Source organism: Cohnella hashimotonis, assembly GCF_030014955.1.
GTDB lineage: Bacteria > Bacillota > Bacilli > Paenibacillales > Paenibacillaceae > Cohnella > Cohnella hashimotonis.
Window position 1 is genome coordinate 4,784,584 of sequence record NZ_JAGRPV010000001.1, and the last position, 115,343, is coordinate 4,899,926.

A 115,343-nucleotide genomic window follows, 5' to 3' on the forward strand; every position below is an offset into this window, starting at 1 on the left:
GGTCCGAGATTCTGGCTGCTTGGTGCATGTTATGCGTGACCATGACGATCGTATAACTCTTTTTCAGCTCCCGCGTGAGCTCCTCGATCTTCGTCGTCGAGATCGGATCGAGCGCCGATGTCGATTCGTCCATGAGCAGGATGTCGGGCTCGATCGCCAGCGCCCGGGCGATGCACAGACGCTGCTGCTGACCGCCCGACAGTCCCCAGGCAGACTTTTTCAGCACGTCCTTGACTTCCGGCCATAGCGATGCCGAGCGCAAGCTCTTCTCCACGATCGCATCCAGCTCGTACTTCTTGGTGACGCCGTGCAGGCGCGGGCCGTAGGCAACGTTGTCGTAGATCGACTTGGGAAAAGGATTCGGCTGCTGGAACACCATGCCGACCCGCTTCCGGAGAAACTCGACCTCCGTCTGTCCATCGTAAATATTGCGGTCCTGGATGACCACTTCTCCTTCGATGCGCACGCCCGGAATCGTGTCGTTCATCCGATTGAGCGTCCGCAGCAGCGTCGACTTGCCGCAGCCCGAAGGCCCGATGAACGCAGTGATGCTTTTCTCCGGAATGGTCAGGTCTACGCTTTTAAGCGCATGGAACTTTCCGTAGTACAATTGCAGCTGCTTGGTCTCGATGATCACTTGCGCGCCTCCTCCTCATTGGGCCGGGCCCCGCGGTCCGGCACCGCCTCTTGTCGATCGCCCGCGGTCGCTTGCGTCGCTTGGCCTGCGATCAGCCGAAGCGCCCGGAGATGTAGTCGTCCGTCGACTTACGCGTCGGATTGGTAAAGATCTTGTTCGTCTCGTCGTACTCGACCAGATCGCCGAGGAAGAAGAATGCCGTCTTGTCGGACACCCGCGCAGCCTGATGCATGTTGTGCGTGACGATGACGATCGTGTAGTCCTGCTTCAGCTCGGCGATCAGCTCCTCGACCTTGGCGGTCGACACGGGATCGAGGGCCGAAGCCGGTTCGTCCATGAGAAGGATGTCCGGCTTGACCGCAATCGAGCGCGCGATGCACAGACGCTGCTGCTGGCCGCCCGACAAGGCGAGGCCCGATTGATGCAGCCGGTCCTTGACCTCGTCCCACAGCGCCGTTTTGCGCAGGCATTCCTCGACGAGCTGATCGAGCGCCGCCTTGTTCTTCACGCCGTGATAGCGAGGGCCGAAGGCGACATTTTCATAGATCGATTTGTGAAACGGATTCGGGCGCTGCCACACCATCCCGATCTTCTGGCGCAGACGCACGACATCCGTATGCGGATCGCAAATGTTTTGGCCGCCGATCCAGATCTCGCCCTTGATCGAAGCGCCGGGGATCAGGTCGTTCATCCGGTTGAGTGAACGCAGGAACGTCGACTTGCCGCAGCCCGACGGGCCGATCAGCGCGACGACCTGGCGGTCGGGGAATGCCATGCTGACTTGCTTGATCGCCTGCTTTTCGCCATAGAAGACCGACAGGTCTTTCGTATAAAAAGCGGGCGGCGGCGCGGCTTGCGTCCGGGCGGTCCCGCTCGCTTCGGGCTCGGACGGCGCTGTCTTCGGTTTCTCGACAGGCGCGGCCGGCGCGGGAATCGCCGAAGACTCGGCTTGCGCAGGCGGCGCGGAAGGGGCAGGCGGCAAAGCCGTTCCCGCACTTGCGCGATGCGGGATCGGCGCGCCGGCGGCCGGACTGGATGCGCGTTCGGCTTCTGTCTTATCGGTCGCGATCGTACTCACGATGAATTCCTCCTTTAAGGTTCCGGGCGGTCGGACGAAACGAAGCTTAGCGTCCCGCCGTCAGCTTGCGGTACAGCGCGCGTCCAAACCAGCGGGCGCCCAGATTGAAGAGCAGCACGGTGATGACGAGGACGGCAGATGCGCCTGCAGCGATCTGCGCGGCGTCCGGCGCGAGGCCTTCGCTGTTCACCTTCCAGATGTGCACGGCGAGCGTCTCTGCCGGACGGAACGGGTTGAGCGGCGACGTGTGGTGCAGCGGATTCCAGTCCGTGAAGTCGAGGCGCGGCGAGCTCATGCCTGCCGTGAACAGCAGCGCGGCGGCTTCGCCGAATACGCGGCCTGCGGCGAGAATCGTGCCCGTAACGATAGCGGGCAGGGAGATCGGCAGCATGACCGTCGTAATCGTGCGCCAGCGGGACAGTCCGAGCGCGAGGCCTGCTTCCTTCTGCTCGCGCGGCACGGCGCGCAGCGCCTGCTCGGTAATGCGCACCATGAGCGGCAGGTTGAACACCGTCAGCGCGAGCGCGCCGGACATCAGCGACAGCCCGAGGCCGAAGCGGTTGACGATAACCAGAAGTCCGAACAAACCGACGACGATTGACGGGAAGGAAGACAGTACCTCGACGATCAGGCGGATGAACGCGGTCAGCCGGTTTTGTTTGGCGTATTCGCTCATGTAGATGCCGGCGCCGAGGCCGAGCGGCACGGTAATGATCATCGTGAGCACAAGCAGGAACAGCGAGTTGAACAGCTGCGGACCGATGCCGCCGCCCGCGCGGATCGATTCGGGCGCGGAGGTGAGGAAGTGCCAGCTGATATGGCCGACGCCGCGAATGAGGAGATAGCCGAGCAGCGCGGCGAGCAGCGCAATGATCAAAAAGCCGATGCCGACGATGACGCCGGTCATGATGCGGTCTACGGACTTGGCCTTCATGCGTGCTTCACTCTCCTCTCCAGCAGTCGGACGACGAATACGAACAAGAAGGTCATGATCAGCAAAATGAGGGCGAGGCTCCACAATGCGTTGTTGTGCAGCGAGCCGCTCGTCGTGTTGCCCATCGACAGCGTGATGATGCTGGTCAGCGTCGCGGCGGATTGCGTCAGCGAATGCGGAATGTGCGGCGCATTGCCGATAACCATCTGCACGGCGAGCGCTTCGCCGAATGCGCGAGCGATGCCCAGTACGATGCCGGTCATGAGCGACGGCAGCGTCGTCGGAATGACAAGCCGCGAGATCGTCTGCCAGCGGGTGGCGCCAAGCGCATAAGAGCCTTCCTTAAGTCCGGCAGGCAAGCTGCGCAGCGCGTCCGTCGCGACGGTCGTAATCGTAGGCAGAATCATGACGGATAATACGATTCCGCCGGCCAGAATGCCGACACCTTGGCCGGGAAAGACATCCCGCAGAAACGGCACGATGACGCTCAAGCCGACGAAGCCGTAAACGACCGACGGAACGCCGGCAAGCAGCTCGATCGCGGGCTGCAAAATATTTTTGCCGACTTTGGGCATCATTTCGGTCATGAAGATCGCGGCGCAAATGCCGAGCGGCGCGGCAATAATGGCGGCGAGCAGCGAAGTTGCGAATGAGCCGAACAGAAACGGCAGCGCGCCGAAGCGCGGCGTGTCCGCTTCCGGCGACCATTTCAGGCCGCCGATCATCTCGCCGACGCTTACGCCCTGGCTCGCGAACGGCGTCAAGCCTCTCGAAGCGATGAAGTAGACGATCGAAAAAATGATGACGATCAGCAGCAGCACGCAAAACATTACGTAACCTCTGCCGCGGAGCTCCTCAAGCTTGTGCTTCGGAAATTTGCCGCGTCCGTCGTTCGCGATGGCGTCCGCCGCTTGGCGGGTTTGGGTCATGTTCATGCGAGCCTCTCCTTAACGTGGCAAGAGAGGCGCCCGTTTTCAGGTCCGCCTCTGCCGGCTATTCTTGTGCAATCTTTAATTATTTGTTGGTTACGTTGCCTTCCACGTCGCGCGTAACCTTCATGTCGCTAACCGGGATGTAACCCAGGTCCTTCACGTCGGTGCCTTGGATTTCGTCGCTCAGCATGTAGTCGAGGAATGCCTTCAGTGCACCGTCAGGCTCGCCCTTCGTGTACATGTGCTCGTATGCCCATACCGGATACGTGCCGGACGCTACGTTTTCGGCCGTTGCTTCTACGCCTTCGTACTTGAGCGCTTGAATCGTATCGTCGAGGTAGGACAGTGCCAGGTAGCCGATTGCGCCAGGCGTTTCGGAGACGAGCTTGCGAACCGTGCCGGATGCGTCTTCCGTGATCGAATCAGGCAGGTCTTCCGACTTCGCGCCGAGCGCGAAGTTTTCGAACGTAGCGCGGGTACCCGAGCTTGCAGGACGGTTGACGAGGACGATCTTTTGATCCTTGCCGCCGACGTCCTTCCAGTTCGTTACTTTGCCGGTGAAGATGTCGACCAGCTGCGCCTTCGTCAGGTTGTCCACGCCTACGTCCTTGTTGGAGACAGCGGCGATCGATACGACTGCGACTTGGTGATCGACGAGTTCCTTGGCCTTGTCTGCGTCGGCGTCCTTCAGCTTCTCTTCGGCGAATACGTCGGAGTTGCCGATTTGCACGGTGCCTTCCGCGACTTGGGACAGGCCGGCGCCGCTGCCGCCGCCGTTGACGGTGATCGTGACATCCTTGTTCAGGTCCATGAATTTCTTCGAAGCTTGATCGACCAGCGGCTGGAGCGCGGTCGAGCCCGCTGCGCTGAACGCGCCGCTGATGGCTGCGCTGGCAGGTGCGCTGGAGGAAGCGCCGTTGTTGCTTGCGTTATTGGAATTGTCGTTTTTGCCGCAGGCGGCAAGCGAGATGCCAAGCGCGAGCGTCGTCAGTACGAGCAGAGATTTTTTCAAGGAATAGAGCCCCTTTCAAATTGTGTTTATATGGTTTGTTCTCAAGCACATCTCTGATTCTAGCGACCATTCGTCAATCTTGTATTCGTGCATTGTTAACGCAATGTTAAAAATGTCGAACGTTAATATTTTTCTTCGGGAGATTCGTTCATTTGAACCGCGAGCTTGGCGACTTGCGCCGCGATCTGCTCCGACATGACCGACGCTTCGCGCGAAGCAACCGCGAGATGTTCCGTGCCCTTCGCATTTTCGGAGCTGCGCGTCCACAGCCGGTTAAACGTATTCTCCGCCTTTTGTACCTGCAGCAGTCCGCGATCGGCGCCTTCCTTGCCTTCACGCACATGCGCGGCGGCGGCGGCGGCCGAAGCTGCCATCCCGTTCAGCTGTTCGCGAATCTGACTGGCCTGGGACTTGGTCTGGTCGGCAAGCTGGCGTACTTCCTGCGCGACGACGGAAAATCCGAGGCCGTGCGAACCGGCTCTTGCCGCTTCGATCTGCGCGTTGATCGCGAGCAGGTTGCACTGGTCGGCCAGCTGCGCGATGAGCTTGGCGATGCCGACCGTGTCCGACACGCTGGCAAGCAGCTCGTCCACCGATTTGGCCTGTCGTTCCGCCGTCTCCGTCCACAGGCGGAACAGCCCCAGCATCTCGGTCAGATCTTGCTGGCCATGCTCGGCCAGCTCTGCGACCTCAAGACTCCCGGTGCGTGATACCGACGCCTCGCCGGCGAGGCGATCGACCGCGCCCCGAATGTCGCGAAGCATCCGTTCGGCGCCGCGAACGGTGGACATCTGGCGTCCGGCAAGCTCGCGGCGGAGCAGCCTCGAGAGCTGCAGCATGTCGCTGACCGTAAGGACGCCCGTAAAGGCGCCGCCGCTCGTCATCATGACGGCATCGTAGATGCGCTCCTCGTCGCGCGACATCGCGCGGTCAATCAACTCCTGCGGCGACAGATCGGTCTCGGCGGTCATGGCCTGGCTGTCCATCAGCTTGGTTACGGGCTTGTCCGCGAACAGCGGCATGCCGTACAACGAACCGATCAATTTAAAGAAGCGATGCCGCATGACGATGCCCGCAGGTTCGCCCGTCTTTTTTACGACGGCGACGCACTCGAGCTCTTGGCGCCTGCGGAACAGCTCGGCCATCTCGCCGCAGGTCTGCTCCGGCGACACCTGCGGACAGGTGCGGATCCACTCCGCAAGCGCAACGGACGGATAGTGCTTGGCGAACTCGGCCGGTTCGAATTTTTGTACCGCTTCGGCTTTTTGCGGCGCTTCGGATTCCTGTACAGCCGCAGTCTCCCGGAGCTTTGTGCTTGGTGCCTCCGGTTTCGAGCGAGGCGCCTCTTCGGCAGCCCGGGATTTCGTCTTTTCTAATAGAAGCAAACTCATGCTCCCAGCCCCTTATCCGCTGATCTTGACCCGCTCAGTTTATCAGCAGCTTGTCAACCCGGCGTTAGAGGAAGGATCGAGAAATGTAAATTATCCCTTTTTTAACGAACTTCGCGATGACAGCGAATTCATTTTGAATGACACCGCATACATGGTTTTCCCTGCCTTGACAGCCTTTGGATGGACCTTTAACATGTACGTAAGCTTAGTTTCCGGCACGGCCGGAGAGCGGGGGAACCACCTTTTGGGGCGAATCGAGGCTGGATCGCAGAAGATCCGGTCAGTAGGGTACCATCTTACCCGAGTCCGTCAGCTAACCTCGTCAGCGTTTGAAGATGGGTCCATTTGATTTTCTAAATTTCATTTAGAATCCGCGGCCCTTCAGGTTTGAAGGGTCTTTTTATTTGCTGCCAGCGGCCCATCGCCGGCGTCCCCCCCTCTCGCCGTTGTTCGGATAGGCAGAACAACTTCATGGAGGGATTTATAACCTATGACTATCGCATCGCGCACCAAGGCTGTTATTTTCGATTTTGACGGTACGATCCTCGACACCGAGACCGCATGGTACGAAGCCTTTAAGTCCGCATACCGGGAGTACGAGGTGGATTTGTCCCTCGACATGTACGCGGGCTGCATCGGCACAAGCCTTCACAAATTCAATCCCTACGAATACCTGATCACCGATCTCAAGCTGCCGATCGACCCGGATCTGTTCCGCGAGTCGGTGCACGAGCTGCACGGCAAGCTGATGGAACGCGAAGAGATGCGCCCCGGCGTACTTCATTTTCTCGATAGCGCGAAGGAAGCAGGGCTTCAGATCGGACTCGCCTCCAGCTCCCGCAGGGAATGGGTCGAGACCCATCTGAAAAAGCTGGAAATCCTCGATTACTTCGACTGCATCCGCACCGCGGACGACGTCAGCGAGGTGAAGCCGAATCCCGAACTTTATAGGCAAGCGCTGCGTGCGCTTGGCGTGTCCGCTCTCGAGGCGATCGCGATCGAGGATTCCCCTAACGGCGCCCAAGCCGCCGAGGCCGCGGGCATCCGCTGCATCGTGACGCCTAATCCGCTGACCGAGCGTCTTGAATTCGGGGACTGCCTGCGCCGGGTCGAATCGCTGCTGGAGCTGGATTTCCATCGAATCGTCAACGAGGCGGCCGCTGTCTGATTCGTTTTATTTTCGCAATATTCTTACTATTTATTAAAAATGGATAAAGGGGCGAAGTCATTTGAGTGTTCGTTATGAAATTGTCGCAGCCCGGCATGCCGAACGGGCAGCCGCGAAGGCTTACCCAAGGCCGCGCAATCAAAAGCCGATGGCCTTGCACTTCGGTGCCGGCAACATCGGACGGGGATTCATCGGCCTGCAGCTGTCGAAGTCGGGCTACGAGGTTTGCTTCGTCGCCCGCAACGAGACCCAGATCGCCCGGTTTAAGCAACGGCAGCAGTATACCGTGACATACGCGGACGAATCCGGGGAGACAGAGATCGTTCGCAACGTCACCGCCGTCCACATCGCGAACGGCGACGAGGTCAAGCGCCGTATTCTGAACGCGGACCTTCTGACGACGGCCGTTGGCGCGGCTTCGCTGCCGGCGATCGCCAAGACGATCGCGGCCGGGCTGGAGCGCAGACTGGCGACCCACAGCCACCCGCTGTATATTATTGCATGCGAAAATGCCGTCAGAGGCAGCTCTCAGCTGAAAAAGTACATTTACGAAAATCTGTCCGCCGAAGGACGCGCCCGTGCCAACCGCAGCGTCACCTTCCCCGATTCCATGATCGACCGCATCGTTCCCGCGCAGCCGGGCGACGACCCGCTTGCCATCCGAGTCGAGCCCTTCTATGAGTGGATCATCGACCGCAAGCCGCTGCGGCCGGACTTCCGCAGCATTCGCGGCGCCGTTTTTGCCGACAGCCTCGAACCGTATATGGCGCGCAAGCTGTACACGGTCAACACGGGACACTGCGTCGCCGCTTATCTCGGACATCTGACAGGCTGCCGTACGCTTCAGGAGGTGCTGAAGAGCGCGCCGCTTCATAGACAAATCCTGCAGACGCTGGAGGAGACCGGCGCGCTGCTTGTCCGCAAGTACGGGCTGGACCCCGACGAGCAGCGCCTCTATATCGACAAAACGCTGGAGCGCTTCGCCAATCCCGCTATTGTAGACGACGTCGCGCGGGTCGCGCGTTCGCCGCTGCGCAAGCTGTCGCGCGGCGAGCGTATCGTCCGTCCGCTGCTGGAAGCGCACGAGCTCGGGATGGCCGTGCCACGTTTGACGGCCGCGGCGGCCGCCGCGCTGCTGTACCGAAATGCCGATGACCCGGAGTCCTTACAGCTGCAGGACGCGCTGCGCGCAAACGGATTGTCCGCCTTCATCGCGCAGCATATGGGCATTCCCGCCCGGCACGCGCTTCATGCCGAGCTTGTCGCCGCCGTCGACGAACTTCGCGCGCACAGCGCGCGCAGCTAGAACGTTAAAAGGAGCTGCCTGACTGTCCGCGCGATGCGGACAGTCAGGCAGCTCCTTGCGTATGTTTCCGCGGCTCTCGGTCCAACCTATCGGTTGTCCACCTTCTCGGGATACAGATCGTGATTCAGCAGCCGATGCTCGGCCATCGCCTCGTATTTGGTGCCGGGCTTACCCCAGTTGCAATAAGGATCGATGGAGATGCCGCCTCTTGGCGTAAATTTGCCCCATACTTCGATATACCGCGGCGCCATCAGTTCAATGAGATCGTTCATGATGATGTTCATGCAGTCTTCGTGAAAATCGCCGTGGTTGCGGAAGCTGAACAAATACAGCTTGAGCGACTTGCTCTCCACCATCTTCGCGTCCGGAATATAAGAGATATAGATCGTCGCAAAATCCGGCTGCCCCGTCATCGGGCACAGGCTGGTAAATTCGGGACAATTGAACTTGACGAAGTAGTCCCGGCCCGGATGCTTGTTGTCGAACGATTCCAAAACCTCAGGCGCGTACGTGCTCGGGTATGCTGTCCCCTGGTTGCCAAGGAGCGATACGCCCGCCAGCTCTTCTTTGCTTTTTCCCGCCATCCTCGCGGCCTCCTTAAACGCCTTTTTTGTTTCCCCAAATCCAGGTGTGCAGCTGGGGCAGAACGTACACGTCGCGCAGGCCGGGGTCGGCGACGGCCCGATCGACCAGCCATTGGTAGCGCTCCAGCAAATGCGGAAGCAGCAGCTTCCGGTCATGCTCGTCCAGCCGATCGTTGCCTGCCTGCAAATAAAACGGGATGCCCGCAAACCGCCGGCGAACGTCAGCCGCATACATCAGGTCGGCTTCGTCAAAGATCACGACCTTCAGGCTAAAATGGCGGCCGCCCTGCGAGAGTCTCGCGACGATCCGCTCGAGCGCAACCCAATCGGTCGTCATGCCGGAGCTCGGCGGCTTGGGCGATATCGTCAACTCGTCGATCTCCAGGAACCAGTCCTGCCATTTGCTGCCCTGCGTCTCCAGGGCGACGACCGCTCCCGCTGCGCGGAGTGCGCCGATCAGCGCACCAAGCTGCGGCAGCAGCGCGGGATTGCCTCCCGACAGCGTCACGTGATCCGGCACCGATCCGTCGAGCGCGGTCAATTCCTGCACGATATCGTCCGGGCTCAACAACCGAATGTCGTCTTTGCCGGTACCGTCCCATGTAAAAGCCGAATCGCACCAGCTGCACCGGTAATCGCAGCCCGCCGTTCGGACGAACCTCGTCTTCCTGCCGATGACCATGCCTTCGCCCTGGACCGTCGGACCGAATATTTCCATCACGGGGATGCGAGCCGCGCGGCGCTCCGCCGAACTTGGGGCTTGATTAAGCACGAGGGTCACCCGCCGGTCGCTTGTAAACTTTCGGCCATGGCCGATAGACACAGTAGCTGGTCGGCGTCTCCCGCAGAAACACCTGCAGGCAAACGGCATGATTCGGCCGCTCGTCCAGATAGCGCTGCACGAGCTCGCAGATCGTTTTCGCCACGACCTCGGTCGTCGGAAAGCGGTTCGGGTCCTGCGCGCTGAAGCTGTCCGTATCGTCATTCAGCAGCGTATGATCGAAACGCGCATGAATAAGCGTCTTGATGTCCGAAAAGTTGACGAGAAACCCCGTTTCGTCCAGCATGTCTCCGGCGACGGTGACGTTGACGAAATACGTGTGACCGTGCACTTGACTGCATTTGCCGGCTGCCTCCGCAGGCACGAAATGGGCTGCGGCAAGTTGTAAATCCTTATTGAGCTCGTAGCGGTAAGGATGCGGGGCGACCGGATAAATTTGCTGCAGCATCAGCGTATGCCCTCCTTGGCGGCTTCGCCGAGATAGGCGGCGAGTCCGTTCGCGCGGAGCTTGCAAGCCGGGCACTCGCCGCAGCCTGCGGCGGGAATGCCGTTGTAACAAGTCAACGTGCGGTCTCTGACGAATTCGAACGCGCCTAGCCGGTCGGACAGCGCCCAGGTCTGTGCTTTGTTCAGCCACATCAGCGGGGTATCGATCACGAACGGATAATCCATCGCCAGATTCAGCGTCACGTTGAGCGATTTAATGAACACATCGCGGCAGTCGGGGTAGCCGCTAAAATCCGTTTCGCATACGCCGGTCACGATATGCTTGGCGCCGACCTGCTTGGCCAGCACAGCCGCAAAGCTAAGGAATAGCAAATTGCGCCCGTCCACGAAAGTCGTAGGCAGCGCCCCCTCCTCCTGCTTGATCTCGATGTCGCTGCGGGTCAGCGCGTTCGGCGTTAATTGCCCGAGCAGCGACATATCCAGCAGATGATGGCGCACGCCAAGCTCTGCCGCGATTGCGGCGGCGATCTCCGTTTCCAGCGTATGCCGCTGGCCGTACTTAAAGGTGACGGTCTCCACCTCGGCGAAGTTCTCCTTCGCCCAGAACAGACAGGTCGTGCTGTCCTGGCCGCCGCTGAATACGACGACCGCTTTTTCCCGTTTCATCGCTGCACGCTCCTAGTCGGGCATCAGGAGAGAGGCTTTTGAATTCCCGCAACCAAAGAAACGGCGCGAAGCGGGCCTATAGCCGCTTCGCGCCGAACGTCAAAAACGACAGCGCCCATGCGGGCCGCCGCTTTTTCATAGTTTTTTATAGAGGGAGTTCGCGAACCTCTCCCGGCGCTGCCGGCCGTCCGATTAGAACGGCCTCGCCCGGATTTATTCTTTAGTTGTACGGTAGGTAATATACCACACTCGGCCAAACTACCGCCAGCAACTTCGAGGCGGTTTTTACATGTAAAATACTGGGATCCAGAGACGAGACTATGCTTTTATTCACTTCATCCCACTATCCCATCCGCTCAGCGATGCACTTCAATCGAGCGCGTCGTCCCACTATCCCATCGGTTCAGGTCGGCCGATCCCTTCAAACTGAACCGATGGGATAATGGTATGGCAAAATAAAAACGACTATGTAGTTTCGCATACGACAGTCCCATTTAAGATTCGGATAGTTGCAGGAGCTCGCTAACCGTTACGAGCCGATAACCTTCTTCCGTCAATTCCTTGGTCAAAATTCGAACGGCTTCGACAGTCTGGGACCGGTCGCCGAATCCGTCGTGAAAGAGCAGGATACTTCCGCATCCCACCTGCTTGCGGGTGGCTTCGAGAATATGATCGACGCCTGGCGTGCCCCAGTCCTTAGCCTCTCCATTGAGCGCGCCGATGACCCGATAATGCAGCCGGTCCGTAATCGCGTGGACGTCCAGGTTATAATCGAGGTAAGGAGGACGCATAACGGTAGGACGGACGCCTGTTATTTTTGCGATCAATCTGTCCGTATCGAACAGCTCCCGCTCGCATTCGTCCAAACCGATTTGCGTCATATAAGGATGGGAATACGAATGGTTCCCGATCTCATGGCGCCTGGCATGAACCTCCATAACGGTCTCGGGATAAAGCGCCATCTGTTTACCCATCATGAAAAACGTAGCGCGCCCGGAAACGGTATCGAAAAGATCCAGCAATTGCGGCGTATGAATCGGATGCGGACCGTCGTCGAACGTAAAAGCAACCGCTTTTTGCAATGTGGGAACGCGGTTTATGATCTCCATCCCTTCATCTCCTCCTCTCCATCATTCCTATGACAGCCGGTCCGGCATGGACAGGCTTCCATCCCTCTGCCCATACCGGAACCGACGTCATAAGCAACTAGCAGGTACAGCCTTAGCTTCTCGCACTTACGGCGCCGACAGTTTCAATTCCCCGAAGGCGGACGTATTCGTCCAGTTCGTGGACTCGCCGGCCCATACCGTTTGGCTCTGCCGGCCGTTGCCGTCATCCTCGTCATTGTTCGCTACGTCGAAGCCGATGATCATCCCCGCGGATGGCGTGATGCCGAGCGAAGTCCACGGAATCGCCAGCTCCACGCTGTATCCGCCCGTTATCGTGGTCCAAGCGTGCTGCACGCCGCTCGTGAAGCTTCGCGCCTCGAACAGGGCGCTGTCGTTCCAGCCTTTGATAAATTGCCGGTCGTAGCTGTCATAGGTCGTACCCTTGTTATGGTCTCCGTCAATGTAAATCTCGACGGAATCGTCGGAGTAGGGCTCCGCCGAATTGTTGTACAGATTGGCGTCGAGGACGGAGATCCCGACGTACAAATAATTATCGTCCCACAATACCCCGAACTTCGTTGTGTTGTTAGAGGTTCCGCTCACGTTTTTGCCCACTTCTTTCGTGATCGCCCATGCCGTTTCACCGAGCGAGCCGTCGATCTGAATGGCTGCATTCGTTTTGGCAACGGAGAGCAGCGTGTAGGACGCATCCATCGTGACGTTGACCGTGTTGCTCGCCGCCGATACGTTGTCTTCCGCATCCTTCGCTTTCACGCTGAAGCTATAGCTGGTTCCCGGCGTCAGCCCGGTGACCGTATAGGTCGTCGAAGCGACAGATGCAACCAAACTGGCGCCGTTATAAACATTGTAGCCGGTCACGCCGACATTGTCCGTCGAAGCCGTCCAGGACAAGGTTGCCGTCCGGTCGGTGTGCGAAGGCGCAGTCAAATTCGCAGGCGCTGTCGGCGGTTGCGTATCTCCGATCGAGACGGAGGACAGCTGCAGGCTCCCGAAGGCGGACGTATTCGCCCAGTTGTCGTTCGTGCCTGCCCACATCAGCTGGCTCTCGCGGGCGGCGCCGGTGTCCGTGTCATTGTTCGCCACGTCGAAGCCGACGGTCAAGCCGGCGGTCGGCGTCAGGCCGAGCGAGCTCCATGGAATCGCAAGCTCCACGCTGTATCCGCCCGGAATCGGCGCCCATGCGTGCAGCACCCCGTTTGGCATCGTTCGCTGCAGCCAGAGCGCGCTGTCGTTCCAGCTCTTTACGTACTGCTGGTCATAGCTGTCATACGTCGTACCCTTATTGTTGTTGCTGTCGATATAAACCTCGACGGAGTCGTCGTAATAGGGCAGCGTAGAGGTATTGTACAGATTGCCGTCGATGACTTTGACGCCCACATACAAATAATTGTTGTCCCACAATGTACTGAATTGGGCCGTATTGTTCGGCGTGCCGACGATCGCTTTCTTGATTTGCTTGAACGCGGACGCCGACCAGCCTGCTTCGTCAAGCGTTCCGTTCACGGTTATGGCGGCGATCGTCTTCTTCGCCTGATACAGATACGGATCGGTCGTGACATTTAGCGCGGCGCTCGCTGCGGACACGTTGCCTGCCGCATCCTTCGCTTTCACGCTGAACGTATAGGCGGTATTCGCCGTAAGGCCGGTCGCGGAATACGCGTTGGACGCGGCGGTTCCGATCAAAGTCGAACCCTGATACACCTCATACTGGGTGACGCCGATATTGTCCGTGGATGCGTCCCAAGCCAGGTCTGCCGTCGTCTCGCTCTTTGACGCCAAGCGCAAATTACCGGGAGCCGTCGGCGGCGCAAAATCGCGGTCGTGAATGACTTTCACGTCATCGAATTCAACGCTTGTTTTGAAGGCGTACAGACCGATTTTACCGGAAATAAGGCTCGTATCCGTAACCGACAATTCCTTGAATCCGTTCACGTATAAATCGAGCGTGCTATTGTTCAATACCGCCGTGAACGAGTATACGACGTTCGTCGTCATGATGTAATTTTTCGCGGTCAGAATCGTGATTATCCCGTTCACCGATTTCCCGATCTGCAGCTTGCCCGCCTTAACCCGGAAGTAATAAAAGTTGCCCGGATCCTGGTAGCGAGCCGTAATGCCGGCGGCCAGGTCGCTGTCGTTCTGCGTAAGTTTAATATTCGTTTCCACGCTGTAATTGGTGTACGCGCTTGCGTCGACCGTGCTGAACGAATCGACCGTCGGCCAGGAGGATTGCCTGTAAACCTTGGATCCCCCCGACGTTACGACGGACCAGATCCCGTTCACGGAGGTCCAGCCGTCCGCAACCCCATCCTGAAAATCGTCGCTGAAGGCGAGCGAGCCCGGGCCTGCCGCGGTCGTCGCAGCAAGCGTATTGCTGGCGGCAGACGTGCTGCCTGCGGCGTCGAATGAACGAACCGTCACCGAATACGAGCGGTCCGGCAGCAAATTGGTGAGCGCATAGGTCGTCCCCGAGGTAGCGGCCACCTGCTTGGAACCGACGTAAAGGTTGTAGCCGACGACGCCGGACAGATTGGACGGCGGACTCCAGCTCAGGCTGAGACTCGTGAGTGTTGCCGATGTCTTCGTCAGATTCGTCGGCGATGCCGGCGGAGACGCCGTCGTCACGCTCAGCGCATTGCTCGCGGCCGAGAGATTGCCCGCGCCGTCTTTGGCGCGCACCGTAAATGAATACGTCGTGTTAGGCGTTAAGCCGCTTACGGTGTAGCCGGTGCTCGAAGGCGTCGTGGTGGCTCCGACGTATGTGCCTCCGTTGTAAATGTTGTATCCCGCCACGCCGGTATTGTCCGTCGAAGCTGTCCAGGACAGGTTGACGGTCGCCGACGTATGCGACGGAGACGTCAGGTTCGCAGGCGTAGTCGGCGGCTCCGTATCGGTCCCTTCGCTCATCAGGGTGTCGCCGTAATAAACCCCGTTGCCGTTCGTTCCGATATAAACGCGTCCCCAGGTTTGGCGGTCGCCTTCCATCGTATTGGCTTCGTCGCCGATCGCGGGGTCGAGTACGTCGATCTTCGCCCAGGTGGCGCCGAAGTCGTCGGAGCGGAATATACCGACGGTATTGTCCACCTTGCCATAGACAAAGACGGTAGGATCCGGAGAGCCGAGCTTGTTTTTGCCGAATGCGAACAGCGTTGCCTGCTGCACGTTCGGCAGCTGCGTCCACGTATCGCCGGCATTGCCGGAGCGCCAGAGACCTCCCCCATCCAGGCTGGCCCACAATTCGCCGGCCTTGCCCGGTGCTGCCTTGATGCTGAAATACGCTGGCGTCTTGCTCAGCGATACCGGTATCGTGGAAGCGAGCGACCAGGAGGCCCCTCCGTTCGTGCTGCGGAACAATTTCCACGTCCCTCGTTCCAATAGATAGAACGTGTTGTTATTGACCCGGTCGGACGCGAGCGGTTGGTACCAGACCCAGAAATCGTGTACGGTTCCGGATGGCGCGCCTGTTCCAGGCGTCCACGATAGCCCCCGATCCGTTGAATATAAGGGACTGCCGAATTGAGGTACCCAGACCATCGTCTCGCTGCCGGCCGATACGGCGATACGGCCCGCGATGCCCGGCGGATTCGGGAACGCCGTCCAGGTCGCCCCGTTGTTGGTGCTGTAGCCGCCGCCTCCCGAGCTGGCATAGCGCGTGGATCCTACCCGGGCGATAAAGTTCGGATTGCTCTCTTGAAAATCGATGGAAGTCGTATCGCCCATCGACGGTCCGCCGAATTTGGTGCTCGGATACGTCGCAAGCGACGTATGGCGCATGCCGTCGACATCCGCATGTCCGCTCAGCAGCGGCGCGCCGATCGGCGTGCTGCGCAGGGCGAACGTCACCACTTCCTCGTGGCCTTCTTCATACGTATACCAGTGGGACGGCGTTGCCGTTATATCGTCCGTACGCCAGGTGCCGTAAAAGTCGGTCAGCCACACCCGCTTCGGGTCATGGGGATCGATGGTCAGGGTAGACGTATTGGCCGCGAACCAGTTATTCGTCCACCAAGGAACGTTTTGATGCTTGACGAAGGTGACCTGCGTCCAGTTCGTGCCGCCGTTCGTCGACCGGTAGATCGGCGCCGGCGTGTTCGAGCCGTCCTCAATGGCTGTCATCACGATGTTCGAGTTGGTAGGGTCTACCGTAATGCCGTTGTATCTCCCTGTCGACGGGGGCGTAATATCGGTCCATACGCCGCCTGCATACTTGGCGACGCCCGACTCGTAAGTTACGTACAGGGTGCCTCCGCCGGCAAGAACAGCCCGACGAGGCGTCAACGGGCTTCCGGCCATCAGCGTCCAGGACGCTCCCCCGTCCGTGCTTCGATAAATGCCGGTGCCTTTGACCCCGACATAGATCGTTTGCGATGGATTGCCCGGAGACCCCGTGCTCTTGTCGAACATGACAAAGTTGAGTCCGGTCGGATCGGCGCCCATGGTCGGGAAGCTCGTTACCTGCTGCCAGGAGCCGCTGCTCGCGCCGGACGTGCTCTTCCAGAGCCCGTCGTACCGGGTTCCCATATAAATAATTTGACCGTCGTTCGGATCCACGGCAAGCCGCTCGCCCAAATCCCGGCCCGACCCGTTGCCATAATGCCTGGGAGTGAAGCCGGTCGGCGTCCAGGTGGCCCCCCGATCCGTCGACTTCAGTATATCGGCCGGCGCGCCGACATAGTTGTACTTGCCCGCCGCGATGTACACCACTTCCGGGTTCGACGGATCAAGCGCAATGCTGTCAACGCCGTAATAGTTGTATTTCTCGCGTGGAACCGCATTCAAAAGCGGGATCCACTTCTGATTGGCCGGGTCCCAGCGCAAGGCGCCGCCGACGTCGGTGCGAATATAGACGAGATCCGGCTCCGTCGGATGAATGGCGATCCCGGTTACGAAGCCGCCTCCGCCGATGCGCACGTTTTGCCAATTGTAAGCTTCCGGTTGAGCGGCATTGAGGGATTTAACATTGAACAGGAGCATACCGATCAGAAAAAGGAGCATCAAAACAACGCGCGATTTCCATCTTTTCGATAATTCCAAGCCGATCATCCCTATTCCCTCCCATAATGGATATCCACATGCCCGACTTACAGTTTTCGTCCCCCCTTTGCTTAATCTACTTTTTAAACTGGGCATCAGCGGATGCGGCAGCCTGCGTCGTCCAAGAGACTTCGGCAGACTGCCGCATTGCGTTATTTATGAACCGTCGCGTACCAGGCGTTGATTTCGTCGTAGCTCGTTTGGCCGCCGGCCTTTTTGTATTTGTCCGTGAAGGCGTCGAATCCAGCCAATTGCTCGGCGCCGACGATCACTTTGACGGCATAATCGTTGACCATCTGTCCCAGCTGCGCGTCCTCCTTGGAGTAATCCGGCAAATAAGGCGCCAATCCGAGCGGATTTTTCTTGAACGCTTCCGGCTTCTGCTGCTTGTTCAGCGCTTCCCAGCCCTTGTAGAGCCGCTCGTCCTTGCGAACGCGGGCCTGCCAATAGATCGGATAGTTTTTCTCGTCGATGCCTGTCAGGTAGTTGCTGGCCGAGCCGCGCTCGTCGTTGAAGATCGGCAGAATCGGGTAATAATTTCCGTCCTTGAACGTATGGTGCGTGCCCTCCAGGCCGATGGCCATGTTTTTGAACGTATCCGGATCCAGCTTGGCGTCGATCCATTTGATCGCGTCTTCCGGATGCTTGGAGGACTTCGGAACAAAGGTGATTCGGTCGAAGCCGGACGATTGAGCAAGACCTGTCTGGCCGTCCTTGCCCGCCAGCGCGGGAATGTACACATACGCGGCATCCGGGAAGTTTTTCTTAAGCGCATCGTCGATCTGCGGGATGTCGGCCCAGTGCAGCACGATCACCCCGGCCTTGCCGTTCGTGAACTTCTCCTTCACCGTCGCGTCCTTGTTGATCGCGAACTCTTGATCGAGCAGGCCTTTCTTATACAGATCGGACATGTAGGACAGATAGTCCTTGAACGAAGGATTCATCGCGCGGGGAATCAGCTTGCCATCCACGTCGTTCCAATCGTTCACCATGCCGAAGGCGCCGACGATGTTGTCGACCATCGGAACGTCGCCCTTGATGGCCATCGGGATGTTTTTGGCTCCGTTGCCGCCGGGATCCTTTTCCTTGAACGCCTGAAGGACGGCCGTCAGCTCGTCGAGCGTCGTCGGCACCTGCAGACCCAGCTTATCCAGCCAATCCTTGCGGATCATCAGGCTCGTGCCGACGGATTCGATGGACCGCGTGGGAATGGCGTAGATTTTACCGTCGACCTTGGCCATTTCCAGCGTCTCTGCGGACAACGCCGCCTTGATGTTTTTGCCGTATTTCTCGATGAGCGGCGTAAGATCGACCAGCGCGCCTTTTTTGGCATAATCGGCATAGATCGCTTTGGAGCTGCTGTCTCCGCCCGTCGAGACGATGTCGTAAGGCTCGGAGGACGCGATCAGCAGATTGAGTTTGTCCTCCGGCTTATCCACCGGAAGCGCTTCGTAATTGACTTTGTAGCCGGTTTTCTCTTCCAGCATGGCGGCGATCGGATCTTTTTCGAAGTTGGGGCCGAGACGCATAAGCGCTTTCAATTCAGGCTTGGCGGCTTCACTGGCAGGCGGGGACTGGGTGGACGGCGCCGAGGCGCTTTTCTCTGCGTTTCCCGTTCCCTCGCCATTCGATCCGCAAGCGGAAAGCAGCATGAGACTGACCGCCGCAGGGAGCGCAATCCATTTCTTCATCGTTTTCATCATCTTTTTCTTAAAACCTCCCATGTATCGTTTACGATTTATCATTAAGCGGCGGTGTTTTCCGCCGGCGTTAATGCAGCATCAACCTTTGACGGAGCCGATCAATACGCCCTTGATAAAATATTTCTGGAGGAACGGATACACGAGAAGAATGGGAACGGTAGAGGCGACTACGGTGGCGGCCCGGATGCTTTCAGGCGACATATTCATCAGGTCATCCGCCGATTTATTGATCGCGTTTGCCGTATCGTTCTCCATGACGACGTCGCGCAGATGCAATTGAAGCGTTTTGAGCGCCGGATCGTTGATGTAGAGCATCGGACTGAAGTAGTCGTTCCAGAAGCCGACGGCATAGAACAAGGCGATCGTCGCGAGAACGGGCATGCTGAGCGGCAAAATGATGCGGAACAGAATCGTATAGGACCTCGCTCCGTCGATCCGCGCCGATTCCTCAAGCGCTTCGGGAAGCCCCTCGTAATAACTCTTGATCACCAGCATGTTAAACACGCTGATCATCGCCGGTAAAATAAGCGACCATAAACTGTTGATCAGATGCAGCTCGCGGATCAGCAGATAATTGGGAATGAGTCCGCCGTTAAACAGCATCGTGAAGACGAACATCACCATGATGAAGGAAATGCCGGGCAAATGCCGCTTGGACAGCGGATAGGCCGTGATCGCCGTCACCAGGATGCTGAGCAGGGTCCCCACCGACGTCACGATGACCGAGATGATAAAAGCCCGGCTGAATGCGTGGGAGGTAATGACGTTCACCAGCGTATCGATCTGGAAGCCGACCGGCAGCAGGTTTACGCGGCCCGATACGAGCGCCCAGTCCGAGCTTACGGATTTGGAAAACACATGAACGATGGGCAGCAGCGTAACGAGTCCCAAGACGATCATGAAGCCGTAGACGAAAATGTCCAGCGCCCAATCGCTAAACGTTCTTTTATGAATGTGCATGTCAGCTCTCCCTTACCAGATTCCGCGCTTCAGCACCCGCTTGCTGAACCAGTTGCCCGAGACGACGAGTATGAACCCGACGACCGAATTGAAGAGCCCGACCGCGGTGCTGAAGCTGTAATCCATCTTTCCGAGGCCCGTCCGATAGACATAGGTGCCGATGACGTCGCCGGATTCGTAGACGGTAGGGTTATACATCGTCAGGATCTGCTCCGTGCCCGCATCCAGCACGATGCCGAGTCTCAGAATGAGCATCAGAATGATCGTCGGCAATAGGCCGGGAAGCGAGATGTGCCACATCTGCCGCAGGCGGCTGGCGCCGTCGATCGAGGCCGCTTCGTACTGCTCCTGCTCGATGCCGGCGAGCGCGGCGATGAAGATGATCGCGTTCCATCCGATCTCCTTCCAGCCCGCCGTGAACACGACGACGCTTCGAAACACGCTGTTGTCCATAAAAAACTTGATCGGTTCGCCGCCGAACCATTGGATGACGGAATTGACGAGACCGTCGGAAGGAGACAGGATGGTCATGAATAGACCGGAGATGATGACCCAGGACAAAAAGTGGGGCATGTAAATGATCGTTTGGACGGTCCGCTTGAACGCCGTGAAGCGAATCTCGTTCAGCAGCAGCGCGATGAGGATCGGGATCGGGAACAACAGCACGATCTTGTAGATGCTGATGAGCAGCGTATTCGCGAACACTTGCATGAATTCCGAAGAATGCATGAGTTTGCGGAACTGCGTAAGCCCCACCCATTCGCTTGCCGAGATCCCGTCGAAAATGTTGTAATCCTGAAAAGCGATTACGACGCCGTACATGGGGATATATTTGAAGAGGAGCAGTAACAGCAGCCCGGGTACCAGCAGCAAATACGTATCGATGTTGCGCCATACCGTTCGCCGTCTGCTTTCGCGCTTTCGCAAAACGGCGGTTCGTTCTGCTTTCTTTTTCAACGGGGTAATCATTTCGTTCATATCATGGTAGCACCTCCTGCACTTATGGCTTCATTGTAGCTGCAGGAGGATGCGTCATGTAGATGGCAATCCGACACTTTCACGTCGTATCCTACTATGTTAGCCGCTCCACCGCCGCCTTCAGACGAATGGTCACGACCGTACCTTCGCCCGGACGGGAACGGACCGCTAGTCCGTATTCATAGCCGGCCATCAGCTTGATCCGCTCGTTCACGTTGTAAAGCCCGTACGAGCTGCCGCCTCCTTCGGAGCGCTCGGAGGGACGCGATTCGGACAATAGACTGGCGGCCAGCCGCTCCTCCATGCCAATGCCGTCATCCGAGACGGCAATCTCGAGCTCGTCGCCGTTCAGCTGCGCGCAAATGCGGATCGTCCCGGTTTTTCCCTTGTTTTTGCGGATGCCGTGCAGGAGCGCATTTTCGACGATCGGCTGCAGCGTCAGCTTCGGGATCAGACATGCGCTTGCCTCGGGCTCCGTTTCAATCGCGAATTCGAACGTGGAAGGAAACCGATTTTGCTGGATTTCCAGATAGACGCTTGCAAGCTCCAGCTCGTCCGCCACGCAGACATGATCCTTTCCTTTGTTCAGGCTGAGACGGAAATAGTCGGACAGACTTTCGATCATATGGCTGATATCATCGGCATCGCGGGAAATGGCAAGCCAGTTGATCGTATCCAGCGTGTTGTAGAGGAAGTGCGGATTGATCTGCGCCTGCAGCGCGCGAAGCTCGGCTTCCCGCTCCAGCATTTTCGATCGATAGGCTTCCTCCATCAGATCCTTGACCCGATGCACGAGGTGATCGACGACCCGCTCCAGCAGATAAAAGTCGCCTCCCGTGACCGTACGCGGCTCTTCCAGCCCTTCGACGCCTTCCGTGCGGATCGTCTTGACGACCGACTTGATGCGCCGGTTCATTCCGTTGATCACGAATGCCAGCAGCACGAACACGAGAATCAGGAACATGACGGTCATGCCGGCGATCGTCGCGATGCCGGACCACTGGCTAAGCGCGGTCGTACGGTGCGTCAGGCCGGTCTTGGGCACCTCCAGCACGAGCCGCCAGTCCGCGGTTCTGATCGGCACGAGCAGCTCGAACAAGTCGACGCCGCCGACGGACCGCTCGAGGATGCCTTCATCGGACGCGCCCGCGAGCGCAGACCTTGTGCCGATCAAGGCGTGCTCCGCGCTGTATATGATCGTTCCGCTGCGATCCATGATATAGACGCGGCTGTGCGCCGGAAAATCCAGCTCGGCAATAATGTCGGCGACCGCCTTCTCGGGCACGTCGAGCATCAGCACGCCAAGCGTCCGATCGAAATTCCGCGGATGTCTCAGCATCCGCACACAGGAAAGAATCCGCGCCGGCCCCGCGTCCAGATAGTTTTCCTCATAAATGCCCGTCCAGACGACGCTGCCTCCCGCGTTCAGGACTTCTTCGCGCCAAGGATTATCTTTTAAATCTTCCAGCGGAAAAAGATTCAATAAATCGAAGCCGTACAGATTTTCCGGATCGGTAAAAATACGCGCCCTGACGATGTCGGGCGCCGTCTGGGCCGATTCGAGCAGATTGCGCAGCTCCTTCGATTGATTGATGCGCTCGATGATCGGATAAGCGGGGTCCAAACTGTCATACAGCTTATGGTTCATGAATAAGGAATTGGATGAATTTTGCACGTAGTCGAGCCGCGAGCTCAGGTTAATGCCGGCCTGCTTCAGCGTCTGCTTCATTGTCTGAGTCACCTCCTCCTGCAAAATGCGGGAGGACTGTTCATAATAGACGAACAGCATGATGCAGGCCGGCAGAAAAATCAGAAGCCCGTAGGCGAGCATCCACCTTCTGGCCGCCACGATGCCTTCCCACAGCTCGAACGCGCGGCTTCTTCTTTTTCGCAGGACGCTTCTCACCGGCTCAACTCCTTTTAGCATGAAACCCTGTCCCTCTCTATTGCTGATCCCGGTAAGCGCTTAGCGTAAGCCCGGTCATTTTTTTGAACAGCTTGCCGAAATAGCTCGGGTCGGAATAGCCGACCTGCTCGCACACTTCGTAGAACTTGATGCGGGGATCGCGCAGCAGCTCCTTCGCTTTCTCGATACGGACCTTCATCAAGTATTCGTAAATCGTCTCCCCGGTTTCCTGCTTGAATAAGAGGCTGACATACGTCTGGCTGAGGTAGACGCTGGCCGCAATATCCGCAATCGATAAATTTTTGGCGTAATTTTCGCTTATAAACTTCTGCGTATGCTCGATGACGTTGCTCGACCGTCCGCTCCGCTTCTCCTGAATCCAGCTGCAAATGCCGAATAGGTAGTCGCTTACGAAGCGCTTCAGCTCGGCCTTCGTCTCCAGCTTCAGCAGCCCATCCAGCGCCCGAGCCTCCTGCTCTTCCATTTCGCGGGTAAGCAGGTTCAGTTCAAGCAGCAGCCTGCCGGCGAGCGCGATCATTTGCAGTCCTGCATGCCGGACGTACTTGAAGCCTTCCTTGCGGGTCGGCGCCAGCGCCTCGAAGATGCTGTCCAGCTCCAGCTCCAGTCGGTGCTTCTCTCCCGACTTCAGGCCGGACAGCAGCCGCTCGCTCTGACGGGAATCGAACCGGATCGGACCTGCCGATCCGATCTCCAGACTGTCCATCGTGATCACCTGATTTTTGCCCATATACCACTTCTGGTCCGCCGCCTCGCGGGCATGCAGGTAGGAAGCCGGCAGCAAGCCGATATGCTCGGCGCGCTCGCCGACGCCGATGGTCACGCTCAACTTCAGCCAGCGCTGCAGATGGTCGCGGATCTCCTTTGCGAGGGAGAGCAGCGTATCCTCCGGATGCTGCAGCCTGTCGTCGAGCACCAGCAGCGCCACATACTCGGCCACTCTGTTCTCGAAAGCATACCCGGGCAAATACCGGTCGATCAGCTCTTGAACAATGTTCAAAAGCGAGTATGACAGCAGCTGCTTGTCCCGCTCCGAACGGCCGCCGTACACTTCCTCGGAATCGTCGATCGTAATGGCAAGCGCAAGGTACGGCGTCTCGAGCGGCAGTGCCAGATTAAGAAACGACGCTCTTTCCTGCAGTTCGTCCGTATTGGCGATGCCATCCTGAATCAAAGACATCAGAAACTTTTCTCGAAGCAGCGGCATGCTCTGACTCAGCTTGACCTGCATGTCCTTGAGCAGCTGCCGCTCCTTGTCTTTGGCACGCAGGTCCTCCACGACCCCTTCGATCACCTTCTGAAGCTCCGTCCGCTTGACCGGCTTGAATATATAGTCGGCAGCATGAATCTGCAAGGCCGAACGCAAATAATTGGCGTCATTGTGACCGCTGATGAAAACGATTTTCGTATTGGGGAACCGCTCCCGAACGTCCCTCGACATCCGGATGCCGTCCATGGTCGGCATCATGACGTCCGTCAGTACGATGTCGGGTCTCACCCGTTCAATCAATGCCAGCCCCGTATCGCCGTCGTCCGCCGTGCCGGCCAATGCGATCCCGTAGTCGCCCCAATTCACGAACTTGCCAAGCCCGCCCCTAACGGCCGGCTCATCGTCGATGATGACCAACTTATACATCAACCCAGCCTCCCTAGCCGAACATGATGGAGCGCATGATGGAGCGATATGAGGAAAAAATGCAAAAACGGGCCTCGCTGCTGCTCCGACGCGTGAACCCGTTTCTGCTTATTACGGACCAATTATAGGATCGAATCACTTGCGGGCGTTTTTCAAAAACACCACATTTTGTTGTTCCAACGCTTCGTGGAGATCATCCGCGCCGACATGCTCCAGCGCGATGCCTTGCTCCGACGCGATCGATGCTGCGACGCCGGCCGCCTGACCGAGCGCATAACAGGTCGCCTGGACCCGCATTGACGACATGGCCACATGCGTGGCCGATATCGAGCGTCCCGCTACGAGCAGGCCTCGGACGCCTTGCGGAAGCAGGCAGCGATACGGAATGTCGTACCCCTTCACCTCCCGCTCGTCTGTGCCTGCCTTGCCGTCCGGATTGTGAATGTCGATCTCGTAGTTGGTTTGCGCCACCACATCGTCGAATCTCCGGCTGGAGAGGATATCCTCCTCCGTCAGCGTGTAATGACCGACAATCTGATTCGTCTCCCTGACGCCGACTTGCCCCGGCACATGGGAAAGCACATAGTTCTCGAACCCGTTGCGCTGCAAAAAGTCGGCGACGGAAAAAGCCTGCCGCAAAGATTCCTTTTCCGCAAAGCTGACATCCTCGACTTTGGCTCCGTTCCCCTTCACCCGGGTCATGTTGACGAGCAGGTTGCCCGGCTCGCTTTGCTCCCAATGGAGCAGTCTGCCTTGCGGCAATTCGGATACGTGCTCATAATGATAACAGCCCTCCGGAAGCTGCCGTACGGCCGGCTGGCCGGTATTTTGCATCATGAACATCAGCGTCATGGGCTGGGTCATCCCGTCGGCTTCGCGTCCCGAGGTGTAATCGGCTCCCGCTTCGATCGCCACACGTCCGTCCCCCGTACAGTCGATGAACACGTCCGCTTCAAACGCCAGCAATCCTTCGCGCGAATTCGCGACAACCGCCTTGACCTGACCTTTATCGGTGACCGTTCCCGCGCAGCTGACGTGGAACAGCACCCGGACGCCTTCCTTTTCCAGCTTCTCGTTCAAGTAGTGCCGGAGACGGAACGGGCTGTACTGCGGCCAGATCGAACCTTTATGATCGTCCGGAACCGCTTGCTGCGGCAGCGCCTCGGAGACGATCTCGCGGTAGATGCCCGTCACGTTGCCGACGCCCATAAACACGCTTACATTTCCCAGGGTGCCCATCCCGCCCAGCTGTCCGGATTGTTCGAGCAGCGTCACTTTTTTTCCGCGCCTGGCCGCCGCGATCGCGGCAGCCACTCCCGCGGGACCCCCTCCTACGACCAGAATATCCGTTTTCTCATAGACAGCCACTTTTTTCTCGAACGTATAATGATTCATTCGGATAACCTCCCTGCGCTCCCGTAATATCCTTTATTATCAGATGTTTTGGTAATAGTCTACAGGGAGTATCCTACTATTTCAGGGCTGATGCTACTGAGATTCGTAAGCGATCAGCGGGAAAAACGGTATCCTTCGATTATGATACTACCATTTATTTGAAACGGATAATATACGCTTATTTGTCGTAACGATCGACGACTGTCCATGATTATCGATTACCATTGATGGCCGTCGATCACCTTCGATCACCTTCGATCAACGTCCATGACCATCGATCACCATCGATCAACGTCTATGACCATTGATGACCGTCGATGACCATCGATGACCATTGATGACCGTCGATGACCATCGATGACCATTGATGACCGTCGATGACCATCGATGACCATCGCAGACGCCTGCGCAGCCTGAACCGAAGGGATAATGGAACGGCCCGCAAAAAAAACAATCCCCCGGCTCCAAAAGAGCCGAGGGATGGTATAGGCCGTCGAGCGGGAAGTCGCCGGAACGATATTATACTTCTTCGATGCCGACCCAGGCGCCGCGCTCGATCGACAGATCGACCGCTTCGAGCACCTCTTGGCAGCGTACGCCGTCGAGGAAGGTCGGCGCGAAAGGCGAACCGGTCGCCATATGCTGCAGGAACTCGTACACGATGTGCACGAAGCCGTGCTCGTAGCCGATGATATGACCGGTCGGCCACCAGTTGCCCGCATATTTGTGCGACGGATCGGTCGCCAGAATCGTGCGGAATCCGGCCAGTTCGGGCTCGTCTTCGCGGAAGTAAACCTCGAGCTCGTTCAGACGCTCCAGATCCCAGCGCAGGGTACCCTTGCTGCCGTGAATTTCGAACGTATTGTGGTTTTTGCGGCCTGCCGCGAAGCGCGTGGCTATAAATACGCCCATCGCGCCGTTTTTGAAGTCGGCCAGAAAGCCGGTGGCGTCGTCTACGGTCACTTCGCCCATCTCGGACGTGCCCTTGCCGGACAAGCCGGACGTGGACGACGGGATCGGGCGCTGCTTCACGAACGTGCGGCTGTGGCCGACGACGCGGTCGAACTCGCCGATCAGGAAGCGGGCGAGGTCGATGCTGTGGGCGTTCAGGTCGCCGTGCGTACCGGAGCCGGCCACTTCCTTCTTGAGGCGCCATGCGAGCGGCGCTTCCGGATCGACCAGCCAGTCCTGCAGGTAGGTCGCGCGGTAGTGGTGGATCTCGCCGAGCTTGCCGCTCTCGATGATCTGCTTGGCCAGCTGTACGGCCGGCAGGAAACGGTAGTTGAAGCAGATGGCATGCTTGACGCCCGCTTTGTCGGCGGCGGCGAGCATTTCGCGCGCGTCGGCCAGGTTCAATGCCAGCGGCTTTTCGCAGAAGACGTGCTTGCCCGCTTCGATCGCGGCGAGCGCAATCTCCTTGTGCGCGTCGCTCGGCGCGTTGATGTCGATGAAGTCGATATCGTCGCGCGCAACCAGCTTGCGCCAGTCGGTCTCATAGCTCTCCCAGCCGAACTTGTCCGCCGCTTCCTTGACGCCCTGCTCGTCCCGTCCGCAGATCGCCTTCATGACGACCGGCGCTTCGAGATCGAAAAACATGCCGACGTCCTTGTATGCATGGCTGTGGGCTTTGCCCATGAACTTGTAGCCGACCATGCCGACGTTCAGCGTCTTTTTGTTTACGCCCACCACATTTCACCCGCGCTTTCCTTGAGAATAAGGCCGTTCAGGAAGCCCGCGGCTTTGGTGAAGCCTTCGTTAACGCTCATAATTCCGTCCTCGTGCTCGATGCTGATGACGCCGTCGTAGCCGACCAGTCGCAGCGTGCTGACGAGATTTTTCCAGAACTCGTCGTCATGCCCGTAGCCGACCGTGCGGAAAACGAACGAACGGTTCAGAATGTCGCCGTAGTGCTTCGTATCGAGCACGCCGTTGAGCGCGGTGTTGCGCGCGTCGATCTTCGTGTCTTTGGCGTGCACGTGGAAGATCGAATCGCTGAGCGCCTTCACGCACTCGATCGGATCCATGCCCTGCCAGAACAGGTGGGACGGATCGAAGTTGACGCCGATATTGTCGCCGGCTTCGCGGCGAAGCCGCAGCGCGGTCTCGGTATTGTACACGAGGAAGCCCGGGTGGGATTCGATCGCGACGCGCACGCCGTGCTTGCGGCAGAACGCGGATTGCTCTTTCCAGTAAGGAATCGCGATTTCGTTCCATTGCCACTCGAGCACGGTCAGGAAGTCCGGCGGCCAAGGGCAGGTAACCCAGGAAGGATATTTGGAATTCTCCGATTCGCCGGGGCAGCCGGAGAACGTGATGACGGTGTCGACGCCCAGTTTTTCCGCCAGTTGGACGGTTGCGACGAAGTCTTCATGATCGGACTTGGCAACGCTTGCATCGGGGTGCAGCGGATTGCCGTGCACGCTCAGCGCGCTGATCGTCATGCCGCGGGAATCGACCGCATTCTTGATGCGCGCGATCGCGGCTTCGTCATTCAACACTTCCCGCGCGTTAACGTGCGCGGTGCCGGGAAAACCGCCGCAGCCGAGTTCGACGGCTTCGAGACCGGCCGCTTTGGCCGTATCCAGCGCGGCTTCGAGGTCCTGCTGGCCGAACAATACGAGAAATACTCCCAATTTCACGAGCGCTTCACCCAACCTTTCATAATTAGAGGTCCATGTTGTCTTTGTTTATCCAGCAAACTTAGTTTACAGGAACGGTCGCCGGAAGTCATCTCCGTTTTGCGAGAAAACGGAGATGATTTCCGGCGACGCGGCAGAACTCGGTACTAAAGCGACAGCGCTTGACGTTAAAATAGCAGAGCTTCTTGTAAAAAAGGAATGCTTAAGCGAAGGAGATCGCTTGTCCCTTGTTCGCGGATTCGTAGATCGCTTCCAGAATCTGCTGCACCACGTAGCCTTGGCGGGCGGTGACGACCGGCGCTTGATCGTTCAGGATCGCATCGATCCAGGCGCGCGCCTCGCGCTCGGCGGAGTCGCTCGGCATCGACGGATCGAACTGGTTGCCGAGCAGAATCTCCTTCGTGTAAAGCTGGCCGTGCTCCTCGCCGTTGACGCGCAGGCCGCCCTTCATGTCCGCGCCGGCCTTGGAGCCGTGCAGCGTCACTTTGGCCTCGTCCACGTCGAGCGTATTGAGCGCCCAGCTCGATTCGACCCACACGGTCGCGCCGTTTTTCATCGTGATCATCGCGAACGCCGAATCCTCGACGGTGAACGCCTCCGGATTCCAGTTGCCCCAGGCGTTGGCCGGGCTGCCTTGCTCGGCCAGCTTGCGGTAGGTCGTCCCGAGCACGGTCCGGGGCTCGTAGTTGTCCATCATCCACAGCGCCAGATCGAGCGCGTGTGTGCCGATGTCGATCAGCGGGCCTCCGCCCTGCTTCTCCAGATCGAGGAATACGCCCCACGTCGGCACCGCGCGGCGACGAATCGCATGCGCCTTGGCGAGATAGACCTCGCCGAGCTCGCCGCCGCGGCAGGCGGCGTACAGCCAGCGGCTGTCGGCACGATACCGGTTCTGATAGGCGATGCTCAGCTTGCGCCCGGTACGCTCGGACACTTCAAGCATGCGCTGGGCGTCGGCGGACGTCTTGGCCATCGGCTTTTCGCAGAGCACGTGCTTGCCCGCTTCCATCGCGGCGATCGAGATCTCGGCATGCGTATCGTTCGGCGTGCACACGTGCACGACGTGGACGTCCGGATCGTGAAGCAGCGCCTGTACGTTGTCGTAGACGCGCGCGTCGGGCGTGCCGAACTTGTTCTTGGCGTCGTGCGCCCGCTCTTGGGATACGTCGAAAAACGCGGTTATTTTAGCTTCGGGAATCTTGGCGAGCGACGGCAGATGCTTGCCGAAGGCGATGCCTCCGCAGCCGATCATGCCCACATGCACTTGACTCAAAAGGTTGTCCTCCTTGAATGTTCGCGCTGATAGAACTACAATTCAAGTATATCATTCATCTACCGGATTCCCATGTGCAATGGTGCGCGGTCGTTATGCGATTTTGGTCAGGGAGGCCACCCGGCATGCAGGCAAGACAGGAGAAAATCGAATACGAGAATCCGTTGCTCTCGATCAAGGTTTGGCAGGCGACGCGTCAGACGGATCTGCTCTACGGCTGGCATCACCACCCGGAATGCGAGCTGCTGCTCGTGCAGAGCGGCCGTCTCGACGTCGAAGTCAACGGCGAGACGCATGTCATGCGGGAAGGGGACGTCGTCGTGCTCGGCAGCTCGCAGCTGCACCGCGACCGGAGCTACGGAGACGCCCAGGTGCAGTATCTCGTGCTGCAGTTCGACCTCCAGGCCTTTTTTGACCAGAGCACGATCTCGTATCTGCAATATTTTAACGAGACCAAGATCCCCTTAAGCGCCATGAACTATCTGTTCAAGGAGAATGCAAGCGCGAGGCGCGAGGCGGCGGCCTGCATCGCGGAGATCTATGAGGAAGCCCGCCGCAAGGAAGCGGGCTACGAGCTCGCGGTCAATCTGCTGATCAAAAAAATACTGCTCGTCATGATCCGCCACGACAAAATGGGTCTGCTCGCGGGCCAGGACCGCGTCGAACGGATCCGGCTGAGGCCCGTGCTCGATTACGTGGAGTCCGGCATTACCGGACGCGTCACCGTCGAGGACGCCTGCCGGCTGGCGAACATGAGCTATTATTATTTCGTGAAGTTTTTTAAAAAGTCGATGGGCATCTCGTTCACCGAATACGTCAACTTCCGCAAGATCAAAACCGCCGAGCAGCTGCTGCTCACCCGCGATCTCAGCGTCAGCGAGGTCGGCGACCGCATCGGTATGCCGAACATGGCCCATTTCTACAAGATGTTCAAGCGGTTCAACCACTGCTCGCCCAAGGAATTCCAGCGCAAGATGCTGGCTTGGGGAAGGTAAAGCAAACAGGCGGGCCTCGTCGGCCCGCCGTTTTTTTAATCCTCTCCCTCGTATACGCGCATGCGCTTCTGCTTCGCGCCGCCCGGCGCGGACTTGCCGCCGCGAGCTCCCGCCTCCTTGGCGAGCCGTTTGCCCGCGCGCTGCTCTTTCTGCGCAAGACGCGCGAGCTCCCGCTCGGTCTTGCGGTAGTTCGCGTAGCGTGCCGGATCGAGCCCGCCGCCGCTCAGCGCATCCTGCACGGCGCAGCCCTGCTCGCCCTCGTGCCTGCAATCGCGGAACCGGCACGAAGCCGCCAGCGCTTCGATATCGGAGAACGTCGCCTGCCAGCCGTCCTCCGACTCCCATAGCTGAAGCTCCCGCATGCCCGGCGTGTCGAGCCATACGACGCCGGACGACAGCACGAAAAGTTCGCGGTGCGTCGTCGTATGACGTCCTCTGGCGTCGTCCTCGCGAATACCCTGCACCGCTTGCCGGCGTTCGCCCGCCAACCAGTTGAGCAGCGTGGACTTGCCTACGCCCGACGAGCCCGTCGCGCCCACCGTCGTGCCCGGCGTCAAATACGGAGCCAGCGCCTCCCGTCCTTGATCCAGCAGCGCGCTGACCGGGAAAATCGGCACCTCCGGCGCGATCGTCTTCGCTGCCCTGACATAAAGTTCCGGCTCCTCGCACAAATCTGCCTTGGTCAGCAGCAGCACCGGCTTCGCCCCCCCATCGCGTACGGCGATCAGATATCGCTCGATGCGGCGCAGATTCCAATCCCCGTTCAGCGAGACGACGATAAATACCGTATCTATATTGGCGCCGATGATCTGCTCGTCCGGTCGGCTGCCTGCCGCCCTGCGTACGATCGCCGTCCGTCTTGGCAGCAGCGCGTGAACGACCGCGCGCGAGTCCCCGACCGGCAGCTCGGCGGCCACCCAATCCCCGACCGCGGGATAATCTCCCGGTGTCGCCGCCGTAAAAGCATATTTGCCGGACACCTCGGCGAGCCGATCTCCCCAAGGCGTCGCGATGCGGTACTGATGGCTGAACTGCGCAACGATACGCGCCGGCGCAAGCTTTTTGCCCGTCGGCGGCAGCGCCGCATATTCCTTGTCCCGCTCCTCGTTCCAGCCGTAAATCTCCATCTCCGGCCAAGCAGTTTTTGTTTGTTCGTTCATTCGTCGGATAACCCCTTAAAAGTTTGTTTTTTCGGATAGGTACTTGTTATCGAATAGATACTTTTCGAATAGATACATCGTGAAAACGCAAAAAAGCCCCAGGTCCCCCTGCGGCCGTACGGAATCCCTCCCTTTAAGCGACAACACGACGACAATCGTCATGGTTATACAGCCATTCAGCCATAGACCGCTCAAGCGGGAAGTTTCCGCGCACGCAAAAAACCGCGGGGACCTGTCGGTCTCCGCGGCGCCGGCTGTTATGGCCGAAAAAGGCTTAGTCTCCCAAGCCGGCTCCGTTCGAGACCGATGCATACGCGACGGACGTCAGCACAATCAGCGCTACGTTGGACATATTACATCAGCCTCCTTTTCATAGATGTTTCATATTATAGCCATTGCGGTTACGAAATGTCAATCGGAAATCAAGCCTGGACGCCCGCCTTGGCCAGGGAAGCCCAGCCCTCGCGGTCTAGCTCCCGTTTGACAACCGTCATCCGCCCCTGACCGTACGCGCGCTCCGCCAGCACGGGATTCGGCGACGCTTCGAGCTCCGGCACGTCGTCGATGAAGCGGCTGTCCTGCCATCCGAGCGTCTCCCGGAAAATCGCCGGCACCTTGCTAAGGTAGACATTGTCGCGGTTGCGCCGGAACAGATCGGAGCTCGTCACCAGGTGGCCGCCGCCCTTGACGAAGGCGATCAACGCCTCCTCCAGCGCGTCGTCGTGCAAAATTTGCAGCGGCAGCAGCAGCGTGCGGTTGCCGGCGAGTGCTTTCGGTTCAAACAGAACGCTTACAGTCGACGTCTTGCTGTAGACGCTGCCGTTTACGGTCCGGTGAACGTATTTAAAGTAGTTATATGCCGATCGTAAAAGTACATGTTCGCTGGCGGAAATACAAAATCGCATCCGCGCCGTGCGCAACGGCCTGGTATGTCCATCTGCGCAGCTCGCCGGGCTTCGGCATCGCGAAGATAAAGTTCCCGCCGGGCGAGCCGCTCTGCTGCTCCATCACCCAGAACGGCCGTCGCTTCAGCCCCCATGTCATATCGTGTTGAACCGCCGGATTGAGCGGATCCGCCTTTTCGTCGAAATGAAGGTTCGGGTAATTGTCCCAGGACGCGCCCTGCGGCAATTGTCGAAGTAGCAACGAATCGTGTCCGTGCAGCCGAACTCGTTGTCGATCTGCCAGGCGACGACGCTTGGGTTTCCGCCGTATCGCTTGGCCATTCGCTCCACAATGCCGGCGCTCATCCGCCGGTATCCGCATGGTTGTAGCAATAATGACGGCGGTTGCCGAAGCCCCTCGCATGACCTTGATCGTCCCTCATATACAAGTCCGGATGCCGGTCCATGAGCCACTTGGGCGGCGTCGCAGTAGGCGTTCCCAGCACCGCTTGAATGCCGTGCGCTACCAGCAAGCCGATAATCTCGTCCAGCCACGACCAATCGTATTCGCCGGGACGCGGCTCCATTTTAGACCAGGCAAATTCCGCGATGCGCACGACATTGACGCCAGCTGCCTGCAGGAGCGCCGCATCGATCGGCCAACGCGCCTTCGGCTAATGCTACGGATAATAACAAACGCCATATAACATCGCGCACCCTCCCTCCGGTTTCTTCTATTATTATCCGCGCGCGGCGCGTCAGTGGACACCGGAGGAATCAGAGGAATTAGCCCGCCAAGTGATGCAGAATATTGCTGGCAAGTTAGAATCCATATTTTTACATGCGCAAAATCATCTATTGTTTTTCCGTCTCATCCCATTATCCCATTGCATCAGCCAGCCCGTTTACAGCGCTTCCTACCATTATCCCATCGAATCAGCTATCGCCATTTTCGCGCATCATGCCATTATCCCATTAACTCAGTTGCAGCATTTTCTCGCTTTATACCACTATCCCAACGAATCAGCAGTAACAAAGCGTCTGTAAATTTTTGTTTTTTTCATTGCGAAACCGGTTGATATAAGAACAAATGTTCTTTATAATAGTAAAAAAGATCCCGGGAGGCGTACATGCCAGTCGAAGCAGATACCTATGAGCAGTTTTGCCAACGGTTCTCGTCGGATGCGGCATGCGCGCATGCGCTGTTTGCGCTTCGCTGGCCCGAAGGATTCCGATGTCCCGCCTGCCAATGCACAAGCTTCTCGCTTATACGAACCCGGCGGCTGCCGCTGTATCAATGCGCTTCGTGCCGTCGTCAGACCTCCATCATTTCCGGCACCATCATGGAAGGTAGCCGTACGCCGCTGCCGCGTTGGTTCCAGGCGATGTTCCTTCTCTCGCAGCCGGGCGGCCTCAGCTCGCTTCGCTTATCCGGCATCCTAAAGGTCACGTATAAGACTGCATGGCATATCGCGCAAAAGATTAGATTCGCACTCCAGTCCGCAGAAGCTTCTGAGTTTATAGATGCCGACTTCAGGCTTGACGTTTTTTATTATGGAGCGCCATGTTATCAGGATGCCCAGCAGCCGGTGTTGGTCGGCGCTTCCTTAAACGAGCAAGCGCAGCCTGAACGCGTCGTGCTTCATCAGCCGGAGCCGATACATGTCAACCCGGTTAATAGGAGAGTCCTGTCATCCGGCTATCATGCCTTTGCTCGCAAACACGCCGAGCCCCACGCCGCTCCATCGAGCGACCGCTATGGCAAGCTGCATGCCGCTTTATTCCCGATTGCTAAAAATGTATGCAATTGGCTAAACGATACCTTCAATGGTATCGGCGCCAAGCATTTGCAAGCTTATTTGGACGAGTTTGCGTTTCGCTTGAACAAGCAGTTGCAAACCGCCCCTATATTACCCACCTTGATGCGTTGGTGTTCGGTTACGCGCGCAATCCAATACGACGAACTTACACGGCCAAAGCCAGTACTTGTCGTGCCTTGGATTTATTTTGGCAGCAGATCGCGATGGAAAGGTCATCATATGAGCAGGTGGGGAGCGTGAGCAATCAGGTTTTGACTTTTAAATGCTACATCCGCCTCGTATCTTCACTCGCACTAAGCTGAACCAATGGGATAATGGGATGAAATAGAAAAAGAGAGTATATGCCCCCCCCCCCTCCCCCTGACGATTTCGCTCATCCGGACCCTCAACATGAGGTTTAGTGTTAGAAAGTCGTACTTTCGACCCGATTTCGCTATCTTGCGAAACCTTTTGCCGTGAGTAGGCGTCTTACCTAAACGTAATAGAATATCATGGATGAGGTGGAGAATTGAAACAGATCGGCTTCTTTGTACTGCTCGCAGCAATTTTCTTCTGTTTTTCGTTCGCCGGACAAGCCAGCGCCCAGACCTCCGGGGCAACCATCATACTGGACGGACAAGCGCTGTCACTCCAGAAAAAAGACAAGGTCGAAATTCTGAAGGGCAGTGTCATGGTCCCCATTCGCGTCATTGCCGAAAATCTGGGACTGCTCGTCACTTGGAACCAAGCCGACAAGCAAGTGAAGATCTGGTCGGGCAGCGGCGACATCAAGCTGACGATCGGCAGCTCCGTTGCCAGCGTCGGCGACGCCAATGTCAAGCTGAATGCCGCACCCGTCAATCGCTCAGGCACGACGCTCGTACCGCTCCGCTTCGTCGGTGAATCTGCCGGAATCGACATCGGCTGGGATAATGTCAAGAAGATCGTGACCTTGGCATCGCTTCAAACTTCAGAGCCTTGGCAGCCGTCTTCGCCCACGCCATCTGCAACGCCGATTCCATCGCCAACTCCGACAGTATCACCTTCTCCGACGCCGACGCCGACGCCGACTGCAACTCCCGGAACGTCGCCGACGACATCGCCTTCTCCTGCAGCGGGCGGTCAGATAAAAGGCATCGGCTGGAGCGACGGCAGGCTGGCTATCTCGTTCAGCGGCAGTCTTATTCCTAAAACGTATGCGATGACCAATCCTTCTCGTATCGTCGTGGAGTTGCGGGATACGTCGTTCGACCCTGCATTTGCGTCTTTGCAGTCATACAATTCGGCAACGCAATCGGGCGCGTTCGAGATTTCTGACGGTTCGAGCGCGACGCATGTCGGATATGCTGTAACCGATACCGTCTCCAAGACGATCACTATCACGCTGGACCTTGCGACGGATAAGCCCTATACCGCATATCAGGAGGCCGACGTTGAGTCCAATGTATACGTTGTCGACCTTAAGCCGACGGCGACGCCGACGCCGCCACCGGTAAATCCGAACAACGGCAAAAAGATCGTTGTCATAGACCCAGGCCACGGCGATGGCGATCCGGGCGGCATCGGCGCCACCAAGAAGCAGGAAAAATCGTTTAATCTGTCGCTGGCGCTTAAGGTGGAAAAGCTGCTGAAGAAGGAGTCCGCCTTCCAGGTCGTGATGACCCGCCATGACGATACGTTTATTCCGCTGTCTGACCGTGCGACGATCGCGAACAAAGCCGGCGCGGATGCATTCGTATCCATCCATGCCAACATCGCGCCCGGCAAACCGACCGTCCGAGGCACCGAAACTTACTATTACACGGGGAACGGCAAAACGCTGGCTAATATCATGCATAAGTACCTGGTTCAAGCGACCGGCTTCACCGACCGAAAGGTTAAGTACGCCAGCTACAAGGTACTCCGCGAGACGGACATGCCCGCAACGCTGCTCGAAGTCGGGTTTCTGTCCAACGCTACGGAAGAATCGATTCTTTTCAGCGTCAGCTTCCAGGACCGCGTCGCCCAGGCAATCGTAGACGGATTAAAGGCGTATTTCGGCGTCAAGTAACTGCCGTTTAATGGTGTCGGCTTGGCTAGCGCTCGCTTTTTATTGCGCAAATAGGCGAATGGACAGTCCGATTTGGCAGCGGCACATATATTAGGGATGTGGAAGTCACCACAATCCAAAGCCTCGGAGGTGTAGCAAATGAGCGGAGTAGCTGGCGCAGGTTACGGCGGCGGAGCAGCATTCGTCCTCGTCCTCTTCATTCTTCTCGTGATCATTCTTCGTGCGGGCATCGGCCTGTACTAAGAGCTCTTGCCTCTGGCAATTCCTCCTACTGTCCCGCTTGCGCCTATCGCGCAGCGGGCTTTTTTTGCGTTTTCAATAGTGTCGGCGCCTCGCCATCAACTGGTCAGTTTGCCCTGTTACGCGAGATTCGCGCGCTTCTAAAAACGAACGGAGCGATCGCGACCGCGGGAAGAAGCAAAGCGAACCCGGTTAATCCGACGACTCCGTAATCCTGCAGCCACGCAGGCGCATTGTCTGCGGCCTTGAAGAGCCAGCCCCCGATGTTCGGTCCGATGAAGCCGGCTATGCCGGTCAATGCCGAGAACACCGCGATGTAGATCGGTCTGTCCGCCTTCGGCGTATCCCCGATCAAAAAATTGAACACGAGCAAATTGTAGCCGCCTAACCCGATGCCGAGGAGTATGTGCGACAGCCCGAGAATCAGCAGAACCGGCAGCGCAGCCATGCCAAACCATACGATACAGGCGAGAGCGATGATCGGGAACGTCCAAGTAAGCAGCTGGCGCGCGGAAAAACGCGCATTCAAATTTCCCCAGAAAATATAGCTGATCATCATCACTATATTTTGAATCATCGTAATCAATGTGACGCTGCTGTAGCTCAGATTCAGTAAATTTAGCATAGCATAGGCAAAAAGCGGTACGACAATGTTTTGAATCAAGATGAATAGCGTGATGAAGGAGGCCGCAGATAAAAAGGGCCGATCGCGGAAGGGCTTGAGGATTAAGGAAGCGGAGAGCCCACCGCCTGCGCTCTCGAAAGGAGGATTGGCATAACGGGACAGCTCGATGCCGTTCCAGACCACGCAAAACGCAGAAACTACGAATAGAATGGTAAAGCCGCGCTCGCCAGGCAGCCAGTCCATGAGTTGTCCGCCGAGCAGCAACGTCAGACTGGCCACCGCCCAATGAATCGTGTTGCGGATACCGAAGTAGCGTCCCCGCACTGGAGGCGGCACGATATCGGCCATAAGCGAAGTCCAAATGACGCCACTGGCTTGCGCCAGCGTAAAAGAACAGAGAAAAACAAGCATGTACATCGGCGCCCAAGCCGCGTGGGGAAATAATAAAGGGATCAACCCCGTACATATCCACAATGTCCGATGGCCGACGCCGAGAATCGTAGTGACCTTTCGGCGGTCTCTCCAGCGCTCCATGGCAAACGCCATGAAGATCTGCGCAAGCAGCGTCAAAGAAGGAATGGCGGCGATCAAGCCGATTTGCTCGGATTGAAACCCCATGTACAACAAAAACGCCGTCTGCAAGGGTCCGCCGAGCAGATTGGCGATTATCGTGGCAGGGATGCCTTCCATTAGGGAGGCTCGCAATCCGCGTCTGGTCTCTGAATCGTTAAATCTGCTTCGCAGCAGTCGCTGAATATCCAGACCCGCGATTCGCATGCGTTTGGTCACCGTCAGTTCCCCCATGTTGTACCGAATCTATCAACCGCCTCGCCCGAGCTGCTGCCGTCAGGCGACATAAAAAAGCCCCGTGACGTAGCCGTCGCGGAGCGCGCTTTCGTTCAATCCGATTCTACTCTTTTTCCCCTACGAATGGTAGATAAATCATAAACTCCGTCCCCTCTCCGAGTCGGCTGTCTACCTGAACCGTGCCGCCATGATTCCGGATGATTCGGTAGCTCACCGACAGACCGAGTCCGGTCCCTTCGAACTTCGTCGTAAAGAAAGGATCGAATAGTCTGCTCAACGTCTCGCGGTCCATCCCTCGCCCATTGTCCGCAATGCTGATAACGGCATATCCGCGTTCTTTGCGCGCAGACAGCCGAATGTTCGGCCTGCGCTTTTCCGCTACGTGTGCAACCGCATCCAAAGCATTTTTCACCATGTTCAAAATCACTTGTTTGATCTGCTTGACGTCGATCGAGATCGTCAGGTACGGATCGAATATCTCGCAGGTCATTTCGACCCCCTGCATGTGCGCCTCGCTCTCGGTCAGCAGGATCGTCTCCTTGAGCAGCAGGCCTACGAGCACGGTCTGGGTCATCGGCGCGGAAGGCTTGGACGAATTAAGAAATTCGTAAATAATGTCGTTCGCTCTGTCGATCTCGGATAAAATGATTCGCGCGTACTCCTGCTTGCCGATCGACTCCAGATATGGCTTCAGCAGCTGAATGAATCCTCGGATGCTCGTCAGCGGATTGCGGATCTCATGGGCGATCGCCGCAGCGATCTTGCCCAGCATGGCCAGCTTGTCGTTCTGAAAAGCGCTCTGCTCAATCTGCTTGTGCTCGGATACGTCCTTGATGCTGACGAGAATATCCCCATCTAGCTCTTCGATCTGGGAGATACTAATCAGCAAATAGCGGCTGCCGTCCTGAAATTCGCCCTGTGCGCGTCGATCGTACTTCAACTGCCTGTACATGCGAATAAAAATAAGCCGCAGCGAACGGCTCAAGCTGGGATGAAACAATAGTTGGCGGAGGCTCTGGCCGATCAATATGCGCCTTGGCGCTTGCAGCAGCCGAGCCATCGGCACGTTCAAAAATCGAAGCGTCCCGCCGGGCTCGAACAGCGCGATCCCGCTATCCAGATGCTGAAGCACCGTCTCGAAGCGACTCGGTCTCTCTTCCTGGAGCGGTATGGCCTTCGCCGCGGCCTGTATCAAATCTTCGGGCAAGTGTTCTTCCTTGGCCGCAGCCGACTCGGAACAGGTGTGACTGCCAAGAATCTCGTGAAGAAACAACAGACTCCGATGCATGAGCGCCAGCCTGTCCTCGCTATCCGCATGCGAGACGAGCAGGCGAACGTTCTCCTCGTGTTGCTCGAAAATGTGCTCAGCGGGAACGCCATTCAGCAGGTCGAGCAGCTCGCTCAGATCGTATCCCTCCCTCGTGTCTTCGTGCAGCACATACTCCACGAGAACCGGGAAATATCTCGTTCTCCATTTCTCCATGCCGTATTCCTCCAGGCTCGCCCTTGCGTCAAGTCCATCATAGTAAAGGAATGGGAAAGCTGTCAATCGGAGAAGATGTCGAATAAAAACGCAAAAAACGCCGCTCTCGGACCGGACTTGAGTAAAAAGTCGCATATCCGGAAGCGGCGTCCTCGCCTGCTGTATGTGTCGGATGTGTCGGATGTGTCGGATGTGTCGGAAACGATTGTGCTACAGCGCCCCGCCCGTCGTCCGCTTGAGGCGGAGCTTGTGCCGGCGCTGGCTCAGCACGCCGAGTCGGCGCTTGAGCTGCCGCTCCCACTCCTCGTCTCCGATCTTCTTGGCGAAGGTGAGAAGGTCCAGCCCCATGTCGATCTGATTCTGCACCATGACGAGCGGATCCTCTTCCTCGTTGTTGACCGAGTTCTCGTGCAGATCCTTTTCCGACTCGTCCACGTAGTCCTGGAAGTCTACCTCCGACGCGCCGTCGCCGTGCGCGTAATCGGCCAAAATCTCATATTCGTTCTCGACCAGGTAATGCACCTCGACCCGGTGGCATACCGGGCAAAACAGAATCGGGACGTTGTGAATTCGCGTGCGATAGTGCTTCAGCGTTCCCTTGGTCCCGATCATGCTGGCTCCGCAACAGAATGACATCGACTTCCCCTCCCTTATGGACGTGTATGGCATTGCCGGATGATTCACTATATTCTCCTCTAAAACGGCAAATTCCTGCCACGATTCCCAAAAGTCAATAAAAGGGCTGCCGTCTAAAGGATGCCAAAGGCGCATGCGGGAGCATGCGCCTTCGGCCGAAACGATATTCGATTAGTTGGCAACCAGGTTCTTGTCGCCCGGCTTCCAGTTGATTGGGCACAGCCCGCCGGATTGCAGGGCTTGGAGTACGCGGAGCGTCTCTTCGACGCTACGGCCCACGTCGTTGTGGTTGACGACTTGGTACTTCAGTACGCCGTCCGGGTCGATGATGAACAGGCCGCGCAGCGCGATGCCTTCTTCTTCGATCAGTACGCCGTAGTCGCGTGCCGCTTGCTTCGTGATGTCGGCAGCCAGCGGGAAGTTCAGCTGACCGAGGCCGTTGTCGTTCTTAGGGGTGTTGATCCAAGCCTTGTGGCTGTGGACGCTGTCCACGCTGACGCCGAGAACTTCAGTATTCAGCGCCTTGAACTGGTCGTAAGCTTCGGACAGCGCGACGATCTCCGTCGGGCATACGAAGGTGAAGTCCAGCGGATAGAAGAAGAATACGAGCCACTTGCCCTTGTAATCCGTAAGGGACGCTCTGCCGAATTCCTTGCCGTCACCGGACACAGTCTCCAGGTTAAAGTGCGGGGCCTCGCGGCCGACCAAACGCTCTGCCATTGACAATTACCTCCTGTAATTCCGACTACAAAGCCGGGCCTTATTTGCTATAAACGATAGTATCATAGAGTGAGAATGAAAATCAAGCTGTAGTGATTACTTGTTTGAAATTATTCTAATCTAATCTCACCGTCGCGATGCAAGCTGGCCCGAATCGGTTGTCCGCCGGCTTTCGACAGTAGCTGACGCGATTTAGCGAACCATCGCAGCTACGATCAGATCGCCCATCGCCGTCGTGCCGATCGCCTGGCTCTTGTCGACCGCGATGTCGCCCGTACGGTGGCCGGCGTCAAGCACTTGCTTGACGGCTCGCTCGATGACTTCAGCCGCTTCGGCATAACCGAAAGTCAGTTGGAACATGAGCGCAACGGACAAGATGGTTGCGATCGGGTTGGAGATGCCTTGACCCGCGATATCCGGCGCGGAGCCGTGAACCGGCTCATACAGGCCGAAGCTGCCTTCGCCCAGCGAAGCGGACGACAGCATGCCGATCGAACCGGTCAGCATGGCGGCTTCGTCGCTCAAGATGTCGCCGAACATGTTCTCCGTCACGATGACGTCGAAGCTGGACGGGCGGCGCAGCAGCTGCATCGCGCAGTTGTCGACGAGGACGTGCTCAAGCTCGACGTCCGGATATTCCGGCGCGATCTTGTTGACGGTCTCACGCCACAGACGGCTCGTCTCGAGGACGTTCGCCTTGTCGACCGATGCGAGCTTCTTGCGGCGCTTTTGCGCGATCTCGAAGCCTTGGCGGACGATACGCTCGATCTCCTGCACGTTGTACACGCAAGTATCGATCGCTTCTTGACCGCCCGCGCCTTCACGGCGGAACTTCTCGCCGAAGTAGATGCCGCCGGTCAGCTCGCGCACGACGATGAGATCGGTGCCTTCGAGCACTTCAGGCTTCAGCGTAGAGGCGTCCTTCAGGCAATCGAATACGACGGCCGGACGGATGTTGGAGAACAGGCCGAGCGCCTTGCGGATGCCGAGCAATCCCGTCTCGGGGCGCAGCTCCTTCGAGTTGTTGTCCCACTTCGGGCCGCCGACGGCGCCGAGCAGCACAGCGTCCGCGCGCTGGCAAATGTCTAGCGTCTCTTGCGGTAGCGGCGTACCCTTCTCGTCGATGGCGATACCGCCGAACAGGCCGTGCTCGAGCTCAAACTTATAACCGAACAGCTCTTCCGTTTTTTTCAATACCTTTATCGCTTCACCGACGACTTCCGGGCCGATGCCGTCGCCGGCGATGACCGCTATTTTCTTCACTTCTGCCATAAGCTTAAAGTTCACTCCCGACTTAGGTTCCATTCCGATTGCTATGTTTAGTTGTAGCACATATCGCGGATCTCGTCCAAAACATAAAAACTATGCCGTTAATAGTTCATGACTATGAGCGGCAGCAAAGTGCGCATTTACAACAAACAGGATACTGCATCACAATGGCATGCGAACCGCGGCGAGTGCCAATGCCGCGATTCGTCCGATCTCGTTCCGGTCCACGACGGGCAGAATCGGATGCGAAAACGGAAAAGAAGCGGAGACGCCGATAACGTTGATCAGCGCGTCAAGCAGTACGACGTCGCGCGTTTCGCGCAGGAGCACCCACTTGGCGTACGGGGATCGTTTGAAGCCCTCGGCCAAGATCAAGTCTGCTGGCGGCAGCCGCTTCGCCAGCTCCTCCAGCGAAGCTTCGCCCGGCGTCCAGACGGCCGATACAGCCGCCGAGGAGGCGCCGGTCCCCACTGCTCCGGCCGCCAGATGAAGCGCAGTATCCTTATCCGGCAGGTCGAGCGTCGCCGTGCCTTCCCTCTCGGTGGCGTCCGGCGGGTGTCCGTGATGCTTGAGCGTAGCGACTGTCATGCCGAGGCTCGTCAGATGACGGACCAGGGCGCAGAGGAGCGTCGTTTTGCCGCTGTCCGCATAACCTACGATCTGAATAACAGTAGGCTGGGCACTCATAGGCGCAGGCGCTCCTTCGCTAGCCGGTAATCCTCCGGCGTATTCATATTCATAAGCGCGTTTGTCGCTCCGTCTTCCGGCACCCAACTGACGATTCGCATGCGTTCCGTCGCCGCCATTACCCGCTTATTTCCGCCATCCAGCGCAGCTTGCCATGTCGCAAGCGTGCGGCTGCGATACAAAGCGCACAACGGATGAAGCTTGCCGCCGACCTCAGGCAAAACAGCGTCGGCCTCCGGGTGCAGCGCCAGCGTGTCTGCGAGCGCTCGCCATACCTGCGGTCCGGCGAGCGGGTAGTCGCAGGCGACGACGAGCTGCAGCGGAAAACTCGAAGCAGCCATGCCCGCGCAAATGCCGGCGACAGGGCCGAAGTCAGCGACCTGATCCGCAATCACTCGAACTTCCCTCGGGAGAAAATCGTATTCGCGTTTAACATCCGTCACAACCGTCAACTGTCGGGCAATGTTCGATAGGCTTCTGCACAACCGGAAAAGCAGCGGCTCTCCGTTGAAATCGAGCAGCTCCTTGCGTGCACCCATCCTTCTCCCCGCGCCGCCGCATAAAACGACAGCATGGCAATCCGTTATCGCATCGTTAGATTGTCCATTCCATACGGATATCATTGCCATGCACGGTCCTGCCAGCCCGGAAGCAGCCGAACGTCAATCGTCGCGCCTGCCCGCGTCTCTTCAGCGGACGGCGGAATCGCAAGCAGCGCATTGGCCTCGCCTATCGAGATGAGCCCCGACGAACTGTTCTCGGCACAGGGACGGGCCATAAGCATCCCTCCTTCGATCCAGACCACACCGCGCAAAAATCGGGGATTGGCATTGCTTTTTACGCTGCCTTCAGCCAAACGCGCCTGGCACCATTTCAACTCGCCGCTGCCCCCGCCGAGCCGCTCGATCGCCGGTCGCGCCAACAGCTCGAAGCCGGCAAAGCAGGCGCCCGGATTGCCGGACAGTCCGATGAGCAGCTTGCCGTCCAATACGATCGCGCTCGACGCGCTTCCGGGCCGAATAGCCAGCTTGGAAAATAAGAGGCCAGGACCGGCTCCCCCGAACAATCTGCCCATAATATCCGTGTCTCCGACGGAAATGCCGCCTGATACGATAACTAAATCGGCATCGGCAAGGCCGCGCAGCAACGTTTGTTGCGCTTGGTCCGGCTCGTCCGGCACATGCGCATCCCATGCCGTTTCCCCGGCCGCCGATTCGATTAGCATCCGCAGCATCGGCAGATTGCCGTTGCGGACTTGCCCGATGCCCGGCTCGGATTCGACGGGCACGACATCGTCACCGGCCGTAACGACGACGATCCGCGGCTTGCGGTAAACGCAAGGCCTTGCAGCGCCGAGCGAGGCCAGCAGCGCCGCTTGTCCGGGCCCGATGCGCGTTCCTGCCGCGATAAGCACGCTGCCCGCCGCTGCCTCCGCGCCTCGCGCGGTAACATGCCTGCCAGCGGTCTCCGACCGCAAGAAAACAGCGCGTCTCGTGCCGTCTTCGTCCTGCTTAATCGATACCGCTTCTTGCATTACGACCGTATCCGCGCCTTCGGGCAGCGGGCCGCCTGTTCCGACGCGCATAGCCTCGCCCGAACGAATGCTATAGTAGAGCGCGCCGCGAGCGTCGCCCTCCACAATCTTGAGCAGGACCGGGCTCTGCGGAGACGCGGTCGCCAGATCCGCAGCCCAAACGGCATAGCCGTCCATGCCCGCGCGCGCAAACGCCGGCATCGGCGATTCCGTCCGTGCCGCCTCAGCCAAACGAAGGCCTTGCGCCTGAAGCAGCGGAACCTCATCCGCACCGATCGGCTTCGCCCAGGCTAAAATGCGCCGCTGCGCTTCTTCAAGAGATATCGCGTCCCGGCGTCCACTCATTTTCTGAACCCAACCCCATTCAAACCCTCTATTTAAAACATTTCCATATATTGGTTTATCAGAAGTGATATATGCAATATTTGCGAGCGCATTCCATTATCCCATCGGCTCAGATCGACCTCATTTAAAGCAGGCGGTCCAATCTGTCACTATTAGAAGCAGCACCTCCAATAGCGTCCGAACGACAGGATTCGCATGGGCTGAACCGCCAATGTTAACTATTGTATCATTTCTCCCCGGGTCGCAATAGTGCAAGCTCCGCGCACCTTCCGGCACAACCGGGATTTCTTTCGGCGATGACCGACCGATTTGCTGACGTTAAACGAAGCTGATTTAAAACGAAAGACCTGGCTGATTCAATGGGATAATGGAATGCGCGCAAATAAATAACGCACCGTCGTCGATTTCTCGACGGACGGTGCGTCCGCATGTTAAATCCCCATCGCGCTACCTGCTACAATTACACCCCGACGCCAACATGCGCCAGCGCCTTGGACAGCCTCGCGATGCCCTGCCGCGAACGCTCCTCGTCCGTGTACGAGAAGTTAAAGCGCGCCTTGTTCAGTTCCGGCTGCTCGGCGTAGAAGGAGACGCCGGGTACGAAGGCGACGCCGTGCTCGACTGCGGTCTTCAGCAGATCGGCCGTATTCACCGAGGACGGGAATTCGATCCAGATGAACATGCCGCCCTTCGGCACTTCCCATTTGACGCCCGGCCATGCTTCCTGCTGCAGCAGACCGACCATGTTCTCCATCCGCTTCTCATACTCCGTGCGGACGAATTCGATGTGACCGTCCAGATCGAAATGCGTCAACAGCTGGTACAGCGTCTGCTGGTCCAGTGTGCTGGACTGCAGGTCGGCCGCCTGCTTGGCGCGCGCCATGTTGCGGATGATATCCGCATCCGCCATCACCCAGCCGGTGCGCAGACCGGGAGCGACCGTCTTGGAGAAGGTGCTCGTATAAACGACGCAAGAGCCTGCGACGGATGGCGCCAGCGAGAAAATCGACGGATACGTCAGCGACGCGTCGCCGAACTTCAGTTCGCCGTACGGATCGTCCTCGAGGATCAGCGTATCCGTACGCTGGCACAGCTCGAGCACGGCTTTGCGGCGTTCGAGATTCCAGGCTTTGCCGGTCGGATTCGAGAACGTCGGAATGACGTACAGCATCTTCGGCTTGTACTTGAGCAGCTTGGCTTCCAGATCCGCAAGGTCCAGGCCGTCGCTGTCCCCTTCCACGGACACGGTCTCCGCCCCGTAGGAGCGGAATACCTGCAGCGCGGACAAATAGGTCGGACGTTCGACGAGAATCGTATCGCCCGGGTCGATATAGATGCGCGTCAGCAAATCGATCGCCTGCTGCGAGCCGGTCGTGAGCAGCAGGTCATCAGGCGTGACGGTACAGCCCTTGCGCGCCATACGCTCGCAAAGCGCCTCGCGCAGCGGCAGGTAGCCTTCGGTAAGGCCGTATTGGAGCGCTTTGTTGCCTTGCGCCATCACGCGCTGGAACGCTTCGGACACCGCGGCGACCGGGAAGTGCTCCTCAGCGGGCAGCCCGCCGGCGAAGGAGATGATCGAATCCCCTTGCGTCAGCTTCAAAATTTCCCGGACTGCCGAGGAGGAGAAGCTCCCGAGTCTGGAGGAGTATCTATAATTCATACGGGGTTCCCCATTTCTCAAATGACGGCGGTCCGTAGCTTCGAAGCGGCGGGCCTCCGCCTTCAATAATCGTTTGCGGTTAAATCAACGTGACGTTGTCGCGGTCCCGCTTGGTGCGAGGCGGCTCCTGCCGCTTCTCGACAAGGCGGTTCAGCGCATCGACATAAGCGCGCGCGCTCGCTTCGAGAATGTCGGTGCTCACGCCGCGGCCTTGCGCGCTGTACTCGCCCTGCTTGAGAACGACGTGGACCTCGCCAAGCGCGTCCGTGCCGTCCGTAACCGACTTGATCGTATAGTCGTCCAGCTCGACGACCTCGCCCGTCTGGGCATTGATCGCGTGATAGATCGCATCAACGGAGCCGTTGCCCTCAGCCGTATGCGACCCGATGCCGGCCGGCGTCTTCAGCTTGACCGTCGCGCTGGGCACGGCATGGCTGTCGAACGATACGACGAGCTGTTCGAGTGCGAATACTTCGGGCGTCTCAATGATCTTCTCCTCGAGCAGCGCCAGAATATCTTCGTTGGAGACATCCTTCTTGCGATCGGCCAAGTCCTTGAACTTGCCGAAGGCGGCGTTGACCTGCTCCTCGGACAAGCCTTCGAAGCCGAGATCGACGAGCTTCTCGCGGAAAGCGTGACGGCCGGAATGCTTGCCGAGGACGAGCTTGCTGTCCTTCATGCCGATCGTCGCCGGAGAAATGATCTCGTACGTCGTCTTCTCCTTCAATACGCCGTCCTGGTGAATGCCGGATTCGTGCGCGAACGCGTTCGCGCCGACGATCGCCTTGTTACCGGGCACAGGCATACCCGTCAGCTTGCTGACGAGGCGGCTCGTCTTGGCGATCTCCTGCAAGTTCAGGCCGGTCGTCGCCTGGAAGAACTCCCCGCGCGTGTAAAGCGCAAGCGCCACTTCTTCAAGCGCCGTGTTGCCGGCGCGCTCGCCGATGCCGTTGATCGTGCCTTCGATCTGATCGGCGCCGTTCTGAATCGCGGCCAGCGCGTTGGCCGTCGCCAAGCCCAGATCGTCATGGCAATGCGCCGACAACTGCACTTTCTCGATGCCGGGCACTTGCTCCTTCATCGTCTTGAAAATATTGCCGTATTCGTAAGGCGATAGGTAGCCGACCGTGTCCGGGAGGTTCACGACGGATACGCCCAGCTTGACGGCAAGCGCTGTCACTTCGACGAGGAAGTCGATCTCCGTGCGGCCGGCGTCCTCCGCCGAGAACTCCACTTGGGAAAAGTGCTTCTTCGCGTACTTGATCATCGCTTCCGCCGCTTCGAGCACCTCGTGCTTTTCCATGCGCAGCTTGTGCTTGCGATGGATCGGCGAGGTGGCGAGGAAGATGTGGATGCGCGGATCCTGGGCGCCCTTCAGCGCTTCGACGACCGCGTCGATGTCCTTCTCGCGGGAACGGGCCAATCCGGTGACGGACGCGTTCTTGACGGCGCGGGCGACCGCACCCACCGCGGCGAGGTCGCCGGGCGAAGCGATCGGGAAGCCGGCTTCGATCCGGTCGATGCCGAGCTTTTCGAGCTGCAGGGCGATCTCGACCTTCTCCTGCGTATTCAGGTTGACGCCCGGGGACTGCTCACCGTCGCGGAGCGTCGTATCGAACATATAAATTTTGCGCATGGCAGAGCCTGTCGGCCCGCACCTCCGATCGTCATGCAGATGAGAGAAAGAGAAGGCCGAAATGCTCCGACCTTCTCCCGATTATAACATAGGGTTAGCTTGTTCTTACTTCTTGATCCAGTGCATCAGGCCGCGCAGCTGCGCGCCGACGACTTCGATCGGGTGCTCCGCTTCGATGCGGCGGGTAGCCGTCATGAACGCGTTGCCGGATTGGTTCTCGAGAATAAAGTCGCGAGCGAACTTGCCCGTTTGGATGTCCGTCAGAACAGCCTTCATCGCCTTCTTCGTTTCGTCGGTGACGACGCGCGGGCCGGTGACGTAGTCGCCGTACTCAGCCGTGTTGGAGATCGAGCTGCGCATCGAAGCGAGGCCGCCTTCGTACATCATGTCGACGATCAGCTTGAGCTCGTGAAGCACTTCGAAGTAAGCCATCTCAGGCGCGTAGCCGCCTTCGACCAGCGTTTCGAAGCCGGCTTTGACGAGCGCCGTAGCGCCGCCGCACAGAACGGCTTGCTCGCCGAACAGGTCGGTCTCGGTCTCTTCGCGGAACGAAGTCTCGATGACGCCCGCGCGGGTACAGCCGATGCCCTTGGCATAAGCCATGCCGATCTCGAACGCCTTGCCGGTGCCGTTCTGGTGGATCGCGATCAGGCCGGGAACGCCGAAGCCTTCGACGTACGTACGGCGAACCATGTGGCCCGGCGACTTCGGCGCGACGAGGAGGACGTCGGCATCCTTCGGAGCGACGATCTGGCCGAAGTGAACGTTGAAGCCGTGGGAGAACATGAGAGCTGCGCCCTTCTTCAGGTTCGGCTCGATCTCTTCGCGGTAAACGCGTGCTTGCGTTTCGTCAGGCATCAGGATCTGCACGACATCTGCCTTGGAGACAGCTTCCGCTACCGGAAATACCTCGAAGCCGTCGTTGCGAGCCGCTTGAGCGGACTTGCCTTCGCGAAGGCCGATGATGACTTGCAGGCCGCTGTCGCGCAGGTTTTGCGCTTGGGCGTGGCCTTGGCTGCCGTAGCCGATGACCGCGATCGTTTTGTTTTGCAGGGCGCCGAGGTCGGCGTCTTTTTCGTGGAACAGTTTGACTGCCATGGGTAAGATCCTCCTTAGTATGTGAAGCTGGGAAATATAGGCGACCCTCATGGAACGGGCGTCCCAAGGGAGAACCGCATTCGCGCGGCGCGAGGCCGACTCATGGTACAAGCCTTGTCCGCGAAAGGGAGTTCTCCCCTCGAACACCCGCTCCTGGGATAGCGGATGAGAATAATAATGCCGGTGGCGGCTTCGCGGCAGCGCTTTGCTTAACGTGCGCTGCCCCGCGCCATCGCCGTAACGCCTGTCCGCGACAGCTCGCGGATGCCGTACGGCTTAAGCAGCTCGATCATGGCGTCGATCTTGTCGGTATCGCCGACGACCTGGACGATCAGGCTGTTCGGGCTGATGTCCACGACGGCCGCACGGAATGTGTCGACGATGCCGAGAATCTCGGGCCTGGCAGCAGGATCGGCGCCGACCTTGATTAGGCCGAGCTCGCGGGCGACCATCGGACTGCTGCCGATATCCACGACTTTAATGACGTCGATAATCTTGTATAGCTGCTTTTCGATCTGCTCGAGCGTATGGTCGTCGCCCTTCGTGACGATGACCATGCGGGACAAGCCCGGCTCCTCGGAGGTTCCGACGGTAATGCTCTCGATATTGAAGCCACGGCGTCCGAACAGGCCTGACACCCGCTGCAGCACGCCGGGCTGGTCGTTCACGAGAATGGCGATCGTATGTCTGGTGCTCATTCGTCATCCCCCATCAGCATTTGATCGATCGTGCTGCCCTGCGTAACCATCGGATAGACGTTCTCGCCCTTGCGGACGACGAACTCGACGACGGCAGGACCGTCATGCGCGAGCGCCGCTTCCCAGGCCGAGCGGGCCTCGTCTTTGTTGGTTGCGCGGAAGGCTTTGACGCCGTAAGCCTCTGCCAGCTTGACGAAATCCGGACTGCCGGCCAGGTCGATGTGGCTGTAACGATTGTCGTAGATGAGCTCCTGCCACTGACGGACCATGCCGAGCACCTGATTGTTCAGGATGGCGACCTTGACCGGAATGTTGTTGATCGCGCAGATCGCGAGCTCCTGCGAGCACATCTGCATGCCGCCGTCGCCGTTGATCGATACGACCGTGCGGTCCGGGTTGCCCATCTGAGCGCCGATCGCCGACGGGAAACCGAAGCCCATCGTGCCGAGGCCGCCGGAGGTGACCCAGGAACGCGGCTTGTTGAACGGATAGTACTGCGCCGCCCACATCTGGTGCTGGCCGACGTCGGTCGTGACGATCGCGTCGCCGTGCGTCGTCTCGTGAATCATCGATACGACCCACTGCGGCTTAAGCTCCTCGTCCGAATCCTTGTACGCAAACGGCTTAGCCGCCTTGCGCTCGGCGATCAGCGCGCGCCAGGCATCGGCCTTGGACGCGTACTTGGCACCGGCGATCGCCTGCTGCAGCACGGCCTTGACGTCGCCGACGATCGGGATGTCGGTCGGTACGTTCTTGCCGATCTCCGCAGGATCGATGTCGACGTGCACGATCTTCGCGTTCGGCGCGAAGCCATTGAGCTTGCCCGTCACGCGGTCGTCGAACCGCGCGCCGATGTTGACGAGCAGATCCGACTCCTGGATCGCCATGTTGGCCGTCCAGGTACCGTGCATGCCCGGGAAGCCCATATGAAGCTCGTGTCCGCTAGGGAACGCGCCGAGGCCGAGCAGCGTCGTCGTAACCGGGATGCCGGTTTTCTCGGCAAAAGCCAGTACTTCCTCGTGAGCGCCGGAGTATACTGCGCCGCCGCCGATCAGCAGCACCGGACGCTCCGCCTGCTCGATCGCGCGCAGCATCTTGTCGACCTGCTGCTTGTTCGGCTGGACGGTCGGGTTGTAGCCGCGAAGCTTCACTTCGGTGTGCGGCTTGAACAGCGCCTTTTCATTGGAGACGTCCTTCGGAATGTCGATCAGGACGGGGCCCTTGCGGCCCGAGTTGGCGATATGGAACGCCTCGTGAATGATGCGCGGCAGATCCTCGGCCTTGCGCACCAGATAGCTGTGCTTCGTGATCGGCATCGTAATGCCCACGATGTCCGCCTCCTGGAAGGCGTCCGTGCCGATCAGCGTCGTCGCGACGTTGCCGGTGATGACGACCAGCGGCACGGAATCCATGTACGCCGTCGCGATGCCGGTGACGAGGTTGGTCGCGCCCGGGCCGGACGTTGCGATGCAGACGCCGACCTTGCCGGTGCTGCGCGCATAGCCGTCCGCCGCGTGAATCGCACCCTGTTCGTGACGGGTGAGCAGGTGATTGAAGTCTTCGAAGCCGTACATTGCATCGTAAATATACAGAACGGCGCCGCCCGGATAGCCGAATACGCAGTCGACACCTTCGAGCAGCAGGCTGCGCAGCAGCATCTCGGATCCCGAGATGACCTCTTGCTTGCCCCATTTCTCGATCAATTGTTCCTTGGACTTCAGCGTGGCACTGTTCGCGACCATCCTTCATCCTCCTTAATGAATCTTCTATTGAATCAGTATGCTGCAAATCAAAAATAAAAAAGCCTTTCGTCCGAACGTCTGCTAGACGTTCAGGGACGAAAGGCTGTTCCTTCCGCGGTACCACCCGGATTCGCGCGCGATCTCGCAATCGGCGCCTCATCAAGTATGCCGCCGTTCCGAGCGCTCGGAGGACGTCCATACTTCAGGCGCGATAACGTGCGCCATTCCGAGACTCCTTAATAAGCTGCATGCAGCCGTTCTGGAGACCAGCTCCGAGGAGACCTTGCGTACAGGGTTATCGGCATCGGTCTCAGCAATCCCGACGCTCTCTGAGCGATAGTGCCCACCCGCATCTTCCTCTTCAACGCTGTTCAAGATGAATCAATGTAGTACTCATTATATGCTCCGGTGAAGCGTTAGTCAAGACAAGGATTAAAGTCTCGGACAAATCCACTTTTGACCAGTCAAGCCAACCGATGTTACCGCTTATATCCATAATCCCGTCAGCCGGCGCCAGTAGGATCGAGCCCGCAGCGCTCCCTTTAAAACGGCACAATCGTCCATATGCGGAGAGCCAGAGACGCCATCCCTTCATATGTTATTCAAAGATACGCCATTCGTATACGGACCGCTTTGGAGGCGATGCCCATGTTGCGCTGGCTGAAGCGCGGCGACCTGCCCGCGATCGTCCGGATTGTCACCCGCGAGCTGATCCCCATCTCTCCCCATCCCCAGCCCGGCGGCCGGAAGCTCCGCAAAGATATGAAGGCGCGCCTCGCGCAGGGCTCGACGCTTATCGCATCCGAAGGCAGTAAAGTCCGCGCCTTCCTGCACCTTATCATACAGCACGATACGCTCTTCGTCGATCTGCTCGCCGTGGACCGTTCTTGCCAGGGAAAAGGGTACGGGTCCCGGTTGATGAACGGCGCGGAACGCCACGCCCGGAATCTCGGCTGCCTGCGCGCCAGGCTATACGTAGACGAAGGAAACGAGGCAGGCACGCGATTTTACCGGCGGCTCGGCTACTCGGTCGTGGCGCGCCATGAAGCGATGAAATGTTATGAAATGTATAAGTGGCTCTGATTGAATTATTCCCTGCGCTCCAGCCTGAGCGGCGCCGCCTGCAGCGGCATGCCCACCTTGCCGACGCGGGCGGTCTCCACTTGGAACGCGCCTTTATAGGCAAAAATCCGGCCCAGCAACGGATTGCGGACCGATACCGAGATGCGGTAGCAGGCATCGTCATCGTCGTACCATTCGCATACGTCCGCGCAGCCGGTGAGCGTTGCCGGAAAACGGAAGCCGAGCGGTCCTTCGTAGAAGCGCTGCTCGCCCGAACGAATCTGAATGCCGCCGTTCGGCGCCGCCCATGCGTCCAGGTCGACCGCGAGATGCTGTTTATTTCCCAGGTAATCTACGATGCGTTCGCGTTCCTCGCTGTACACCATCGTCGCGTCGAACCTGCGCAGCGACCGCTCGAAGCGGAACGTGCGGTTGATGGTCAGCGTTTCTCTGCCGAGCGCGTCGCGGTAAGCGTAATTTTCGATCGAAAACGGGATCTGACGGCCGCCTTCGGGAAACATGATGTGACGCGACGCGCCGACCGCAAGCGGCAGTGCCGCCCATTTCGCATACCGGACCTCCTCCATCACGCCTCGCCCGATCGAGGCAATTCCCTCTTCGCTGTGGAATCCGAAGCGCTCGCGGATTTTTGGATGCAGCTTCGCGAACTCCTTCTCCCCGAGCGCCTTTTCGAATATCGACTTCATACAAGTTCCCCCTTTGTGGCCGTCTTATCGCTATGGCTACCTGGCCGCCTTCGGCATCGCTTCGCGGACGGGAGCCCCTTGCGCGTCCAGCGTGCGGCAAACGTTGCAGCCAGCATGAGCATCGCCAGGACAAATGGATTGAACGGCGCGTACAGCAGCGCGGGCGTGCCTGTCAACGCTGCGGCCGTCAGCGCGCAGACCGCGACCGCCTGCAACGTGAGCAGCCTCGGCGATCGCGTGAACGCCACGGTGCCCGCAACCAGCAGCTCGCAAACGCCAAGCGCTGAAGTCATCGCCGCTTCGATGCCGGGAAACCAGCCGAGCGCGCGCAGCAGGTCCAGCTCGCCCGAAGCGGCGGGATACAGCAACTTCGGCACGAGGCCGGAATAAGCCCAGCACAGCGACAAGACGGCGATGCTGAGCGCATGCAGCTTGGCGCGCAGCAGGCTCTCCTCCGGCGGCACGCCCCGGTCGAGCCACAGCCGCAGCGCGTCGAAGCTCCATGCGGTGGCCCAGCCGAACAACGGCCTGAATAACAGCCGGTCGAGCCACCGCCCCGCGCGGCCGAACCGCGTGCGGTAATCGAAGCGCGTGACGAACCGCACGCCGCCGTCCGGCAGCGGCGTATATCGCCAGTAGCCGCCGCCGCGCCCGATGAGCGAGAGCGGATGATCCGCGCCGAAGGCGAGAACCGAGGTGCGCACGCCGTCCGCCGAGACGTTCGGCGCACGCGACTTGCCGGTGCCGCGGATCGAGAGCCCGAAGCCGATTCGGGTGAGATAGAGGAAATTTTGATCGTCCCCGGACGAAGCCTTGGGCAGGTAATCGATCTCGGAAAAGCGCAGATCCCAACGCTCATGAAGCTTGGGCTGCTGCGTATGCCGCCAAAGCGCCTCCATATCCGAAGCGACATCGATCTCGACGTAGATCGGACGCCCCGCCCCCGCCGGCCCTCGACGATCGCGCAGCCCGCTCATCGGGCCCCGCCTTTCAGCTCCGCGGCATTCGTCGCCCGGGCTGCTTCAGCATGCCCGGTCAGCTCCGCGGCATTCGTCGCCGGGGCTGCTTCAGCATGCCGGAAAGGCTTTGCGGCATTCGTCGCCGGGGCTGCTTCAGCGAGCCCGGACGAATGCGCGGCGTCCGCGTCCATGGCGCCGGCAGCGTCGATGTCGTCCTCTCCCGTCCAGCCGCCGCCTTCGAGCAATCTCCGCCGCAATCGCTCGTCAGGCCTCGCCGGACAGCGCTCGCCCATTCTTCGCGCCAGCCGATGCCTTCGCGCGGCGACGGCGTCGTAGACGGCGTCCCGCAGCCGGGCCGGCACGAGCCGGAGCGCAGCGGCAGCCGCCGGCCACGGCGCGTCCAGCGCCGCGAGCGTGCGGATCGCCGCCGCCGAGCGCGTCCACGACGCCGTGCCGCGGACGAGCGCGAAGCTGCCGCCGGACGGCAGTTCGAGCCCCAGCCGCGTCATCAGCTCCCGCCCGGCTGCGGAATCCTGCGCAGCGAAGCGCAGCCGCTCCGCCCGGTCCCGCTTCGCCGCGAAGCGGGCGATGCCCCTGCACATCACGCAATCTCCGTCCACGAGCAGCACGAACACATCAGCCTCGTTGTCCCGCATGCCGCTTTCCGGCGAGCGCTCCGTTGCAGCCTGCAAGCGGGCGCCGGTGCCGCTTTTTCCCATATCCACGTATCGTCTCATCTCGCGCCGCCTCCTTCATGCTCTTATTGTAGGGTCCTGCGGCGGATCGCGGCAGTTCCAACTTCCGTAGGACGGCAGGCGCGCGAGGGACTATAAAAAATAGGCCCCCGACGGATCGCCGGAAGCCTGCAGTGCGTTGAATCCTATAAAGTCATCGTCATATACACGCTGTACGGGTCCTCTTTATAGTCCGCAAAAGGTCCGCAATAGTCGAAGCCGAACTTCTCGTACAGCTTGCGCGCCGGGATGAACGAGTCGGGCGAACCCGTCTCCAGACTCAGCCGTTCGAAGCCCCGACGCCGCGCCTCCGCTGCGATATGCGCGAGTATGCGGGCTGCGACGCCTTTGCGCAGATGCGCCGCCGCGGTCCGCATCGATTTGAGCTCCCCGTGTCCGCCGCCGAGATCCTTGAGCGCCCCGCAGCCAAGCAGCTCCCGGCCCTCCCAGGCGCTCCAAAACGTGATTTCCGGCCGCTTGAGTCGTTCGAGATCCAGCGCGTGAACGCTCTCCGGCGGCGTATCCGCGGCCATTCCCCGCAGATGCTCCTCCAGCAGCGCGGCCACCTCGGGACCGGAAAGGTCGTCCACAATGATGTTCAAGCGTCTCTCTCCTCCGGGCATTAAAGTTTCCGTGCTGCTAATTTTCCGCAATATCGCTTTCCTTGTCCAGACCGCTCTTGCGAACTTTATCCACTGCCTCGCGTCCGCTGCGTACCCCGAGCTTTTTAAGGATTTTGTTCACTTGATTTTTAAGCGTGCTCTCGGACTTGTACAGCTTGCGTTCGATCTGCGAATGCGTGTAGCCTTCCTCCAGCATCTCGTAAACCTCGCGTTCGGCGGCGGTCAGCGGCTGGAGCTGCTCCTCGCGCTTGAGCCGCCTCAGCTCCTTCAGCAGCGCCTCCATCGCTTCGGGATGATGAAAGACGCCGCGAATCGCTTGCGGAAGCTCCTTGAACCTGGACTTGTCCAAGTAATGCAACGCACCGGCCGTGAAGGCGTCCGTCATCGTCCGTTCCGACGAATCCGACGTCAGCATGATCATACGGACCGGACGAAGCTCCGCCAAGGCGAGAGCCGTATAGATGCCGTCGCGTCCCGCCTCGGTCAGATGGACGTCCAGCAGCGCCACGTCGAACTCGATCGAAGCGGCCAGGCGCAGCGCCTCCTCCGGCGTCGCGGCCGTGCCCACGACCAGCAGGTCTTCTTCCCGGTTCAGGTAGACGCTCATCGACTTGACCCAATCCGGGTCGTCCTCGACGAGCAGCAATCGAATCGGCTTCATGGCTTCGTCCTCCTCATCTTCGCGATCGCGTAATACGCAGCCGGACGACCGTGCCGCTCCCCGGCTTGCTCTCGATCTCCGCGCGGCCCCCGCATTTGCGAAGCACCTGGTAGACGTAGGACAGGCCCAGTCCATAATTGCTTTTGCCTTGCTTCGTGCTAAAAAAGGGTTCCCATACCCGTTCGAGGAGCTCGGGCGGCATCCCCGGGCCGTTATCCCGAACGCTGAGCACGATATGCCGGCGTTCCTTCGAGATCTTGATCTCCAGCAAGCCGCCCGCTTCCAGCGCGTCCGCTGCGTTGGCGAGCACGTTGCCGATCGCTTCGCGCAAATGGACGGGATCGGCAAACAAGGCCTCCGTCTCCTCGTACGCTTCCGATACGAGGACGCCTTGTCCGGCGAAGCGCTCCTTCAGCGGCTCCAGCGCTTCTCCCATGAGCGCGGCCGGATCGCAGCGGGCCGGATTCCAGGCGAAGTCCCGTGTGCGGCTGTGGATCCGGCCCGCCATCTCCATCAGGTGCGCCGCCGCCCGCTCGATGACCGCCAGCTGCTCGTCCGCTTCGCGTCCGTTATCATCCTGCGCCCCCCGCAGATTTTCCACGCTGAGGGCGATCTTGCCGACCTCGTTTTTAATCGTATGGTTGAGCAGGCTTGTCCCCATGCCCGCCGCCTTCATGGCTCCGGCGAGCGAGTCGCTCTCTACGCGCACCTTCACGCCGAGCACGCCGTATACGAATACGCACAGCAGGGCGATGGCAAACGAGTAGACAAAAAAAGCCGAGATGTAACCGAAAAAATCGAAATCCGGCCATATCGTTTTGGCGACGTGGATAAACGCGACTACGCCAAGCAGCGTCGGCACCGTGATGACGACAGTGATCAGCCGGCTTCTGCGCAGCTGCCGGTCGGTCTCCCGCAAGTAAGAGGCAACCAGCAGCGCACATGCCGCCAAGTAATAAGGCGCAGCCCAGATCAGCATGAGCGGGTAGTTCGGCTCCAGGCTCCCGCTCAGCAGCGCGTAGGCGAGCATCGCCGCCGGCGGCAGCAGCAGCCATAACTTAAGCCGCCTCCTTTTCGTCAGGGCAGCTGCCGCTCCGCCGGCGTAGACCAGGCTGAACACGAGGACGCCGTACGGTGTCACGATCTGATTAAACAGCTGCGCAACCTCGAACCAAACCTGCGGCAGTGGCGATTGCAGCCACAGCCGCGCGACGCCGCCGGTCGCGGCACTCAGCAGGAAAAACGCGGCCCAGCGGCCGCTCTCGCTGCGAACGTCGGAGGCGAGCAGCACGACCGCAGCCGCGGACAGCATAAGAACGTAATAGAGCATGATGTCTCCTTACCCGACTCGACGGCGCAGCGCTTTTCCGGACCTCAGATGCATCATGCGACTGCGGATTGAAGATGCGCCGCGCGTTTTGAGGACGTCCTTGGCATGCAAAGCAATACCGACGGCCTTCTTTACAGAAGATTATACGCGAAGTACACGGGTTCCTCTAGCATCGAAAATGAGCCGAGGGGCTCCGCTTCATTTAAAATCGCTCCGATACGACCTTCGCCTGCGTAAACAGCAGCAAATAATCCCGGCCCCCCGCCTTGGAGTCCGTTCCCGACATATTGAAGCCGCCGAACGGGTGCGTGCCGACCAGCGCGCCGGTGCATTTGCGGTTAAGGTACAAGTTGCCGGCGAAAAACTCCCGGCGAGCCAGCTCGAGATGCGCCCGGTCGTTCGAGATCACCGCGCCCGTCAAGCCGTAGTCGGTGTCGTTCGCGATGCGGATCGCGTCCTCGAACGAGTCCGCGCTTGTAAATGCGAGGACCGGACCGAAGATTTCCTCCTGCGAAATGCGCGCCTTCGGGTCGACGTCGGCAAAAATCGCCGGCTCCACGAACCAGCCGCCGGGATCGCCTGTGCCGCCGCCCAGGACAAGCCTCCCTTCCTGCTTGCCGATGGCGATATAATCGAGAATCTTGCGGTACGCCTTGTCGTCTATGACGGGCCCGACGTCGGTCGCGCGATCCGCGGGATCGCCGACGACCAGCTTCCGCGTACGTTCCGCGACTTTATTCAGCACCGCTTCATATATATCTTGATGTACGATCGCGCGCGAGCACGCCGAACACTTCTGACCCGAAAAGCCGAAGGCCGCGGCGACGATCGCGTCCGCTGCCAGGTCCGCGTCGGCATCCGCATCGACGACGATCGCGTCCTTGCCGCCCATCTCCAGCACGACGCGCTTGATCCACCGCTGTCCCGGCTGCGTCTTGGCCGCGCGTTCGTTGATGCGCAAGCCGACGTCGCGCGAGCCCGTGAAGCTGACGAACCGCGTCAGCGGATGATCCACCAGCGCGTCCCCCACCTCGCCGCCAGGTCCGGGCAAGAAGTTCACGACTCCCGGAGGCAGGCCCGCCTGCTCAAGCAGCTCGACAAACTTGGCTGCGATGACGGGCGTCGGGCTCGCCGGCTTGAGCACGACGGTGTTGCCGCTGACGATTGCCGCGCAGGTCATGCCGGCGACGATTGCAAGCGGGAAGTTCCAGGGCGGAATGACGACGCCGACGCCGAGCGGCGCGTAGTAGAGCTGATTTTCCTCCTCCGCCGACGGCGTCAGCGGCTGCGGCAGCGCAAGGCGCTGCATCTCCCGCGCGTAAAACTCCATGAAGTCGATCGCCTCGGCGGTGTCGGCGTCGGCCTCGGCCCGCGTTTTGCCGGCTTCAAGCGTCATCCAGGCCGAAAATTCGTGCTTGCGCCGCCGCAGCATCGCCGCCGCGCGGTACAGGTAGCGGGCTCTCTCCTGCGGATCGACCCGCTTCCATGTCTCGAACGCGGCTGCCGCGGCTGCGAGCGCCCGTTCTGCCGACGCGCGGTCCGCCTGCGCGACGATGCCGACGATCCTGGCGCGCTTGGCCGGGTTGACCGAAGTCGCTCTGCGCTCCGTATCGATTCGCGCTCCGCCGATAACGAGCGGGTAGCTCCGGCCGAGCTCCGCTTCGACTTGCCGGAGCGCGGCGTCATAAGCAAGGTTGGCCGGCTCCGCCTTGAAGTTCGTGAAGGCTTCGTTTTTGAATTCTGTCCTCATCCTTAAAGACAGCCTCCTTCGGGTAACGAATGATTACAGCCGTTCCTCCCCAATCTATGCACGACCGGCATGCGAAAGGAGCGTCTCTCATGAATATCGGCTCGACGCTGTACCGCAAAACGATGACGGCCGTGACGGGCAACCGCGCGGTGAAGCGGCTGACGCTGCGATTCGGCCGCAGGCTGGCCGGCCGCTTCGTCGCCAGCGACCATCTGCAAGGCGCGCTGCGCGAGGTGGCGGCGCTCAATCGTCAGGGCATTATGGCTACGCTGGATGCGCTCGGCGAAGGCATCGGCAGTACGGACGAGGCGCTCGCTTATCGCGACGAATACTTGAAGCTGCTCGACGCGATCGCGGATTCGGGCGTGCGCGCCAACGTATCGCTGAAGCCGACGCAGATGGGGCTCGCGCTCGACGCCGACGCCTGCTTCCGGAACATCCGCGATATCGTCGCCCGGGCCAGGGAGTACGGCAATTTCGTACGGATCGATATGGAGAATTCACCGTATACGCAGGCGACGATCGACATGACCGTCCGGCTGCACCGGGAGGGGCTGACCAACGTAGGCACCGTGCTGCAGGCTTATCTGAAGCGCACCGAAGGAGATGCGCGTGACTTGATGGGTGCGGGCGTTTCCTTAAGGCTCGTTAAAGGCGCATACCGGGAGCCCGCGGCCATCGCTTTCCAGCACAAGTCCGAGATTGTCGCAAGCTTCAAAAGGATCGTTCAGCTGCACCTGGACCGGGGCATCTACACGGCAGTCGCGTCGCATGACGACGCCATTATAAGCTGGGTCAAAGATTATACGCTTCATCATGGAATTCCGAAGGAGAGGTTCGAGTTCCAGATGCTGTACGGGCTGCGGATGTCCGAACAGGCGCGGCTCGCCAGGGAGGGCTATCGGGTACGCTGCTACGTGCCCTACGGCACGATGTGGTATCCCTATTACACGCGCCGGCTGGCGGAGAAGCCGGGGAATTTGTGGCTGGTTGTGAGGCATATGCTGCGGTAAAAGGATGCGCTGCGCGGGGGACGCTTGTGACTCTCGGCAGGCCCGCAGCGGCAGTTCACTTCATGCGGCAGCTTTTCTAGCGCCAGCTTCTGCCTCGCGAAAAAAGCGACCCCGTCTCTTCTCTCCGGGAGAAGACGCAGGGTCGCTCAAACCAGCTATCGCCTCAGCGTAAGCTGCGAAAGCGGCATGACGTATACATAGATTTCGAGGCGCCGCGGCTATTTCCTGTATCCGCTTTCCTCCTGCTCCCTGCTACCGTATCCGACTTCGTCCCCGCTCTTCCTTCTAAGTTTCAGCTCGACGGCACCAGGCGCTCCCTTCAGCGCGATGCGCAAGAAAACAAGCTCTCCCAGGATGATCTTGGCTGTCGCCCCCACCGAGCAGCATTCGACCTCATAGCCGCTCAGATCGTCCCAATAGGCGAGACCGAACGGCATCGGCGGCGCATGCCCGATGTCGAAGGTCATGACGATGCGTTCCTCCGTCTTGTCGTAGCCGCGCACGAACACCTGCGGCGTCGGCGCGTCGAACGTATCGTGCATGCCGGTCCTGCCCACATAGCTGCGCAGGCGGCGCGGCGCGCATTCGCCGTCTACGAACGCCAGCTGACATTCCTTGTCGTAGTAGAGGAACGTTTTCGGCCAAGGGCCGGACGCGGTCCCTCCCAGCGTTACCGTGTATTCGTTCGGCTGCGGCCGTCCGCCGGCGTCCCTCGCGAGCATATACGAGGGTGCCGTCTCGGCGTTCGCCTCTCTATACATCTCCATCGCGCGGGGCACGGTCGAGAGCGTGACCGACCTGCTCGCGACATAGGCGAAAAACAGATCGAGCATGCCGGCGCATGCCTCGACATGCTCGGCGGGAAATACGGCGAACCGTTCGGTAAACTCCATTTCGTGCGCCTCCTGCTGCTGCAGGAAAAACACCTGATCGTTGTGCGCCGTATTTTCCAGATAGACGTCGAACAGGCGCTTCCAATATTCCACGTTCCCGCCGTCGCAGAGACCCGCCCGCAGCACGTCGTTCGGATCCGTCGAATAAATAACCGGACAGCCCGAGTGGAAGGTCGCGTTCAGGTCGCGGGCCGTCCATTCGCAGGCGACAATTTTCCCGCGGGCCGGGTGCGGAGCCTTGTACCTCGCAGGATCGACATACCATGAGCCCCACGGAATGCCGTTGTGCGTGATGCCGTCCCACCATACCTGCTCCCAGCAATAGCCCCACATGCCGCTGAAATCCAGCTCCTCGAGCGCTTCGATCACTTCGTTATAAATCTTGCCGCGCGCCGCGACCTTGGTGCGGACCCAGGGAAACGCCTCCCGCACGATACGCCAGTCTTCCTCCAGCCGACGCTTGAAAGCTTCCTTGTCGGCTCCCGTATCCTCGATAAAAAAAGGCGTTTGCAAAATGACGTCGTCCCCGTATTCGTCATGCCAGGCAACGATCCGCTCCCGAAGGACAGGCACGGACCGTCCGTTCACGATCCACGTGACCGGGATGCCGTGCCGGTGCGCCAGCGCGGCCGTCCGATCGATGCCGTCTACGGCTACGCCATGCCCCCAAGGCTTATCGTAGTGCGCGGCGTAGCTGACGAACGTATAGATCAGGTTTTGCGGTTTCATATGAGATTCCCCCTTGCGGCCAGTGTTTTTCCTTCAACGGACGGACAGAGCGTCCCGGGATTCGGGCGCTCTGCCGCTTCATGCCTTTCGCGCCGTCGCGGGACGCGGCTTACTTTTTGTTCTCCGCCCGCCAGGCGTCGATTTGTTTTTGCAGCTCGGCCTGTACCTTCTCGATGCCTGCGCTCTTCAGCTTGGCGTTGCGCTCGTCGAGAAGCTTTTCCGGATTTTTGACGGCCCCGGTAAAGATCGACTGGTATTCGGTGACGACCGCGGTCATTTGCGTAATCTCGTTTTTCACGTTGGCCTCGTCGAATACGAAGCCCATAAGCGGGAAACGCTTGGCATCGTTGTTGAATTTCTCCCAGCTCGTGTACAGATCGTCGGGCTGGCCGGGCTTCAGGTAGTTGAGCAGCTGGTTGCCGACGACCCAAGACGTGCCGGGATTGTAGCCGCTGTCTGCGACCGGCTCGATGCGGTTTTCGCCGACCTTTTTATAGTGCTTGTCTTCGATGCCGTTGACGAACAGATTGATGACGTACGGATCGGTGTGCAGGTAGTTCAGCACCATCATCGCGCGGTCCGGGTCCTTGGACGTCCGGGAGATCGCGAACATCGAGCCGGCTGCAAGGTCCGTCGTGACGATGGGTTCTTCGACGACGTGAGACACGTAGTCGTATTTGCTGTCGGTGGCGAGCTTCATCTCGATGTCGGCGCCCGGCTTCCAGGTCGCGGCCTGCACCCAGATCTTGCCTTCCTTTTGCAGATCGTTGACGGTCGTCGTGCTCGTCGCCGCGTCGGCATTGATGTAGCCCTTCTCGTAGAAGCTGCGGAACAGGCCGACCTCCTGCTTGTTGATGTCCGCGATCTCGGGATCGAGCACCGACTTGACCTTCATCTCGTCGGACGATTTGTAGTCGAGCAGGAACATCGGCGTCTTCGCCGGCGCCGGGCCGATCGGACGGTAGTTGCCGCGCGTCTCGTACATCATGAAGCCGCCGCCGAAGTTGCCGGAGCCGCCCGCCACGTAGTAAGGAATGATGCCGGGCTCGCCCGCCTTGACCTTCTCCATCCAGGGCTCGAGGTCCGCCATCGTATTGATGCTGTCGATCGGAATCTGATACTTGTCGACGATGTCTTTGCGGTAAGTGAGCGCCTTGCCCTGCGTGATTTCCTTGTTCGTCGGGATCGCGTACAGCTTGCCCTTCATGCGCGGCGCCTCTAGATAGAGCGGGTTGAGCCGGTCCTTGATGCCTTGACCGTATTTCGCCAGCAGATCGTCCAGCTCGACGAAGGCGCCCTTGGAAACGTTGCCAAAGAAGTTCAGCCATGAAGCCGTAAAGACGAGGTCCATCTTTTCCCCGGTATTCATCATCAGCTCGGTGCGGTTCTTATAATCGCTCGAGGCGATCGGCTGCAGCTTGACCGTCGCGTTGATCTTTTCCTTGAAAAACGCGTTCAGCTTCGCTTCGACGAGCGCGTCGTCCGGCTGCGGCTTGCCGAAATAGACGATCGACACCTCGTACGGCGCAAGCTCGCTCGGTGCTGCGCTCTCGGACGGAGCCGCGCTCGCCGAAGCGGAGGCGCTGCTCGGCGCGGCGGAGCTTGCCGGAGGCGAGGAAGCCTCCTTGTCGTTGCCGCTGCCGCCGGCGCAAGCCTGCAGCATCGAGGCGAAGGCGAAGACGAGCGCCAATGCCGGGATATGCCTTTTCTTTTTTTTGATGTCCATTGCGAGTAACCCTCCTGATATTTAATTCAGATTATATAGATCGGCCGGGAATCGGCATAGCGAGCGTGCCGGCGGCCGGGACTACCGTTAGCTATGCGGCGGCATGGGATCAGCCCTTGACGGCGCCGATCGTGAGCCCTTTGACGAAGTACTTTTGGAAAAAGGGATAAACGATCAGGATCGGGCCCATGCCGACGACCGCCATCGCCATTTGCAGCGATTCGTTCGGAAGATTCCGCATCATTTCCGGATTTTGCGCCGCCAGCTGCACATTTTCCCGCAAATACTGGATGTCGTTGAGCACGCGGATCATGAGGAACTGGACCGGATATTTGTCTTCCGCCCGGATGAACAGAAGCGCGTTGAACCAGTCGTTCCAGAACAGGATCGTGCTGAACAGCGCCATCGTCGCCATGACCGGGAGCGAGAGCGGCAGAACGATGCGGACGAAAATCCGCAGCTCCCCCGCTCCGTCGATCCGTGCGGACTCGATCAGCGCGGGATGGATCGTCGTCTGGAAAAAGGTGCGCATGATGATGACGTTAAACGGGACGATGAGCAGCGGCAGCAGAAGCGACAAGTAATTGTCCAGCAGCCCGAGCCCCTGCGTGAACACGATGTATTTGCTCACGATGCCGCCGCTGAACAGCATCGTGAAAAACAGGAAGAAGGTGAAAAACGGACGCAGCGGATAGTCCTGGCGAGAGATCGGGTAGGCGTACAGTGCCATCAGCAGCACGCTGAGCACGGTGCCCGCGGCGGTAATGCCGACGCTGACGCCGTAGGCGCGAAGGATCGTGCCATAGTCTTTGAACAGGCTCTCGTAGGCGATCAGCGACCACTTGGCGGGAAAGAAGCTGTAGCCGCGGCTTAGCAAGGAGTCGTTGTGCGTAAACGAGACGATAATGACCAGTACGACGGGCAGCACGCAGGCCAGCGCCAGGACGATGAAGCCGCCGTTCAGAACGTAGTTGGTGAGCGGCGAGATCGTATTCTCGCGGCGGCTCGCGGTTTTCAGCATAGCTAAAGTTCACCTCGGTATTTTTACTAAAAGAGGGCTTGATCCTTGTCGATCTTGCGTACAGACGCGTTGGTCAGCAGCACGAGCGCAAAGCCGAGCACGGATTGGACGAGCGCCGCAGCGGACGACATGCCGATATCGTTAAGCTCCTTCAGCGCGCGATAGACGTAGGTGTCGACCGTGTCGGTGACGGGATAGAGCGGCCCCGAATTCATCGGTACCTGGTAGAACAGGCCGAAGTCGGAGTTGAACACGTGGCCCATGTTGAGTATCGTGATGATAATAATGACCGGCCGGATCGTGGGCAGCGTGATATGGAAGATCTGCCGCCACTTCGACGCGCCGTCGATGACGGCGGCTTCGTAGTACTCGGGATCGATGCCCGCGATCGCCGCGATGTAGATGACGGCGCCGATGCCAACGCCTTTCCAGGCGCTCACGATGGTCAGGATATAGGGCCAGTAAGCGGTCTCGGAGTACCAGAACACATGCGATTTGCCCAGCCACTCGACGATCGTATGGTTGAGCAAGCCTTTTTCCGGATTGAGGAACCCGTATACGAGATAGCTCACGACGACCATCGACAGAAAGTAGGGCATGATCAGAAAAGTCTGATAGGTTTTCGCCAGCCAGCGATTGCGGATCTCGTTGATCGCGACGGCGATCGCCACGGACACCAGCAGGTTGACGATCATGAAGACGAGGCTGTACGACACCGTATTGCGGGCGATCCGCCAGATCGAGCCCGAGGTGAACAGAAACTCGAAGTTGTCGAAGCCGACCCACGGGCTCCTCCAGATGCCGTCGATATAATTGATGTTCTTGAAGGCGATGAACACGCCGAACATCGGCAGGTAATTGTTCAGGACGAGCACGGCCAAGGCGGGCACGATCATCAAGGTCAGATACCTGTACTTCCAAAAGAGCTTCCATCTTGCGTGCAACGGCGCCACATCCTTTCTGTGACTTCAGTATAGATTGGCGGCCCGGCAAGGACGATGATGTATTCCTGTCAGAGTGTGATGTAAAATGAGGTTTGGCGGAAGCCGTAACTGGAGTCGCGCGGAACGCCTATCGGTGGCTCGTCCGACAGCCGTTCCGACGGGCCGGCGTATCGTCGCCAGCGTCGCTCTTTTGCCGAAATGCCTGCAAATATGCATCCTTTTTCCCATTTACGATCCTATTGTGCAGAATACATGCAAAGGCGCAGTTATTTTCCTTCATCAGCCGGATTTTCGGCGTGCGCTTTGCATTTACCTGCACATTTGCAGGTATTTCATCAAGTGGCGCGAGTCGATAAGAAATACATGTTCAAATGCAGGCTTTGGGCCCGTCAAACAACATCCGAAAAAGCGCCGGTATGCCGAAAGCGCGCTTGCCTTTCGATGAGTTGCCGCCCAAATTTATACGTTCGGAGATCTTCGCAGAAAAGCCGTCCGGCGCAAGGCTGGACGACTTGTTTATCTGGGGGAATATAGCTGGCTTTGGATGTTTAAGACGAGGAGGGGATCTGTATCGCTATTTATTTTAATATTTCAATGCCTGTTATCGATTTTCTTACAGAGAGCCAAAACGCTATGCTGAGACATGGAGTCAAATTGTATGCCGAAATATTCGTTAACGCGCAGGGAGAGCGTCAATATTCTTCATTTGAAACTACAAATATAGATTTGTTCGCCAGTTATTTTGATAATACGGCCTATAACTCTTTTTTCTTTTCCAGCCACGCCATAAGCGATCTAACGGAAATAAAACGATTCGGCTATTTTTATGATGTGCCAGGTTCCTGTTCTATTGAAGTTAAAGGCGGCAGAGAAACCCTTAAAAGTCGAGAACTTATTCAAATGCGTATGATATCGAGGAAGCCTGACAAACAGATACAAGCTTTTTATCGAACCTTACAGAGAGATTTAAAGAAAATTTCCGGCTTGCAAAAGCATGACCGGAACAATTATTTCTACTTGCCGACAGAAAAATTGATCATTCCCGCAAATCCGCAATCGCAGAACACTAGAGATAATTGGGAGGACTTCTGTCTTTCAAAAGTGGAGCGTGTTGATTAGCTCCGGCGAAAATGACGCGGAGTTGTGTTGAAAAGAAATGAACTCGAACATCGCATCGATTCGAACGATGAGGGCCGCGTGGCGTTTATTGAATGCATCTACGGCCCATTTTGCGAGAAGACAATCCCGCTTGTTTATGGGGAAAGACCGTTCGAGCTACCTGGTTCAATAAAACAGCGACAGTCCAGGACTTTATTTCACGTCCTTCCTGTCGCTGCTTCTATATTCTATAGGTTACGGGTGTATGGCCTGCTCGCGTCAATCTCCGCCGTCCCGCGCGGGGATCGTGACGACGGCCCGCAGTCCGCTTCCAGCAGGGCGCTCGTAATGCAGCCCGTAAGCCTCGCCGAAATGCAGCCGCACGCGCTCGTGAACGTTGCGGATGCCGTAGCCCTTGTCCCGCTCCTCGCCGCTCAGAATGCGGTCCATCCGTTCCAGGTCCACCGGGAGGAAGCCGTTGTCCTCCACCTCCAGCCGGATGTCGTCTCCGTACCTCCGCGCGCGAACGACGATCAGGCCCTCGCCGTCCATGCTGCTGACGCTGTGGAAAATCGCGTTTTCCACGAGCGGCTGAAGGATGACCTTCGGCGTCATGTAGGTCAAGAGGGCGTCATCCACCTCCCAACGTGCCTCGAACGTGTCCGGGTACCGCTTCATCTGCAGCCGGCAGTAGGCCTGCGCATGCTCGAGCTCCTCGCCAATCGGGATCTCCGTCTTCCCTTTGCTGAGGCCGATCCGCAGCAGCTTGGACAAATCCTTGACCATGTCGCCGACGCCGGAATTGCCGCTGTCGAGCGCATACCAGTAGATCGAGTCCAGCGTGTTGTACAACAAATGGGGCGTAATCTGCGAATGGAGCGCGGCGAGCTCATTTTCCCGCTGTTGGATCTTGATGACGTAGTTCTCTTCGATGGATCGGTCCAGCCTGTCCGTCATCTTCAGGAAGGCGCCGTAAAGAATGCCGAACTCGTCGCCGCGCAGCAGGTCTTCGTCGGCTTCCAGCCGCTTGCCCGGCTCGTAGATCCGGGTGATCTTCGTGAGGCGGACGAGCGGGCGCACGACGATCCGCAGCAAATACAGGACGAAGGCGAAAACGCACAGCAGGTAAATCGCCGAGGCTGCCATAATGATCCATTGGAAAGCGGTCCGTCTGTCCGCGACGGCGCCAAGCGGGATCTGATACACGAGCCGGGTGCCGAACGCGGAGCGTCTGGAAAAAGCGTAAAGCAGCTCCTCTCCGCCGCGCTTGTCATAGAAGTAGCCTTCCGTCTCGCCCTGCAGCCGATCGGGCATGCCCCTCATATCGAGCGGTTCGTCTCCCACCTGAATGAGCGGCTCGCCGGAATCGTTGAACAGATAGATGCCTGCATCGCTCGCGAGCCCGACAGAGACGAGATCGCGCTTCAGCAGCGCCTCGAGCCTCGAGACGACCAGGAAGCCGAGCGTATCGTCGTAAGCCTTGGGATTCAGGACGGCACGAACGAGGCTGACGGTCGGCGCGCCGCCGTCCGTCGACAGCGGGAGCAGCGTCGCTCCGCCCTTCTCCTTCAGCGCACGGGCGGCCCAATCCGGCAGCGCGGCCGTATCCCAGGTTATATACTTGAAGCCGCGGGTTTTGTTGGACAGGTCGAACGGCGCGCTTTTCCCTTCCTTGTTCGTCATATAAAGGGAATATTCCGTGCCATCCGACGACCACCGCTCCAGGACGGCGTCCGCTTCCCGCATTTGGCCCAGCGTCTCGATGTTGGTCCAGAACCGGTATTGGCCGTCGTCGCTAAAAAAGTGGGTGTCCAGCAGCGTGACGGTTTTATCGCTGACGGCGGACAGCGTCTTCTCCAGCGTCGCGTGGTTCTGCTTGACGAGCCGAAGGGTCGTCAGGCCGACCTCGTCACGCATCGAGTCGGATGCCTTGTACGCGGAAATCCAGCCGACGACGAGGAAGGGACAGACGATGAACAGCGCGAAGGCGATCGCGACTTTATATTTGAGCTTCAGCCGTCGCTCCCCTGCCTCTCCTTGCGGTATTCCGCGGGACTTAAGCCAGCGTATCGCTTGAACATTCGCCCGAAATGCTCCGGCGATTCGTAACCGACGGCATAAGCGATCTCGTAGCGCTTTTTGTCGGTCGTCTCAAGCATGTGCTTCGCCTCCTCGATTCGCAATTCCGTGACGAAGTCCCACAGATTTTTGCCCGTCTCCCGCTTGAACAGGTAGCTCAGGTAAGCCGTGCTGAAATGGACCTCGCTCGCGATGTCCTGAATTTTGAGCGCCGGATCGCGGAAGCGTTCCCGGATAAAGCCGGTGATGCGCGCAAGAATGGAGCGGTCGCGGTCCTGCGTCAATTGCCCGAGCATCGCCGAAACCTCGGGGATATAGGCGGCCAGCGCTGCCAACTTGCCTTGCGCATCCGCACCGCGGAAGTAAGCGTCCGGATCGAATCGCTGCAGCGACATCCCGTTCGCTCGGCCCTGCTCGAGCAACAAGCCGTACAGCCGGTATGCCAGCATACCGAAGTAACTGTTGAAAATCTCCGCTTCGCTCTGCAGCCGGCGGAGCGTCAACAGCAGCGTCTCGCCTGCCCCTGTCGGCCCGTCATCTCCGCTACCTGCCTTCAGCGTCTGCGCGAAGGCGTCCACCTGCGCGATCCAGTCGGCGATGCCAAGGTTTTCCCTCGCCTTGCGGTCCTCGAAGTAGAACACGCGCTGTCCGGGATTCACGTGCCGCCATTCCGCGGCGGCGTTCGCTTCGTCCATGAGCTTCGGCAGCATGAACACGTCCGCGTGAAGCGAGCTGATGCCTACCGTCGTCTCGACGTTCAGATAGCTTTTCAGATTCATATGGATCATTTGCCCGATCAGATGGAGCTGCGACTCGATGCCCGCGCCTCGCTCGTGCGCCTTCGGCTCGCCGAACCGAAGGATGGCGACGATCTCGTTGCCGTATCCGCTCAGCGACAGGCCGCGCCATTCGACGAGGCATTCGTTCAAAATATTAATGGAAGCGTACTTGAGCAGCTTGCGGCCCTGCAGCGCGATCTCTCTGTCGCTGAAGCCGCCGCGGGAAAGATCCGGCCGGATCGACACGACGCCGAACAGGCCGCCCTCCGACTGAGCGCTCAGCAGCGCCGCGAGCGCCTCGCCGTCCTTGGCCGGCAGATCGCCTTCCGTCACGAGCGCCGCCAGCAGCTCGCCCATACTCGGCTGGCCCGCCTTCTCTGCGCCGTCGCGCTGCGTCTCGGTCATCGCCAGCGACCGGCGCCCGATCGCCTCGTTCTCGCGCAGCACGCTGCCGACGACCCGCAGCAGATCGTCGCGCTCGACCGGCTTGACGAGATAGTCCCGCGCACCGAGCCGCAGCGACTTTTTCGCGAAATCGAACTTCTCGTGGGCCGAGATGACGATTACCGGCAGGTGGGGCTGCTCCATGTAGATCGTCTCCATCAGCTCGATGCCGCTCATGCGGCTCATCTGGATGTCCGTCAGGACCAGATCGAACGTGTCCATCCGCAAATAATCGATCGCCTCGAAGCCGTTCAGCGCCGTCTCTACGTGCGCGATATTCAGCTCGGAGCCGAGCAGAAAGTTTTTGATGCCCGTGCTTACTCTCGGCTCGTCGTCGACGACCAGTATTTTATGCATGCCGCTGCCTCCCCGCTGTCCGTGCCGCCCGATCCGCGCCGGACGATACTCCCGTCAGGTCTAGCCTAAGCCAGGACGCGGCGCCTGTCGATGATCTTTTTCTCGAAAGGTGTGATATATAATCATGCGCGAATAAATCACAAGCTGGCGAAATTAAATCCTCGTGCGCAGCGGGCGACATGATTACGATAATTGTGTAAGCGATTTCAAATAAAGAACGGAGGCTTCGTTAATGACCAGCTTTTGGAGAAAGAAAGGAACCGGCAAAAAATCGCTTGCCGGCTTGCTGGGTCTAGCGCTTTTGCTCGGACTGCTCTCGCCGCTCGGCGCCGTCTCGGCGGCCGTCGCGCCGCTGCCGGGCCCCGGCAATCCGCTGCTGTACGACGATTTCGGCGGAGGCGGACTGTACAAGCAGAACTGGACGAACTGGTACAACCAAAACGGCGGCACCGGCGCCTTTTCCAAGGTCACGGTCGATTCGCGGCAGGTCGGCAAGTTCGCGCAGACGCCGAGCAACGGCTCCTCCTGGGCGAAGTTCCAGCCGATGAACGAGTCCGTCGACCTGACGGGCTACCGTTACCTGAACGTTACGATGAAAAATCCGGGCTACGCCGACTCGCTCATCCGGGTCGCGGTTAACGACGGGACCGTCAATTATAATCTGACGGGCGGATGGATTTCCGTACCGACGAGTTGGACGACCCAGCGATACGACCTCGCTACGCTCGCCCCCGCGCTCAAGAAGAAGACGGCCAAACTTGAAATTTGGCTGCGACAGTCGGGCGGCGCCTACGGCGAGACGCTCATCGACGACATTTTCGCCTCGACGGACGACAGCGGCACCCCGCCGTCGCTGACCGGCAGCATGAGCGCGAACTCGGCGACCTATACGCAAAACACCGCGTTCACCTTCCGGGCGACGTATACGGACGCCGACAATGAAAAGCCGTTCGCCATGCAGCTCGTCGTCGACGACGTCGCCTACGACATGCTCGAGACCGATAGCGGCGATACGACCTATTCGGACGGCAAAGACTATTACTACATCACGAAGCTGCCAGCCGGGACGCATACGCACTTTTTCCGCGCCGGCGATCTCACTTCGGACGAGGTGCGGACGCCGCTTCAGTCTGCTCCTGTCGTCACGCAATCGAACGAGGCGCTCGACGTCGTCGTCAGCCAGGCCGGCTACAATGCCGGCGGGTTCAAGGACGCCCAGGTCGTGTCGACGAGCCCATTGTCCGATCTGTCGTATAAGGTGAAGGACGGCGGCGGAAACGTGGTGACCTCCGGTACGATGACATACGAGGGCTTCTTCTGGAACCGTCATGTTTATGGGATCGACTTTTCGGCCGTATCCGCCACGGGCGCCGGTTACACGATCGTCACGAACGGCGTCTCTTCCTATCCGTTCCCGATCAAGGCCAATGTCTGGACCGACTACAAGGACGAGATGACGGCATTCTACCGGCTGCTGCGGGCGGGCGTTGCGACGGATGACGCGTATCCGGCAGGATACAGCACCGTCGCGCCTTCCGCCAAGCTGTATCATGGAGCCGGCCATTTGGACGACGCCGCTTCGATCGACGGCTCGACGCATTACGATCTGACGGGCGGCTGGTACGATGCGGGCGACTACGGCAAATACGCCGGCAACCAGTGGGTCGCGGCCGAGATCGCGCTCGCCTATATCCGCCATGCGGACGCCGCCGCCGTCAAGTACGACAACGACGCGAACGGCATTCCCGATCTCGTCGACGAAGCGGTCTTCGGCAGCGAATACCTGATCAAGTGGGCCGATCAATTCGACGGCGAGCTGTACGACATCAAGAACAACGCCTCCTTCGTGCATCCGGAAAAGTCGACGGACAACGTCAACGGCAACGCCGACGACCGCCGGATCAGCGGGCTCGGCGTCGGCGGCTCGGCCAAGGCGGCCGGCGCGCTAGCGGCGACGGCGCGCGCGATCCAAGCGGCGATCGCGCAGGGTGACGTCGATGCCGCGAAGATTGCGACGCTCGAGGATTTTGCCGACGATTGCCTGGCAGCCGCGATCGTTTTCTACGACTATGTCGTCGCCCACCCGGACGGCGTCGTCGGCTCCTACTCGACGCGCGGCGGCATCCCGAATTCGAAGCTGCTCGCGGACGTGGAGCTGTACCTGCTGACCGGCGATGCCGACTATAAGACTGCCGCAACGGCCAACATCGGCATGCTGACGTTCGCCGACCTGTCGTCCACCAACTATTGGGATATGCGGCCGATGTCGCTGGCGGAGTTCTACCCCGTCGCCGATGCCGCAACGAAGACGCATATCCAGCAGCTGCTGAAGCAGCAGGTCGACTTCTTTTTGTCTTCGGCGGACGATACGCCGTACGGCGTGCTGAACCAGTTCAAAAACTTCGGCGTCAACGAACCGCATGCCTCCTACCTGGGCGACATGATGCGCTATTACGAGCTGTTCGGCGATCCTGCCGCACTGCGCGCCGTCGAGAAGGGTCTCTACTGGATCTTCGGCGAAAACCCGTGGAACATCAGCTGGGTGTCGGGCATCGGCTCCGACTTCGTCACCTACCCGCACACGCGGTACGATGAAGGGGCGAACGGCAACGCGAGCAATCCCGGCATCGTTTTCCCCGGCGCGATGGTCAGCGGACCGAACATGAAGGACACGAAAGACAAGACCAGCGCCAGCCCGTGGTACGAGGACCGTTCGCTCTACGCGGACGATACGAACCAATGGCGCTACAACGAGTTCAGCATCAGCATCCAGGCGGGGCTGCTGTATACGATCATGAGTCTCGGCTCGGATCCGGCGGCCAACTCGGCCGGCGCCGCGGCGCCACAGCGGCTGCCGACGCTCTCGCCCGTCATCGGCGATTACGTGCGCGGCAATGTCACCGTACTCGCGGGTCCCGCAACCGGATTGAGCGACGTGTCCTACTCGACTTCGGGCCAAAGCGGCCCGTATGTCCCGATGTCGGTATCCGGCGCCGTCTATGCCGCATCGATCGACGAGAGCGCTTCGGCGCCTTATGCGAACAAGCGGGTCGACGTTAGAGGCAAGGACGCCGCGGGCAATTATACCTACAGCTCGACGCATTACACGGTCGCGGCGCCGCTGCCCGATCCTTCGCACCCGCTTCTGTACGACGACTTTGGCGGCGGGGGGCTATGGGGTTCGACCGGCGGTAATAACGAGTGGGTGAACTGGTATACGCAGAACGGCGGCACGGCGACTTTCGCCAAGACGACCGCGGAAGGCCGCTCGGTCGGACTGTTCACGCAGACGCCGACCGCGACCAACTCGTACGCCAAGTTTCAGCCGTGGCACGACTATCTCGACCTGTCGGGTTATCGTTACTTGAATTTCACGGTAAAAAATCCCGGCTACGCAAACCTGCGCATGAAAATCGAGCTGAACGACGGCACGCGTACTTATAACCTGACGAGCGGGTGGGCGGCGGTGCCTGCGTCCTGGACCGACCTACAGATCAATCTCGACGCGTTGTCTCCCGCCGTGAACAAGAAAAAGACGACGATGGCGATCTGGCTGAACCAGACGGCCGTCGGCTACGGCGAGCTGCTCGTGGACGAGATCAAAGCGACCAACGTCGCGAGCGGCTCCGCGCCGACGCTGACCGCGGGCGGCGTAGACCATGCAACGGGAGACGCGGATACGAACTATACGTTTAACGTAACGTATACGGATGCGGACAACGAAAAGCCGTTCGCCATGGAGCTCGTCCTGGACGGCGTCGTCCACGCGATGACGGCTGTGGACGACGGTGATACGACGTATACGGACGGCAAAGCGTACGCGTATACGGCCAAGCTGCCGCTCGGCGTTCATTCGTACTATTTTCATACGACGGATACGACGAGAGACGCGGTGAGCAGCGCGGTTCAGTCGGGTCCCGCAGTGAGCGGGACGCTGCTGGCCGACGACTTCGAAGACGGCAATCCGGACGGCTGGACGCCGACGAGCGGCACCTGGTCGGTGCAAGCCGGCCGGTACGTCTGCCAGGCGGGCAGCGGCAACAGCTTCTCCGTCGCCGGCGATGCCGCATGGACCGACTATACCCTTCAGGCTGATGTCAGCGTCACGAACAATTCGGGCGGCAACAAGGACGCGGGACTATTGTTCCGCTACGCGGACAGCGACAACTACTACTTGCTGTACTTGAAAAACAACGACCGCACCGGGCGGAGGCTGGAGCTCGTCAAGTCGGTCGGCGGCGTGAAAACGGCGCTGGGGTACGCGAATCCAAGCGTCGCCGCGGATACGTTCTACACGTACAAGATCGTGGCGAGCGGCGCGAACATTTCAGTCTACCAGAACGGCGTCCTTCAGTTCGCCGTCACGGACAGTGCGCTTGCCTCCGGACGAATCGGGGCGCGGGTATATGCGAATACGAAAGCCTACTTCGACAACGTGACCGTCGCGCGATAACGGAAAGGGAGCCGGCTGCTGGCGAGCTGCTGGCCGGCTCCTTTCTATTGCTCGCGGGAGCGCTTCGCCCGCCGCTCATTCGTCACGGCCTTGCGCCAATCGCAAAATTCCGGAATATCCAGAAATGGTTCGCCCTTCAATGAAAAACGGGAAGACGCGGCCGTCAAGCCGGATCCTCCCGTTATGTTTTCCTATAGTAACATCATAAGCGACTAAATGATCAACTGACGTGGCGTTCGGACTATACGGAGGACCGGCTTACCACCAGCCGCCCCAGCCGCCGCCCCAACCGCCAAAACCGCCGCCGAAGCCGCCTCCCCAGCCGCCTGCAAAAGGGGCCGTGCCAATGGCGAGTACATCGAACAAAACCAACGGGATAATGGCTTTGGTTTGAACCTGTTTGCCTCTTCCCCGCTCGAGAATGAGCGAATTTCCTTTTATGCCGACCAGCTTGCCGTATACGACGGAGCGGTCCTTGCGAACGGCATAGATATGGCGTCCAACGAGCTTTTGCACTTGCGATTTAGTCACGCGTGCCATTCGAACTCCTCCCTTCACCGTTTGTCCGTTCATTATATGACCGCGGGCGTGGTTATGGCTGTACGCTTGTACGCGGAGAATCGCGGAGTCGTGCAAAAGTCGAGGAACCGCATGCCGGGGATTTCCGCGCGGAACGCAAAAGACGCCGTCCCGGCGAAGGGAAGGCGTCTTATACGCGAATGATTACGCGTTGATTTTTTCTTTGGCGGTGCCTGCCAGCGAGTTGAACGCGGTGATGTCGTTCACGGCCAGGTCGGCGAGGATCTTGCGGTTCACTTCGATGCCGGCCAGCTTCAGGCCGAACATCAGCTTGCTGTAGGAAAGGCCGTTCTGACGAGCGGCTGCGTTGATACGCACGATCCACAGCTTGCGGAAGTTGCGCTTCGTCTGGCGACGGTCGCGGTATGCATACGTCAGGGACTTCAGAACTTGTTCGTTGGCTTTCTTGAAGAGGCGGTGCTTGGCGCCCCAGTAACCTTTAGCCAGCTTCAGAACTCTATTGCGACGGCGGCGCGTTACGAACCCGCCTTTGACTCTTGCCATTTGAGATTACCTCCCGGTGAATGTATAGGTCCGCTGCCCGATGCAGCGAATCCGGTTATGTGATTACTTCAGGTTAGCCAGTTGCTGCTTCATGCGGCGAACGTCGCCGTCAGCCAGCAGCGGCTGCGTACCCAGAACGCGCTTTTGGCGGCCGGACTTGTGGGACAGCAAGTGGTTCTTGTAAGCCTTGAAACGCTTGACCTTGCCGGTGCCGGTGATCTTGAAGCGGTCCTTCAGGCTGCTGTGGGTTTTCATCTTAGGCATCTGTATTTCCTCCTGTCGTCAGTGGGTGGCCTTGGGGGCCAGAATCATAATCATGCTGCGGCCTTCGAGCTTCGGCACGCGTTCGATGACGCACAGGTCTTCGCCCGTGGCTTCTTGCGCGACGCGCTCGAGAATTTTCTGGCCGATGTTGGAGTGCGCAATCTCACGACCGCGGAACCGCACGGAGCATTTGACCTTGTCGCCTTCTTTGAGAAACTTGATCACGTTGCGCATCTTCGTCTGATAGTCATGTTCGTCGATGTTCGCACGGAACCAGACTTCCTTCAGATCGACGATCTTCTGATTCTTCCGGGCTTCCTTCTCTTTCTTCTGTTGCTCGTAGCGGAATTTGCCGTAGTCCATGATGCGACATACGGGCGGCTTCGCTTGCGGAGCTACATTGACCAGATCGAGATTGGCGTCGATCGCCATCTGCATCGCTTCCCTGAACGGCTTGATGCCGATCTGTTCGCCTTCAGCGCCTACCAGACGGACTTCCTTCGCCCGGATTTCCTCATTGATTTGATGATCCTTGCTAATAACGTTCCACCTCCATTAATGGAAAAAGGTCGTCGTTGCAACCTGGGCAACCAATAGGTCAAGAAGAACATAAAAAATGCGGGCCTCTTCGCCCGCATTCCGCTCGCTAACGTTGGATGGCCGCCGGCTGCGAGCAAGCTCGCACGGTCGGACCGGATACGTAGGCTACGCTGACCAGCCGGCGTCAGCCGAACAGGTGAGAAGCGGGTGCTTCTTCTTGATAGCACTGTTATTTAAACAGTTACCGAACTACTATAGCACGCCCATCCAGGCATGTCAAACGAATTCCGTGCCTGCAGCGGGCTGCAAGCCGGGACGGCGCCCGCGCGCCACGATGACGCGTCGGACGCCGCAGATGCCCGCTACATTTGCTTGCCTTGCACTTCCTCGAGTCGAAGCACGCGCGTGTGCTCCGTGTGGCTCCACTGCTTGTTGTTCTGGGTAAAGAACGCCCAGAACGTCACCGGCCACCAGGAGAAGAAGAAGATCGGGAACGTAATCAGCCTGAAGTACAGCTTCCAGCTGACCTTCTCGAGCATCATCGACAGCGGCAGCTGCGCGTAGATGTACAGCGAGATCGGCACCGCGATCCAGGCGGGCGCGACCGAGTAAATCGAGTCGAAGTGCGGCGCTCCCGGCAGCAGCAGATCGAACCAGAGCGTGAAAGTCAGCAGGAAGCCCATCAAGAAATTGTACGCGTTAAAAATATAAATAGCGGCGTCGATTTTCACCCAGCTCCGTTCGCGGATGCCTTGCCACAGCGTGGGCAGCATATAGCGGCGCGTGATGTCGAAATGCCCCTGCATCCAGCGCAAACGCTGGCGCGAGGACGCGCGGAACGTAATCGGCTTCTCGTCGTAGACGCGCGCGTCGAAGTTGAACTTCGGCTTGATGCCGCGTTGTATGCAGCGTACGGTGAACTCCAGGTCCTCCACGAGGCTTGTGGCGCCCCAGCCCATTTCCTTGAGCAGCTTGGTCTCGAACGTCATGCCCGTGCCGCCCAGAAAGTTGGACAGGCCGAGATTGTAGCGCGGCAGCTGCCACAGACGGTTGCAGAACCAGTAGTTGATGCCGTTGGCCGCGCTGACCCAGCTGTCGTGCGGGTTTTTGGTGTCCAGGTAGCCCTGGATGACGCGGTGTCCGTTGCACAGGTCCTCGTTCATGTACTGCAGGAAGTCGGTCGCGACCAGGTTGTCGGCATCGAACATAACGATGGCGTCGTACTGGCGGGGCCGCTTCCACAGCTCCTTGAGCATCCATTCGATCGCGAAGCCCTTGCCCCGCTGAGCGGGATTGTTGCGTTCGCAAGCATAGACGCCTTCGTAGCCGCGTACGATCCGGGCCGTGCCGTCCGTGCAGTTGTCGCAAATAACGAAAATATCGAACAGCTCGCGCGGGTATTTCATTTTCAGCAAATTCTCGATAAGGGCGCCGACGACGGCTTCTTCGTTGTGAGCGGCCACAAGAAGGGCGAACGATTTGGTCGGCTTGTGCGTGATGGTCTCTTTCTTGCGGTACCAGCCGAAGAAGGACAGGATCACTTGATAGGCTCCGATCAGGAAAAAGAACACCTGAACGCCGAGCAGCAGATTGTTAAACATAAGCGGTATTACCCCCTGGGACCCCTATTTTTCATGATTTTTCTCTGTTAGCGCGATCAAGCTCGGAGAGTCCGAAAGCATACGCTTGATTTTCTTACCTTCGGTTCGCTTTGTCAAAAGCGGTTGGATGCCGTATCCGGCGCTTTCGGACCGGATATGCGGAATAAACCGCAACCAATGTTGCCATGTTCCCGAATGCTTCCTTATATCCTCCTCTTACGCCCGAATTCTCCGTTAATGCGTCTGCAGTCTCGTTCGATTACCGATTTGACGGCTGCGCGGCAGGCGGTTTGGCGACATTTCCCGGTTGATCGCAAATATCTCCATAGAAGTGTACCCATACGTCAGGTCATGTTAAACGGCCCGTTCCCGTCCGAAGCCGACGAGGCGCGTTCGCGGTTGTACGGCATTCCTCCTCCCGATCCGTTTTGCCGATACGGCTGTTCATCGAAGCAGCTTCGCAAACCCATGGAAAGTTGTCCCTTTAATAAGACGGAAGCCGAGGCGCGCGGGTTTCCGGTTCATCCGTACTATTTTTAAAACCTTGCCCGATGCGCTCATACGCTGCCGTCCTGGCGCCGGGTTGGAAACGTTGTCCAATTTCGAATATAATGTCGATAGAAGATGACTGAAGTCCTAGTTTTATTGTCATAAGGAGGGGTAAAACCATGAATTTTGTTCGTTCGTGGCGGAGATCGATTCGCCTTAAGCTTATTCCTTTGTTCCTGCTGACGCTTATTATTCCGGTATCGGCGCTCGGCGTGGTCAGCTTTCGGATTTACGACGACGAATCCGGTCGGTTGATCGAGAAAAATTTGCAGAATCTGGTCAACATGGCCGCAAGCATAACGGAGGGCTTCGAAGCGGAGGCGTCCAGCGGCCGCATGGAAGCAGCCGAGGCCCAGGAATACGTCAAAGAACAGCTGATCGGCGCCAAGTCGGGCGAGACGCGCACGATTACGAAGGATTTCGATCTGGGCGAAAACGGCTACTTTTTCATTTTGAACGAAAAAGGCGACCTGCTGGGCCATCCGCTGCTCGAAGGCCAGAACATTATCGACAAAAAAACGAGCTCGGGCTTCTACTACATAAAGGACATGATCGCCAAAAGCATGCAGGGCGGCGGCTTTACCCTTTACGATTGGCCGCTGCCGAATTCGGACAAGGAAGCCCAGAAGATCACCTACGCGCTGCAGGTGCCAGGCGACTGGGGCTGGATTATCGCTGCCGGTTCCTATATGAAGGATTACAATTCGGGCGAAGGCCATATTCTGAACGCCATCTGGATCACAGTCGCAGTCTGCTGGCTCGTATTCGCGCCCCTGCTATGGCTGCTGATCCGCTCGATCGTAAGTCCCATCAAGCGAATCACGGCCGAAGCCGCCCGCATGGCATCCGGCGATCTGAGCCAGCTTAATCTTGCCGTTCGCAACCGCGACGAGATCGGAGATCTGGCCAGCTCGTTCATCCGCATGCACGACAATCTTCGGGATATCGTCAAGCTGCTGCTGGCGAACGCCGACCGTCTGAACGCGGCTTCGGGCAATATGAGCCTTGCGGTCTCGGAGACGACGCAGGCCGGCAGGCAGATGGCGGTGGCGGCGCAGGAGATCGCCTCGGGCAACGAGACGCAAGCGCGCGCGGCCACGGAGAGCTCGCAGTCCATGGAGGAAATGACGCAGGGAATCCAGCGCATCGCGGACACGTCCTCCGCGGCGTTCGATTCGTCGGAGACCACTTTGTTCGAAGCGGTCGAAGGCAACCGGCTCCTGCAGTCCACCGATGCCAAGATGAGCGCGATCAGCGAGGCGACCGAGAAGCTGTCGGGCATTCTCGCCCGCTTGACGGAGCGCTCCTCGCAGATCGGCGGCGTCGCCGAGGCGATCGCGGAGCTGGCGAGCCAGACGAACCTGCTCGCGCTCAACGCCTCGATCGAGGCCGCCCGCGCAGGCGAAGAAGGCAAGGGCTTTGCCGTCGTCGCTGCCGAGGTCAAAAAGCTGGCGCAGCGTTCAAGCGACTCGGCTGCCGAAGTCGCCGATCTGATCCGGACCGTGCAACAGGATGTGTCCGAGGCGGGTGCGACAATGGAAATGAATCAAAAGGCGGTCGAAGCGGGCGTTCAAGCGCTCCTGCTCACCGGCGAATCGTTCGCCGCCATCGTCAAGTCTACGCAAAGCGTTGCGTCGCAAATCCAGGAATCCTCGTCCTCCGCGCAGCAAATGGCGGCGAGCTCGGAGGAGATGGCCGCGTCCATGCAGGAGATGGATCGGATCGCCGGTCAAGCCAACGAGCTGGCGCAGACGATCTCCGCTTCTACCGAGGAGCAGCTTGCGGAGATGGAGGAGCTGAGCGCGTCCGCCGAATCGCTGCGCGCCCTGGCCTCTGAGCTGCAGCTGATGGCGCATCGGTTTAAGCTGTAAGACAGTGCCATGAGTAACATAGAAGAAAAATCGCCAGGGGGAAGATCCCCCTGGCGATCCTTTTAAGCTTGGCGTATCCGAAGCTGGCGCAACGCGGAACGCCTATCGTCGGCTCATTCGACAGCCGTTCTGACGGGCTTGCCTGTCGTCGCAGCGTCGTTCATTCGCCTCAACTGCCTGCAAATATACATCTTTTTTTGCCTATGCCGCTCCTTTGGAACAGGATAGATGCAAAAAAGCAGTTATTCTTCTTCATCGGCCGGGTTTTTGGCTTGCCCTTTGCATTTACCTGCATATTTGCAGGTATTTTATGAAGTGGCGCGGGTCGGTACAAAATACATGTACAAATGCAGTTTTTTACGGCCAAGCCTTTATAATGACCAGGTAATCCATCCCTAAATTCCCTCTCAATTATATAAATTCCATAAAAAAAAGGATATCTACCGACCCCTACGGATCAGGAGACATCCTTTTTTGTCGCCGGTCGCATCGCCGAATGCATCGGCGTTGACGCTTCGTACTGCGCCTACTCGTCGTCCGCTTCCGCCGCGCCGGCATGCCCGGACTTGCGGCGCGCCAGCGCCTCTTCGGCGCGTCGCTCCTGCTCCGCGTGCTCGGCGTCAAGCCGCTCGCGGTGCTCCGCGAGCGCGCGCGCGCCGATGACGGCCTCGAGCCTGTAGATCGGTTGGCCCAAGCCGACGAACTTCGTCTCATACTCCGTCATGACGAGATCTTCGCGCAGCTCGTCCCGATGGAGATGAAGCGAGACGTTGCGCAGCTGCAGCCCCGTGTCCGCGAAGCTGTTGAGCGAAAATTCGAACAAGCTGAGCGAGTCGGTCTTGAAATGAATCTCGCCGACGTCCGACAGCAGCCGCTTGTACCTCATCAGGAACAGCGGATGCGTGAGCCGACGCTTGCCGTGCTTGCTCTTGGGCCAAGGATCGCTGAAGTTCAGGTAGATGCGCGTGAGCTCGCCCGGCTCGAACATATCTTCAAGAAACTCCGCGTTCCCCCGAACCAGCGCCAGATTGGGCACGCGCTCCTCGCCCTTTTCCTGCCATATCGCGCGCGCCTTCTCGCTGCCCCGCTGCAGCAGCTCGTCGAACATATCCATACCGATGTAGTTGATTTCCGGATTTCTCGCGCTCATCTGGGTGATAAACCGGCCCTTGCCCATGCCGATCTCGATCATAATCGGACGGTCGTTGCCGAAAAATTCGTGCCAGCGCCCTTTCAGCTTCTGCGGCTCCAGCACGACCAGATCGGCCTGTGCCTCAAGCCCTTGCTTAAATTTCCTGCCGCGCAATCGCATGTAGATCCTCCCGTATCGCCGATAATAAAACCGTGCCGCATCCATTGTGCAGGCTTCTGTGTTCTTTGTAAAGCGGCACGCGCTTTATCGGGCAGCGTCCGCAAGTTCCTGCCTGATTTTATTCGCGTTATCCTCATGATACTTGCGCTGATTGAGCGGAAACGGCGCATCGGCGATCAGACGGGCCGCGCCTTCCTCGTCTCCGGCCTGGATCAGCCGGCGCAGCTCCCGAATATATCGCAGATCCGCGTCCCGGCGTGCCCGCATATGAGCGGAATCGCTCGACGTCGAGCCGTGTCCCGGCACGAAAAGCTTAATATCGTGGCGCTCTGCGATCGCGTCGAATTTGAGAAGCGTCTCCTCGTAGTCGGCGCTGCCGTGGAAAATAAAAGGGAACTCCGCATCCGACAAATAATCGCCCGCTATCAAAATGCCGTACGGCTCGACAACCGTCATCATGCCGTCCGCGTTGTGTCCGGGCGCTTGGTAGCAGACGAGCCTCGCGTCGCCGAGCGCAAGCGCCGTGCCGTCGCCGTCCATCGGGTGGTCCACGTTCGGGAAGGCGATTTCGTAATTTCTTTTCAAATAATACTTGTCGTCGAATTCCCGGATCTGTTGCAGGTTCCGCTCGCGCTCCGCCGCCGGACTGCGGGCGAAGCTGCCGCTCGCGACGACGATGGCGTCAGGAAACGCCCGCCAGCCGATAATATGGTCAAAGTCCGAATGCGTGAACAGCAGCGCGACCTGACGGTCTCCACGCACGCGTTCCACGTAAGCGCGGATTTCCTCGACCTCCCGGGGAAGCCAGCAGGGATCCGCAACAAGGACATGCGTGTCCGTCACGACGACGGTCGAGGTAGTCCGGTACAGATCGCTCTCGAATACTTTTACCGCTCCGTCATCTATCCTCAGCATCGATCGTCCTCCTTCAACCTTTACGCTTCAGTATAAGTCAAGCGCGGTCGTCGAGGAAGAACAAGCCGGGTCTGCGGCGCCAGCCAACGCCCGGAACGCGAAATAAGACCGCCTTCCCCATGCAGGGGAGAGGCGGTCTATAAAAGTCTGTGTCGGATTAGTTGAGTGGACGGTTCTCTTCAATATGGTAATGGACTTCGATCGCTTCCTGAAGCTTCTTCTTCGCGGACGCGCCGACATTGTGGTTGTTGTTGAACTTGACGCCTGCCAGCGCCATCATTTCCTTGACCGTGAGCTCTACCTTCATCGTATCGTCGCCTTGCGGAATACGTACGGACGTGTTCATGAACTTCACTCGCTTTCTGAATATAAGATGGGTCAAACCTAGCTTATCCGCACTCTTACGACTGTATCCGACAGACGTCTTATTTGTGTTGATGTCAGATTTATTTGTTGATCTGACGCACTTTTAATATAACACGTTCATGTAAGGTTTAGCAAGAAGGCGAGCGCCTTAAAGCCATCATTTTTTGAGAAAACTTCTTTATCGGAAATCCGTCCCGCTGTAAAATGAATCGATGAAAATGGTATGACGGGGCATTTTCAGCTACAATAGAAGCAGCCTAGTCGATCCGACTAAAGACAAGCGACAAGGAGCGGCGAACGAACATGCCGATCATCGAAAATACAGCAGGCGCAGCCATCCCGCCTACGGAATGGAGCGGCAAACGATTCCATACGTGGAATCACGAGATGAGGCGCGAATTCGGCACGAAGGTATTCAAGGTTATGCTGGACGCGGGCTTCACCTGCCCCAATCGCGACGGCTCGATCGCGGCCGGCGGCTGCACGTTCTGCAGCGCGCGCGGCTCCGGGGACTTCGCGGGCAGCCGCCGGCAGGATCTCGTCACCCAATTCAATACGATCCGGGACCGCCAGCATCTCAAGTGGCCGGAGGCCAAGTACATCGGTTATTTTCAGGCTTATACGAATACGTACGCGCCGCTGGCTACGCTGAAGGAATATTACGAGGTGATTCTCGAGCAGCCGGGGCTGGTCGGCCTCTCCATCGCCACGCGTCCCGACTGTCTCCCCGACGACGTCGTCGACTATCTGGCGGAGCTGAACGAGCGGACTTATCTCTGGCTTGAAATGGGCTTGCAGACGGTGCACGAGAGCACGTCCACGCTCATTAACCGCGCCCACGATACGGCCTGCTACGTGGACGCAGTCGAGCGCCTCCGGGCGCGAGGCATCCGGGTATGCACGCATATCATCTACGGCCTCCCCGGCGAGGACGAGGCGATGATGATGGAGACGCTGCGGCAGACGGCTGCGATGGACGTGCAGGGCATCAAGATCCACCTCCTTCACCTCATGCGCAAGACGCCGATGGTAAGGCAATGGCGGGACGGGCTGCTTCGCTTCCTTGAGATGGACGAGTACGTGAAGCTGATCGTCGACTCGCTGGAGCTGCTGCCGCCGGATATGATCGTCCACCGGCTGACCGGCGACGCGCCGCGCGATCTCTTGATCGGGCCGATGTGGAGCCTGAACAAATGGGAAGTGCTGAACGCCATCGACGCGGAGCTGGTGCGGCGCGGCAGCTGGCAGGGTAAGCACTGGAAGGGACGCTGACCGCATGGGCTTCCTTTCCGTGCTGACGATGGCCCAGCGGCTGGTGTCCGAGCGCATCTCGCCCGGCGCGACGGTGGTCGACGCAACGGCCGGCGGCGGCGTGGATACGTTGTTCTTGGCCAAGGCGGCCGGCCCTGGCGGACGGGTGTATGCCTTCGACGTGCAGGAGGAGGCGCTGGCGCGGACGAGGAAACGGCTGCTTGAGGCGGCTGCGGCAGCTACGACGGGGGCCGGCGGCGATCGAACGCTCGCCGAGGTCGTACTGCTGCATGCGGGGCATGAGGAGATGGCCGAGCTGGTGCCCGCCGACGCGCATGGGCGCGTCGGCGCGGTCATGTTCAATCTCGGCTATCTGCCCGGCGGACCGGCCTCGGCGGACGGAGCGGGCCCGGTCATTACGAAGCCGGACACGACGCTGGCAGCGCTCGATGCCGCTCTTCGCCTGCTCGCGCCGGGCGGCATCGCGACGATCGCCGTCTACCCCGGCCACGAAGGCGGGCAGGACGAAGCGTCTGCGGTCGGCGACTGGATCGCCGCACTGCCCGACGATGCCGTCCAGGCGCTGCTGTACCGCTTTCCGAAGCGGGCGGGATCGCCCTATTTGTATGCGTTGGAGAAAAAATGAAATGGAGGCTGCCTATATGGCTGTCAAAAAAATCGAGCATGTCGGCATCATGGCAAGCAATCTGGAGCGTTCCATCGCCTTTTACGCGCAAACCGTCGGACTCGTACATACGGATACGCTGCCTCACACGAACGGCGTGATCCGCCTCGCGTTCCTGTCGTTCCCCGGCGCAGACGAGACGGAGCTCGAGCTCATCGAAGGCTACGACGGGACGCTTGCTCCCGAGGGACGCGTGCACCATGTCGCCTTCGGCGTCGACGACATCGAAGCCGAGTATTCGCGCATCTCGATGCTGGACGTCGACGGGCTCGACGCCGAGATCACGACGTTGCCGAACGGAAGCCGCTACTTCTTTTTCCGCGGGCCTGACGGCGAGTCGCTAGAATTTTTCCAATCGACCAGAGGAGGCAACCAAGCATGACCCAATCGACCAAACCTTATCCCCTTCACTTCAAGCCTGAGTTCAAAGAACGCGTATGGGGCGGCCGCGCCCTGGAGCAGTTCGGCTTCGACGTGCCCCCCGGCCATATCGGCGAAGGCTGGATGATCGCCGACCACCCGAACGGCGTCTCGCACGTGCAGAACGGCGAGCTGGCCGGTCTCGGGCTCGACGAGATCCGTGAGCGCTTCGGCGCGCAGTGGTTCGGCGCGAAGGGCGCGGTCGCCGGCCTCGGCCGCTTTCCGCTGCTCATCAAGCTGCTCGATTGCAACGATGATCTGTCCGTTCAAGTTCACCCTAACGATCACTATGCAGGCCTGCCCAAGGGCGAGCTGGGCAAGACCGAGATGTGGTACGTCATCGACGCCGCGCCCGGCGCCAAGATCATCTACGGCCTGAAGCCGGGCACGACGCGCGAGAAGCTCGCCGCGGCCATCGAGGAAGGCAAGATCATGAATTCGCTGCAGGAAGTGTCCGTTCAAGCCGGCGATACGTTCTATATTCCCGCCGGTACGGTTCACGCGCTCTGCGCGGGCGTCCTGGTGGCCGAAATCCAGCAGAACTCGGACACGACCTACCGTCTGTACGATTACGACCGTCCGGGCCTCGACGGCAAGCCGCGCGAGCTTCATATCGAGGATTCGCTGAACGTGACCGACTACGAAGGCGCAGGCGCGAGCCGCATGTCCTCGGCCGGCACGCCGGCGGGAGAGTGGCTGCGCCTCGCCTCCTCGCCATACTTCGAGACCGACAAGGGCGTCGTCCAAGGCGACTGGGAACTGGCGACGCCGTCCGACAGCTTCGTTATCCTGATTGCCGTGCAAGGCCAAGGCTCGATCGGGTGGGACGGCGGCAGCCTGGACATTAAGGCCGGCGACTGCCTCCTGCTCCCGGCCAATCTGGGCGCTTACCGCCTCGGCGGCAATATGACCGTGCTGCGCAGCCAGCTGCCTTAAATCCCGCATGACGCGCTGCAGCTTCGGCTGCAGCCGCGTTCGGGCAATTGTCAGACCACTCCCGCGTCCCCGGGCGGATGCGAAAGGAAAGATCCATGGCATGCTGAGGCAAATGCTGATTTTGTCCGGGTTGGGCATCGCGATGTGGGCCCTTGGGACGCTGTTTTTTATGCTGTTCGGCGATTGGGTGCTCGTCGCCGCCGAGGATCGCCAATTCGGGGCCTCCCTGTTCCTGCTCGAGGCGCTCACGGCGCTCGTCATCCTGGGCGTCGCGCTCGTCGTGCGTCTCAGACTATTCAGAATGCCGGGTTCGGCTACCCGGTTCGGCTTTATTGGCGCATTGATCGGTCTTTTGCTGAATACCTTCGTCCTTCTTTATAGAGACAAGGTTCTGTACGACCTCGATCAAGGGCAGTATCATACGTTTACGATCTGGATGACGCTCGCCTACGCTCTATTCCTTCTGCTGCCGGCGATTGCCGACCGATTGATCCGTGCCCGACCTGCCGAGACAGCGCACGATCGGGACGTAGACGACGGTTTGAATACGCAGGACGAGTCGGCCGCGTACCGGCCCGAATAAAGCTTTAAGCGAATGCCTCATCCGTTTCCGAGCCACAACGATGAGCGAACCCGCATTTTCGGATCCATGGTCCGCGAATCGGGTTCGCCGTTTTTATATCGCCATATCGCCATATCGCCCGACGCGACCAAGGAGGCTGCATCCCCATCGAACCGATCACTTCCGCCGAACAGCACAGACGCGAGGCTCCGTCCTCCGTCGCCTGCATGATCGTCACCGTATCCGACACTCGCACCCCCGACACCGACAAGAGCGGCCGGCTCATCCGTGAGCTTCTTGAGGCGAATGGCCATACCGTCCGAAGCGCGCTGATCGTGCCGGACGAAGTCGAACGCATTCGCGAACTGCTTCATTCGGCCGAAAGCGATCCTGCGATCGAAGCGGTGCTGTTGAACGGCGGCACCGGCATCGCTGCGCGAGACACCACCTATGAAGCGGTAGCCGGCATGTTGAGCAAGGAAATGCCGGGCTTCGGCGAAATTTTCCGCATGCTCAGCTTCACGGAGGACATCGGTACGGCCGCCATGCTGTCCCGGGCGATCGCGGGCACGATGGGCCGCACGGCCGTGTTTTCCATGCCCGGCTCGACCGGGGCGGTGCGCCTTGCGATGACGCGGCTCATCGTGCCCGAGCTCGGCCACGTCATGCGCGAGATCTACAAGGACGATCCGCGATAACGCGCGATCGGATGTAACATGCTTCGCTACGTTAACACAGTCCCGCCGCACGGTGCCGCTATTGCTCCCGACAACCCGGGACCGATTGGCTTAGCGGCATGAGGTGCCGCTATCGCCTCCCGCCACCCAGGGACCGAGTGACTTAGCGGCACGAAGTACCGTTATTGCCTCCAGCGCCACAGGGCCGAGTGGGTTTAGCGGCACGCCATGCCGGTATCGCCTCCAGCCACCCCTGGACCGCTTGACTTAGCGGCACGCGGTGCCGCTATCGCCTCCAGCTCCCCAGGACCGAGTGGTTTAGCGGCACGCCATGCCGCTATCCCCTCCAGCCCCCCGGGACCGCATGACTCAGCGACTCGCGGTGCCGCTATCGCCTCCCGCCACCCTGGGACCGAGTGACTTAGCGGCACGCGGTGCCGCTATCCCCTCCAGCTCCCCAGGACCGAGTGGTTTAGCGGCACTCCATGCCGCTATCACCTCCAGCCCCCCCCCCGGGACCGCATGACTTAGCGGCACGCCATGCCGCTATCACCTCCAGCCCCCCCGGGACCGCATGACTTAGCGGCACGCCATGCCGCTATCCCCTCCAGCCCCCCCGGGACCGCATGACTTAGCGGCACGCCATGCCGCTATCCCCTCCAGCCCCCTGAGGCCGCTTGACTTAGCGGCACGCCATGCCGCTATCCCCTCCAGCCCCCCCGGGACCGCATGACTTAGCGGCACGCCATGCCGCTATCTCCTCCAGCCCCCCCGGGACCGCATGACTTAGCGGCACGCCATGCCGCTATCTCCTCCAGCCCCCCCGGGACCGCATGACTTAGCGGCACGCCATGCCGCTATCACCTCCAGCCCCCCCCGGGACCGCATGACTTAGCGGCACGCCATGACCGCTATCCCCTCCAGCCCCCTGAGGCCGCTTGACTTAGCGGCACCCCATGCCGCTACCCGGCATTCGCCAAGCGAATGTGCATGGCACAATTACATAATTTGCGCTGATGCCGAGAAAAGCATGGACGGTTCGCTTCACGCGAACCGTCCATGCTTTTTCCAGAACTAAGCGACCTGCTTGGCCTCTTGTTCGTCCGGCGCCTTCGTGCGGCGAATGAACAAGCCGACGACCAGCGCGACGAGCGCAACGATAAAGCCGATCCAGAACGCATCGTGAAGGCCCGACATGAGACCGGCGACCTGCTCGGCCGGCGCGGTCGGATCCTCTGAGCCTGCCAGATAGTTTTTGGTGCCCGTCGACATAATGCTGATGAACAGCGCCGTGCCGATCGCCCCGGATACCTGCTGCAGCGTGTTCAGAATTGCCGTGCCGTGCGGGTACAGATGCCTCGGCAGCTGGTTCAGGCCCGTCGTCTGCGCAGGCATCATCACCATCGAGATGCCGATGAGCAAAACGATATGGATAAAGATGACATAACCCTTGGACACGTCCGTGTCGATGCCGGTGAACATCCATACCGACAGCGCCGTGAGCGCCAGGCCCGGAATGACGAGCACGCGCGGTCCGAACTTGTCGAACAGCTTGCCCGATACCGGCGCCATGATCCCGTTGATGACGCTGCCCGGCAGCATGAGCAGGCCCGACTTGAAAGCGGTCAGCAAAAGAGCGCTCTGCAGGAACATCGGCAGGATGGTCATCGTGGAGAACATCGTCATCATGACGACGAACAGCAGCACGGTCACCAGGCTGAACATCGGATACTTAAAGGCACGCAGGTCGAGGATCGGTTCCTTCACGACCAGCTGGCGCCAGATGAACAGCAGCAGGGAAAGGCCGCCGACCGAGAGCGACCATACGACCTCGGGATCTCCCCAGCCGCTCTCGCCCGCTTTGCTGAAGCCGTACACGATGCCGCCGAAGCCGATCGTCGACAGCAGTATCGAGACGATATCGACTTTAGGCTTGGTCAGATCGGTGACGTTTTTCAGGAATGCCGCGGCGAAAATAATGGAAAATGCCGCTAGCGGGAGCACCAGGTAGAACAGCCAGCGCCAGTCGAGCGCATCGATGATCAGTCCGGACAGCGTCGGTCCGATCGCCGGCGCGAACATGATGACGAGGCCGATCAGGCCCATCGCCGCCCCCCGCTTTTCGATCGGGAAGATGACGAGGATCGTGTTCATGAGTACGGGCAGCATAAGCCCCGTCCCCATCGCCTGCACGACGCGTCCCGTGAGCAATACGCCGAATTCGGGCGCGAATGCCGAGATGGCCGTGCCTATGAGGAATAAAGTCATCGCGGACAAAAACATCTGCCGCGTCGTAAACCATTGCTGCAGCAGCGCCGTGATCGGCACCAGGACGCCGATGACGAGCATGTAAGCCGTACTGAGCCACTGGATCGTCGTTGCGCCGACGTTGAATTCCTTCATCAAGTCCGGCAGCGCGTTCCCGAGCAGCGTCTCGTTGAGAATCGCCACGAATGCGCCGATGATGAGAGAAAAGACGATCGGTCCCCTGCGTATCTTGCTTAAATCGATTGTCGCCCCTCCGGACGACGGTGTTGCCCCGTTCATGGGTAAAGCCTCCTATCCGTATCCTCTTTGTCTACACCTGTATGTTTATTTGTACAAGTGTTAGTATTAACTATACAATGCGTTCGCCGTCTACGGTCAAGAACCAATTCGCAATAAATGTAGTCTAATCTACATTGGAGGCATTAATGTATATGAAAAGCGACGGTTCTACCGATCTTAGAGTACGACGCACCCGCAAGCTGCTATGGGACGCGCTGATGGCGCTGTTGGGCGAATCCGGCCGGACGTTCGAATCGCTCACCGTCGCCGAGATTTGCGAGCGGGCGATGGTTCACCGGACGACCTTTTACAAGCATTTCGAGGACAAATACCATTTGCTGTGCGCAGGCTTCGAGGAATTGAACAAGGAGCTTGCGGCCATGGACTTCGAAGAAAGAATGCGGCGTCCGATGCAGTTGCTCGAACAGTTCGGGCATCAGCGGCAGTTCCGCACGATCATGAAGTCCGAACAGGATTCTACGTCGATCAAAAGCCTCATGCAGCGCATCGGGTCCGGCTTCATGAAAAACGATCTGCTCGCGCTCGAGCGTAAAGACGGTCCCTTCCCGGTCCCGGCCGAAATCATCGCCGAATTTTATGCCGGCGCGATCAACGGGATCGCCGCCTGGTGGGTGCAGCATGGCGCGGACTTCTCCGCGGAGACGATGGACCGTTATATCGGGCAGCTGCTGAACCCGGCCATTTTCAATCGGCAAACGCCATAAAAAGGACGGATTCGCGTAAGGATGCGAATCCGTCCTTTGTTATGCGCTAGTCTAGCGAGCCGGTCAACCATAAATTTCAGTTGCCGGCGGCGATCCGTTCCTGCCCGTCCAAGACGACCATCCGCGCCGGCGCTTCCCCGGCGCCGTGAACGAAGACGAGCGTCGTCTCCCGGGAACGGTCGACGATTCCATCCCGCTCCCACCTCGCGTAATCGAACGGCACGCGGTCGATCGACGCTTTTTTAGCCAAATCCCGCTCGTCCGCGCCCAGCTCGGCGGCCGCCCGTTTGAACCGGGAGGTCCAGTCTTCCTTCCCGAGCCTGTCCTCCCACCATAGCTTGCGCGGCTTGTACTTGTGCTGGAGATAATAGTCGATCTTGAGGAGCGCAAGGGTGACGTCCGGATCGAGCGCAGGATGCCGGTCCTCCTCGAGAAAGGCCCATAGCCGGACGAACAAGTCCTCAAGCTGATGGCCGATCCGCTGCCAGCCGCGCGCTTCCCAATAGTCGCCGAACCGCTGGAAAAAGTCGAAGGGCGACGGATACGCCACGTGAACCAAATATTCGATCGTCCGGTTCATGCGGTGCGCGTTCCAGTATTTCTCCAGCACGTCTTCTACGCGCTTGATGCGAACGATGTCCGCGAACGGCATCAGGTCGTTGCCAAGCATCTCGTAAGGCGCCCTGTCCATGTAAATATAGCCGAACTTTTCCGCGTCCAGCCGAAGCCCCGTCCCCCGAAGCATCTTAAGGAAACCTAGCTGCAGCTCCTCCGGGCGAAGCGCGAACACGTCGTTAAACGTTTTGCGGAATGTATCGTAATCCTCATGCGGCAGGCCCGCGATGAGGTCGAGATGCTGGTCGATTTTCCCGCTCTCCTTGACCTTCGTCACGGTACGCACGAGCTTGTTCCAGTTCTGCCTGCGCTGCACTGCCAGGTTGGTCACGTCGTTGGTCGACTGGACGCCGATCTCGAAGCGGAAAACGCCGGGCGGCGCGTGCTCCGCCAAATAATCGAGCACTTCCGGCCGCATGATGTCCGCCGTAATCTCGAACTGGAACACGCATCCCCGGTGGTTCTCGATCAAAAAACGGAACATCTCGAGCGCGTAATCCCTCTTGATGTTAAACGTGCGGTCCACGAACTTGATCAGCTTCGCCCCGCTGTCGATGAGGTACAATATGTCCGCTTTGACCCGGTCCATGTCGAAATAGCGGACGCCGACCTCGATGCTCGACAGGCAGAACTGGCAGCTGAACGGACAGCCGCGGCTCGTCTCGAAGTAGACGACGCGATTGGCGAGGCTCGGCACGTCCTCCTCGAACCGGTACGGCGAAGGCAGCGTCGCCAGATCCAGCTTCGGGCGGCCGGGATTGACGACGATCTCGTCCCCCTTGCGATAGGCAAGGCCGAACACGAAGTGGAACTTGCGGCTGCCGGACAGCTCGCGCAGCAGGTCGCGCAGCGTCTCCTCGCCTTCGCCCATGATGATATGGTCGACGGCCGGCAGCCGCTCCATCCACTGCTCCGTATCGTAGGAAACCTCCGGCCCGCCCAGGACGATCGTCGCGTCCGGCAAAATCTTGCGCAGCATGTCGATAACGGTGATCGTCTCTTCAATGTTCCAGATATAGCAGGAGAACCCGATGACGTCGGGCTGCCTGGCGAATAGATCGGAAGCGATGGTCATCGGAGGATCCTTGATCGTGTATTCCGCAATATCCATCGGAAACTCTTCCTGGCTATAAGCCTTCAGGCAGCGCAGGGCGAGCGAAGTGTGAATGTATTTGGCGTTCAGCGTCGCGAGGACGACTTTCATGCTTGTCCCTCTCTTTAGGAAAACAGATTTCTGCTCTCTTCATTGTACGGGATCGCGGCTGCCGTGTAAAAGCGGAGACGTTCCGGCATGCCGCGTTCAAAAAAGATTTGTTGCCCGATCCTAACACCGCATGCTATGATCACACCAATATGATTACAGCAGCAAAGCATGCGCCGCAAGCTTCTCGATTCGAGAACTTGCGGCTTTTTGCGTTCCGGACAAAAATTGGAGGAAAAAGATGGCGCCGCATGATGAAGCCTTTAAGAAGCTGCTGCAAACTTTTTTCAAAGAATTTATTCAGTTGTTCTTTCCCGAGTTGGATGAATGGATCGACTATTTCCATACGCGCTTGCTTATGCAGGAGCTCCTGGTCGATATCGTAGGCTCGGAGGCACGACAGTTGGACTTGCTTATGGAGACCAAGCTTAAAGGCCAGGACGCCTACATACTTTTTCACCTGGAACCGCAGTCTTATCGGGATCCGAAGTTCGCAGAACGGATGTTTATTTACTTCAGCAGGCTCTTTGAAAAATACCGCAAGGCGCACAAGCTGATCGTCCCCATCGCGATCTTTACCGGAGACGGCATGAAAAACGAACCCGATACGTTGTCGATGGCGCTGCCTTGGCACGAAATCTTCCGGTTTCGGATGCTTTAGCTCGAGCTCGGCCAGCAAGATTGGCGAAGATTTATCGACTCGGACAACCCTGTGGCCGCTGCGCTGCTGGCCAAGATGGGCTATAATAAAAAAGACCGACACGGCTTGAGGCTCGCCTATTTGACGATGCTGCTGCGCATGAAGGGAAAGCTGGACAATGCCAGACTGGCGCTTGTCCGATCCATAGCAGATTTATATTACGAGCCTGACGCGGCGGAAGAGAAATCGATTATGCAAGAATTCATGAACATGCATCCCGAGGAGGAGGAAACGATCATGGAACTGATGCCGGCGTGGGAACGGTGGGGTTACGAGCGGGGAATTAAAGAAGGCATCGAGCAAGGAATCGAACAAGGAATCGAACAGGGCAAAAGAGCGATTCAAGAAACCGCGATCGGACGCATGCGGTCAAAGGGGTTCTCCGACTCGGAGATTGCTGACCTTCTCGGCTTGCTGCCGGAGGACATGGCACGCGCGAATTCAGACGCCACATAAATAAAAGCGGCAGACCGGATGGACCGGGTGCCGCTTTTTCATTTCCTCAAGCCTCGAAACCGTCCTGCTCGATCACGCTTTGAATAAACAAATAGCTGTCCTTCGGATACCGCTTGCGTGTCTTGTAGTCAGTGTAAACGATGCCGAAGCGCTTGACGTAGCCTTCCGCCCACTCGAAGTTGTCGAGCAGCGACCAGGCGAAGTATCCCTTCAGCGGCACGCCGGACTCGATCAGGCGATGGCACTGGATGAAGTGCTTTTTGAAATAGTCGGCGCGCTTCGCGTCGTGAACGCGGCCTTCCGGCGTCAGCTCGTCTTCGTAGCACGCGCCGTTCTCCGTAATGTAGATCGGAACGTCGCCGTATTCCTCGTGCACCCACGACAGCACCTTGTACAGCCCATCTGCATATACGTTCCAGTCCATGAACGTCTTGTCGAAGCCGACCTGCACTTCCTCGCAGTCGAACAGCCCTTCGCCTTCCTTGTACCTTCCGAAGCCGCCGCTGTAGAAGTTCACACCGATAAAGTCGATCGGCTGCGCGATCGTCTCCATGTCGCCGGGCTGGATCGGCACCTCGACGCCCTTGCCTTTGAACCAGTCGACCATGAACTGCGGATATTGTCCCTTGAACGTCGGGTCCATGAACCACTCGTTGTTGTACGCGCGATTGCGGTGCGCCGCCGCGACGTCCTCCGGCTTGGTCGTATATGGCTCGAACCAGTACAGGTTGTGCGTCGTACCGATCTCGCCGGAGATGCCGAGCGCGCGGAACGCCTTCACCGCTTCGCCGTGCGCGACCATGCAATTGTGCGCGACGTTGACGGCGAGCTGCAGGTCGGTGTTGCCCGGCGCGTGCGCCCCGATATAGTTGGACAGAAACGACACGCACCAGGTCTCGTTAAACGTGATCCACTGCTTGACCTTGCCGTCGAACGCCTTGAACGCCGTCTCCGCATAACGGACGAACGCGCGGATCGTATCGCGGTTGTCCCAGCCGCCCTTATCCTGAAGCGCTTGCGGCAGGTCCCAGTGGTACAGCGTCACGCACGGCTCAATGCCGGCGGCCAGCAGGCCGTCGATGACCTTGGCGTAATAATCGAGCCCCTTCTGATTGAGTTCGCCGTCTCCGTCCGGATAGATGCGCGGCCAGGCGATCGAGAAGCGATACGCCTTGACCCCCAATTTTTTGAGCAAAGCGATATCTTCTTCGTAACGGTGATAGCTGTCGCAGGCGACGTCGCCCGTATCGCCGTTAACGACTTTGCCCGGCGTGCGGGAGAACGTATCCCAGATCGACATCCCCCGCCCGTCTTCGTTATATGCTCCTTCAATCTGGTAAGATGCGGTAGCTGTCCCCCAGACGAAATCCTTCGGAAATTGAATCGAAGCCATTTCTAACCCCTCCGCACAAAGTGATCGTAATGCGCACGCGTCATGTAAAACGTTTTCCTTCTCTATTTTATACAAAATGACCGCGCGCGCCCAGACGATATCCTGTGCGATATTGGCGCTTACTTATTCGGATTGGCCTCGTCAAGCAGCTGGCGGGCATGCTCCTCCAGCCCATCGTAGAATGCCTTGACCTCGGGAATGGCGACCTGTTCCCCGTCTTTGCCCTTTTTATAGACGGCGCCTCCCGTTTTCTCCACGATGGCCAGGAATTCCTGGGCGAGCTTCGCCGTGACCGTACCCGGGTAATCGGCGACGGCTTTTTCCAGAGATGCCTTGACCTGCGAATCCAGCTTAAACGTATCGAAGTCGAAAACGGGCGTATTGTCCAGTCCCATCAGCAAAAACGGCACATAACGCGTCGCAAACAGGCTTTCGGCCTGGCCCCGTTCGGGCGCATCGGGATGTGCCGCTACATAGGCTTCCGCTTGCGCGGCGCGTGAGGCCACCTCCGAAAGTTCGATGACGAGTCCGCCGTCGGAAGCCGACTTTTGATCCGACTCGACGGCCAGTAGCGCGACATAATCCTTCATGGCTGCGGTGACCTGCTTATCCGCGCGTTTCAGCTTGCCGTAGTCTACAACGGGGAAATAATAGCCTTCCGTCGTCTCGAGCTTGTATCCGCCGTTCATGGCGTCCTGAACGAGCGCGCGAACCTGTTCGTCCCCGATTCCGCCGATTTGCTCCTCCGTAGGCGGCCATTCGAGCTTTTGCAGCGCCTGCTGGACCTTTTCCGGCTCGAACTTCCCCTGCACGTCCTGCAGCTGCCGATCATAATAGGCGAGCATCTCCCGCACGAGTGCATCTCCCGTCTCCGGCGAGGCCTGCGCCAGCTTGTCGTCCAGCGCCTTGTTCAGCTCCGAGGCAGACAAATCGGACTGGGCCTGCTCCTTGAACGCCGCGATCAGAGCGGCATCTGCATGCTGACCGGATGGCGTGCTTGCCGGCGGCGAAGGCGATGCAGAACCGCTTGCGATCGCGCTCGGGCTTGCCGAAGACGATTGCGCCGGTGCAGAGGCAGTGACGGTTGCCGTGGCGTCCGGAGCGGTTTCGTTCGATCCGCCAGAGCAAGCCGCAAGGCCGACTGACAGCAGCAGCAGCGCGAGTCCCAATAACGGCTTGCGCATGAACGCTTTTGGCTTCGCCAGTTCTCTCGTATCGCGCATTGGACCACTTCCTTTCTTCATCGTCCCATGATAGCTACTTACCCATTGGTTGATTGCCCCTTCGAACGTATAGACGGGTCATTTACGAAAATGGTTCCACGAGGAGGAAGTCTTATACATTTTCCTGCGCGCCCAAATGCGTTACAATCGAGGAAACCTGTCCGCCTACATAAAAAGGAGAGAAATCCGCATGTCTTCTTACCGGCTCATCGCGATCGACCTGGACGATACGCTGCTGAACGACAAACTCGAAGTTACCGAAGCGACGAAGGCCGCGCTTGCCCAAGCGATATCGCAAGGCGTGCACGTAACGCTGGCTACGGGCCGCATGTTTGCCTCGGCGAAGCAGACGGCCGCCCAAGTCGGCCTGAACGTGCCGCTCATTACCTACCAAGGCTCGCTGGTGCGCAATCTGCTCGACGAGCGCACGTTGTACGAGCGTTCCGTCGACCTCGAAGCCGTCCGCAAGCTGTACGCCTTCACACGCGCGCGCAAGCTGCATTTGCAAACTTATATCGACGACAAGCTGTATTCCTTCGACGATGGAGACAGGCTGGCCGCCTACGCCAAGCAATCGAACATCCCCTATATCGTCGAGCCCGATCTGGACGCGCTGCCTGCCGGACATCACACGAAGCTCATTATTATCGACGAGCCGGCGCTGCTGGACGAGATCGCGCCTGAGCTGCACGCACTGCTCGGCCCGGACGTTCATATTACGAAGTCCAAGCCGCATTACTTGGAATTCACGCACAGCGAAGGCACCAAAGGACATGCGCTTCAATTTCTCGCCGAGCATTATGGCTTGACGATGGATCAAACGATCGCGATCGGCGACTCCTGGAACGACCGCGAGATGATCGAGGCTGCCGGTCTCGGCGTCGCGATGGCAAACGCAGTGCCCGCGCTGCGGGACATCGCCGACTACATCACGGCAAGCAACAACGAGGACGGCGTAAAGCAAGTCGTAGACAAATTTATTTTGAACGCGTAATTTCCGCCTGTTCCAGCGCGTCATCCACGAATAACCGTTTCGGCCGTCAAAAAGGCTTCCGCAAGCTCGTTTTCAGAGCAGGCCGGAAGCCTTTTACGTTTTGCGCCGATCGGCGTCCTTTTCTTTTTTCTGTTTCTCCCGCAGAAGCCGGTACATCTCAAGCTGTTCCCGCAAATGTCTCGCCTCTTCCTCCGTCAGCGTCTGCTCGATGCCCTCGATGACGAATCGGTTCGGTTCAGCGGAAGGCTGTTCCTTGTCGATGCCCGTCAGCAGCCAGTCGAGCGATACCTCGTAGATGCTTGCAAGCTCCCGCAATATTTCATTATCCGGCTGTGACCGGTTATTCTCGTATTTGGAGATCGTGGTGAAGTCAACGCCCAGCGCGCCCGCGACTTCGTTTTGCGTCATATGCTTTTCTTGCCTGGCCAGCTTCAAGCGTTTGCCGAATGTCAACGGTTACACCCCGCACTTTTTGCTCCAGTATAAGAGATTTCAATTCCGCTTCGACCCTACTTGCATATAAATCAAGTTTTTACTTGTATTTTTTACAATATTTATTTAATATAAAATCAATACATGAAGTTACTTCAATGGAGGGAACGTTCATTTTTATCCACGATCAGCCTTATCCTATGTATTATTGGATCGTCAGCCTTTCCGTCATACTCATCCTCGTCGGATTCCTCGTGCGCAGCGAACGCCGCAAGCGCCAGTCGGAAAGGGACGACGAGACCCCTTAAAAAAGAAAACCGTTCGAGCGTCGAGCCCGAACGGTTTGTGGACGACTTCGCGATACGAGTTCTCCATAAAACAAAGTAGGACCGTCAGGGGAGATCGTCCTGACGGTCCTTTAAGTTTGGCGGATACCTGGAACTGAAATCGTAAAGAACGCCAGTCGATGGCTCATCGGCAGCCGTTCCCATGGACCCGCGTTCCGGCGCGTGCGTTCTCGTCGTTTACGTTCTCGCCGCGTGCTGTCGCTTGCGTTCCGTCGCCTGCGTTTCGTCGCTTGCGTTCCGTCGCCTGCATTCCGTCGCTTGCGTTCCGTCACCTGCGTTCCGTCGCCTGCATTCCGTCACCTGCGCTCCATCGCTTGCGTTCCCGTCACTTGCATTCCGTCACTGTATTCCGTCACCTGCGCTCCGTCGCTTGCGTTCCCGTCACTTGCATTCCGTCACTGTATTCCATCACCTGCGTTCCGTCGCTTGCGTTCCGTTGACTGCATCGTCCCTTACAGCAATGCCTGCAAATATACATCTTTTTCCGCCGATGTCGACCCTTTTAACTACGAAAGATGCAATTATGCAGTTATTTTACGTCATCAGCCGGATTTCCGGCTTGCGCATTGGATTTACCTGCATATTTGCAGGTATTTCGCCAGATACCGTTGGTCGGCAGACAATACATGTATAGATGCAGGTTTTTGAGGCTCGCAAGCCACCGTAATGCTCCAGCATACCGAAGGTGCGGATACTTGACTGCGAGTGCCGCCCAATTTATACTTTCTGATCTTCCAAAAAAAGACGAAGGCGCCGAAACGCCTTCGTCCTTTGTCGTGCTGTTCTTTTTCGTGCTGTTCTTTTTCGTGCTGTTCTTTTTCGTGCTGTTCTTTTTCGTGCTGTTCTTTTTCGTGCTGTTCTTATTCGTGCTGTTCTTTTTCGTGCGATCACTTGCCGGCCAGCACTTGGTACCATACGCCACGCTTCGCGTACAGCTCGCTGCGAACCTGGCTCCATCCGCCGAGATAGCCGATATCGAACAAGCCGGAGGGCGTGACGTACCTGTCCGCATAGCTGCTTGCCACCTCTTCGTTCACCGGCCTGAAGCCATGCTCGGCGAACACCTTTTGCGCCTCCGCCCCGCTCATATAAGCGACCAACGCCTCGGCGGCTTCGCGAACGCCGTGCGCGTCCGCGTTGACATCGACGACGCCCGCCGGGTTCTCGATCTGGATCGTATCCTCCGGCGTCACGATATCGTAATGCACGCCCTGCGCCACGCGGGCAAGCAGCTCGTTCTCGTAGGTGACGATGACGTCGCCGACTCCGTATTCGAAGGCGGCCATCGATGCGCGGCCGCTTTTGTCCATCGATTCGACATTCCGGTAGACGGCCTTCAAAAAGGCTTTGGCCGCGTCCGGATCCTTCTTCCCCGACTCGCGCTCAGCCTGCTTGAGTCCCGCGCCGTAAATCGCGTTTATGTCCCATTGCGCGCCGCCCGACACCTTCGGATTGGGGAAAAGCACCTTGACGCCTGGTTTGGCGAGATCCGCGAATCCGGCAATGCCAAGCGGATTGCCTTCCCGCGTACCCAAAACGACGATCGAACGCGTGATCATGCCGCCCGTATCCGTCTTTTTCCAATCCTCGCTCATGAGGCCGGCCTTGACGATCTTGTCCATATCGCCCTCGAGCGAGAGCACGGCGACATCGGCCTTAAAGCCGCCTACGATCGATCTGGCCTGGGTGCCCGAAGCCTCGTAGGACTCTTGGAACTTAAGCTTCTGCCCCGTCTTGGCCTCCCATTCCCGGCCGAAGGCGGGCAGAATCTCCTGCAGCGCGTCCTTCGCGACCGAGTAGGCGCCGACGACGATCGTCGCGGTTCCCGCATCCTGCGCGGCAGCGCCTTCGCCTTCGGCCGGAGAGCCGTTCGACGACGAGCCGCCGCAGCCGGCCAGCGAAACGCCGAGCGCCGCGGCCAGCAGCCATCCGCTCAGCCGGCGGCCCGCGCCGCGCCGATTCATTATCCTGTTGCTGTTCAACAACGCCAACCTCCCGGCGGTGCCTCCGCAGGCTCCCGCAAATGCAACTATACGCGCGCAGACGAGCGGCAGTCCTCATGGACTGCCGGCGCCTGAATCAGATGTACACGAACATCGGGTCTGCCTTGAGCTTGTTTTCCATCACCCAACTGTCGTTGTCGTTGAATAAATACGCACGGTGCACGAGCACCTGCACCTCGTCGCCCGGATGAAGCACGTCCTTCTCCAGCGACCGGTAGGTGACCAACTTAATCCCGCCCACTTCCACCTCGACAAGCCATTCGCTGCCGCGGAAATGGATATGGCTGACGCGGCCGGACTCCGTCGCGGAGAGCAGCTGCGTAAACTCTTCCTTACGTCCGATCTCGATATACTCCGGCCGGATCAGGCCTTTGGTGCCCGCAGATGCGGTCGCGTCGGCGAAGCCGCGAAGCTCCCCGATGTTGTCGACGATCCGGGACTCCCCGATGAAGCCGGCGACAAACGGCGTCTTCGGGTCCTTGTAAATTTCCCAAGGAGAGCCCTTCTGCTCCAGATTGCCTTTGTTGATGATCATGATCTCGTCCGCGACTTCGATCGCCTCGTCCTGGTCGTGCGTAACGAAAATCGAGGTGATGCCCAGGCGATCGATCATCTCGCGCAGCCAGGAACGCAGCTCGTGCCGGATCTTGGCGTCGATCGCCGCGAACGGCTCGTCGAGCAGCAGCAGCTGCGGTTCTGGCGCGAGCGCGCGCGCGAACGCCACGCGCTGGCGCTGACCGCCGGATAGCTGGTGCGGATAGCGGGACTCGAAGCCCTTGAGACCCGTCAGCTCGGTCAGGTTGGCGACGCGCTCCTTGATCTTGGCCTTGTTCCATTTTTTGACCTCGAGGCCGAAGGCGATATTCTCGCTCACCGTCATATGCTTGAAAAGCGCGTAGTTCTGGAAAACGAAGCCGATGCCGCGCTCCTGCGGCGGCAGGTCGTTGACCCGCTGGCCGTGGAACACGATGTCGCCCGAATCGGGCGTCTCAAGCCCGGCGAGCATGCGCAGGATCGACGTCTTGCCGCCGCCGCTCGGGCCGAGCAGGCCGATGAGCTGGCCTTTTTCGACGCTGAAGTGGACGTCCTTGACCGCTTGAAAGCTGCCGAACGATTTATTTAATCCCCGTACTTCGACATGCATGCTCAATGCACTTCCTTTCGGGATTTAGACCATTCCATCACGAGCAATAAAAGGACCGAGGCGGCCGCGAGCACCAATGCGACCGAGTTGGCCGCGGTCAAATCGAAATTCTCGACGTCCTGATAAACGAGCGTCGTCGCCGTCTGCGTCTTGTTGATAATGTTGCCCGAGACGACCAGCACGGCGCCGAATTCGCCAAGGCAGCGCGCTACCGTCAAGATCACGCCGTACACGACGCTCCAGCGGATAAGCGGCCATGTGACGCGCCAGAACGTCGTCCAGGCGTAAGCCCCCATCATATGGGCGGCCTCCTCCTGCTGGCTGCCGACCTCCTGCAGCACCGGCATCACTTCGCGGATCACGATTGGAAACGTGACGAACAGCGTTGCGAGGATCATGCCCGGGAGCGCGTACACGATGTCGACGCCCGCGCGGCCGAGCATGGCGCCGACGGCGCTGTCGGGACCGAGCAGCAGGACGATCATGAGTCCGCCGATCACGGGCGATACGGCGAAGGGCAGGTCCACGATGGCGTTCATGACGGCTTTAAGCCGCTGGCCGAGCCAGTTCGCGCGGACGAGATAGAGGGAGAGCATGACGCCGAAAACCGTATTGACGAACGTCACGCTCACGGCGATGATGCCCGTCATCAGCAGCGCATGCTGCGCCTCCGGGCGCGAAATGCCCGCCGAGAAACCGCTCCAGCCGTCGTCGAACGCGCCTTGCACGATCCGCAGCAGCGGAACGATCAGAAGAATCGCGAAGATAAGCGTCGTCAATCCGATCCAGAATCTTCTGATGGTCAACTCCCCCGCCTCCTTCGAACGAAATTAACCGTCCATAAAATGAGGAGGGACAAGGTGAGCAGCAGAACCGAGACCGCTGCGGCGCCGGCTGGATTGTCGCTCTCGATCTCGCCGAAGATATAGACGGAGGCGACCAGCGTGCGTCCGGGGATATTGCCCGCCACCAGCACGACCGCGCCGAATTCGGCGAGCGCCCGGGAGAAAGCGAGCATGGCGCCGCTCACGATGCCGGGCATCATGCAGGGCAGGATGACCCGAAAGAACGTGCGCGACTTCGAAGCGCCCATCGTGTACGCCGCTTCCTCCTCCGTAGCGTCCAGTTCCTCCAGCATCGGCTGAACCGCGCGGATGACGAACGGAAACGTAACGAAGATCATGGCCACGACGATCGCCGGCTCATGGAACAGAATCGTCGTGCCGAGCGCCTCCGCTCCGCTGCCGATCCAGCTCCGAGGTCCGAGCAGCAGCAAAATCATCAACCCGATGACGGCGGTCGGCAGCGCGAACGGCAGATCGACCAGGCTGTTGAGCAGGCTCCGTCCCGGGAATCGGTAACGGACGAGCACCCAAGCCGCCAAGGTGCCGACCGCCGCGTTGATAATCGTAGAGATCACCGCAAGCTTGACCGTGAGGATCACGGACTTCCAGGCCAGCGCCTCCGTAATGTTGTCGGCAAACGCCTGAAGGCCGCCTGACAGCGATTGCACGTAAATGCCTGCGATCGGACAAACGATAAGAATGATAAAATAAAGCATGACGGTGCTGCGGAATCCCCAGCTCCACCATCGGCTCTGCAGCATGTTAGTCACGTATGCGAACCTCCAGGATGGGCTTTGTTGCCACTCCATAATTCCTATTAAATTAGTTGGTATTGCTACTTTAGCAGATCGGCCCTTGATTCGTCAACGACATTTCTGTATTTTGTCAGATAGAAGGGGCGCCCCTCGGATGGACGCTCATTTAGGAGGTTGAAATAACGATGCTGCACAAAGAAAAGCTCCGCACGTCTTCCCGGGACGAGATCGTCGATATTACCAGGCAGACCGCAGCGCTCGTCGCGCGATCCGGCGTTCAAGAAGGTCTGGCCGTCGTCTACTGCCCGCATACGACCGCAGGCATCGCGATCAACGAAAACGCGGATCCCGACGTCAAGCGAGACGTATTAATGCGGCTGGATGAGGTATACCCCTGGACGCATCCGAAATACCGTCACGCGGAGGGCAATACGGCCTCCCATCTCAAGGCGATCACGACGGGAAATTCGCAGACGGTCATCGTCAGCGGCGGCAAGCTGCTGCTGGGCCGCTGGCAGGGCGTATACTTCTGCGAATTCGACGGGCCGCGGGACCGCGAATATTTCGTCAAAATCGTCGAAGGCTGACGATGCCTGGCCCGGCGGCACGCACCGCGTCGGGCCAGACGTCCATGTCCGGTCTGCGGACTTACATGACTTAAGAGAGCTGCTCCGTAAAATAACGCGCCTCTCCCCTGGTCACGAGCCCCTGGCCTTGCGTCAGGTCGGTCATCCAGGCTTCGAATCGATCGGCTTCCCCTTCCTCCGGCAGGCACAGTACCCGCACCCGATCGGTGAACGCAACGTCTCCGACCTTCACGCCTCTGCCGCGCAGCTCGTTCTCCAGTTTGCCGTACCAGGTGTAATCGACGTCCACCGCGATCTCCCGATGCAGCACCCGAACGATCGGCCCGGCCGCATCGGTCCCGGCCACGGCGCTGTCGGTGTAAGCGCGGACGAGACCGCCCGCTCCCAGCATAATCCCGCCAAAATAGCGCGTGACCACGACGACCGTATTTTTCAGCCCGCGGTTTTTGAGCACCTCCAAGATCGGCCGCCCCGCGGTCCCGCTCGGCTCCCCGTCGTCTAGCGCCTTCTGCCACTGGTCGCGCTCCCCGATCGTATAGGCGGAGCAATTGTGCGTAGCGTTCCAATGGCGTTTTTTGATTTCCTCAATAAAAGCGACCGCTTCCTCCTCGGTCTCCGCAGGCTTCGCGTGGCCGATGAAGCGAGACTTTTTAATGACGATTTCCCGTTCGCCGTATCCGGCTACGGTGGCGTATCGCGACAGCATGCTCCGACTTCCTTTCCCATGAGCTAAGCTCCGATGCTTGTCACCCAGTTTAACATGGGGCATGGATAAGAAAAAACCGCCCCCGGACGAAGGTCCGAAGGCGGTTGGCGCGGCACCCGTATCAGATGCGCGGTTCAGGCGTTACAGGCGGGCTTCCAGCTCTTTTTTCTTCTCCTCGAAGCCGGGCTTGCCCAGCAGCGCGAACATGTTGACCTTGTAGGCTTCGACGCCCGGCTGGTCGAACGGATTGACGCCCAGCAGGTAGCCGCTGACGCCGCAGGCGATCTCGAAGAAGTAAACGAGCTGGCCGAAGCTGTGCGGGGTCAGATCCGGCAGCTGAACGACCAAGTTCGGCACGTTGCCGTCCGTATGCGCGAGAATCGTGCCCTCGAACGCCTTTTTGTTCACGAAGTCCAGCGTCTTGCCCGTCAGGAAGTTAAGGCCGTCCAGATTGTCCGCGTCGCTCTGGATCTCGATCTGCTCCGACACTTCACCGACCTGAAGCACCGTCTCAAAAATGATGCGGTTGCCCTCTTGAATGAATTGCCCCATCGAGTGCAGGTCCGTGGAAAAGTCGACGGAAGCCGGATAAATGCCCTTATAATCCTTGCCTTCGCTCTCGCCGTAAAGCTGCTTCCACCATTCGGAGACGAAGTGCAGGCTCGGCTCGTAGTTGACGAGAATCTCGACCGCCTTGCCCTTGCGGTAGAGCGCGTTGCGGATGGCGGCGTATTGGTACGCCGGGTTCTCCGCGAGATTCGGATTGTTCAGCGCCGTGGCCGCGTCCTGCGCGCCCTTCATGATCGCTTCGATGTCGATTCCCGCAGCCGCGATCGGCAGCAAGCCGACCGCCGTCAGCACCGAATAGCGTCCGCCGACGTCGTCCGGGATAACGAACGATTCGTAGCCTTCGGCGTTTGCCAGCGTCTTCAGCGCGCCGCGCGCTTTGTCCGTCGTCGCGTAGATGCGTTTCTTGGCCGCTTCCTTGCCGTATTTGCGCTCGAGCGCATCGCGGAAAATGCGGAAGGCGATCGCCGGCTCGGTCGTCGTACCGGACTTGGAGATGACGTTGATCGACCAGTCCTTGCCTTCGAGCGCCTGCAGCAGATGCGTCACGTAAGTCGAGCTGATGTTGTTGCCGGCGAAAAAGATCTGCGGCGTCTTGCGCTGATCCTTGGAGAGCGTGTTGTAAAAAGAATGCGACAGCATCTCGATCGCGGCGCGGGCGCCGAGATAAGAGCCGCCGATGCCGATGACGACGAGCGCCTCGGAGTCGGATTGGATCTGCTTGGCGGCGGCCTGGATGCGGGCAAACTCTTCCTTGTCGTAGTCGAAGGGGAGGTTGATCCAGCCCAGGTAGTCCGAGCCCGTGCCCGTACCGTTATGGAGCTGCTCGTGCGCCAGCTTCACCGCAGGAGCCAGATAGTCGATCTCGTGCTGCCCGATAAACTGCAGCGCTTTGGAATAGTCGAGCGCAATGCTCTTGGCCATCATTTGTTTCCCCTCTCAGGTTCAGTGTTCGCGTCCGGAAGGCACGTAGTTTTAGAATAACCAAAATTCGCCTTCGGTACAAGCAACCGAACCTGTGGCCGTTCAGAGGCGAAGCGCGTCCATTCGCGGCTGCCAGCCTTGCAGGCTAATCGAACGAACGATGCGCCGGCCAGGAGCCCTGCAGCTTGCGCAGCTGGATGATCTGGCCCAGGTGATAAGCGTCGTGCCGGACGATGCTGTTCGCGTAGGACCAGGCTTTTGTCTCCGGAATCGGCTGCTCCAGCGCCTCGTCGTCGCGGCTTGCCAGCAGCTCCCGAACCGCCGTATGCGCTTCTTCTAGACGCCTGACCGCCTCCTCCCAGGAAGGAGCGCCTAACGCCGAGGCCTCGAAGGTGTCATCGTTCGTGAAGCGCTCTTCGGCAGCCGGCTGCGGCTCTCCGCGCAGCGCGCGAAGCAGCCTGAGCTTGTAAAAGAGCAAATGATGCACGGTCTGCCGGATCGAGTTGACGGCGGCGCCTTCCGGCTTCCAATCGGCTTGCTCTTCGGTCACGCCGCCGAGCGCGTCCTTGATCGGCGGATACCAGTCCTCTTTGTCGTAGCCATGGTCGTAGCTGTCGAGCAGCAGCTCGCGTTTGCTCATCCTCATTCTCCTTTGCCCCTGGGCCGCCCAATGGTAACCAAACCCATAATATATTACTGCTTACCATCTACCCCAAGAGCGGGATCATGTAAACGAAGCGGGGTTCGTCGCCAGCAAAAACACGGCGGATGCGGCGGCGCCGAGCTCGAGCTCGATCGCGTCGTCCCCGAGCCTGACGTCCGGGGCTTCCTTGCCGTACAGAGACAACGCTCGGGACACCTCCGCGCGGGTCAAAGACAGGCGGTCCCACCGAACCGTCCGCTTGGCTGCATGTTCACCGTCATAGTTAAAGCAGGCAAGCCAAAGCCCTTCATCGGTCCGCAACGCGAATGCGTCCGCAGCGCCCCCGCCGGCGGCGCCGTCCACGGGCAGGAACGTCAAGCCCTTGCGCGCCAGCGCGACCGCCTCGCCGCTCGCGAGCCATTCCCTCGCTCTGGCTGCGGCTTCGGGCACGCGATAGTCGTCTCCGAGCAGCAGCGATGTGCCCGCGATAAGCGACGCATGCAGCCGGCTGCGTCCCTCGTCCTCCGAAGTCGCGCGCTGGTTGTGGCTCTTATAGAGCACCGTGTGGTCGGGGTCGTTAAACCGGTACAGCGTATCGTTGACCCACCAGGCCGACGTCAGTGCGTTGAGCATATATTCCGTATCGCCGATGAGGCCGAACGCGTCGCAGGAGATGCGACGGCTGTGCGCGTAGCCGTGCGGGAACAACGGCGCGATCGACAGGTTGATGAAAAACGGTCGGCCGATGCGCGCCGGATCGAGCGCGTCCCGAACGACGGACATACCGTAATTGTAAGCCTGGATGCCGGTCTCGATCTCGGGCAGCGCATGCTTGCCCTCCATCGCGCCATGCGTCAGGAAGTCCAGCTTCACGTAGCTGAAGCCGGCGGACACAAACCTGGCCAACTGCCGGCGGATCGATTCGACGACGATCGGATGGGTCGGATCCATCGCATAAGCGCCGTCGAGCGTCGGCAGGAGCGCGCCTGCTTCATCCTTCAGCAGCAGCTCTCTGTAAACGACGCCCTCGAAGCCCTCGACGGGCTTCTCCGGATCGCGTCCCCAATAGGCGAAAGGCGTCGCATAAATGCCGGGCTGCTGCCCGTTTGCGCGTACGCGCGCCACGCATGCCTCCAATTCCGCTTCGGTCAGATGGTTCCAGAAGGCGTCGAAGTTAACGAACACGGCATCGTCCTCGCGCAGCGCGCCGCCGCCTTGGAGCGTCTCGCCGATAAAATCCGAGACGCGCATATATACGTCGGCGTCCAGCTTGTCCATGACCGCCGACCAGCTGTTCCATCCGAACGGCACGCCGCCCTCCCACGGCAGCGCGGGAGCAATCTCCGCATTCGCCCGGCCGTAAGCCTCAAGGCCCTCCCGATAATCGTCGTACTTGCCGACGAAGACGAGCGGCGAGCGGATCTCCCGTCCCGACACGGCGCCGTGCCTGAGTGTGTCGCGGGTGTGCAGGCCTGCCGCGCCGCCGTAAATCCGAAGCCTGGCAAGCTCTCCGTCGAAGGTTCCCGCGGCTTGGATGCCGGTTTTCCATGTATCGTGGGAGACGGATCCGAAGACGAAGCCTTGGCGGCTGGCCGGATGATAGACCGACGTGACCTCATAGCTCTCCACGTCGCAAGGAATCGGATGCGCCGCGTACCGGACCCATTTGTCGTTGTCGAACGGCACGAACAGCACGCGCAGCTCCTTGTCGACGGCGCGCGCTTCGGCCTCCTCGCCGAACGACAGCACGGAGCCGTCGTTGCGCAGCGCGCACAGCGGGCTGATCTCGCGCGTCGACCAGGCTGTCTCGCGCGAAGCGGACAGCTCAGTCAGCGCATAAGGTCGTCCCTCCGTCAGAACGAAGCGCTGCCGCAGCACGGGACTATCGGCATCCGCGACGCGATGCTCGATCGTCCAGGCCAGCGTGCCTCCGCCTGCCGCGGCTCCGTCCGCCAAGACAGAGTCCGGCAGCAGCGCATGGCTCGAGCCGTGCGTCGTCCGCCACATTCGTTCGTCGACCAGCGTCTCGCCGTGCGTATCCAGGACGGCCGAACCGTCCGTCCAGCGATAAGCGGTGGTACCGCTCCGCAGGTCGTTTTCAATCCGCATAATCCCGTTGTCGACGACAAACCGCGCGCCGTCGTTTTCGATAATCCAGCTTTTCATCCTTTAACCTCCGTCTTGACGCGGAAAAGGAGCGGCATCGCTGCTGCCCCTTTTCCCGTTCCGTCTTATTTCCAAAGCGACAGGCGCTCCTGGTAATTGTCGTTGATGACCTTCTCGACCTTCTCGCTGCCGGCGGACTTCATGTCCGCAAGCATCTTGTCGTACGTGGCGTTGGCGTCGGCTTCGCTCTTGGCGATGATGACCTTGGTGACGGACTGCGTCATCAGATCCTGCACCTTCTGCATCGTGAGCGCTTCCGGCGTGCCGCCCTGCGGACCCAGATTCTCGTATGCGTCGTTGTCGTAGACGGAGTCCGCCAGGTTTTTGATCGCCATCTTGTCGATCTCGTTGCGGTCGTAGCGGCCGGCCAGGTCGTACGGCGTGCCGTCCGTGCCTTTGCCGTTCTTGATGAACCACGTCCACTTGCGAATGCCGGTCTGCTTCACGAAGCCGCTCCAGTCGTCCTTGAAGCCCTGCAGCGTCTCGGGACGCGGCACGTGCTTGCCGTCCTTCATGTCCCAGTCCTTGCCCTCGATCCCCCACATCAACAGGTACTGGCCTTCCTCGCTGGCCAGGAAATTGATGAATTTCATCGTGCGCTCCGGATCCTTGTTCGCCTTCGTGATGCCGATCGCGTCCCAGCCGAGCGAGCTTTTCGGACTGTAGGTCGTCTTCGACGGATCGACTCCGTTCGCCACGACCTTATAGGCATAGAACTCCTTCTCGACGCCGCCGGCCTTCTTCAGCGCCCCATTGGCGTCTCCCAGATCCCAGTACGCGCCTGTCGAAGCGAGCACGGCGCCGGACGAGAGCTTTTGCAGCCAGGATTCCTTCTTGTTAATGGCCCAGTCCACGTCGATCAGGCCGTCGCGGTAAAGCTTGTTCATATAAAGCAGCATCTCGCGATATTTGGGATCCGTTACGTCGAATTGAAGCTTCCCGTCCTGCTCGTAGTACGATTTCAGACCGAACATGCCCTTGAACGTACCGAGCGTGGCGCCCATATTCGAGCCGTCCATCGTCAGCGGCACCGACGGCTTGCCGTTTACGTTCGGATATTTCGCCTTGAAGCTCCGCAGCAGCGCTTCGAATTCATCGGCCGTGAACGGCTTGCCGCCCTCCGCCTTGTCCGGCGCCAGCTCCTTCAGCAGGTCCATCCGGATGTTGAAGCCGCCGTTCGGCTCGTCCTTTTCGAATCCGTACCAGTTGGACAAATAATAATTTTTGCCGTCCTTGTAACGCGTTTTGTTCAGCATGTCGCCGTACATGCTCTTGACGTCCGGGCCGTACTTCTCGATCAGGTCGTCCAGCGGAATCAGCGCGCCGGCCGCGATATATTTGTTCACGATGTCGCCGCCGCGGTCCATCAGCACGATATCGGGCAGGTCGCTGCTTGCCAGCATCAGGTTCAGCTTCTCCGCCGGGTTGCCCGTCGGCTGCTGGATCTCGATCGTAACGCCGGTCCGCTTGGTGATTTCCTGCGCTACAGCATTGTTGAAGGCATCGCCCGTGTTTTTGTCAAAGAAGGTGAGCGTGATCGGCTTCTCGTCCGTTCCGGCCGACGCGCTCTGGGAGGCGCCTGCCGACGCCGGCGCGCTCCCGCTTGCGGCAGGACTCGCAGACGAAACACCGTTGTTATTGTTATTGGTATTGTTATTGCCGCAGGCGCCCAGCATGGACGCGAGCAGCGTGAAGCCTGCAGCGTATACGACCGATTTTTTCAGGCTGGTCATGGTAGTTCCCCCCGAATGATAGTTGGATGATCAAGCATAACACCGTTTGAATCGAATGGCACACCGGCCTTCTCCTCGAAACGCCTCACCTCCTCTCATGGCTCGAATGCCATTCAGCTTTTAACCGCGCCGAGTGTCATGCCTTTGACGAAATAACGCTGGAGGAACGGATAGACCAGAACGATCGGCAGCGTGGCGACCATCGTCGCGGCCATGCGGATCGTCTCGGAGGAGACCGACATCCGCTTCGCGGAATCCGCGAGCTGTCCGGACGCAGAGGTGAATTCCTGGGTCTGGTATTGGTTCAAAATCTTGACCAGCACCGCCTGCAGCGTCTTCAGTTCGGATTTATAGGTGAACACGTAGGAGTCGAACCAGGCATTCCACTGGTTGATGGCGGAAAACAGTCCGATCGTCACGAGCACCGGGACGCAGATCGGCAGCACGACGCGGACGTAGATCTGGAAATCGTTCGCGCCGTCGATCTTGGCCGACTCCTCCACCTCGGCGGGCAGCTCCTGCATGAACGAACGGACGATGATGACGAAGAAGACGTTCATCAGGTTCGGGAAGATATAGACGGCAAACGTGTCGATCAAGTGCACGCTTTTCAGAATCATATAGTAGGGAATGAGGCCGCCGCCGAAGTACATCGTGAAGATGAAGAACAGCGAGATCAGCTTGTTGCCGACGAGATCCTTTTTGCTCAGCGCGAAGGCCAGCAGACTGATGACGAGCACGGTCAGCGGCGCTCCGATCGCCGTGCGAAGGAGCGTCACCTTGATGCCTCCCAGAATCTCCTGATCCTTCAGAATCTCCTGATAGCTCTGCAGGCTGAACGATCTGGGCCACAAGTAGAGCCCGCCTCTGACCGCGTCGTCCGCGCTATTCAGCGACAGTACGAGAATGTTCCAGAACGGGTAGAACGTCACGAGGAAGACTAGGATGAGAAACGCGTATACGAAAGCCATGAACAAACGGTCTTCCGATCTTTTGACGAGCGACACGGCGCGCGCCTCCTTTCCGGTGCGGATCAATAGAGCGACTGCTGGTTCACCTTGCGCGACCAGGCGTTGACGGCGACGACGAGGATAAACGCGATGACCGATTTGAAAAGCCCGACCGCCGCGCCGTAGGAGAACATCCCATTTTGCAGGCCGTACCGGTACGTGTAAGTATCGATGACGTCCGAATATTCGAGCACGGTCGTGTTCTGCAGCAGGTACTGCTGATCGAAGCCCGCGTTCAGCACGTTGCCGACGGCCAGAATCGACAGAATGACGATGGTCGGCTTGAGCGACGGGAGCGTGACGTTCCACATCTGACGCCAGCGGCTCGCGCCGTCGACGCGCGCCGCCTCGTACAGCTCGGGATTGATGCCGGCGATCGCCGCCAGATAGATGATGGCGTTGAAGCCCATGTCCTTCCACGTGTTGGAGAGGGCGATGATGCCCCAGAAGGCGTGGCCGTTTTGCAGGAACTGGATGGGCTTGTCGACGAGATGTAGCGCCATCAGAAGCTCGTTGATCGCGCCCTGGGAAGACAGCAGCGTCACGATGATATTGGCCGCGATGACCCAGGAGATGAAGTGCGGCAGGTAGCTGACCGTCTGCACGAATCGCTTGAACAGGCCGCCGCCCACCTCGTTAATGAGAAGCGCGAGCACGATCGGCGCCGGAAACCCGATGAGCAGCGACAGCAGGCTTTGGGCGAGCGTGTTGCGCATGATCTTGTAAAAATCGCCGTTTTCGAAAAAGTAGCGGAACCACTGCGCGCCGACGAACTCGCTGTGAAAAAACGATCCGAAAAACGAGCCGCCGCCCGGCGAATAGTTGGTGAAGGCCATATACAGCCCGAACATCGGTCCGTAAGCGAACACGAGCGTGCACAGGAAGGCCGGCAAAATCATCAGGTACAAAATCTTTTGCTGCTTCATTTTTTTCCATTTGCCCGTCTTGCGGCTTGTTGCGATCGCCGGCGATGGCGGCTTTTTCAAACTGGCTTCCATAGGTCCCTCCCTCTGGCGATACGGCACGACCTTAGTTCGATGATGCAGTCATTCATGCATGCGCTCCGTTGATAGGTTCATTATAGATTCGGGCGGGAAGCGGTTTCTATAACTCGTTCCTCGGAAACGCAACGGTAAATAACACAGTTTCCGCGGGATTCGGATCGTTGTTTTGGAGCATACCGACGTCGCTTAATCCTCAGGTAATAGCTGCCGTGGAGTCATTCGCTTTTCCATAGACGACTACCAAAACCGGATCATTAACAACACAAAGAGGCTCCATATAGAGCCTCTTTGTGTGCCGCGCCGCCAACCGACACATAGCTTCGCGCATCGGTCGGTTCGTGCGTTTATGGTCGAATCAAAGCATACAGCAGCTGCGTGGCCTCCGCGCGCGTGGCAGGCGCCTGCGGCGCGAAGCGGCCGCCGTCTCTGCCTTGCAGCAGGCCGAGTTCCGCCGCCTCGTTCACGGCTTCTGCCGCCCAGGACGAGATGTCGCCTGCGTCCGCGAACGAACGGACCGGGGCAGCGTCGGGCGTCTTCGGGGGCGTGCCGGACGAGGCGCTGCCCGCGCCTTGCCTAGCCTCCTGCCAAGCATAGGCGCGCATGAGCATGACGGCGATCTCCTCCCGCGAGATCGGCGCGTTGGGAGCGAACGCGGCTGCGTCTCTTCCCGTCGCAAGCCCCTGCTTCGCGGCTGCGGCCACGTAGCCCGCGTACCAGGACGCCGGGTCGACGTCCGCGAACCCGTCTTGCGCCTTCTGCTGCGGCACGAGGCCCAATCCGCGGACCAGAAGCACAGCGAATTCGGCGCGCGTGACCGACGCGCCGGGGTTAAAGGCACCGTTGCCCGTACCTTCAACGTACAACTTGGCCGCCATCTCCCGGATGACGCCAGCCGCCCAGTGATCGGCCGGCACGTCGCCGAACGTGCGGTCCAGCGCCAGCACGGCATAAACGCCGGGACCCGTGATCCCTGCCGTTACGCTGCCGCTTGCGAGCTTGCCTGGAACGTAGGCCGGCTTACCCGTCTCGTTCAAGCGATAGATGCCTCCCCTTGCAAAGTCGAAGCCCTCATCCGTCCGCAGCGTCAGTACGATCGGCGTGCCGAATTCGGACACCGTCTCGGCCGTTCCGCCAGCTGGCTTGACGGTCAGCTTGATCACGTAGATTCCGCCCTTCAAGGCAGCCTGCGCATTCGCAGCTGCGCCTGCCTGCTCCGCCAAACCGGCAGCCTGCGTGCTCTCGACCGGCGCCAGGCCGAGGGCGATCTCGCCGCCGTCCCGCTGTGCGGCCGGCAGACGATCAAGCAGCCGCTTCAGAACATCCGCCGGCAGCTCCAGCGAGAGCGCGCCCGCACGGACGGTCAGTCCCCGCTCGGCGAGCGAGGCGGCAAGCTTGCCGGACATGACAAGCTCCCGCACATCGTTTTTCAGCTCGACGGACGGGGCGCCTTGCGTCCCGCTCTGCCGGAGCATCTCTTCGGTCAGCACCGCCTTGCCGTCCTTCGCCGCCCCGGACGCTCCTGTATCGCTCGCCCCATTGCCAGGCTGATTGCCCGGCTGGCCGACCGGGCCGGCCGGCGCCGTCAACTGCAGCAGCCTGGACGCGGCTGGCGCCAGCGTCAACTGCAGCGTGCCGGTCGCCTCGGACGCTTCGCCCGTCCACAGATCCTTCGCCGCATACGTCAGCGAGGCGTCAAGGCCGGCGCGGCCGAGATCGATCGTTTTGTCCGCCGCGACGCTCGCGCTGTAGTTGAACACGGCCAGATAAAAATCGGCGCCGTCCTTCAAGACAAAAGCATCGGCCGCGTTCGCGCCCGTGTTGCCCTCGAGCGGCCGGAACGCCTTCCCTTTCAGCGCCAGGGCGATGACATCGCGGTTGCCGTACAGCGCCTCCATGTAGCCTTTCGCCTTCGGATCGTTCACATCGTCCGAGTCCAGCAGCACCGTGCCCGAGATGACGCCCGAATTGACCCGGCTGCGGGCCTCCTCCAGACTGTCCGCGCGCGACAGCGCCAGATGGTCGGGGTCCGTGTAACCGTAGATCGTGCCGTTTTGCCAGAAGCCGTACGTGAGCGAATTCAGCTCGTACTCGGTCTCGTTGATTTTCCCGTACGTGTCGCAGGAGATTCGTCTGGCGTGCGCGTACTGGCTCGGGAAGATCGGCGCGATCGATTCGCTGATGAACATTTTGCCGTCCAGCACCCGGTTCATGTAAGCCATGCCCTGGTTATAGGCTTGAATGCCGGTCGTGACGGCGGGATCGTAATGCTGTCCCTCAAGCGAACCGTGCGTGAGGAAGTCGAGCTTGATGTACGTGAAGCCGAGCGCCTTGAACTTGTTCAGGTAGTAGTCCATGCGCAGCCTGGCGCCGGGATGCGTCACGTCGAGCGGATACGCACCGTCCAGCGTCGGCAGCGGCTGCCCGTCTGCGCCCTTCAGCACGATGTCACCGTACGTGTACCGCCCGTCCGTGCCATCGACCGGCTGGCTCATATTGTTGCCCCAGTAGACGAAGGGGGCCCAGTAGATGCCGGCGTGCTGGCCGTTCGACTTG

Annotated in this window: 98 protein-coding genes, 2 pseudogenes and 2 riboswitches (2 of these 102 only partly in view); of the genes and pseudogenes, 23 read left to right on the top strand and 77 right to left on the bottom strand. The window is 59.2% G+C overall.

Annotation, left to right across the window (positions count from 1 at the left end):
* The 6 genes from pstB (KB449_RS19300) to KB449_RS19325 all read right to left on the bottom strand — a co-directional run.
* Window positions 1-634, bottom strand: partial view of a phosphate ABC transporter ATP-binding protein PstB gene (pstB, locus tag KB449_RS19300; RefSeq protein WP_282912859.1) — the 5' portion only. It extends 113 nt beyond the left edge of the window; 634 of the gene's 747 nt are visible here — the first part of the coding sequence; its start codon is at window positions 632-634; the stop codon falls past the left edge of the window.
* Window positions 635-728: 94 nt separating this feature from the next.
* Entirely contained in the window at window positions 729-1,571 is an 843-nt protein-coding gene (gene pstB / locus KB449_RS19305) for a phosphate ABC transporter ATP-binding protein PstB (RefSeq protein ID WP_434082560.1), read from the bottom strand.
* A 190-nt stretch (window positions 1,572-1,761) separates the two neighbouring features.
* Window positions 1,762-2,649 carry a phosphate ABC transporter permease PstA gene (gene pstA / locus KB449_RS19310; protein ID WP_282909927.1) on the bottom strand — a complete coding sequence of 296 codons (888 nt, stop codon included), beginning with the start codon at window positions 2,647-2,649 and terminating at the stop codon, window positions 1,762-1,764.
* Window positions 2,646-3,578: a phosphate ABC transporter permease subunit PstC gene (pstC, locus tag KB449_RS19315; RefSeq protein WP_282912861.1), complete on the bottom strand. Its 933-nt coding sequence runs from the start codon at window positions 3,576-3,578 to the stop codon at window positions 2,646-2,648. Before pstC ends, pstA begins: the two co-directional genes overlap by 4 nt.
* A gap of 85 nt (window positions 3,579-3,663) precedes the next feature.
* Window positions 3,664-4,593, bottom strand: coding sequence for a PstS family phosphate ABC transporter substrate-binding protein (locus KB449_RS19320; protein WP_282909928.1), 930 nt, complete (start codon window positions 4,591-4,593; stop codon window positions 3,664-3,666).
* Window positions 4,594-4,715: 122 nt separating this feature from the next.
* Window positions 4,716-5,984: a methyl-accepting chemotaxis protein gene (locus KB449_RS19325; protein ID WP_282909929.1), complete on the bottom strand. Its 1,269-nt coding sequence runs from the start codon at window positions 5,982-5,984 to the stop codon at window positions 4,716-4,718.
* A 192-nt stretch (window positions 5,985-6,176) separates the two neighbouring features.
* Window positions 6,177-6,328, top strand: a riboswitch (cyclic di-AMP (ydaO/yuaA leader).
* Between the two features lie 146 nt (window positions 6,329-6,474).
* Between KB449_RS19325 and KB449_RS19330 the strand changes: the two genes are divergently transcribed.
* Together KB449_RS19330 and KB449_RS19335 are read left to right on the top strand one after the other, a co-directional pair.
* Complete coding sequence (locus tag KB449_RS19330; protein ID WP_282909930.1) at window positions 6,475-7,152, top strand: HAD family hydrolase; 678 nt, start codon at window positions 6,475-6,477, stop codon at window positions 7,150-7,152.
* Between the two features lie 61 nt (window positions 7,153-7,213).
* Window positions 7,214-8,458: a mannitol-1-phosphate 5-dehydrogenase gene (locus tag KB449_RS19335; protein ID WP_282909931.1), complete on the top strand. Its 1,245-nt coding sequence runs from the start codon at window positions 7,214-7,216 to the stop codon at window positions 8,456-8,458.
* Window positions 8,459-8,544: 86 nt separating this feature from the next.
* On the opposite strand, the gene queF is transcribed toward KB449_RS19335, so the two are convergent.
* From queF to KB449_RS19410, 15 genes are all read right to left on the bottom strand, one after another.
* On the bottom strand, window positions 8,545-9,042 hold the full coding sequence (queF, locus tag KB449_RS19340) for a preQ(1) synthase (protein ID WP_282909932.1): 498 nt from the start codon (window positions 9,040-9,042) through the stop codon (window positions 8,545-8,547).
* A gap of 13 nt (window positions 9,043-9,055) precedes the next feature.
* Window positions 9,056-9,760 carry a 7-carboxy-7-deazaguanine synthase QueE gene (queE, locus tag KB449_RS19345; RefSeq protein ID WP_282912862.1) on the bottom strand — a complete coding sequence of 235 codons (705 nt, stop codon included), beginning with the start codon at window positions 9,758-9,760 and terminating at the stop codon, window positions 9,056-9,058.
* A 46-nt stretch (window positions 9,761-9,806) separates the two neighbouring features.
* Window positions 9,807-10,271: a 6-carboxytetrahydropterin synthase QueD gene (gene queD / locus KB449_RS19350; protein WP_282909933.1), complete on the bottom strand. Its 465-nt coding sequence runs from the start codon at window positions 10,269-10,271 to the stop codon at window positions 9,807-9,809.
* Window positions 10,271-10,936, bottom strand: a complete 666-nt coding sequence (queC, locus tag KB449_RS19355; protein WP_282909934.1) for a 7-cyano-7-deazaguanine synthase QueC — start codon at window positions 10,934-10,936, stop codon at window positions 10,271-10,273. Before queC ends, queD begins: the two co-directional genes overlap by 1 nt.
* A gap of 131 nt (window positions 10,937-11,067) precedes the next feature.
* Window positions 11,068-11,111: riboswitch (PreQ1 riboswitch) on the bottom strand.
* Between the two features lie 319 nt (window positions 11,112-11,430).
* Window positions 11,431-12,045 (bottom strand): polysaccharide deacetylase family protein, encoded by a 615-nt coding sequence (locus KB449_RS19360; protein WP_282909935.1) that lies wholly within the window; start codon window positions 12,043-12,045, stop codon window positions 11,431-11,433.
* Window positions 12,046-12,171: 126 nt separating this feature from the next.
* Window positions 12,172-17,109 (bottom strand): sugar-binding protein, encoded by a 4,938-nt coding sequence (locus tag KB449_RS19365; protein ID WP_282909936.1) that lies wholly within the window; start codon window positions 17,107-17,109, stop codon window positions 12,172-12,174.
* Between the two features lie 143 nt (window positions 17,110-17,252).
* Window positions 17,253-18,803: an extracellular solute-binding protein gene (locus tag KB449_RS19370; protein WP_282909937.1), complete on the bottom strand. Its 1,551-nt coding sequence runs from the start codon at window positions 18,801-18,803 to the stop codon at window positions 17,253-17,255.
* A gap of 78 nt (window positions 18,804-18,881) precedes the next feature.
* Window positions 18,882-19,763, bottom strand: coding sequence for a carbohydrate ABC transporter permease (locus tag KB449_RS19375; protein WP_282909938.1), 882 nt, complete (start codon window positions 19,761-19,763; stop codon window positions 18,882-18,884).
* 12 nt (window positions 19,764-19,775) lie between these two features.
* Window positions 19,776-20,741, bottom strand: a complete 966-nt coding sequence (locus KB449_RS19380; protein WP_434082513.1) for an ABC transporter permease — start codon at window positions 20,739-20,741, stop codon at window positions 19,776-19,778.
* A gap of 94 nt (window positions 20,742-20,835) precedes the next feature.
* On the bottom strand, window positions 20,836-22,647 hold the full coding sequence (locus KB449_RS19385; protein WP_282909939.1) for a cache domain-containing sensor histidine kinase: 1,812 nt from the start codon (window positions 22,645-22,647) through the stop codon (window positions 20,836-20,838).
* A 37-nt stretch (window positions 22,648-22,684) separates the two neighbouring features.
* Window positions 22,685-24,301 (bottom strand): response regulator, encoded by a 1,617-nt coding sequence (locus KB449_RS19390; RefSeq protein WP_282909940.1) that lies wholly within the window; start codon window positions 24,299-24,301, stop codon window positions 22,685-22,687.
* 135 nt (window positions 24,302-24,436) lie between these two features.
* Complete coding sequence (locus KB449_RS19395) at window positions 24,437-25,696, bottom strand: FAD-dependent oxidoreductase (protein ID WP_282909941.1); 1,260 nt, start codon at window positions 25,694-25,696, stop codon at window positions 24,437-24,439.
* Window positions 25,697-26,215: 519 nt separating this feature from the next.
* Window positions 26,216-27,349: a Gfo/Idh/MocA family protein gene (locus KB449_RS19400; RefSeq protein ID WP_282912864.1), complete on the bottom strand. Its 1,134-nt coding sequence runs from the start codon at window positions 27,347-27,349 to the stop codon at window positions 26,216-26,218.
* A gap of 23 nt (window positions 27,350-27,372) precedes the next feature.
* Window positions 27,373-28,335, bottom strand: coding sequence for a sugar phosphate isomerase/epimerase family protein (locus KB449_RS19405; RefSeq protein ID WP_090113968.1), 963 nt, complete (start codon window positions 28,333-28,335; stop codon window positions 27,373-27,375).
* 202 nt (window positions 28,336-28,537) lie between these two features.
* Window positions 28,538-29,608, bottom strand: coding sequence for a Gfo/Idh/MocA family protein (locus KB449_RS19410; protein ID WP_090113970.1), 1,071 nt, complete (start codon window positions 29,606-29,608; stop codon window positions 28,538-28,540).
* A 125-nt stretch (window positions 29,609-29,733) separates the two neighbouring features.
* On the opposite strand from KB449_RS19410, the gene KB449_RS19415 reads away from it, so the two are divergent.
* Entirely contained in the window at window positions 29,734-30,603 is an 870-nt protein-coding gene (locus tag KB449_RS19415) for an AraC family transcriptional regulator (protein WP_282909942.1), read from the top strand.
* A gap of 35 nt (window positions 30,604-30,638) precedes the next feature.
* Here KB449_RS19415 and rsgA read toward each other — a convergent pair whose 3' ends face one another.
* The 5 genes and pseudogenes from rsgA to KB449_RS19435 all read right to left on the bottom strand — a co-directional run.
* Window positions 30,639-31,763, bottom strand: coding sequence for a ribosome small subunit-dependent GTPase A (gene rsgA / locus KB449_RS19420; RefSeq protein ID WP_282909943.1), 1,125 nt, complete (start codon window positions 31,761-31,763; stop codon window positions 30,639-30,641).
* A gap of 422 nt (window positions 31,764-32,185) precedes the next feature.
* Window positions 32,186-32,668: a type 1 glutamine amidotransferase family protein gene (locus KB449_RS19425; RefSeq protein WP_282909944.1), complete on the bottom strand. Its 483-nt coding sequence runs from the start codon at window positions 32,666-32,668 to the stop codon at window positions 32,186-32,188.
* Window positions 32,616-32,909, bottom strand: coding sequence for a beta-galactosidase (locus tag KB449_RS19430; RefSeq protein ID WP_282909945.1), 294 nt, complete (start codon window positions 32,907-32,909; stop codon window positions 32,616-32,618). The genes KB449_RS19425 and KB449_RS19430 overlap by 53 nt, the downstream gene beginning before the upstream one ends.
* Window positions 32,910-32,941: 32 nt before the next feature.
* Window positions 32,942-33,013, bottom strand: a pseudogene (locus tag KB449_RS36560) (hypothetical protein); the annotation flags it as partial.
* A pseudogene (locus tag KB449_RS19435) lies at window positions 33,010-33,306 on the bottom strand (beta-galactosidase); the annotation flags it as partial. The pseudogenes KB449_RS19435 and KB449_RS36560, both read right to left, overlap by 4 nt.
* 471 nt (window positions 33,307-33,777) lie before the next feature.
* Here KB449_RS19435 and KB449_RS19440 point away from each other — a divergent pair.
* The 3 genes from KB449_RS19440 (at window position 33,778) to KB449_RS19450 (ending at window position 36,739) form a co-directional block, all read left to right on the top strand.
* Window positions 33,778-34,707, top strand: coding sequence for a transposase (locus KB449_RS19440; RefSeq protein WP_282909946.1), 930 nt, complete (start codon window positions 33,778-33,780; stop codon window positions 34,705-34,707).
* 268 nt (window positions 34,708-34,975) lie between these two features.
* Entirely contained in the window at window positions 34,976-36,496 is a 1,521-nt protein-coding gene (locus KB449_RS19445) for an N-acetylmuramoyl-L-alanine amidase (RefSeq protein WP_282909947.1), read from the top strand.
* Between the two features lie 138 nt (window positions 36,497-36,634).
* Window positions 36,635-36,739: a YjcZ family sporulation protein gene (locus tag KB449_RS19450; protein ID WP_282909948.1), complete on the top strand. Its 105-nt coding sequence runs from the start codon at window positions 36,635-36,637 to the stop codon at window positions 36,737-36,739.
* A gap of 103 nt (window positions 36,740-36,842) precedes the next feature.
* On the opposite strand, the gene KB449_RS19455 is transcribed toward KB449_RS19450, so the two are convergent.
* The 13 genes from KB449_RS19455 to ilvB form a co-directional block, all read right to left on the bottom strand.
* A complete protein-coding gene (locus KB449_RS19455) occupies window positions 36,843-38,150 on the bottom strand; it encodes an MFS transporter (protein ID WP_282909949.1) in 1,308 nt (435 codons plus the stop codon).
* A 121-nt stretch (window positions 38,151-38,271) separates the two neighbouring features.
* Entirely contained in the window at window positions 38,272-39,651 is a 1,380-nt protein-coding gene (locus KB449_RS19460) for a two-component system sensor histidine kinase NtrB (RefSeq protein WP_282909950.1), read from the bottom strand.
* Window positions 39,652-39,861: 210 nt separating this feature from the next.
* Entirely contained in the window at window positions 39,862-40,287 is a 426-nt protein-coding gene (locus KB449_RS19465; protein ID WP_282909951.1) for a hypothetical protein, read from the bottom strand.
* A gap of 171 nt (window positions 40,288-40,458) precedes the next feature.
* Entirely contained in the window at window positions 40,459-41,007 is a 549-nt protein-coding gene (locus KB449_RS19470) for a peroxiredoxin (RefSeq protein ID WP_277565462.1), read from the bottom strand.
* A 192-nt stretch (window positions 41,008-41,199) separates the two neighbouring features.
* On the bottom strand, window positions 41,200-42,279 hold the full coding sequence (leuB, locus tag KB449_RS19475) for a 3-isopropylmalate dehydrogenase (protein ID WP_282909952.1): 1,080 nt from the start codon (window positions 42,277-42,279) through the stop codon (window positions 41,200-41,202).
* Window positions 42,280-42,438: 159 nt separating this feature from the next.
* Window positions 42,439-42,963, bottom strand: a complete 525-nt coding sequence (gene mobB / locus KB449_RS19480) for a molybdopterin-guanine dinucleotide biosynthesis protein B (protein ID WP_282909953.1) — start codon at window positions 42,961-42,963, stop codon at window positions 42,439-42,441.
* Complete coding sequence (gene mobA / locus KB449_RS19485; protein WP_350356233.1) at window positions 42,960-43,592, bottom strand: molybdenum cofactor guanylyltransferase; 633 nt, start codon at window positions 43,590-43,592, stop codon at window positions 42,960-42,962. Before mobA ends, mobB begins: the two co-directional genes overlap by 4 nt.
* Window positions 43,583-44,842, bottom strand: a complete 1,260-nt coding sequence (locus KB449_RS19490) for a molybdopterin molybdotransferase MoeA (protein WP_282909954.1) — start codon at window positions 44,840-44,842, stop codon at window positions 43,583-43,585. The genes mobA and KB449_RS19490 overlap by 10 nt, the downstream gene beginning before the upstream one ends.
* Window positions 44,843-45,302: 460 nt before the next feature.
* Entirely contained in the window at window positions 45,303-46,502 is a 1,200-nt protein-coding gene (locus tag KB449_RS19495; protein WP_282909955.1) for an aminotransferase-like domain-containing protein, read from the bottom strand.
* A 79-nt stretch (window positions 46,503-46,581) separates the two neighbouring features.
* On the bottom strand, window positions 46,582-48,138 hold the full coding sequence (locus KB449_RS19500) for a 2-isopropylmalate synthase (RefSeq protein WP_282909956.1): 1,557 nt from the start codon (window positions 48,136-48,138) through the stop codon (window positions 46,582-46,584).
* 105 nt (window positions 48,139-48,243) lie between these two features.
* Window positions 48,244-49,236: a ketol-acid reductoisomerase gene (gene ilvC, locus KB449_RS19505; RefSeq protein ID WP_090114013.1), complete on the bottom strand. Its 993-nt coding sequence runs from the start codon at window positions 49,234-49,236 to the stop codon at window positions 48,244-48,246.
* A 209-nt stretch (window positions 49,237-49,445) separates the two neighbouring features.
* Window positions 49,446-49,934 carry an acetolactate synthase small subunit gene (ilvN, locus tag KB449_RS19510; protein WP_282909957.1) on the bottom strand — a complete coding sequence of 163 codons (489 nt, stop codon included), beginning with the start codon at window positions 49,932-49,934 and terminating at the stop codon, window positions 49,446-49,448.
* Window positions 49,931-51,676 (bottom strand): biosynthetic-type acetolactate synthase large subunit, encoded by a 1,746-nt coding sequence (gene ilvB / locus KB449_RS19515; protein WP_282909958.1) that lies wholly within the window; start codon window positions 51,674-51,676, stop codon window positions 49,931-49,933. The genes ilvN and ilvB overlap by 4 nt, the downstream gene beginning before the upstream one ends.
* A gap of 648 nt (window positions 51,677-52,324) precedes the next feature.
* Between ilvB and KB449_RS19520 the strand changes: the two genes are divergently transcribed.
* The gene (locus KB449_RS19520) at window positions 52,325-52,759 is read left to right on the top strand and encodes a GNAT family N-acetyltransferase (RefSeq protein WP_282909959.1); all 435 of its coding nucleotides are present in this window, start codon (window positions 52,325-52,327) and stop codon (window positions 52,757-52,759) included.
* Window positions 52,760-52,764: 5 nt separating this feature from the next.
* On the opposite strand, the gene KB449_RS19525 is transcribed toward KB449_RS19520, so the two are convergent.
* The 7 genes from KB449_RS19525 to pruA all read right to left on the bottom strand — a co-directional run bounded on the left by KB449_RS19525 (window position 52,765) and on the right by pruA (window position 59,502).
* Window positions 52,765-53,445, bottom strand: coding sequence for a DUF4166 domain-containing protein (locus KB449_RS19525; protein WP_282909960.1), 681 nt, complete (start codon window positions 53,443-53,445; stop codon window positions 52,765-52,767).
* A complete protein-coding gene (locus KB449_RS19530; RefSeq protein WP_282909961.1) occupies window positions 53,442-54,422 on the bottom strand; it encodes a DoxX-like family protein in 981 nt (326 codons plus the stop codon). Before KB449_RS19530 ends, KB449_RS19525 begins: the two co-directional genes overlap by 4 nt.
* A complete protein-coding gene (locus KB449_RS19535) occupies window positions 54,419-55,141 on the bottom strand; it encodes a DCC1-like thiol-disulfide oxidoreductase family protein (RefSeq protein WP_282909962.1) in 723 nt (240 codons plus the stop codon). The genes KB449_RS19530 and KB449_RS19535 overlap by 4 nt, the downstream gene beginning before the upstream one ends.
* A 143-nt stretch (window positions 55,142-55,284) precedes the next feature.
* The gene (locus tag KB449_RS19540) at window positions 55,285-55,740 is read right to left on the bottom strand and encodes a GNAT family N-acetyltransferase (RefSeq protein WP_282909963.1); all 456 of its coding nucleotides are present in this window, start codon (window positions 55,738-55,740) and stop codon (window positions 55,285-55,287) included.
* Between the two features lie 37 nt (window positions 55,741-55,777).
* Window positions 55,778-56,422, bottom strand: a complete 645-nt coding sequence (locus KB449_RS19545; protein ID WP_282909964.1) for a response regulator — start codon at window positions 56,420-56,422, stop codon at window positions 55,778-55,780.
* 13 nt (window positions 56,423-56,435) lie between these two features.
* Window positions 56,436-57,752 (bottom strand): sensor histidine kinase, encoded by a 1,317-nt coding sequence (locus KB449_RS19550; protein WP_282909965.1) that lies wholly within the window; start codon window positions 57,750-57,752, stop codon window positions 56,436-56,438.
* A 202-nt stretch (window positions 57,753-57,954) separates the two neighbouring features.
* Entirely contained in the window at window positions 57,955-59,502 is a 1,548-nt protein-coding gene (gene pruA, locus KB449_RS19555) for an L-glutamate gamma-semialdehyde dehydrogenase (RefSeq protein WP_282909966.1), read from the bottom strand.
* Between the two features lie 89 nt (window positions 59,503-59,591).
* Between pruA and KB449_RS19560 the strand changes: the two genes are divergently transcribed.
* Window positions 59,592-60,515 (top strand): proline dehydrogenase family protein, encoded by a 924-nt coding sequence (locus KB449_RS19560; RefSeq protein WP_282909967.1) that lies wholly within the window; start codon window positions 59,592-59,594, stop codon window positions 60,513-60,515.
* A 218-nt stretch (window positions 60,516-60,733) separates the two neighbouring features.
* Here the strand turns inward: KB449_RS19560 and KB449_RS19565 are convergent, their stop codons facing one another.
* The 4 genes from KB449_RS19565 to KB449_RS19580 all read right to left on the bottom strand — a co-directional run bounded on the left by KB449_RS19565 (window position 60,734) and on the right by KB449_RS19580 (window position 65,837).
* On the bottom strand, window positions 60,734-62,137 hold the full coding sequence (locus KB449_RS19565; RefSeq protein WP_282909968.1) for a hypothetical protein: 1,404 nt from the start codon (window positions 62,135-62,137) through the stop codon (window positions 60,734-60,736).
* Window positions 62,138-62,246: 109 nt separating this feature from the next.
* A complete protein-coding gene (locus KB449_RS19570; RefSeq protein ID WP_282909969.1) occupies window positions 62,247-63,863 on the bottom strand; it encodes an ABC transporter substrate-binding protein in 1,617 nt (538 codons plus the stop codon).
* A gap of 109 nt (window positions 63,864-63,972) precedes the next feature.
* Window positions 63,973-64,884 carry a carbohydrate ABC transporter permease gene (locus KB449_RS19575; RefSeq protein ID WP_282909970.1) on the bottom strand — a complete coding sequence of 304 codons (912 nt, stop codon included), beginning with the start codon at window positions 64,882-64,884 and terminating at the stop codon, window positions 63,973-63,975.
* A gap of 26 nt (window positions 64,885-64,910) precedes the next feature.
* The gene (locus KB449_RS19580; protein WP_434082514.1) at window positions 64,911-65,837 is read right to left on the bottom strand and encodes an ABC transporter permease; all 927 of its coding nucleotides are present in this window, start codon (window positions 65,835-65,837) and stop codon (window positions 64,911-64,913) included.
* Between the two features lie 624 nt (window positions 65,838-66,461).
* Between KB449_RS19580 and KB449_RS19585 the strand changes: the two genes are divergently transcribed.
* On the top strand, window positions 66,462-66,947 hold the full coding sequence (locus KB449_RS19585; protein WP_282909972.1) for a hypothetical protein: 486 nt from the start codon (window positions 66,462-66,464) through the stop codon (window positions 66,945-66,947).
* A 258-nt stretch (window positions 66,948-67,205) separates the two neighbouring features.
* Here the strand turns inward: KB449_RS19585 and KB449_RS19590 are convergent, their stop codons facing one another.
* Both KB449_RS19590 and KB449_RS19595 read right to left on the bottom strand, forming a co-directional pair.
* Complete coding sequence (locus tag KB449_RS19590) at window positions 67,206-68,843, bottom strand: sensor histidine kinase (RefSeq protein ID WP_282909973.1); 1,638 nt, start codon at window positions 68,841-68,843, stop codon at window positions 67,206-67,208.
* 95 nt (window positions 68,844-68,938) lie between these two features.
* Complete coding sequence (locus tag KB449_RS19595) at window positions 68,939-70,585, bottom strand: response regulator transcription factor (RefSeq protein ID WP_282909974.1); 1,647 nt, start codon at window positions 70,583-70,585, stop codon at window positions 68,939-68,941.
* A 232-nt stretch (window positions 70,586-70,817) separates the two neighbouring features.
* On the opposite strand from KB449_RS19595, the gene KB449_RS19600 reads away from it, so the two are divergent.
* Window positions 70,818-75,038 (top strand): glycoside hydrolase family 9 protein, encoded by a 4,221-nt coding sequence (locus KB449_RS19600; RefSeq protein ID WP_282909975.1) that lies wholly within the window; start codon window positions 70,818-70,820, stop codon window positions 75,036-75,038.
* A gap of 258 nt (window positions 75,039-75,296) precedes the next feature.
* On the opposite strand, the gene KB449_RS19605 is transcribed toward KB449_RS19600, so the two are convergent.
* The 5 genes from KB449_RS19605 to KB449_RS19625 all read right to left on the bottom strand — a co-directional run bounded on the left by KB449_RS19605 (window position 75,297) and on the right by KB449_RS19625 (window position 78,526).
* Complete coding sequence (locus tag KB449_RS19605; protein ID WP_282909976.1) at window positions 75,297-75,578, bottom strand: hypothetical protein; 282 nt, start codon at window positions 75,576-75,578, stop codon at window positions 75,297-75,299.
* A gap of 183 nt (window positions 75,579-75,761) precedes the next feature.
* Entirely contained in the window at window positions 75,762-76,121 is a 360-nt protein-coding gene (gene rplT / locus KB449_RS19610) for a 50S ribosomal protein L20 (RefSeq protein ID WP_271751867.1), read from the bottom strand.
* Between the two features lie 63 nt (window positions 76,122-76,184).
* Window positions 76,185-76,385: a 50S ribosomal protein L35 gene (gene rpmI / locus KB449_RS19615; RefSeq protein WP_090114073.1), complete on the bottom strand. Its 201-nt coding sequence runs from the start codon at window positions 76,383-76,385 to the stop codon at window positions 76,185-76,187.
* A gap of 18 nt (window positions 76,386-76,403) precedes the next feature.
* The gene (infC, locus tag KB449_RS19620) at window positions 76,404-76,907 is read right to left on the bottom strand and encodes a translation initiation factor IF-3 (RefSeq protein ID WP_282912867.1); all 504 of its coding nucleotides are present in this window, start codon (window positions 76,905-76,907) and stop codon (window positions 76,404-76,406) included.
* A gap of 380 nt (window positions 76,908-77,287) precedes the next feature.
* Entirely contained in the window at window positions 77,288-78,526 is a 1,239-nt protein-coding gene (locus tag KB449_RS19625; RefSeq protein ID WP_282909977.1) for a glycosyltransferase family 2 protein, read from the bottom strand.
* A gap of 668 nt (window positions 78,527-79,194) precedes the next feature.
* Between KB449_RS19625 and KB449_RS19630 the strand changes: the two genes are divergently transcribed.
* Both KB449_RS19630 and KB449_RS19635 read left to right on the top strand, forming a co-directional pair.
* Window positions 79,195-80,946: a methyl-accepting chemotaxis protein gene (locus KB449_RS19630; RefSeq protein WP_282909978.1), complete on the top strand. Its 1,752-nt coding sequence runs from the start codon at window positions 79,195-79,197 to the stop codon at window positions 80,944-80,946.
* Window positions 80,947-81,014: 68 nt separating this feature from the next.
* Window positions 81,015-81,260, top strand: coding sequence for a hypothetical protein (locus tag KB449_RS19635; protein ID WP_282909979.1), 246 nt, complete (start codon window positions 81,015-81,017; stop codon window positions 81,258-81,260).
* A gap of 212 nt (window positions 81,261-81,472) precedes the next feature.
* On the opposite strand, the gene trmB is transcribed toward KB449_RS19635, so the two are convergent.
* The 3 genes from trmB to KB449_RS19650 form a co-directional block, all read right to left on the bottom strand.
* Window positions 81,473-82,258: a tRNA (guanosine(46)-N7)-methyltransferase TrmB gene (trmB, locus tag KB449_RS19640; RefSeq protein ID WP_282909980.1), complete on the bottom strand. Its 786-nt coding sequence runs from the start codon at window positions 82,256-82,258 to the stop codon at window positions 81,473-81,475.
* Between the two features lie 84 nt (window positions 82,259-82,342).
* Entirely contained in the window at window positions 82,343-83,173 is an 831-nt protein-coding gene (locus KB449_RS19645; protein WP_282909981.1) for an MBL fold metallo-hydrolase, read from the bottom strand.
* A gap of 157 nt (window positions 83,174-83,330) precedes the next feature.
* Window positions 83,331-83,519 (bottom strand): hypothetical protein, encoded by a 189-nt coding sequence (locus KB449_RS19650; protein ID WP_090114083.1) that lies wholly within the window; start codon window positions 83,517-83,519, stop codon window positions 83,331-83,333.
* 323 nt (window positions 83,520-83,842) lie between these two features.
* Between KB449_RS19650 and mnmL the strand changes: the two genes are divergently transcribed.
* The 6 genes from mnmL to KB449_RS19680 all read left to right on the top strand — a co-directional run bounded on the left by mnmL (window position 83,843) and on the right by KB449_RS19680 (window position 88,091).
* Window positions 83,843-84,811, top strand: coding sequence for a tRNA modification radical SAM protein MnmL/YtqA (gene mnmL, locus KB449_RS19655; RefSeq protein ID WP_282909982.1), 969 nt, complete (start codon window positions 83,843-83,845; stop codon window positions 84,809-84,811).
* A gap of 4 nt (window positions 84,812-84,815) precedes the next feature.
* Entirely contained in the window at window positions 84,816-85,436 is a 621-nt protein-coding gene (gene mnmM, locus KB449_RS19660) for a tRNA 5-(aminomethyl)-2-thiouridylate-methyltransferase MnmM (protein ID WP_282909983.1), read from the top strand.
* Window positions 85,437-85,452: 16 nt separating this feature from the next.
* Window positions 85,453-85,857 carry a VOC family protein gene (locus KB449_RS19665; RefSeq protein ID WP_282909984.1) on the top strand — a complete coding sequence of 135 codons (405 nt, stop codon included), beginning with the start codon at window positions 85,453-85,455 and terminating at the stop codon, window positions 85,855-85,857.
* Window positions 85,854-86,831: a type I phosphomannose isomerase catalytic subunit gene (locus KB449_RS19670; protein WP_282909985.1), complete on the top strand. Its 978-nt coding sequence runs from the start codon at window positions 85,854-85,856 to the stop codon at window positions 86,829-86,831. Before KB449_RS19665 ends, KB449_RS19670 begins: the two co-directional genes overlap by 4 nt.
* Before the next feature lie 100 nt (window positions 86,832-86,931).
* Window positions 86,932-87,414: a hypothetical protein gene (locus tag KB449_RS19675; protein ID WP_282909986.1), complete on the top strand. Its 483-nt coding sequence runs from the start codon at window positions 86,932-86,934 to the stop codon at window positions 87,412-87,414.
* A gap of 206 nt (window positions 87,415-87,620) precedes the next feature.
* Window positions 87,621-88,091, top strand: a complete 471-nt coding sequence (locus tag KB449_RS19680; protein WP_282909987.1) for a MogA/MoaB family molybdenum cofactor biosynthesis protein — start codon at window positions 87,621-87,623, stop codon at window positions 88,089-88,091.
* 1,053 nt (window positions 88,092-89,144) lie between these two features.
* On the opposite strand, the gene KB449_RS19685 is transcribed toward KB449_RS19680, so the two are convergent.
* On the bottom strand, window positions 89,145-90,617 hold the full coding sequence (locus tag KB449_RS19685) for an MDR family MFS transporter (protein WP_282909988.1): 1,473 nt from the start codon (window positions 90,615-90,617) through the stop codon (window positions 89,145-89,147).
* A 152-nt stretch (window positions 90,618-90,769) separates the two neighbouring features.
* Between KB449_RS19685 and KB449_RS19690 the strand changes: the two genes are divergently transcribed.
* Entirely contained in the window at window positions 90,770-91,342 is a 573-nt protein-coding gene (locus KB449_RS19690) for a TetR/AcrR family transcriptional regulator (RefSeq protein ID WP_282909989.1), read from the top strand.
* Between the two features lie 76 nt (window positions 91,343-91,418).
* Here KB449_RS19690 and KB449_RS19695 read toward each other — a convergent pair whose 3' ends face one another.
* Window positions 91,419-93,161 carry a B12-binding domain-containing radical SAM protein gene (locus KB449_RS19695; protein WP_282909990.1) on the bottom strand — a complete coding sequence of 581 codons (1,743 nt, stop codon included), beginning with the start codon at window positions 93,159-93,161 and terminating at the stop codon, window positions 91,419-91,421.
* A gap of 238 nt (window positions 93,162-93,399) precedes the next feature.
* Between KB449_RS19695 and KB449_RS19700 the strand changes: the two genes are divergently transcribed.
* A complete protein-coding gene (locus tag KB449_RS19700; RefSeq protein ID WP_282909991.1) occupies window positions 93,400-93,819 on the top strand; it encodes an Rpn family recombination-promoting nuclease/putative transposase in 420 nt (139 codons plus the stop codon).
* A gap of 51 nt (window positions 93,820-93,870) precedes the next feature.
* Window positions 93,871-94,314, top strand: a complete 444-nt coding sequence (locus KB449_RS19705) for an RpnC/YadD family protein (RefSeq protein ID WP_282909992.1) — start codon at window positions 93,871-93,873, stop codon at window positions 94,312-94,314.
* A 46-nt stretch (window positions 94,315-94,360) separates the two neighbouring features.
* Here KB449_RS19705 and KB449_RS19710 read toward each other — a convergent pair whose 3' ends face one another.
* Together KB449_RS19710 and KB449_RS19715 are read right to left on the bottom strand one after the other, a co-directional pair.
* Window positions 94,361-95,707: a GH1 family beta-glucosidase gene (locus KB449_RS19710; RefSeq protein WP_282909993.1), complete on the bottom strand. Its 1,347-nt coding sequence runs from the start codon at window positions 95,705-95,707 to the stop codon at window positions 94,361-94,363.
* Window positions 95,708-95,826: 119 nt separating this feature from the next.
* The gene (locus KB449_RS19715; protein ID WP_282909994.1) at window positions 95,827-96,930 is read right to left on the bottom strand and encodes a hypothetical protein; all 1,104 of its coding nucleotides are present in this window, start codon (window positions 96,928-96,930) and stop codon (window positions 95,827-95,829) included.
* A 190-nt stretch (window positions 96,931-97,120) separates the two neighbouring features.
* Here KB449_RS19715 and KB449_RS19720 point away from each other — a divergent pair, with 190 nt between their 5' ends.
* The gene (locus tag KB449_RS19720) at window positions 97,121-97,924 is read left to right on the top strand and encodes a Cof-type HAD-IIB family hydrolase (RefSeq protein WP_282909995.1); all 804 of its coding nucleotides are present in this window, start codon (window positions 97,121-97,123) and stop codon (window positions 97,922-97,924) included.
* A 93-nt stretch (window positions 97,925-98,017) separates the two neighbouring features.
* Here KB449_RS19720 and KB449_RS19725 read toward each other — a convergent pair whose 3' ends face one another.
* The 5 genes from KB449_RS19725 to cysT all read right to left on the bottom strand — a co-directional run bounded on the left by KB449_RS19725 (window position 98,018) and on the right by cysT (window position 103,456).
* Window positions 98,018-98,377 (bottom strand): helix-turn-helix domain-containing protein, encoded by a 360-nt coding sequence (locus tag KB449_RS19725; RefSeq protein ID WP_282909996.1) that lies wholly within the window; start codon window positions 98,375-98,377, stop codon window positions 98,018-98,020.
* Between the two features lie 1,213 nt (window positions 98,378-99,590).
* Complete coding sequence (locus KB449_RS19730; protein WP_282912868.1) at window positions 99,591-100,667, bottom strand: sulfate ABC transporter substrate-binding protein; 1,077 nt, start codon at window positions 100,665-100,667, stop codon at window positions 99,591-99,593.
* A gap of 115 nt (window positions 100,668-100,782) precedes the next feature.
* Complete coding sequence (locus tag KB449_RS19735; RefSeq protein WP_282909997.1) at window positions 100,783-101,850, bottom strand: sulfate/molybdate ABC transporter ATP-binding protein; 1,068 nt, start codon at window positions 101,848-101,850, stop codon at window positions 100,783-100,785.
* A 2-nt stretch (window positions 101,851-101,852) separates the two neighbouring features.
* Window positions 101,853-102,650, bottom strand: a complete 798-nt coding sequence (locus tag KB449_RS19740; protein WP_282912869.1) for a sulfate ABC transporter permease subunit — start codon at window positions 102,648-102,650, stop codon at window positions 101,853-101,855.
* A 2-nt stretch (window positions 102,651-102,652) separates the two neighbouring features.
* Window positions 102,653-103,456: a sulfate ABC transporter permease subunit CysT gene (gene cysT / locus KB449_RS19745; protein WP_286672472.1), complete on the bottom strand. Its 804-nt coding sequence runs from the start codon at window positions 103,454-103,456 to the stop codon at window positions 102,653-102,655.
* 179 nt (window positions 103,457-103,635) lie between these two features.
* Between cysT and KB449_RS19750 the strand changes: the two genes are divergently transcribed.
* A complete protein-coding gene (locus tag KB449_RS19750) occupies window positions 103,636-104,037 on the top strand; it encodes a secondary thiamine-phosphate synthase enzyme YjbQ (protein ID WP_282909999.1) in 402 nt (133 codons plus the stop codon).
* A gap of 70 nt (window positions 104,038-104,107) precedes the next feature.
* Here KB449_RS19750 and KB449_RS19755 read toward each other — a convergent pair whose 3' ends face one another.
* From KB449_RS19755 to KB449_RS19790, 8 genes are all read right to left on the bottom strand, one after another.
* Entirely contained in the window at window positions 104,108-104,743 is a 636-nt protein-coding gene (locus KB449_RS19755; RefSeq protein WP_282910000.1) for a YigZ family protein, read from the bottom strand.
* Between the two features lie 141 nt (window positions 104,744-104,884).
* The gene (locus KB449_RS19760; RefSeq protein ID WP_282910001.1) at window positions 104,885-106,234 is read right to left on the bottom strand and encodes a glucose-6-phosphate isomerase; all 1,350 of its coding nucleotides are present in this window, start codon (window positions 106,232-106,234) and stop codon (window positions 104,885-104,887) included.
* Between the two features lie 145 nt (window positions 106,235-106,379).
* On the bottom strand, window positions 106,380-106,874 hold the full coding sequence (locus tag KB449_RS19765; RefSeq protein WP_282910002.1) for a DinB family protein: 495 nt from the start codon (window positions 106,872-106,874) through the stop codon (window positions 106,380-106,382).
* An 84-nt stretch (window positions 106,875-106,958) separates the two neighbouring features.
* Window positions 106,959-109,043, bottom strand: a complete 2,085-nt coding sequence (locus tag KB449_RS19770) for an alpha-amylase family protein (RefSeq protein ID WP_282910003.1) — start codon at window positions 109,041-109,043, stop codon at window positions 106,959-106,961.
* Between the two features lie 65 nt (window positions 109,044-109,108).
* Window positions 109,109-110,776 carry an ABC transporter substrate-binding protein gene (locus KB449_RS19775; RefSeq protein ID WP_282910004.1) on the bottom strand — a complete coding sequence of 556 codons (1,668 nt, stop codon included), beginning with the start codon at window positions 110,774-110,776 and terminating at the stop codon, window positions 109,109-109,111.
* 113 nt (window positions 110,777-110,889) lie between these two features.
* The gene (locus KB449_RS19780) at window positions 110,890-111,747 is read right to left on the bottom strand and encodes a carbohydrate ABC transporter permease (protein ID WP_282912870.1); all 858 of its coding nucleotides are present in this window, start codon (window positions 111,745-111,747) and stop codon (window positions 110,890-110,892) included.
* Window positions 111,748-111,809: 62 nt separating this feature from the next.
* Window positions 111,810-112,784, bottom strand: a complete 975-nt coding sequence (locus KB449_RS19785; RefSeq protein WP_282910005.1) for an ABC transporter permease — start codon at window positions 112,782-112,784, stop codon at window positions 111,810-111,812.
* Window positions 112,785-113,134: 350 nt separating this feature from the next.
* Window positions 113,135-115,343: the final stretch of an S-layer homology domain-containing protein gene (locus tag KB449_RS19790; RefSeq protein ID WP_282910006.1), read on the bottom strand. The gene runs 2,378 nt beyond the window's last position; only the last 2,209 of its 4,587 coding nucleotides appear in the window; its start codon lies beyond the right edge, outside the window — the gene reads right to left on this strand; it ends in the stop codon at window positions 113,135-113,137.

Coding starts and splice junctions, on each gene's coding strand:
- pstA (WP_282909927.1), bottom strand. CDS start 2,649: ATGAAGGCCAAGTCCGTAGACCGCATCATGACCGGCGTCATCGTCGGC.
- pstC (WP_282912861.1), bottom strand. CDS start 3,578: ATGACCCAAACCCGCCAAGCGGCGGACGCCATCGCGAACGACGGACGC.
- KB449_RS19325 (WP_282909929.1), bottom strand. CDS start 5,984: ATGAGTTTGCTTCTATTAGAAAAGACGAAATCCCGGGCTGCCGAAGAG.
- KB449_RS19330 (WP_282909930.1), top strand. CDS start 6,475: ATGACTATCGCATCGCGCACCAAGGCTGTTATTTTCGATTTTGACGGT.
- queF (WP_282909932.1), bottom strand. CDS start 9,042: ATGGCGGGAAAAAGCAAAGAAGAGCTGGCGGGCGTATCGCTCCTTGGC.
- queE (WP_282912862.1), bottom strand. CDS start 9,760: ATGGAAATATTCGGTCCGACGGTCCAGGGCGAAGGCATGGTCATCGGC.
- queD (WP_282909933.1), bottom strand. CDS start 10,271: ATGCTGCAGCAAATTTATCCGGTCGCCCCGCATCCTTACCGCTACGAG.
- queC (WP_282909934.1), bottom strand. CDS start 10,936: ATGAAACGGGAAAAAGCGGTCGTCGTATTCAGCGGCGGCCAGGACAGC.
- KB449_RS19360 (WP_282909935.1), bottom strand. CDS start 12,045: ATGGAGATCATAAACCGCGTTCCCACATTGCAAAAAGCGGTTGCTTTT.
- KB449_RS19365 (WP_282909936.1), bottom strand. CDS start 17,109: ATGATCGGCTTGGAATTATCGAAAAGATGGAAATCGCGCGTTGTTTTG.
- KB449_RS19370 (WP_282909937.1), bottom strand. CDS start 18,803: ATGATGAAAACGATGAAGAAATGGATTGCGCTCCCTGCGGCGGTCAGT.
- KB449_RS19375 (WP_282909938.1), bottom strand. CDS start 19,763: ATGCACATTCATAAAAGAACGTTTAGCGATTGGGCGCTGGACATTTTC.
- KB449_RS19380 (WP_434082513.1), bottom strand. CDS start 20,741: ATGAACGAAATGATTACCCCGTTGAAAAAGAAAGCAGAACGAACCGCC.
- KB449_RS19390 (WP_282909940.1), bottom strand. CDS start 24,301: ATGTATAAGTTGGTCATCATCGACGATGAGCCGGCCGTTAGGGGCGGG.
- KB449_RS19395 (WP_282909941.1), bottom strand. CDS start 25,696: ATGAATCATTATACGTTCGAGAAAAAAGTGGCTGTCTATGAGAAAACG.
- KB449_RS19400 (WP_282912864.1), bottom strand. CDS start 27,349: ATGGTCGGCTACAAGTTCATGGGCAAAGCCCACAGCCATGCATACAAG.
- KB449_RS19415 (WP_282909942.1), top strand. CDS start 29,734: ATGCAGGCAAGACAGGAGAAAATCGAATACGAGAATCCGTTGCTCTCG.
- rsgA (WP_282909943.1), bottom strand. CDS start 31,763: ATGAACGAACAAACAAAAACTGCTTGGCCGGAGATGGAGATTTACGGC.
- KB449_RS19425 (WP_282909944.1), bottom strand. CDS start 32,668: ATGCGATTTTGTATTTCCGCCAGCGAACATGTACTTTTACGATCGGCA.
- KB449_RS19440 (WP_282909946.1), top strand. CDS start 33,778: ATGCCAGTCGAAGCAGATACCTATGAGCAGTTTTGCCAACGGTTCTCG.
- KB449_RS19450 (WP_282909948.1), top strand. CDS start 36,635: ATGAGCGGAGTAGCTGGCGCAGGTTACGGCGGCGGAGCAGCATTCGTC.
- KB449_RS19460 (WP_282909950.1), bottom strand. CDS start 39,651: ATGGAGAAATGGAGAACGAGATATTTCCCGGTTCTCGTGGAGTATGTG.
- KB449_RS19465 (WP_282909951.1), bottom strand. CDS start 40,287: ATGTCATTCTGTTGCGGAGCCAGCATGATCGGGACCAAGGGAACGCTG.
- KB449_RS19470 (WP_277565462.1), bottom strand. CDS start 41,007: ATGGCAGAGCGTTTGGTCGGCCGCGAGGCCCCGCACTTTAACCTGGAG.
- leuB (WP_282909952.1), bottom strand. CDS start 42,279: ATGGCAGAAGTGAAGAAAATAGCGGTCATCGCCGGCGACGGCATCGGC.
- mobB (WP_282909953.1), bottom strand. CDS start 42,963: ATGAGTGCCCAGCCTACTGTTATTCAGATCGTAGGTTATGCGGACAGC.
- mobA (WP_350356233.1), bottom strand. CDS start 43,592: ATGGCAATGATATCCGTATGGAATGGACAATCTAACGATGCGATAACG.
- KB449_RS19490 (WP_282909954.1), bottom strand. CDS start 44,842: ATGAGTGGACGCCGGGACGCGATATCTCTTGAAGAAGCGCAGCGGCGC.
- KB449_RS19495 (WP_282909955.1), bottom strand. CDS start 46,502: ATGAATTATAGATACTCCTCCAGACTCGGGAGCTTCTCCTCCTCGGCA.
- KB449_RS19500 (WP_282909956.1), bottom strand. CDS start 48,138: ATGCGCAAAATTTATATGTTCGATACGACGCTCCGCGACGGTGAGCAG.
- ilvC (WP_090114013.1), bottom strand. CDS start 49,236: ATGGCAGTCAAACTGTTCCACGAAAAAGACGCCGACCTCGGCGCCCTG.
- ilvN (WP_282909957.1), bottom strand. CDS start 49,934: ATGAGCACCAGACATACGATCGCCATTCTCGTGAACGACCAGCCCGGC.
- ilvB (WP_282909958.1), bottom strand. CDS start 51,676: ATGGTCGCGAACAGTGCCACGCTGAAGTCCAAGGAACAATTGATCGAG.
- KB449_RS19520 (WP_282909959.1), top strand. CDS start 52,325: ATGTTGCGCTGGCTGAAGCGCGGCGACCTGCCCGCGATCGTCCGGATT.
- KB449_RS19525 (WP_282909960.1), bottom strand. CDS start 53,445: ATGAAGTCGATATTCGAAAAGGCGCTCGGGGAGAAGGAGTTCGCGAAG.
- KB449_RS19530 (WP_282909961.1), bottom strand. CDS start 54,422: ATGAGCGGGCTGCGCGATCGTCGAGGGCCGGCGGGGGCGGGGCGTCCG.
- KB449_RS19535 (WP_282909962.1), bottom strand. CDS start 55,141: ATGAGACGATACGTGGATATGGGAAAAAGCGGCACCGGCGCCCGCTTG.
- KB449_RS19545 (WP_282909964.1), bottom strand. CDS start 56,422: ATGAAGCCGATTCGATTGCTGCTCGTCGAGGACGACCCGGATTGGGTC.
- KB449_RS19550 (WP_282909965.1), bottom strand. CDS start 57,752: ATGCTCTATTACGTTCTTATGCTGTCCGCGGCTGCGGTCGTGCTGCTC.
- pruA (WP_282909966.1), bottom strand. CDS start 59,502: ATGAGGACAGAATTCAAAAACGAAGCCTTCACGAACTTCAAGGCGGAG.
- KB449_RS19560 (WP_282909967.1), top strand. CDS start 59,592: ATGAATATCGGCTCGACGCTGTACCGCAAAACGATGACGGCCGTGACG.
- KB449_RS19565 (WP_282909968.1), bottom strand. CDS start 62,137: ATGAAACCGCAAAACCTGATCTATACGTTCGTCAGCTACGCCGCGCAC.
- KB449_RS19570 (WP_282909969.1), bottom strand. CDS start 63,863: ATGGACATCAAAAAAAAGAAAAGGCATATCCCGGCATTGGCGCTCGTC.
- KB449_RS19575 (WP_282909970.1), bottom strand. CDS start 64,884: ATGCTGAAAACCGCGAGCCGCCGCGAGAATACGATCTCGCCGCTCACC.
- KB449_RS19585 (WP_282909972.1), top strand. CDS start 66,462: ATGCTGAGACATGGAGTCAAATTGTATGCCGAAATATTCGTTAACGCG.
- KB449_RS19590 (WP_282909973.1), bottom strand. CDS start 68,843: ATGCGTGACGAGGTCGGCCTGACGACCCTTCGGCTCGTCAAGCAGAAC.
- KB449_RS19595 (WP_282909974.1), bottom strand. CDS start 70,585: ATGCATAAAATACTGGTCGTCGACGACGAGCCGAGAGTAAGCACGGGC.
- KB449_RS19600 (WP_282909975.1), top strand. CDS start 70,818: ATGACCAGCTTTTGGAGAAAGAAAGGAACCGGCAAAAAATCGCTTGCC.
- KB449_RS19605 (WP_282909976.1), bottom strand. CDS start 75,578: ATGGCACGCGTGACTAAATCGCAAGTGCAAAAGCTCGTTGGACGCCAT.
- rplT (WP_271751867.1), bottom strand. CDS start 76,121: ATGGCAAGAGTCAAAGGCGGGTTCGTAACGCGCCGCCGTCGCAATAGA.
- rpmI (WP_090114073.1), bottom strand. CDS start 76,385: ATGCCTAAGATGAAAACCCACAGCAGCCTGAAGGACCGCTTCAAGATC.
- KB449_RS19625 (WP_282909977.1), bottom strand. CDS start 78,526: ATGTTTAACAATCTGCTGCTCGGCGTTCAGGTGTTCTTTTTCCTGATC.
- KB449_RS19630 (WP_282909978.1), top strand. CDS start 79,195: ATGAATTTTGTTCGTTCGTGGCGGAGATCGATTCGCCTTAAGCTTATT.
- trmB (WP_282909980.1), bottom strand. CDS start 82,258: ATGCGATTGCGCGGCAGGAAATTTAAGCAAGGGCTTGAGGCACAGGCC.
- KB449_RS19645 (WP_282909981.1), bottom strand. CDS start 83,173: ATGCTGAGGATAGATGACGGAGCGGTAAAAGTATTCGAGAGCGATCTG.
- KB449_RS19650 (WP_090114083.1), bottom strand. CDS start 83,519: ATGAACACGTCCGTACGTATTCCGCAAGGCGACGATACGATGAAGGTA.
- mnmL (WP_282909982.1), top strand. CDS start 83,843: ATGCCGATCATCGAAAATACAGCAGGCGCAGCCATCCCGCCTACGGAA.
- mnmM (WP_282909983.1), top strand. CDS start 84,816: ATGGGCTTCCTTTCCGTGCTGACGATGGCCCAGCGGCTGGTGTCCGAG.
- KB449_RS19665 (WP_282909984.1), top strand. CDS start 85,453: ATGGCTGTCAAAAAAATCGAGCATGTCGGCATCATGGCAAGCAATCTG.
- KB449_RS19670 (WP_282909985.1), top strand. CDS start 85,854: ATGACCCAATCGACCAAACCTTATCCCCTTCACTTCAAGCCTGAGTTC.
- KB449_RS19675 (WP_282909986.1), top strand. CDS start 86,932: ATGCTGAGGCAAATGCTGATTTTGTCCGGGTTGGGCATCGCGATGTGG.
- KB449_RS19680 (WP_282909987.1), top strand. CDS start 87,621: ATGATCGTCACCGTATCCGACACTCGCACCCCCGACACCGACAAGAGC.
- KB449_RS19685 (WP_282909988.1), bottom strand. CDS start 90,617: ATGAACGGGGCAACACCGTCGTCCGGAGGGGCGACAATCGATTTAAGC.
- KB449_RS19690 (WP_282909989.1), top strand. CDS start 90,770: ATGAAAAGCGACGGTTCTACCGATCTTAGAGTACGACGCACCCGCAAG.
- KB449_RS19695 (WP_282909990.1), bottom strand. CDS start 93,161: ATGAAAGTCGTCCTCGCGACGCTGAACGCCAAATACATTCACACTTCG.
- KB449_RS19700 (WP_282909991.1), top strand. CDS start 93,400: ATGGCGCCGCATGATGAAGCCTTTAAGAAGCTGCTGCAAACTTTTTTC.
- KB449_RS19710 (WP_282909993.1), bottom strand. CDS start 95,707: ATGGCTTCGATTCAATTTCCGAAGGATTTCGTCTGGGGGACAGCTACC.
- KB449_RS19715 (WP_282909994.1), bottom strand. CDS start 96,930: ATGCGCGATACGAGAGAACTGGCGAAGCCAAAAGCGTTCATGCGCAAG.
- KB449_RS19720 (WP_282909995.1), top strand. CDS start 97,121: ATGTCTTCTTACCGGCTCATCGCGATCGACCTGGACGATACGCTGCTG.
- KB449_RS19730 (WP_282912868.1), bottom strand. CDS start 100,667: ATGAATCGGCGCGGCGCGGGCCGCCGGCTGAGCGGATGGCTGCTGGCC.
- KB449_RS19735 (WP_282909997.1), bottom strand. CDS start 101,850: ATGCATGTCGAAGTACGGGGATTAAATAAATCGTTCGGCAGCTTTCAA.
- cysT (WP_286672472.1), bottom strand. CDS start 103,456: ATGCTGCAGAGCCGATGGTGGAGCTGGGGATTCCGCAGCACCGTCATG.
- KB449_RS19750 (WP_282909999.1), top strand. CDS start 103,636: ATGCTGCACAAAGAAAAGCTCCGCACGTCTTCCCGGGACGAGATCGTC.
- KB449_RS19755 (WP_282910000.1), bottom strand. CDS start 104,743: ATGCTGTCGCGATACGCCACCGTAGCCGGATACGGCGAACGGGAAATC.
- KB449_RS19760 (WP_282910001.1), bottom strand. CDS start 106,234: ATGGCCAAGAGCATTGCGCTCGACTATTCCAAAGCGCTGCAGTTTATC.
- KB449_RS19765 (WP_282910002.1), bottom strand. CDS start 106,874: ATGAGCAAACGCGAGCTGCTGCTCGACAGCTACGACCATGGCTACGAC.
- KB449_RS19770 (WP_282910003.1), bottom strand. CDS start 109,043: ATGAAAAGCTGGATTATCGAAAACGACGGCGCGCGGTTTGTCGTCGAC.
- KB449_RS19775 (WP_282910004.1), bottom strand. CDS start 110,776: ATGACCAGCCTGAAAAAATCGGTCGTATACGCTGCAGGCTTCACGCTG.
- KB449_RS19780 (WP_282912870.1), bottom strand. CDS start 111,747: ATGGCTTTCGTATACGCGTTTCTCATCCTAGTCTTCCTCGTGACGTTC.
- KB449_RS19785 (WP_282910005.1), bottom strand. CDS start 112,784: ATGGAAGCCAGTTTGAAAAAGCCGCCATCGCCGGCGATCGCAACAAGC.